A 115,343-nucleotide genomic window follows, 5' to 3' on the forward strand; every position below is an offset into this window, starting at 1 on the left:
CGATCGTCTAGTGATACCGGTGCCGCTGTATCACTGCTTCGGCATGGTCATGGGCAACCTCGGTTGCGTCACCCATGGCAGCACGATGATTTACCCCAACGACGCTTTCGATCCGGCGCTGACCCTGCAAGCGGTGGCCGAAGAAAAAGCCACGGCGCTATACGGTGTGCCGACCATGTTCATCGCCATGCTCGATCAGCCGCAGCGGCAGAGCTTCGACCTGTCGAGCCTGCGCACCGGAATCATGGCCGGCGCCACCTGTCCGATCGAGGTCATGCGCCGTGTGATCAATGAAATGCACATGAGCGAAGTGCAGATCGCCTACGGCATGACCGAAACCAGCCCGGTGTCGCTGCAGACCGGGCCAGCGGATGAGCTGGAGCTGCGCGTCACCACGGTCGGGCGCACCCAGCCGCAACTGGAAAGCAAGATCATCGACTCTGCTGGCCACCTCGTGCCGCGCGGCACCATCGGCGAATTGTGCACGCGCGGTTACAGCGTGATGCTCGGTTACTGGAACAATCCGCAGGCCACCGCCGAAGCCATCGACGAGGCGGGATGGATGCACACCGGCGATCTGGCGAGCATGAACGAGGAGGGTTACGTCAACATCGCCGGGCGTAACAAGGACATGATCATTCGTGGCGGCGAGAACGTTTATCCGCGTGAGCTGGAGGAGTTTTTCTTCACTCATCCGGCGGTGGCGGACGTGCAGGTGGTCGGCATTCCGTGCTCGCGCTACGGTGAGGAAATCGTCGCCTGGATCAAATTCCACCCCGGCCACAGCGCCTCGGAGCTGGAGCTGCAAGCGTGGTGCAAGGAACGCATCGCCCATTTCAAGACACCGCGTTACTTCAAATTCGTCGACGCGTTTCCGATGACGGTGACGGGCAAGATCCAGAAATTCAGGATGCGCGAGATCAGTATCGAGGAGCTGAAAACAATCGAGGGATAATCAAAAACCTTCTGTGGGAGCGAGCCTGCTCGCGAATGCGGTGTGTCATTGAGCGCAAATGTGTCTGGCACACCGTTTTCGCGAGCAGGCTCGCTCCCACAGGGATGCAGTGATAGAGAGACGAATTGCAGAAAGCACAAAGGGGAGCCGAAGCTCCCCTTTAATTTGTCGTTGCGTGCTCTTTTTATTATTGAGGGTCGGTCTGTTGTTGTTTTTGGCAACCGTGGCCCTGTACAGCTTTTTGGCGACCCCCATCCGGGGTCAAGAGCAAACGTATTTTTTTGAGCGCTGATCTGCTTTCTCGTTTAACGATCCAACCGATTCGGGAGCTACCTGAAGGTAGTTTTATTGTTCTCTGCCCGGTTGCGGGTCACTCCTGAGAGCACCCTGAAAAGCATACCTTCTCCAAAAAAATCTGTTAGCTGCGTCTCTGCCGTGTTGTTCTTGTTATGTCAGAGTCGTTACGTCTTGTTTTTATTGGTTTGCGGCTTTTTATTCTTGTTATGCGATAGAGATAGCAGGTGTCGTGCCAACTTTTAAAAAGCTTTATAAATCAGTCGGTTAGGGTTTTAGGGTTTTTTCAGCTCCGGGCAAAGCCAGACAATTTGTTTCCGTGTTACTCGCTTTTGCCCACATCGCTGACGCAGCGGTAACACCTCACTGCGCGCTGCGCGCCTTGGCCACCCGCGAACCGCTCGGACGGCCGAGCACTGCGCTGATCTGCTGGCCCGCGGCAATCAAGGCGTCCAGGTCGATACCGGTCTCGATGCCCAGGCCGTTGAGCAGGTACACCACGTCTTCGGTGGCAACGTTACCGCTCGCGCCTTTGGCGTACGGGCAGCCGCCGAGGCCGGCGATAGAGCTGTCGAACACCGCAATGCCTTCGAGCAGGCTGGCGTAGATGTTGGCCATGGCCTGGCCATAGGTGTCGTGGAAATGCCCGGCGAGTCTGTCCCGTGGCACCTGCGCCGAAACCACCTCGAACAGGCGCCGGGTCGCGCCCGCCGTGCCGATGCCGATGGTGTCGCCCAGCGACACTTCATAGCAGCCCATCGCATACAGTTCACGCGCGACCATCGACACTTGCTCCGGCGCAACGGTGCCTTCATACGGGCAGCCCAACACACAGGAAACGTAACCGCGCACGGTAACGCCGTGTTGTTTCGCCGCCTCCATGATCGGCGCAAACCGCGCCAGGCTTTCGCTGATCGAGCAATTGATGTTGCGCTGCGAGAACGCCTCGGAGGCCGCAGCGAACACCGCGACTTCCTTGACCCCGGCGGCGAGCGCGTCTTCAAAGCCGCGCAGGTTCGGCGCCAGTGCGCCGTAGGTCACTCCGGGTTTGCGCTGGATCTGCGCAAACACTTCGGCGGATCCGGCCATCTGCGGCACCCACTTGGGCGAAACGAAACTGCCGACTTCGATGTAGCCAAGCCCGGCGGCGCTCAGGGCATCGACCAGTTGCACTTTGTCGGCGACGCTGATCGGCTGGGCTTCGTTCTGCAGGCCATCGCGCGGGCCGACTTCGATCAGGCGTACTTGGGAGGGGAGGGACATGGGTGGGACCTGCCTGTTTTTTGAGTTCACGAAGAACCCTGTGGGAGAGAGCCTGCTCGCGAAAGCGGTGGATCAGTCACCGTTAATGCTGGATGACAGAATGCATTCGCGAGCAGGCTCGCTCCCACAGGGGCGCCAGTGTTGGCTAGACCGCCTGCTGGCTCTTGAGCGTCTGCTCCAACGCCTGCACGCAGCGCTCTTCGGCTGTGTCCAGCTCGAGCTTCATCTGTTCGATATCCAGCAACTGCTGTTCGAGCTGTTCGCGACGTTCGCTGATTTTCGCCAGCATGCTGTTGAGCTGTTTGGTGTTACCGCCGGACGGGTCGTAGAGTTCGATCAGCTCGCGGCATTCGGCCAGGGAAAAACCGATGCGCTTGCCGCGCAGGATCAGTTTCAGGGTGACCTTGTCGCGCGGCGAATAGATACGTTCCTGGCCACGACGCTCGGGGCTGAGCAGGCCTTGCTCTTCATAAAAGCGGATCGCCCGGGTGGTGATGTCCAGCTCGCGGGCGAGGTCGGAAATGCTGTAGGTCTGACTGCTCATGAAAGCGCTCGGAAAAGGGGCATGGCGCTAAGCTAATCGGTGGTTTACGTTTACGTCAAGCGGGATGGTTTTGGGGTGTCTGTACAGGCCTCTTCGCGAGCAGGCTCGCTCCCACATTCGACCGCGTTCCTTCAGATGAAATGCAATTCATTGTGGGAGCGAGCCTGCTCGCGAAGAACGATAACGCGGTAAAAAAGCCCTACACCTTCTCCAGCTTCTTCTCCTGCGCCGTCACCTGTTGGCACAACTCGATCATCTGCTCGCGCATCCAGCGATTCGCCGGATCCTGGTCGGTGCTTTCGTGCCAGTACAAATGCGTTTCCACCGACGGCACATCATTCACCGGCAAATTGAACGACTGCAAATCATGGCGGCGGGCGAAGCGTTCCGGCACGGTCATGACCATGTCGGTCTGCTGCATCACTTGCGAAGCCATCAGATAGTGCTGCGAGCGCAGGGCGATCTTGCGCTGGATGCCCATTTTGCCCAGCGCCAGATCGACATAACCCAGACCGCTGCGGCGGCTGGAAATATGGATGTGAGTCAGCGACAGGTAGTCATCGAGGCTGAGTTTTTCCTTGCCCGCCAGTGGGTGGCCCTTGCGCATGGCGCAGACGTAACGGTCGTCCATCAGCTTGACGTGGCGCACCTGCGGGTCGGTGTTGAGCGGCGCATCCACGGCGAAATCCAGACGCCCGGCCGCGAGTTCCTTGGTGGTTTCCCGGCGCTTGGACAGAAAGCTTTCGATGATCACCGTTGGCGCGAGGCGGCGCAGGCGCTGGAACAGTGGCGGCAGAATGATTGCTTCCGTCAGGTCGGTCATGCTGATGCGGTAGGTCTTGACCGCCTGCGCCGGGTTGAAGATGCGACTTTCCTGCACCGATACGCGCAGCAGCGACAGGGCGTTGCGCACCGGGCCGATGATGTTCTGCGCCATCGGCGTGGGCACCATGCCCTGAGCGGTACGCACGAAGAGCGGGTCGTTGAAGGTTTCGCGTAACCGCGCCAGCGCGTTGGACACCGCCGGCTGGGTGATGCCGACAATCTGCCCGGCGCGAGTCAGGTTGGCTTCGGTGTAGATCGCGTCGAAGACGATGAAAAGGTTCAGGTCGACCTTGCTCAGATTCATAACGCGGCTTCTCTTGTTATTAAGTGCAAGTGTTTTGGGGCTGACGATCAGCGGATCATATATTGGTGATGAATGTTTATACACGCCGAGAATAGGCTAGGTAAATGATCAGCGCTGTTCTAGCATCGATTGCATGACTTGAACAACCTCTGCCCGAGAAGGTAACTACCCATGGATTTCGCTTATTCGCCCAAGGTTCAGGAACTGCGTGAGCGCGTGACTGCGTTCATGGACACTTACGTTTACCCGGCCGAAGCGGTGTTCGAACGCCAGGTCGCCGAGGGCGATCGCTGGCAGCCGACCGCGATCATGGAAGAGCTCAAGGCCAAGGCCAAGGCTGAAGGGCTGTGGAATTTGTTTCTGCCTGAGTCCGAGCTGGGCGCCGGCCTGAGCAACCTCGAATATGCGCCATTGGCGGAAATCATGGGCCGTTCCCTGCTGGGGCCGGAGCCGTTCAACTGCTCGGCGCCGGACACCGGCAACATGGAAGTGTTGGTGCGCTACGCCAATGAAGAACAGAAACAGCGCTGGCTCGAGCCGCTGCTGCGCGGCGAAATCCGTTCGGCGTTCGCCATGACCGAGCCTGATGTGGCATCTTCCGACGCAACCAACATGGCCGCCCGAGCCGTGCGCGATGGCGATCAGTGGGTAATCAACGGTAAGAAGTGGTGGACCTCCGGCGCCTGCGATCCGCGCTGCAAGATTCTGATCTTCATGGGCCTGAGCAACCCCGACGCGCCGCGTCACGCCCAGCACTCGATGATCCTCGTGCCGGTCGATACCCCCGGGGTGAAGATCGTCCGGCCGCTGCCGGTGTTCGGCTACGACGATGCACCGCACGGTCACGCCGAAGTGTTGTTCGACAACGTTCGAGTGCCGTACGAAAACGTCCTGCTCGGTGAAGGACGCGGCTTCGAAATCGCTCAGGGTCGCCTTGGCCCAGGGCGGATTCACCACTGCATGCGTTCGATCGGCATGGCCGAACGTGCGCTGGAACTGATGTGCAAACGCTCGGTGAGCCGCACCGCATTCGGCAAACCGCTGGCCCGTCTGGGCGGCAACATCGACAAGATCGCCGACTCGCGGATGGAAATCGACATGGCGCGTCTGCTGACGTTGAAAGCGGCGTACATGATGGACACCGTCGGCAACAAAGTGGCGAAAAGCGAGATTGCGCAGATCAAAGTCGTCGCACCGAACGTGGCCCTGCGGGTGATCGACCGGGCGATCCAGATGCACGGTGGGGCAGGGGTGTCGAACGATTTCCCGCTGGCCTATATGTATGCCATGCAGCGCACCCTGCGTCTGGCCGACGGCCCCGACGAAGTGCACCGCGCGGCGATTGGCAAGTTCGAGATCGGCAAGTATGTGCCGAAGGAGATGCTGCGCAGCGGCCAGTAACACCGCGTCGCCTCATTCGCGAGCAGGCTCGCTCCCACAAGATTTGTGCACGCCACAGATCCAATGTGGGAGCGAGCCTGCTCGCGAAAGGGCCTGCACATTCAGCACATCGACATCAGGATCAATACACCCAAACCTCAACCCGCCGATTCTTGATCCGCCCTTCATCCGCGCTGTTGGTCGCCACCGGCATCAGCGCGCCAAAGCCACGCACCTCGCGCATGACCACACCGTTTTTGACCAGCTCGCGCCGCACCGCCATCGCTCGCAGCTTCGACAGCAGATCAGCCCGCGCCGGGTCATCCTTCAAATCACCAAACCCCACCAGCGTCACCGCCCGCTCGGTCTTGCCATTGCGCTTTATATAGTCGAGCACCCGCGCCAGATCCTGCCGCGCCTTGTTGTCCAGACTGGCGCTGCCCTCGGCAAAACGGAAATTCACTGTCAGACGCTGGGCATGCCGGCTGAGAGATTGATAACCCTCGGGCATCAGCGCATTCGGCGTCACGCTCATGGCTTGTACGGTCTGGCTTACAAAGCCGCTAGTCGCGACGATCGCCTGACCGCCTTGGCTCTGGGCAAAGCGGGCCAAGGCCTGCGCCCACGGATTCTGGCTGCCCGGCGGCAGATAAAAGAACAAGCGCCGCGACAGCGGATAATCTTCGGTGGCGATCAGACTGTTCAGCGGCAGCATCGCTTGCGAGGCGCCGTCGGCAATCGCCACGGCTTTGGCCTGACGCACGTAAGGCAAGCCGATGAAGCCGATACCTTGCGGATCGGCGCTGACCGCGTCGGACAATTGCTCGCTGGATTCGAAACGTTTCGCCGCGCTGCTGAGACTTTTCCCACGCCGGCTCAGGACCAGTTCCTTGAACGTGTCGTACGTCCCGGACTGATCATCCCGCGCATACAAATGAATGGCGCCGCCACGGCTACCGAGCTCTTCCCAGGTTTTCACTTCGCCGGCAAAAATCCGCGCCAGTTGCTCGGTGTTCAACTGCTGTAACGGATTGGCCGGGTTGAGGATGATCGCCAGGCCGTCGATGGCAATGACTTGCTCGGCTGCCGGACTTTTCAGATCGCCGAGGGTTTGCAGGGCGAGCAGCTCGCTGTCCTTGATCTCGCGGGAAGAGGCGGCCAGATCGGCGCTGGCGTTTTTCAACGCAGCGAAACCGGTGCTGGAACCGTGAGCGGCGACTTCGATGATCACGCGTTGCCCTTGTGCGGTCTGGCCGACGATGCGTTGTTCGTTGGCGGTGTCCGGGGTCTCGCGGTGGATTTTCAGCAGGCCTTGTTCCTGCAACAGGCCTTCGACCAGCGCCGGGCCGAGTTCGGCGCCGATGGTGTTGGAGCCCTGAATGCGCAATGCCGGGCCGTTTTCGGGGATCGGCAGGGCGGCGGCGGACACCGACAGCCAGCCACTCAACAGGAAAACGCAGAGAACACGCAGGGTCATGCCGGCACCGAATCAAGCCAAGGGGATTGCCGGGGAGATTAAGTCAGGCGCGTGACCGAAATATGACAGATCAAAAGATCGTCCGAACGCGGCCCGAGCCTTCGGCAACTCCTACAGGGAAAATGCATTCCAAATGTAGGAGCTGCCGAAGGCTGCGATCTTTTGCTTTTAGCTCAATTCAAGCCAGATCGGCGCATGGTCCGAGGGTTTTTCCATGCCGCGCAGTTCGTAGTCCACGCCGGCATCCTTGACCCGTGGCAGCAGGCCATGGGACGCCAGAATCACATCGATGCGCAGGCCGCGTTTGGGTTCATCTTCAAAGCCACGGCTGCGATAGTCGAACCAGCTGAACATGTCGCTCACGTCGGGGTTGAGGTGCCGATAGCTGTCGGTCAGGCCCCAGTTCTTCAGGCGCGCCATCCACTCGCGTTCTTCCGGCAGGAAGCTGCATTTGCCGGTTTTCAGCCAGCGCTTCATGTTGTCCGGGCCGATGCCGATGTCGCAGTCTTCCGGGGAAATGTTCACATCGCCCATCACCACCAGTGGCTGTTCATTGTGGAACTGGCTTTCCAGCAGCGCTTGCAGATCGCTGTAGAAACGCTCCTTGGCGGGGAATTTGGTTGGGTGGTCGCGGCTTTCACCTTGTGGGAAATAGCCGTTCATGATCGTCACCGGCACGCCGTTGGCATCGGCAAAAGTGCCCCAGATAAAGCGCCGTTGCGCGTCTTCTTCATCGGTGGCGAAGCCTTTATGGATGGCGATCGGTTCGTTGCGCGAGAGCAGGGCGACACCGTAATGGCCCTTCTGGCCATGGAAGTGCACGTGGTAGCCGAGGGCGCGGATGTCTTCGTGGGGGAACTGGTCGTCGTGGACCTTGGTTTCCTGCAGGCCGATCACGTCGGGCTGATGTTTTTCGATCAGCGCTGCCAGCTGATGCGGACGGGCACGCAGTCCGTTGATGTTGAAGGAAACAATCTTCATGGTCGGCAGTCCTGGCAAAAGGGCGATGCTAGCTGACATGGGGGAGATGGGCCAGTGTGGGACAAATCATTTTGGCCTGTGGGATTTGTGATGCCCTATGCAGCGCCTCTGTGGGAGCGAGCCTGCTCGCGAAGAGGCCGGCAAGATCGATGAAGATCCCGACTTGGTCTATACCTGTCAGGGGAACCACCACATCCGCCCAAGGTTCGTACCAACAAGCGCGCCAGCCTCCGAGCGCGCCCCCGGGGAGAATCACTGCAATGCCTGAAACCCAGTCCGCCGTTGCCGACATCCACATGCTCGACCGCGGCTATTCACGCGAAGCCCGCTCGTTGCTGTATCAGGCCTATCGCCACGAGCCGACCTTCGGCTACCTGTTCGAAGCCGAACGTCCCGGCTATGAACAACGCGTACGCGCCACGGTGCGCGAGTTGGTCAAACAGCATTTTCTCCAGGACCTGCCGGCGATCGGCCTGCTGGTCAACGACCGCTTGATCGGCATTGCCCTGATCGCACCGCCGCAACGCCGCCTGGGCGTTACCGAAAGCTGGGCGTGGCGCTTGCGCATGGTGCTCAGCACCGGTTTTCGCTGCACCCGGCGTTATCTGGAATACCACGATGCCGTTGCTGCATGCGTGCCGGGTGACTCGGTGCACATGCTGCCGTTGCTTGGTGTGCATCCGCAGTTTCAGGGCAAGCACTACGGCGAACAGTTGCTCACCGCCGTGCACAACTGGTGCGCGGTCGATGAAACCTCGCAAGGGGTGGTGCTCGACACCGGCAACCCCCGCTACCTGGAATTCTATAAAAGGCAGGGTTATCAGGAGATCGGCGAGGTTGCCGTCGGGCCGGTGCGCGAACACGTATTTTTCCACGCCAATCCGCAGGTGTTGCAAACAGCAACGGGATAGCGATCGAACTTCTTCACAAATTACCTGTTCTATCAGGCTCCCGAGCCCGTGATAGCATCCGCGCCTATGAAGTTTCCACGAAGATTTACCAGCGGCGTGCTGATGCTGTTATCCAGCTGCGCGGCGCTGGCGCAAAGTGAATTGGATGTACGGATCAAGCCGTCCAACGATGAACTCAAGGCCAATATAGAAGGCTATATCGGCAGCCTCGGCGATCGCGACGAAGAAGCCTTGCTGCGTTTCAGTCGCGGTGCCGAAGAGCAGGCGCGCAAAGCGGCGCAGGCGTTGGGCTACTACCAGCCGCAGATCGACAGTGACGTCAAGGGCGGGAAAAAACCGCGTCTGGTGCTGAACATCGATCCCGGCGAGCCGATTCGCCTGCGCAACGTCACTGTGCGCGTCGACGGCCCGGCGGCCTCGCTGAAATCCTTTCGCGTACCGAAAAGCGATCTGCTCAAGTCCGGCGCCGTGCTCAACCATGGCCGTTACGAAGACGCCAAACGGGTGATCCAGAACCAGGCCTCGCGCTTCGGTTACTTCAGCGGTCATTTCACCAGCCAGAAACTCATGGTCGATCCGCGCGCGGGCGTGGCCGACATCGAATTGATCTACGACAGCGGCCCGCGTTATGCGCTGGGCAAAGTCAGTTTCGAGGGCGACACGCCGTTCGACGAAGACCTGCTGCAACGCATGGTGCCGTTCAAGGCAGGCGAGCCTTATGATTCGGAACTGATCGCCGAACTCAACCGCGACCTGCAATCGAGCGGCTATTTCGAAGGCGTGCGCGTCGACGCGGCACCGACGGCAGCGCAGAACGATGTGATTCCGGTCGCCGTCAAACTCGACACGCGCAAGCCGCGCACCATGGGTCTAGGCCTCGGTTATTCGACCGACGTCGGGCCACGGATCAAGGCCAACTGGACGCGCCACTGGGTCAACCCGCAGGGCGACAGCTATGGCTGGGAGGCCGAACTCTCGGCGCCCCGGCAGAACGTCGGGCTGTTCTACGACATCCCGCTCGACCCACCACTGACCGACAAACTGCGCTGGGCCGGCGGCTATCAGTTCGAAGACATCGAAGGCTCCGACACCCTCAGCAAGCTGCTGACCTTCGGCCCGGAATGGCACAGCAAGTTGCCCAGCGGCTGGCAGCGGGTGATCTCGCTGAAATGGCAACGTGAAGAATACGAACTCGGCGACGACTCCGGCCTGAGCACGTTGCTCATGCCCGGCATCAGTTATTCGTACCTCAAAAGCGACAACCGCATCGACCCGCGCAACGGCTATCGCCTGAGCTTCGAAAGCAAAGTGGCCAAGGAAGGCCTCGGTTCGGACAACAACCTTTTATATGGCACCGCGCTGGTCAAAGGCCTGACCACGGTGTTCGACAAGCATCGCTTGCTCGGCCGTGTGCAGGTCGGCGGCAGCGCCACCAACGGCTACAACTCGATTCCGCCATCGCTGCGCTTTTTTGCCGGTGGCGATCAGAGCGTGCGCGGTTACGACTATCAGAGCCTGTCGCCGAAAAATTCCGATGGTAAACGGATTGGCGGTCGCTACATGGTGGCCGGCAGCGTCGAGTATCAATACTCGATCGCCGAAAAATGGCGGGTCGCGACGTTCGTCGACCAAGGCAACTCTTTCAACAAACTCGAACTGCCCGACCTCAAGACCGGGGTCGGTGTAGGTGTGCGCTGGGTCTCGCCGGTCGGGCCGATCCGCCTTGACCTGGCCCACGCGCTGGACGACGACGGCGGCATCCGGCTGCACTTTTCCATGGGGCCTGAGCTGTGAAGCGTGGTGTGAAAATTACGGCGCTGACGCTGTTGGCGCTGGTCGTGTTGATTGTCTTGAGCCTGGCCGCACTGCTTGGCACGCAGGCCGGCAGTCGTTGGGCGCTGGGCCTGGTGCCGGGCCTGAGCGTGGAGAATTTCCACGGTCGCCTCGCTGGCCAATGGAGTGCCGATCACCTGGTTTGGCAGCAAGACACCAGCCGCGTCGAGCTGAACAAGGCGATCTTTGCCTGGTCGCCGCTGTGCCTGACGCGCATGACCTTGTGCATCGATCAGCTCAAGGCCGAGCAGGTGATCCTGCAATTCCCGCCGAGCGAAGAAACCACCGAGAGCGGCCCGATCAAACTCCCCGATCTGCAATTGCCGTTGGCCATTGAACTGGGCGATGTCGAGGTGGGCAGCCTGTTGTTCAACGGCAGCGAACAGCTCAAGGGCTTGCAACTGGCGGCGCACTGGACCGCTCAGGGTTTGCAGATCGACAGCGTGAAGTTGCAGCGCGACGAACTCAGTCTGAACCTGTCCGGCCTGCTGCAACCGAGCGGTAATTGGCCGCTGACTATTCAGGGTGATCTGACCTTGCCTGCACCCGGAAGTGAGCCGTGGGCGCTGGCGCTGAAAGTTGAAGGCGATCTGCTGAAAACCCTCAACCTGCACGCCGACAGCCGTGGCTACCTCGACGGCCAGCTGAGCGGCGAGTTGCAAGCGCTGGCGGAAAACCTGCCGGCCAAGCTGCGCATCACCAGCGACGCGTTCAAGCCGAGCGCCGATCTGCCGGACACTCTGCAATTCAACCAGTTGGTATTGACCGGCGAAGGCGACCTGAAAAACGGTTACCAGTTGCTCGGCAATGCCATGCTGCCCGCGGAAAAATCGCCAGTGGCGCTGCTGCTCAAAGGCAAGGTCGACGCCAACGGCGCGCAGATCGCCGGCCTCGATCTCAACGCCAATGACACGCAAACCTTCAAGCTCACTGGCAGTGTCGACTGGAGCAAGGGCGTCAGCGCTCAGGCCAATATCAACTGGCAAGACTTCCCGTGGCATCGGCTCTATCCGGAAATCGACGAACCGCAAGTCACGCTACGTACCTTCACTGGCGAAGTGTCCTACACCGACGGCCAGTACCTCGGCAACTTCGACGCTGCGCTGGATGGCCCGGCGGGGGCGTTCACTTTAAGCAGCCCGTTCAGCGGCAGCCTCGAACAGATCGCCTTGCCGCAACTGGTCATGCAGGCCGGGCAGGGCAAGGCCGAAGGGCACGTCAATGTGCGCTTCGCCGACGGCATCGCCTGGGATACCGCGCTGGACCTGTCGGCGCTCAACCCGGCGTACTGGGTCGCCGAACTGCCGGGCACCCTGGCCGGGCCGTTGCAGAGCAAAGGCGAGATGAAGAATGATCAGCTCAGCCTCAGCGCCGACCTCGACCTCAAAGGCAAACTGCGCGGCCAACCGGCAATCCTGCAAGCCAAGGCTGACGGCGCGGGCGAGCGGTGGAACCTCAATGCCCTGCAAATCCGCCTCGGCGATAACAGCATCAGCGGCAAGGGCAGCCTGCAGGACAAACTCGGCGGGCAGATCGACATCAAGCTGCCGCGTCTCGCGCAGTTGTGGCCGCAGTTGCGCGGGCAGGTCAACGGTCAGGTCAACGTCGCCGGTACGCTGAAGGCGCCGCAGGGCAAGCTCGATCTGCAAGGTTCGCAACTGGCCTTTCAGGACAATCGCCTGCAAAGCCTCAACCTCGACGCCACCCTCGACAGCGCGCAACGAGCGAAGATCAATCTCAAAGGCAGCGGCATTCAGACCGGCGACACCTCGTTGGGCACCCTGACCGCCAGTGCTCAGGGCGATATCAAAAGCCAGAAACTCAACCTTGACCTGATCGGACCGAAGCTGAAACTGGCGCTGGGTCTGGACGGCAATCTCGACAAGGGCAACTGGCGCGGACGCTTGGCCAGTGGTGACATTCAGGCCGGTGGCCAGGACTGGAAGCTGCAAAGCCCGGCCAAGCTGGAACGCCTTGCGGACGGCCAGATCAATTTCGGCGCGCATTGCTGGCTGTCCGGCAATGCCAGCCTGTGTGGCGAAGACCAGCGCCTGATGCCCGAGCCGAAGCTGCGTTATCACCTCAAGCAATTCCCGATCGAAAGCCTTGCGCAGTGGCTGCCCAAGGACTTCGCCTGGCAGGGCCGACTCAACGCCGATCTGCAACTGGACCTGCCGGCGAGCGGCCCCAACGGCGTGGTCAGTGTCGATGCCAGCGGCGGCACCCTGCGCGTGCGCGACAAGGATCAGTGGCTGGATTTCCCCTACCAGACCCTCAAACTCAGCAGCAAGCTCACGCCCAAGCGCGTCGACACCGAGCTCAATTTTGTCGGCGGCAAACTCGGCGAATTGCTGGTCCAGGCGCAGCTCAATCCGCTACCGAAAAACAAACCGCTGAGCGGTTCGTTCCGCCTTTCCGGCCTCGATCTGTCGGTGGCGCGGCCGTTCGTGCCGATGGTGGAAAAACTCACTGGCCGGCTCAACGGCAGCGGCACTATTTCCGGTGGCCTGCTCGCGCCATTGGTCAACGGCACTGTGCAGCTCAGCGATGGCGAAGTGTCCGGCGCCGAACTGCCGCTGGAGCTGCAGAACCTGCAACTGACGGCGGCGATCGCCGGCGAATCGGTGCGCCTGGACGGTGGCTGGGACAGCGGCAAGACTGGCAAGGGCAGCCTCAACGGCAACGTAGCCTGGGGTCAGGCACTGGTGGTCGATCTGGCGCTCAAGGGCACGCAATTGCCAGTCAGCGTCGAGCCCTACGCCAAACTGGAAATGGCTCCGGATCTGAAAATTTCCATGGCCGGCGATGAGCTGAAAGTTGCTGGCAGGGTACTCGTGCCGAAAGGCGAAATCACCGTGCGCGAACTGCCGCCTTCGACGGTGAAAGTTTCCGACGACACGATCATCGTTGGCGCGCAGACCGAGGAGGGCAAACCACCGATCGCGATGAAAATGGACATCGACGTGATCGTCGGCCAGGACAAGCTGAGCTTCGCCGGTTTTGGCCTGACCGCCAACCTGCAGGGTCAGGTGCACATCGGCGACAACATGGACACCCGTGGTGAACTGTGGCTCAACGACGGCCGCTATCGCGCCTACGGCCAGCGCCTGACGGTGCGTCGCGCGCGTCTGTTGTTCGCCGGTCCCATCGACCAGCCGTATCTGGACATCGAAGCGATCCGCCAGACCGACGACGTCATCGCCGGTATTCGCCTGAGCGGCAGCGCCGAACAACCGACCACGCAGATCTTCTCCGAACCGGCCATGAGTCAGGAGCAGGCGCTGTCGTACCTGGTACTGGGCCGTCCGTTGAGCACCAGTGGCGAAGACAACAACATGCTCGCGCAAGCGGCATTGGGTCTGGGTCTGATGGGCAGCGCCGGGATCACCAGCGGCCTGGCCAAGGATCTGGGTATTCAGGACTTCCAACTCGACACCCAAGGCAGCGGCAACGACACCAGCGTCGTCGCCAGCGGCAACATCTCGGAAAAACTCAGCCTGCGCTACGGCGTCGGCGTCTTCGAACCGGCCAGCACCATCGCCTTGCGCTACAAGCTGAGCAAGAAGGTCTACGTCGAAGCGGCGAGCGGCGTGGCGAGCTCGCTGGATATCTTCTACAAGCGGGATTTCTAGCTCTCGCTCCCTTCAATGATCGTTCCCACGCTCTGCGTGGGAATGCCTCAAGGGACGCTCTGCGTCCCCGCTCTCAAAAATGGACGCAGAGCGTCCCCGGCTGCATTCCTACGCGGAGCGTGGGAACGATTCAGCGTGACCGGTCAGTGACTAATTACAAAGCCCCCTAACTATTGCGTTGACATTCGCTGCCTAAGCAGTAACATCTCGACATACATTCACTGCCTAGGCAGTTATCAGGTCGACCCATGAAGCATTTCACCCCGGAAGAATTCAAACATTGCCACCTCGGCCTGTTGCTCGGCCGTGCCGCGTTGCTCAAGGACCGGATCATCGACACCCACATGGAACCCCACGGCATCACCGCCGCGCAGTTCAAGGTGTTGATCATCATGGCCCAGTTCGGCGTCGATACCCCGGCCGAGCTGTGCCGCCATCTGTCGCTGGACAGCGGGTCGATGACGCGCATGCTCGATCGTCTGGAGCAGAAGGGCTTCCTGATCCGCCAACGCAGCGAAGATGACCGCCGTCAGGTGCAGTTGAAGCTGACCGAACAGGGTCAGCAGTTGACCGATCGCCTGCCGCAGATCGGTGCTGATGCGATGAATGAGCTGGCCGGCGCGATCTCCCGCGAAGAGCTGAAAACCCTGGAATACATCCTCAAGAAAATCCTGCTGGCCGCCGGTGACCCGATCACCGTCCAGCGTTTGGGTGAACACAATGAACGCTGAAATCATGCGCAGCAGCATGACGCTGTTGCTGTCGGCGATGATCCTCGCCGGTTGCGCCAATTACAGCGGCCTCGACACCGAAGGCCAGCGCCTCGACGCCGCGCAATTGAAGACAGCGCAGTCTCTGCAAGGCGTCACCCTGTCGCCAGCGGCGTGGCCGAAAAGCGATTGGTGGAGCAGCCTCGGCGATCCGCAGCTCGACGGCCTAATCCGTGAAGCCCTGCACGACAGCCCGGACATGCAGATCGCCGAAGCCCGCGCCCACCAGGCCAGTGCGGCAGCGTATGCCGCCGATGCCGAGCGCTATCCGACCCTCGACGCCAGCGCCGGCATCAGCCGTTCGCGTCTGGCCCGTGATCAGGATCCGTTGGGGCAGGGCGGGGCTTATGCGACGGTGCGCAATGTCAGCGCCGGTTTCAATTACAACTTCGATTTGTGGGGCGGTCAGCGCGATGCCTGGGAAGCCGCGCTCGGCGAGGCCCGCGCTGCTGAAGTCGACCGTCAGGCCGCGCAGCTGACACTTGCCGCTGACGTCGCCCGTGCGTATAGCGATCTCGGTCAGGCGCACATCGTTTACGACCTTGCCAGCGAGGACCTCAAGCGCACCCGGCAAATGCTCGACCTCAGCCAGCGCCGCTTGAGCTCGGGAATCGACAGCCAGTATCAGTTTCAGCAAACCCAGAGTCTGGAAGCCAGTTCTCAGGCCAGCCTGATCGACGCGGAAAAACGCCTGAACAGCGCGAAAATCGCCTTGGCGGTATTGCTCGGCAAAGGCCCGGATCGTGGCAACGAAATCGCTCGACCGAAAGTTCTGCAAGCCAGCGCCGTGGCGGTGCCGTCGGTGTTGCCGGCGGAACTGCTCGGCCGCCGCCCGGATCTGGTCGCGGCGCGCTGGCGTGTCGAGGCGGCGAGCAAAGACATCGATGCGGCGAAAACCCGTTTCTATCCCAACCTCAATCTATCGGCCTCGGCCGGCGCCGAGTCGTTGCTGGGTGATGCGATGTTCGGTTCGGCCAGCCGCTTCTTCAACATCGCGCCGACCGTGTCGCTGCCGATTTTCGATGGCGGACGCTTGCGCGCCAACCTCGATGCCCGCGACGCCGATTACGATCTGGCGGTGGCGCAGTACAACAAGAGCCTGGTCAAAGCCCTGGGTGATGTCGGCGATACCATCAACCAGCTGCGCGATATCGGCCGGCAGATCGGCGCGCAGCAACATGCCACCGACATCGCTCAGGATTCTTACAACACCGTCGTCCAGCGTTACGGTTCCGGTATCGGCAACTACCTGGACGTGCTCAGCATCGAGCAGCAATTGCTCCAGGCCCAGCGTCAACTGGCGACCCTCAATGCCGAGCAGATCGACCTGTCGATTCAACTGATGCAAGCGCTGGGCGGCGGCTTTCAGGGTGAAAACCTGAACGCAGCCAACGCCAGCCCCGCCTCGTCGCACCATTAATTCAAGGTATTTGTCATGGCCACTGCCGAAAACACCCAAGCTCAAGACAACACCCCGGACACCGGCAACCCGCGCAAACGCAAGGTGATGCTGCTGGCCCTCGCCGTGGTCGTCCTGCTCGCCATTGCCGGCGTCTGGGCCTATCACGAGTTCATCGGGCGCTTTAACGAAAGCACCGACGATGCCTACGTCAACGGCAACGTGGTAGAGATCACACCGCTGGTCACCGGCACCGTGGTCAGCATCGGCGCCGATGACGGGGATCTGGTCCAGGAAGGCCAGGTGCTGGTCAACTTCGACCCCAACGATGCCGAAGTCGGCCTGCAAAGTGCCAAGGCCAAACTGGCGCGCACTGTGCGTCAGGTGCGCGGCCTGTATAGCAACGTCGACGGCATGAAAGCCCAGGTCAACGCGCAGCAGGCCGAAGTGCAGAAGGCCCAGGACAACTACAACCGGCGGAAAAATCTCGCCCAGGGCGGGGCGATTTCCCAGGAAGAGCTGTCCCACGCCCGCGACGACCTGACCTCGGCGCAGAACGCCTTGGCTAACGCCAAACAGCAACTGAAAACCACCAGCGCACTGGTCGACGACACCGTGGTCTCGTCGCATCCGGACGTAATGTCGGCGGCTGCCGATCTGCGTCAGGCCTACCTGACCAATGCCCGCAGCACCTTGATCGCGCCGGTCACCGGTTACGTTGCCAAGCGCACTGTGCAACTCGGTCAGCGCGTGCAGCCGGGCACCGCGTTGATGGCGGTGATTCCGCTGGATCAGCTGTGGATCGACGCCAACTTCAAGGAAACCCAACTGCGTGACATGCGCATCGGCCAGCCAGTGGATATCGAGGCCGATATTTACGGCAGCGATGTGAAATACAGCGGCACCGTCGACAGCCTCGGCGCCGGTACCGGCAGCGCATTTGCCTTGCTGCCGGCACAGAACGCCACCGGTAACTGGATCAAGATTGTTCAGCGTGTGCCGGTGCGTATCCACATCAATGCCGAAGAGCTGGCCAGGCACCCGCTGCGTGTCGGTCTGTCGACCAATGTCGAGGTCAATCTGCACGACCAGAGCGGCCCGGTACTGGCCCAGCAACCGCCGCAAAAGGCCTCGTTCAGCACCAACGTCTACGAACGCCAACTGGCCGAGGCGGAGGCGATGATTGCCCAGTTGATTCACGACAACAGCGCAGCAGCAGGCAAGACCGCACAGCGCTGAGAGCACACCGGATCAGAAGCAGGCTCTGTGGTGAGGAGTTATCTGTGGCGAGGGGATTTATCCCCGCTGGACTGCGCAGCAGGCCCGTTTTTCCTGAGCCAAAAGAGGGGGCCGCTTCGCGACCCAGCGGGGATAAATCCCCTCGCCACAGATAAATCCCCTCGCCACAAGGGCCTGCTACCACAGGGCCGGCTGTGTTCATCAGGCCGCAGCGACCATCAGGTTTCATAGGATTCACAATGAGCAATAACGCTTCTTTCACGCCGCCCAGCCTGTTGCTCAGCACCATCGGCCTGTCGCTGGCGACGTTCATGCAAGTGCTCGACACGACCATCGCCAACGTGGCGTTGCCGACGATTTCCGGCAACCTCGGGGTGAGTTCGGAGCAGGGCACCTGGGTCATCACCTCGTTCGCCGTGAGCAACGCAATTGCGCTGCCACTGACCGGTTGGCTAAGCCGCCGCTTCGGCGAGGTGAAGCTATTTCTGTGGGCGACGATGCTGTTCGTGCTGGCGTCGTTTCTCTGCGGTATCTCGACTTCGATGCCTGAGCTGATCGGCTTTCGCGTGCTGCAAGGCCTGGTCGCCGGGCCGCTGTACCCGATGACGCAGACCCTGCTGATCGCGGTGTATCCGCCGGCGAAACGCGGGATGGCCCTGGCGCTGCTGGCGATGGTCACGGTGGTCGCGCCCATTGCAGGGCCGATTCTCGGCGGCTGGATCACCGACAGTTACAGCTGGCCTTGGATCTTCTTTATCAACGTGCCGATCGGCATCTTTGCGGTGATGGTGGTGCGTTCGCAACTGGCGAAACGGCCGGTGGTGACCAGTCGCCAGCCGATGGATTATGTCGGCCTGATCACGCTGATCATTGGTGTCGGCGCGTTGCAGGTGATCCTCGACAAGGGCAATGACCTGGACTGGTTCGAGTCGAATTTCATCATCGTCGGCGCGGCGATTTCCGTGGTCGCCCTGGCGGTGTTCGTGATCTGGGAAATGACCGACCGCCATCCGGTGGTCAACCTGCGCCTGTTCGCCCATCGCAACTTCCGCATCGGCACGCTCGTGCTGGTGCTGGGTTATGCCGGGTTCTTCGGCATCAACCTGATCCTGCCGCAGTGGTTGCAGACGCAAATGGGCTACACCGCGACCTGGGCTGGACTTGCCGTGGCGCCGATCGGGATTCTGCCGGTGTTGCTGTCGCCATTTGTCGGCAAATACGCGCACAAGTTCGACCTGCGTCTGCTCGCCGGCATTGCGTTTCTGGCGATTGGCCTGAGCTGCTTCATGCGTGCCGAGTTCACCAACGAAGTCGACTTCCAGCACATTGCGCTGGTGCAGTTGTTCATGGGCATCGGCGTGGCGCTGTTCTTCATGCCGACCCTGAGCATTCTGATGTCGGACTTGCCGCCAAGCCAGATCGCTGACGGCGCAGGCCTGGCGACTTTCCTGCGGACACTGGGCGGCAGCTTCGCGGCCTCGCTGACCACCTGGATCTGGATTCGCCGGGCCGATCAGCATCATGCGTATATGAGCGAGAGCATCAGCACATTTGAGCCTGCCACCCGCGAGACCTTGAATCAGTTGGGTGGGGCGAGTCAGTCGGCGTATGCGCAGATGGATCAGATCCTCACCAGCCAGGCGTACATGCTCTCCACCGTGGATTACTTCACGTTGCTGGGCTGGGGATTCATGGGGTTGATTCTGATTGTGTGGCTGGCTAAGCCGCCGTTTGCCGCCAAGGCCGGGCCGGCAGCTTCGGGGCACTAGAATCAAGAGCCCCTCACCCTAACCCTCTCCCGGAGGGAGAGGGGACTGACCGCGGTGGATGTTCGGTAGATATCGACCTGCCAGACATCAGTCGAACTCAGGTTTGGATAGCATGAAGATCGGCTCCCTTTCCCCCCTCGCCCCCCTGGGGGAGAGGGCTGGGGTGAGGGGGTAAAGCTTTTAGCCGTGCGGCAAAGCCAGTGGCGGGGCGAAATCGAATGGCGCCAGGGCATACCCGCTCTCATCCACCTGCAGCGCCCAACCCTGACGATCCCAATCCCCCAGCACAATCCGCTTCGCCGCTTGTTCACCAAGCTGCAACTTGTGAATTGCCGGGCGGTGGGTGTGGCCGTGGATCAGAGTCTTCACGCCGAATTCGTGCATCACTCGCGGAATCTCTTCCGGGGTGACATCGACAATGTCATTGGCCTTCATCCGCGTCTGTGCGCGGCTTTCGCTGCGTAGCTTGCGCGCCAGTTTGTGGCGGCTGCTCAGCGGCAGATGACGGAGGATGAACAGGGTGATCGGGTTGCGCAGGTAGCGGCGCAGTTTCATGTAGCCAACGTCGCGGGTGCACAGGCTGTCGCCGTGCATCAGCAGCACTGGCTCGCCGTAGAACTGCACGACACTCGGATCCTTCAGCAAGGTGCAGCCGGCCTGTTTGCAGAAGGCCTTGCCGAGCATGAAATCGCGATTGCCGTGCATCAGGAATATGGCCGTGCCGCTGTCGCTCAAATTGCGCAGGGCCTGGCAGATGGAACGCTGAAAGGGCGTCATGGCGTCGTCGCCAATCCATGCCTCGAAGAAGTCGCCGAGGATGTACAACGCACTCGCCGAGCGGGCGCGTCCGGCGAGCAAATCCAGAAACGCCCGGGTAATGTCCGGGCGCTCCTCTTCCAGATGCAAGTCTGAAATCAGCAATATCACGCTGCGATGATCTCGGCTTTCTCGATGATCACGTCGTCTGCGGGTACGTCCTGGTGGCCGGCCTTGGAAGTGGTCGACACGCCTTTGATCTTGTCGACAACGTCGGTGCCGGCGGTGACTTTACCGAATACCGCGTAGCCCCAGCCCTGCACGTTCTTACCGCTGTGGTTGAGGAAGGTGTTGTCGGCGACGTTGATGAAGAACTGCGCCGATGCCGAATGCGGCTCCATGGTGCGGGCCATGGCGACGGTGTATTTGTCGTTGGAGAGACCGTTGTCCGCTTCGTTCTGGATGCTTGGACGCTTGTCTTTCTTCTCTTTCATGCCTGGCTCGAAACCGCCGCCCTGGATCATGAAGTTACCGATGACGCGGTGGAATACGGTGTTGGTGTAGTGACCGGCGTTGACGTACTCGATGAAGTTGGCAACGGTGATCGGCGCCTTTTCAGCGTTCAGTTCGATGACGATGTCGCCATGGTTGGTGGTCAGTTTGACTTGAGTCATGGTCATTACTCTTCATAGGGAATTCGTGGTTCTGGGACATTGAGCCCCACAACCGGTTCAGCCTGCTTCGGCCAAGGTGCGCAGTTTAGCGTGACAGGCGCGAATTTCGAGGCGGTTTTTCATTTCCCGGCGATTAAATGCGTGCCTTTATAAGAGCTGCTCTGTCAGGCCCTTGACAGCATCGGCTATGATAGCGGCTTTGTTTTGTCTGGCCCCTCTTTGCGGCCGCGCACCTGTACGTCAAGGATCCTATGAGCAAGCCCACTGTCGACCCTACCTCGAATGCCAAGTCCGGCCCTGCCGTGCCGGTCAACTTCCTGCGGCCGATCATCCAGGCAGACCTGGACTCGGGCAAGCACACCCAGATCGTGACTCGCTTTCCGCCGGAGCCCAACGGCTACCTGCACATCGGCCACGCCAAGTCGATCTGCGTCAACTTCGGCCTGGCCCAGGAGTTCGGTGGCGTCACGCACCTGCGTTTCGACGACACCAACCCGGCCAAGGAAGATCAGGAATACATCGACGCCATCGAAAGCGACGTCAAATGGCTGGGCTTCGAATGGTCCGGTGAAGTGCGCTACGCCTCGCAGTATTTCGACCAGTTGCACGATTGGGCGGTCGAGCTGATCAAGGCCGGCAAGGCCTACGTCGACGACCTGACCCCGGAGCAGGCCAAGGAATACCGTGGCAGCCTGACCGAGCCGGGCAAGAACAGCCCGTTCCGTGATCGTTCGGTTGAGGAAAACCTCGACCTGTTCGCGCGCATGAAGGCCGGTGAATTCCCGGACGGCGCGCGCGTGCTGCGGGCGAAGATCGACATGGCCTCGCCGAACATGAACCTGCGCGACCCGATCATGTATCGCATCCGCCACGCTCATCACCACCAGACCGGCGACAAGTGGTGCATCTATCCGAACTACGACTTTACCCACGGGCAGTCGGACGCCATCGAAGGCATCACTCATTCGATCTGCACCCTTGAGTTCGAAAGCCATCGCCCGCTGTACGAGTGGTTCCTGGAGAACCTGCCGGTGCCGGCGAACCCGCGCCAGTACGAGTTCAGCCGCCTGAACCTGAACTACACGATCACCAGCAAGCGCAAGCTCAAGCAACTGGTTGACGAGAAGCACGTCAACGGCTGGGACGATCCGCGCATGTCCACGCTGTCGGGCTTCCGCCGCCGTGGCTACACGCCGAAATCGATCCGCAACTTCTGCGAAATGATCGGCACCAACCGTTCCGACGGCGTGGTCGATTTCGGCATGCTCGAATTCAGCATCCGTGACGACCTCGACCACAGCGCCCCGCGCGCCATGTGCGTGCTGCGTCCGCTGAAAGTGGTCATCACCAACTACCCGGAAGGCCAGGTCGAAAACCTCGAACTGCCACGCCACCCGAAAGAAGACATGGGCGTGCGCGCTCTGCCGTTCGCCCGGGAAATCTACATCGACCGCGAAGACTTCATGGAAGAGCCGCCGAAGGGCTACAAGCGCCTGGAACCGGCCGGTGAAGTGCGTCTGCGCGGCAGCTACGTGATTCGTGCCGACGAAGCGATCAAGGACGCCGACGGCAACATCGTCGAACTGCGTTGCTCGTACGACCCGGACACCCTCGGCAAGAACCCGGAAGGGCGCAAGGTCAAGGGCGTGATCCACTGGGTGCCGGCCGCCGCCAGCGTCGAGTGCGAAGTGCGTCTGTACGATCGCCTGTTCCGTTCGCCGAACCCGGAAAAGGCCGAAGACAGCGCCAGCTTCCTCGACAACATCAACCCTGACTCGCTGCAAGTGCTGACCGGTTGTCGCGCTGAGCCATCGCTCGGCAACGCACAGCCGGAAGACCGTTTCCAGTTCGAGCGCGAAGGCTACTTCGTCGCGGATCTGAAGGACTCGAAACCCGGTCAGCCGGTATTCAACCGTACCGTGACCCTGCGTGATTCGTGGGGCCAGTGAGTGAGTCAAGGAACTAACGTGCTAACGATCTACAACACGCTCAGCAAGAGCAAAGAAGTCTTCAAGCCGCTGGATGGCAACAAGGTGCGCATGTACGTCTGCGGGATGACCGTGTACGACTACTGCCACCTCGGCCACGGCCGCAGCATGGTCGCGTTCGACCTGGTGACGCGCTGGCTGCGCTTCAGCGGTTACGACCTGACCTACGTGCGCAACATCACCGACATCGACGACAAGATCATCAATCGTGCCCGCGAGAACGGTGAATCGTTCGAAGCGCTGACCGAGCGCATGATCGCCGCGATGCACGAAGACGAAGCGCGCCTGAACATCCAGAAGCCGGACATGGAACCGCGCGCCACCGATCACATCGCCGGCATGCATGCGATGATCCAGACCCTGATCGACAAGGGCTACGCTTACGCTCCAGGTAATGGCGACGTGTACTACCGCGTCGCCAAGTTCATGGGCTACGGCAAGCTGTCGCGCAAGAAGATCGAAGATTTGCGCATCGGTGCGCGTATCGAAGTCGACGAGTCGAAGCAAGACCCGCTCGACTTCGTCCTGTGGAAAGCCGCCAAGCCGGGCGAGCCGAGCTGGGAATCGCCATGGGGCGCCGGACGTCCGGGCTGGCACATCGAGTGCTCGGTGATGTCCACCTGCTGCCTCGGCGAGACCTTCGACATTCATGGCGGCGGCAGCGATCTGGAGTTCCCGCACCACGAAAACGAAATCGCCCAGAGCGAAGCGGCCACCGGCAAGACCTACGCCAACGCGTGGATGCATTGCGGGATGATTCGCATCAATGGCGAGAAGATGTCCAAGTCCTTGAACAACTTCTTCACCATCCGCGACGTGCTCGACAAGTACCACCCGGAAGTCGTGCGTTACCTGCTGGTATCGAGCCACTACCGCAGCGCGATCAACTACTCGGAAGACAACCTCAAGGACGCCAAGGGCGCACTGGAGCGCTTCTACCATGCGCTGAAAGGCCTGCCAAGCGTGGCGCCGTCGGGTGGCGAGGCGTTCGTCGAGCGTTTCACCACGGTGATGAACGACGACTTTGGCACCCCTGAAGCCTGCGCCGTGCTGTTCGAGATGGTCCGTGAGATCAACCGTCTGCGCGAGAGCGATCTCGATGCAGCGGCGGGGCTGGCGGCACGTCTGAAAGAACTGGCGAGCGTGCTGGGTGTGTTGCAGTTGGAAGCGGATGACTTCCTGCAGGCGGGCGCTGAAGGGCGGGTCGATGCGGCGCAAGTGGATGCACTGATTGCGGCGCGTCTGGCGGCTCGGGCGGCGAAAGACTGGGCCGAGTCGGACCGGATTCGTGATCAGCTCACCGCGATGGGTGTGGTACTGGAAGATGGCAAGGGTGGGACGACCTGGCGGCTGGCTGACTGAGCAAGAAGCCAAAAGCCAAAAGCCAAAAGCCCCTCACCCTAACCCTCTCCCGGAGGGAGAGGGGACTGACCGAGGTGTCTTTTGCTATACGCCGACCTGAACGATCGAGTCGATTATGGATTCGATGAAGCAAGGTCAGGTCGGCGTATCTCTCGAATATCCCCCAATCGGCCCCCTCTCCTCGGGGAGAGGGCTGGGGTGAGGGGAAGGGGTGTACTCAGTTGCCAATCTGCCGCAATCGCTTATAGAGAGTATTCCGACTAACCCCCAAACGCCGCGCCAGGTGCGAGATATTCCCCCCGGCCGCCTTCAACTCCCTGTTCAAAGCCTCAACATCATTCAAATCCAGCCCCAGCGGCGCCGCTGTCTCCACCGGCTCCATCTCCAGATCGACAAAAAAATCATCCGGCAAGTGCTCCGGTCGTACCGGTTGCTCCTCGGCCATGGCTAGCGCCACCTGCATCACGCTGCTGACCTGACGCAAATTCCCCGGCCACGGATGCTTTTCAAACAACTCCAGAACTTCAGGACTCAGCCCCGCCCATTGCGTCGGCTCGCGATGCTGCTCCCACAGTCGTTTGAACAGCGCCTGCTTGTCACTGCGCTCGCGTAACGGCGGCAGCTCCAAGGTCAGGCCGCCGATGCGGTAGTACAAATCCTCACGAAACCGCCCCAACTGCACCTGCTCGCGCAACGATCGGTTGGTCGCGGAAATGATCCGCAAGTCCACCGGAAACAACTCGCTGCTGCCTACCGGCTGCACGCAGCGCTCCTGCAACACGCGCAACAAACGCGCCTGGGTTGGCAGCGGCATGTCACCGATCTCATCGAGAAACAGCGTGCCTTTGTCGGCCTTGCGGATCAGGCCGATGCTGCCTTTCTGGTTGGCCCCGGTGAACGCGCCTTTCTCGTAACCGAACAACTCGGACTCGACCAGTTCAGCGGGGATCGCCGCGCAGTTCACTGCGATGAACGCCTGTTTTTGCCGGGAACTGGCCTGGTGCAAGGCTTTGACGAAGACTTCCTTGCCGACGCCGGTCTCACCGTGAATCAACAACGGAATGTCCTTCTCCAGCAAGCGCTCGGCCTGGCGCACGGCTTTTTCCACACGGCTGTCGCCGAAATGCAGCGTGTTGAGGCTGATCGCGCTGGCTGACGCTGGCTTGTCTTCAGCGACAAACACCCGCGCCTGTACCGGCGCCTGTTTCGGCCGTTTCAGTAGGCACTGGAAACGGTTGCGTCCGGAGGTCTGCAAGGCAAACGGCAGACCTTCGGGCTGATTGATCAACTCCAGCAGCGACACCTTGAACAGGCTTTCAACGCTGACGCGGGACAAACGCACACCGAGCAGATTGTCGGCGCGGCGATTGGCCGACAGCACCTGTCCGCTCTCATCGAAAATCAACAACCCGGCCCACTGGCTGTCGAGGTTGTTCAACCCGGTGTTGAAGGTCAGTTGAAAATGCTGGCCGTGGAACAGGTTGAGGATCAGCCGGTTTTCCACGGTCTGGCTCATCATCTTGACCATGCCCAGGGTGTGCGAGGGCGGTAGGTAGCTGTCGCTGGAGACATCGAGCACGGCGATGACCTTGCGCTCGGCGTCGAAAATCGGCGCGGCGGAGCCGGTCATGAAGCGGTTGGCCTTGAGGAAGTGTTCGTCGTGTTCGATGTGCACCGCCTGCTCACAGGCCAGTGCGGTGCCGATCGCATTGGTGCCGCTGCTGCGCTCCATCCAGCTCGCCCCGGCCTGAAAGCCCCGGGCCAGATTCGGTTCGATGAAGCGCTGTGTGCCCCACGAGGTCAGCACCTGGCCCTGATTGTCGGCGAGCATGATCAGGCAGTTGGAGTTGCTGAGGATGTTTTCGTAGTAGGGCAGCACTTCCTGATGCGTGGTCTGCACCAGCGAGTGATGGCTGTCGAGCAAACGCGCAATGCCGGCGGCGGGCAATTGATCGAAGGCCGGGGCGCTCTGGTGGTCGAGGCCGAACGCGCGGCAACGTTGCCAGGAGGTCTGGACGATCGCGTCGTGGGACAGCGGCGAAGCAGGTGCGGCCATGGGGGCGAGCCTCTGAGTGCAGCGATTTTATTATTGTTATGAACCCGATCTTCAAAACTACACAAATCCCCCTGTGGGAGCGAGTCTGCTCGCGAAAGCGTCAGTTCAGTCAATGGATTCATTGAATGACACACCGCTTTCGCGAGCAGGCTCGCTCCCACAGGGGGATCCATTTTGCATTCAGGATTGGGCAAAAGCGTGCATAGAGTGTTGTTCACTATTGTTCATTGTCAATCACCCCGACTGTTCAAAAGTGTTCAGCTGTGAACGCCGCTTGCCCCCGTAAACACTGCTTCTCAAGACAAATCAAGCACTTGCCATTTCTGGCACGAATGTCGCTCTGTTGCTCCGGTCGCTTGACTCCAAAAATAACAAAGGCCGAGCCATGTCACTCACCCTGGAGCACGTCAGCCGCACCGTCGAGGGCCAGATCTGGATCGACGATGCGTGCCTGAAATTCGAACCCGGATCCTTCAACGTTCTGCTCGGGCGCACCCTGTCCGGCAAGACCAGTCTCATGCGCCTGATGGCCGGCCTCGACAAGCCCGACAGCGGCCGCGTGCTGATGAACGGCGTCGATGTCACCCAGCGCCCGGTGCGGCTGCGCAACGTGTCGATGGTCTATCAGCAGTTCATCAATTACCCGACCATGACCGTGTTTGAGAACATCGCCTCGCCATTGCGTCAGGCCGGCATCTCGAAAGAGATCATCCACAGCAAGGTGCAGGAAACCGCACGCATGCTGCGCATCGAGAAGTTCTTGCAGCGCTATCCGCTGGAGCTGTCCGGCGGGCAGCAGCAGCGCACGGCCATGGCCCGCGCGCTGGTCAAGGATGCTGAGCTGATCCTCTTCGACGAGCCGCTGGTCAACCTCGACTACAAGCTGCGCGAAGAGCTGCGTCAGGAAATGCGCGAGCTGTTCAAGGCCCGCCACACCATCGCCATCTACGCCACCACCGAACCCAACGAAGCGCTGGCCCTCGGCGGCACCACCACCATCCTGCACGAAGGCCGGGTGATCCAGAGCGGGCCGTCGACCGAGGTCTACCACCAACCGCAGTCGGTGCTCGCTGCTGAACTGTTCTCCGAGCCGCCGATAAACCTGATGCCGGGACGCATTGCCGGCAACGAAGTCAGCTTCGCCAACTTCGTACACTTCCCGTTGAACGTCGATCTGCGCCCGGTAGGCGAGGGCGAGTTCCGCTTCGGTGTGCGCCCGAGTCATATCTCGCTGGTGCCGAGCAACGATGATGATCTCGAACTGGCGGTGACCGTCGAGGTCGCCGAGATCAGCGGTTCGGAAACCTTCCTGCATGTACGCAACGAGCACTTTCTGTTGGTGCTGCACTTGCCCGGGGTTCACGAATACGACGTCGATGCGCCGATCCGCATTTATATCCCGACCCACAAACTGTTCGTTTTCGATGCGCAGGGCCGTCTGGTGCAAGCACCGGGCCGGCGTGTCGCGAGGGTTGCCTGATGGCCGAAATCCGTTTGCAGCACCTCGCCCACAGCTACAGCAAAACCCCCAGTGGCGCGGAGGATTACGCGATCCGCGAGATGGATCACGTCTGGGAGCAGGGCGGCGCCTACGCCTTGCTCGGCCCGTCCGGTTGCGGCAAGTCGACCTTGCTCAACATCATTTCCGGCCTGCTCAGCCCGTCCCAGGGCCACGTGTTGTTTGACGGCAAAGCGGTCAACGACCTGACCCCGGAGAAGCGCAACATTGCTCAGGTTTTCCAGTTTCCGGTGGTCTACGACACCATGACCGTGTTCGACAACCTCGCTTTCCCGCTGCGCAATCAGGGCATGGCCGAGGCGAAAGTGCACAGCAAGGTGCAGGAAATTGCCGAAGTGCTCGACCTGCAGAATCTGCTGAGCAAAAAAGCGCGCAACCTCACCGCCGACGAAAAGCAGAAAGTCTCGATGGGCCGTGGGCTGGTGCGCGACGACGTCTCGGCAATCCTCTTCGACGAGCCGCTGACGGTGATCGATCCGCACCTGAAATGGAAACTTCGGCGCAAGCTCAAGCAGATCCACGAGCAGTTCAACATCACCATGGTCTACGTCACCCACGACCAACTTGAAGCCTCGACGTTCGCCGACAAGATCGCGGTGATGTACGGCGGCCAGATCGTCCAGTTCGGTACGCCACGGGAATTGTTCGAGCGGCCGAGCCACACCTTTGTCGGCTATTTCATCGGCAGCCCGGGGATGAATCTGATCGAGGTGCAGCCGCAGCCCGGTGGCGTCGGTTTCGCCTCGACGCACCTGCCGTTGTCCGACGCCTTGCAGCGCCATATCGAGCACGGCCAGTGGAAAAATCTCAAGGTCGGCATCCGCCCCGAGTTCATTCACGTGTGGGACGAGCCGTTTGACGACGCCATGCAAGCCAAAGTCGTACACGTCGAAGACCTCGGCACCTACAAGATCATGACTCTGAACCTCGACGGCGCGCCGTTGAAGGTGCGTCTGGCCGAAGACAAACCGGTGCCCCAGGGCACCGCGTACATCAGTTTTCCGGCGCAATGGCTGATGGTCTATGCCGACGAATTTCTCCTGGAAGTCAGCGACGAGGAGGCGCAGCCATGAACAAAGTGCAGAACAACAAGGCCTGGTGGCTGGTGTTGCCGGTGTTCCTGCTGGTGGCGTTCAGTGCGGTGATCCCGATGATGACCGTGGTCAACTATTCGGTGCAGGACATCTTCGACCAGTCCAGTCGCTATTTCGTCGGCGCCGACTGGTACAAGCAAGTGCTGCTCGATCCGCGTCTGCACGACTCGCTGCTGCGCCAGTTCATCTATTCAGCCTGCGTGCTGCTGATTGAAATCCCGCTGGGCATCGCCGTCGCGCTGACCATGCCGACCAAGGGTCGCTGGTCTTCGGTGGTGCTGATCATTCTGGCGATTCCGCTGCTGATCCCGTGGAACGTGGTCGGTACGATCTGGCAGATTTTCGGCCGGGCAGACATCGGCCTGCTCGGTTCCAGCCTCAACGCGATGGGCATCAGCTACAACTACGCGGCCAACACCATGGACGCCTGGGTGACGGTGCTGGTGATGGACGTCTGGCATTGGACTTCGCTGGTCGCGCTGTTGTGTTTCTCCGGCCTGCGGGCGATTCCCGACGTCTATTACCAGGCCGCGCGCATCGATCGCGCCTCGGCGTGGGCGGTGTTCCGGCACATTCAATTGCCCAAGCTGAAAAGCGTGCTGCTGATCGCGGTGATGCTGCGCTTCATGGACAGTTTCATGATCTACACCGAGCCGTTCGTGCTCACCGGCGGCGGGCCGGGTAATGCCACGACCTTCTTGAGTCAGACGTTGACGCAGATGGCTGTAGGGCAATTCGACCTCGGTCCGGCAGCGGCGTTTTCGCTGGTGTACTTCCTGATCATCCTGTTGGTGTCCTGGCTGTTCTATACCGCCATGACGCACTCCGACGCCAACCGCTGAGGCCCGGCCATGAGCAAGAAAAAGCTTATTCCGTTGCTGGTGTACATCCTGTTCCTGCTGGTGCCGATCTACTGGCTGCTGAACATGTCGTTCAAGAGCAACACCGAAATCCTCGGCGGCCTGACGCTTTTCCCACAGGAATTCACGCTGGCGAACTACAAGGTGATCTTCACTGATCCAAGCTGGTACACCGGCTATCTGAACTCGCTGTATTACGTCAGCCTCAACACGGTGATTTCCCTGAGCGTCGCGTTACCGGCGGCCTATGCGTTTTCACGCTATCGTTTCCTCGGCGACAAGCACCTGTTCTTCTGGTTGCTGACCAATCGCATGGCGCCGCCGGCGGTGTTCTTGCTGCCGTTCTTCCAGTTGTATTCGTCGATCGGCCTGTTCGACACGCATATCGCCGTGGCCTTGGCGCACTGCCTGTTCAACGTGCCGCTGGCGGTGTGGATTCTCGAAGGTTTCATGTCTGGCGTGCCCAAGGAGATCGACGAAACGGCCTACATCGACGGCTACAGTTTCCCCAAGTTCTTCGTGAAGATTTTCATCCCGTTGATCGGTTCCGGTATCGGCGTCACGGCGTTTTTCTGCTTCATGTTTTCCTGGGTCGAGCTGCTGCTGGCGCGCACGCTGACCTCGGTCAACGCCAAGCCGATTGCGGCGGTGATGACGCGCACGGTGTCGGCGTCGGGGATCGATTGGGGCGTGCTGGCAGCAGCGGGGGTGTTGACCATCCTGCCGGGCATGCTGGTGATCTGGTTTGTACGCAACCACGTGGCCAAGGGCTTTGCCCTCGGTCGAGTCTGAGGAGCTGATGATGGAATGGATGAGCTGGACGACACCGACCGCCGCGTTCTTCATCGGCATCGGTCTGATTCTGGTGGGCATGACCACCTGGGAATTGCGCTCGCCGAGCATTCTGCGGCGCGGGTTTCTGCCGATTGCCACCACCCGTGGCGATCGCTTGTTTATCGGTCTTCTCGGCAGCGCCTACCTGCATTTGCTGGTAATCGGCGTCACCGACTGGAGCATCTGGGTGGCGTCCGCGTTGTCCCTGGTGTGGCTGTTGGCTGTGATGCGTTGGGGCTAGTCGAATCGTTCGGCAACGCGGCTCCACAACTTAAACAGGAGGTCTCTATGTTCGATAAAAACAATAAGCTGCGACATAGCATTTCATTGGCAGCCATGCTGGCACTCAGCGGTCTGAGCGCATCTGCCTGGGCCGACGCCTACGAAGATGCTGCGAAAAAATGGATCGGCAGCGAGTTCAAGCCCTCGACCCTGACGGCCGAACAGCAGCTCGAAGAATTGAAGTGGTTCATCAAGGCCGCCGAGCCGTTTCGCGGCATGGACATCAAGGTCGTTTCCGAAACCCTGACCACCCACGAATACGAGTCCAAGGTGCTGGCCAAGGCCTTCAGCGAAATCACCGGGATCAAACTCACCCACGACCTGCTGCAGGAAGGCGATGTGGTCGAGAAAATGCAGACGGTGATGCAGTCGGACAAGAACATCTACGACGGCTGGGTCAACGACTCCGACCTGATCGGCACGCACTTTCGCTACGGCAAGACCGAATCGATCACTGATCTGATGGCCAACGAGGGCAAGAACTTCACTTCGCCGACCCTCGACATCAAGGACTTCATCGGCATCTCCTTCACCACCGCGCCGGATGGCAAGATCTATCAACTGCCCGACCAGCAGTTTGCCAACCTGTACTGGTTCCGCGCCGACTGGTTCGAGCGCGCCGATCTGAAAGCCAAGTTCAAGGAAAAATACGGCTACGAATTAGGCGTGCCGGTGAACTGGTCGGCCTATGAAGACATCGCCAAATTCTTCAGCGAAGACGTCAAGGAAATCGACGGCAAACGTGTCTACGGCCACATGGATTACGGCAAGAAAGACCCGTCGCTGGGCTGGCGTTTCACCGATGCCTGGTTCTCCATGGCCGGTGGCGGCGACAAGGGACTGCCCAACGGCTTGCCGGTGGACGAGTGGGGCATCCGCGTCGAGGACTGTCATCCGGTTGGTTCAAGCGTGACCCGTGGCGGCGACACCAACGGCCCGGCGGCCGTGTTTGCCACCACCAAATACGTCGACTGGCTGAAGAAATACGCGCCACCGGAAGCGGCCGGCATGACCTTCTCCGAGTCCGGCCCGGTGCCCTCGCAGGGCAACATCGCCCAGCAGATCTTCTGGTACACCGCGTTCACCGCCGACATGACCAAACCCGGCCTGCCGGTGGTCAACGCCGATGGCACGCCGAAATGGCGCATGGCGCCGTCGCCTAAAGGCCCGTATTGGGAAGAGGGCATGAAGCTCGGCTATCAGGATGTGGGGTCGTGGACGTTCATGAAGTCCACGCCTGAGAAACAGAAACTTGCGGCGTGGCTGTACGCGCAGTTCGTGACCTCGAAAACTGTTTCGCTGAAGAAAACCATCGTCGGTCTGACACCTATTCGCGAGTCGGACATCAACTCGCAGGCGATGACCGATCTGGCGCCGAAACTCGGTGGTCTGGTCGAGTTCTATCGCAGCCCGGCCCGCGTGCAATGGTCGCCGACTGGCACCAACGTGCCCGACTATCCACGTCTCGCTCAGCTGTGGTGGAGCCATATCGCCGAAGCCGCCAGCGGCGAGAAGACCCCACAACAGGCGCTTGATGGCCTGGCCAAGGATCAGGACCGCATCATGGAACGCCTCGAACGCTCCAAGGCCCAGGCCACTTGCGCACCGAAAATGAACCCGGAACGCGATGCGCAATACTGGTTCGATCAGCCGGGCGCACCGAAACCGAAACTGGCTAACGAGAAGCCGAAGGGCGAAACCGTGAGCTATAGCGAACTGCTGAAATCCTGGGCGGATGCGCGCAAATGATGTTGGAAATGTGAGAAGCGAACGGCACCGAAAGGTGCCGTTTTCTTTGGTGCCTCGTAAATCGCTATCGCGAGCCGGCTCACTCCTCAGGGTTTGCGGTGGCCCCAACATCTGTGCTGCGACACAAATTCTGTGGGAGCGAGCCGGCTCGCGAAAGCGGTGGGTCAGAACCCACAGGTGCGAGGTCAAACCAGAACAGCCAGATCGCCCTTCATCGCCCCAATGCTCCGTGACGAAACGCAGGTTGGGCGAGAGCTTTCGCCTTTTGAGTGCGGACGGCGTGGGTCGGTAACAAATCGTACAAAACCGAAGGTACACACGCCTCACTGGCATCTTCGTACCAGTAGGCGACCTGCCGCACCGGCAAGCCTCGGGAATCAGTGACGCTCAGATGCGGCGTCCGCGCATGCTTGCTCACCTCCCAGTCCACCAGTTGCGTCGCCGTTGTTCCGGTGGCGGGTCGAACAGGTCGTTTTCGTCGAAGGCGACGTTACACCAGATCCAGTACCAGACTTCCCGGCGCAGCGGTTTGAGCGTCGGCGGATTGCCTTGCAGCATTTGCTTCGCCAGCACGGTTGCGGTCGGTCGGCCCACCGCGTCGTAGAACTGCTGGTCGTGAAAAGCATGCTTGCGCATCGAGCGATCATTGATGTAACGCGGTTGATCGGCGAAGTAGGGCCGGTAAATCCGCACAGTCTGGCCTTTGTTGTTGTATTCCACTGGCTCGCTGACACGCCAGCGTCGCTGGGCCTCGGCGTCTATCGGCTGGTCATTGTCGTCGAGGACCAATTCGCCGTTGTCATCGACCTGCCACGCCACGCCCGGCGGGACCTCATGTTTGGTTTGCAGAGTGCGGCCGAAACCGTCCAGGCAAGCAATGCTGACTCGCACTTGTAGCTCAGGGTCACCTGGGTAGCGGTCGGCCAGCAGGGCGACGGCATGCACTGGCTCACGCCGTGCATTATCGATCTGCTGCTGGAGCTCGGTTTCATTCAGATCGGGATTTACCAAGGCGCCAAGGTGCTGTCGGGCACGATCGCAAATGTGTCCTTCGGGCAGAATGTACCCTTGGCTTTTCGCCCAGTCCCACCACTCTTGGGAGCGTGAGGACGTGCGGGAGATGCGACCCATCCAACTGAACGTATCCCAGAAAGCGGCGCTGGCGAAATTGCCGATGGCCTGTTTCGGGTCGGCGATGGCAATGGCGGGGTCGCGGTCTTGCGGCGGGATGTAGGTTTGCAGCGGGTCAAAACCCACCGGCTCTCCAAGTTCGGTGCCATGGAAACTGCTTACCAGCGGTTCACCGAAGGCGTTATAGCGTGCTTCTTGCAGGTTGCGGTTGGCGTCTTCAATGGTCGCAGGGAGGAAGGTGCGGTAATCCACGTCCAGGCTGCGGGTAGTGCAACCGTCCGGTAAGGTCACTGCGGTTGTTACACACCAATACGCGTCGTAGGTAATCAGGGTTTCACCGTGACTGCGGGTTTCACGGTATTTCTGCAGGTTATGAAAACCGTCGAGTGCGTGGTAGGTGGGGAAGCCTCTGTGCACTGACCACAGATAATTCTTCGCGTCGTCAGGATCGTCGATCGGACCGTTCTCTTGCTCGGGCAGGAACAGCGGCATGATGTGGTAACCGACCTCCTGCGATTCGAGTTTTTCTTTCAGGTTGAAGGGTAATTGGCCATCCACCTCGAGTTTGTCATACGCGCTGAGGGCCCCGGCGTCCAGTTCGGCCGTCTCCATGTAGGCGGGCAAGCCCTCGAAAGTTGCGGCGCCCGGATCCAGCGTTGCACCGCTGCGAGGGTCGATGTAGCGCTGCAGCGTCAATGCAGACAACAGCGCTTGCTGCGCCCATTCACCATCCTCGCGGGCCATTTGCAAAATATGTTCCTGGTGGATCGTTGCGGCACTCAGCGCCGCTTTTTCCAGCACCAGCGAATTGCTGCGCAGGCGGCAAGCCAATCCAAGGCGCCAGGCCTCGTTACCGGGCAAATGAATCGGTTCTGACCGGAGCTGCGTCAGGTACCATTTTTGTTGCGCATCGTCGTGAGCATCCCTCCACCAGTTCTGCTGATGCTCTTCGGTGAACGGCGGCGCATCGCTGCTGGTTTTGCGTCGCGCGTAGTTCACGGTGAAAGCATGCACCACACAGCCGTAGGGGTCCCATTCCAGATTCAACTGGTGCTGGCACATCGGATCGTCGGCAATTGCCGGTTCGTACTGATAACTGATGGATTCCACGTCCAGGGGCAACACTACCGCGTAAGGCTGGTACTTGCCTTTGGGGCGCAGCACCCGTGCGCCGTAGCGATGTTCCTGGACCACATAGGGGACTGCGGTCGTCGCGTCGTCATCGGCGGCGAACACTTCCGAGCGCATCACTCGGCCACTCAGGGTGCGGGCGATCTCTCGCGCAGTCTCCTCATCGGCTACGGTGAAAGGTTGCGCGATGCGATCATTGAAGTGATACAGCTGCAGCAGTGTGGGTTTGAGATCGACTGCATCATCATCACCGCTGTAATAACCGGTTCTCGACGGGTCGATGGTCTCGCCTGTGTGAAACCAGGTCTTGCTGAGAATCGGCGCCGTGAACTCGGTTGCTGACATTTCGGTGTCGCTTTGCAACAGCAGACGAAAACCACGGAACTCGCGCTCGAAACGGTCGTAGGAACCGCCGCGATAGCTGAAGAGCTGTGTCAGTGTGTTGCCGGTGATCTCGTCATTTTGGATTTGCTTGTGTACCAGGTGCATGGCCATCGGCAGTCCGGACACTGGATTTTCAACACCGGCTGCCTGTTGCTCGCGTTTTTCATCCAGCCATTCCTGCGCCGAACTGCGGTAATTCACACTGGAGCTGCAACCCATGTTGTTGCAGCTTCTGTTCAGCAGATAGGGTTTGGCGTCGACGAAATCGTAACGCCAGTGCCTGGGCGACATGTGCGGCAATGTCACCACCAGGCTGGAGCAGCCCAGGCCTTGCAGATCTGCGCTGGTGACCTGCCAGAGCGGGTCATGGGCGAGGCCATCAGGCCAGGGAAGATCAATGGAGGTCTGGGCGAAACCGCTGCCGGCGTGGTTCATGAAAATACGCAGGCGCTCGGCTTCCATGTAGATCAGGTCCGCCGCACCCGAGCCGTCGAGGTCCGCCAGCAATACCCGTGAGGCGTTGAATTCATCGTAGGCGAAGGGCAGGGTGCACAGCACAAAGCCTTTGCCGAAACGGCCATGTCCCAGATTCGGCCAGCACTTGATTTCGTTATGACGGATCCGCACCAGATGTTGCTGACCGCTGCCGACGAGATCGGCGAATGCAATGATTTCGCTCGGTGTATTGCTCAGCACAGGCAGCTCATCATCATCGCCTGCGGCGGTTTTTTCCGCATGCGGCACGTCGACGCCCTCGTCGAACCCGGCCGCGCGGCGGTTGGCATACAAACGCACGCTGCGCGGGCCGACCAGCGTCAGGTCGCTCAGGCCGTTACCCACCAAGTCAGCGATCTGCGCCATCGGGTGGGAAAATTCGCCGGGAAATGCATCGAAAGGCACGAAGCCTGACCAGCTGCGGTCCGGGTCGAGGGTGAAAAATCCGCACATGCCCGGCGCGGCGAGCACCCAGTCGAGCTTGCCGTCGCCAGTCAGATCGGTAAGAGACTGATGCACGGGTTTGCCGGCGTCGGACATCGGCACGCCTTCAAGAAGTTTCCACTCGCTGTACTCGACCTGGTCGCTGCCGGTCTCTGCGCGCAACGGCTCGCGGTAATACCAGCCGTGGTCATAACGGCAGAGCACACCCGCCAGGCCCTCGCCGTATAGATCAATCAACTGATATCGATGACCATCGTCGAGGCCGGGCATGGCCGTGAACTCTTTCCAGCCCTGCGGCTGCGGGGCGAGGTCGAACGTGTTGTAGCTGAACTCCATTGGCGGTCGGCTTTCGATCTGGCCGAGGCCATCATAGGCCTGCTGATGCGCCGCGCTCAGATGACTGTAACCCAGCGGGCTGAGGTGATATTGCAGGAGCAGGCGTTGCACCAGAACCGGATGGTCACCCAACTCTTTGGGGAAGTGATGAAACATCAGCACTTGTCGACACAGGCGTCGGTTGCCCAGTTCGAAACCGTAGGCGTAGATCCAGTAAGGGTCGCTGCGCTCGGCCCATGGCTGTTGTTCTTCAAACGTTGGCACTTGTTCCAGATCGCTGCTGCGTTCGCCATAGTCGAACACCAGTTGAAAGTGCCACAACTGTTTTTCCCAGCTGCCGCGGTCCCAGGCATACAGGTGCGCGTAGGCTTTTTCGTTGCCATAACACACGCGTCTGAGATAGCGCTGAGCGCGATAGTCGCGATACTGCGGAGCCACTGGCAGCTCGGTTTCCGCCTTGTATTCGTAGATGATGTGTTCGCCGCGGGTATTCAGGCTTTCGTCGATCATCCAGACGCCGACGCGCTGCGGGTCGGCAGGGTCGGCCCGGCGTGAATTGGCGGTGGTGCCATAGATATGCAGGCTGCCGTCGGCACCGTGAATCAGCCAGAAACCGGCTTTGTCGGTCTCGTTCGACCAATGTTCGATCAAGGCGAATGCACCCTCGACCCGTGGCCAGTGGCGAACGACGTCATACGCAGTCGTCAGGGGCAGGCCGTTGTATTGCTCAGTGGTGCGCAAGATCAATTCACCGGTGCTTTCATTGCGCTCGGGCAGCCATACATCACCGTCAGGCCCCACGACCTGGTCAGTGCCGTCATAAGTCGGCACGCCATCGACCGTGCGCAGGGTCACCGCGTCAACCGTCAACTGCCAGCCGATCCCGCAGGAGCTGTTGCCCGTGCCGCTGCTGTAGCCCAGACCCAATGGCGGGGCAAAACCGCGTCCTGGGGAAATCGGCAACGACAGTTCCAGCGACGCAGTGCCTTTGGTACCTACGCCGGCCGATCCCTTGCCAATGCTCTGGATGGCGCCGCCGCCCTTGGGCAGGCTCGGTGTGTTGATCTGCATTGTCGACTGTTGCGGCTGCGGTTGTTGGTTCATAGCGAACCGCCTTCGCATCGCGCGGTGTAGCACACATGCAGGATGATATCGGGCAAGCGCTGAAGTATGTCGTCCTGACCGTCGGGGAACGTCAGGATCCAGCGTGAAATCGCGCCGGTGTACTCGAATGGCAGATAGCGTTCATCCTGGAAGTTGAGCTGAAACATGCCGTTGTCTTCCAGCGAACTCGACAGGGCAATCTGCTGACTCGATCGCAGGTTTTCTTTGACACTGCTGTCGACGGTGGGGGCCATTTCAACTTTGCTGTAGGTTTGTTTCAGCACCGCCCGAATATCTTGATAAGGCCCGAGCACGGCCGGTAGCGTCACGCTGATCGTCTTGATCCGGCGCAGGTAATGATTCTGCCCGGCGTAATCATCGTCGAACATGGGCTGAGTCAGTTCGAATTCGCACGTGCCGGTGCCCACCAGCGATTGCTTGATCTGTGCCCACGGTTTATTGATGGTTGAACCTGGGTCCTTGCCGCTCAAATCCTTCAGTGACACGGTTTTCCTGATTTCCAGATCGCGGCGGTTGTGCTGCACGTACTGGCCGTACATCTGTTGCAGGCTCATCTTCAACTCTTCCCCGGCACCGAGGCCGCGGTAGGTGGCATTCCATGCGCCTGGATGGACGAAGGTCTGAGTGAAATTGCCCATTTCGTATTGCCAGCAGGCTTCGGCGGCCTGGCACAGCGATTGTGCGGTGGTGAAGGCGGTGTGGTAGAAACCGGCGAATTTGCTGTTGAGCCAGTCGTAGGTCTGTGATCGGCTGAAGCGGTTGTTGCTCAGCAGGAAGTCATGGGTGGCCTTGGCCTGGTTGAGCGCGGTTTGCGCCTGACGCAGTTGCAGTTGCGTGGCTTTGTGTTGTTCTTCGTAGACGGCGAGCTGGGCTTTGATCTGTTCGGCTTCGAGTTTTGCCTGGTCGCGGGCCTGGGTCCATTCCTGGGTGCGACGCCGATATTGTTCGATTCGCTCCATGGTTTGGCCTGCGGCATAGGCCAGTTGTGACCACGTTTGTGCAACGGACGCAAAGCTGAAAGCTGCCCCCTCCAGGCGTGCTCCACCGACTGCCATGCCGACTATGTTGGGGGCTACTGTCGATGCGTGACCGATTCCCTGAGCAATGATTGCTGCGGTCTGGCCGAGATTTCCTGCCAGGTAAGCGGCTCCCGTAGCGATTTCCAGCGGGCTGACACCCTCTTTCAACAGTTTCTCGTAATAACCGACACGTCCAGTAATCAGGTCCTGACTCGCCAGCAACGCCTGCTTGTTTTTCTCATCAATCTTCCCGGCCTGAACCTGTATATCCACTGCCATCTTCGCCAGGTTCCACGCCTGTTGCTGTTGCATTTCCAGATATTGCGCTTGCTCCTTGCGTTCGATAAGCGACAGTAGGGTTGAACCGAACTGGATCACGCTGTCCACCGCGTTCTGCGCCAAGGCGAACATGAAACTGAAGCGGCAATCGGGAATTTGCGGATTCAACAGACGGCTGAGCGCCGCACCCGACAGGCCTTGGCCCCATGCGGCAAGCAACGCCCGCGGATCCAGCGGCGTGGCGAACAACGGCAGGTTCATGGGAGCGCCGGCCATATCGAGGTTATGTCGCAAGTTGTACAAGCGGCTCTCGGCTCGATCCCAGTGCATGATCAGTTCGGGGTTGAAGGGGCGACGCAGATATTCGATATCAATGCTCGTCAGTAACGGGTCATCGCCCTTTGGCAGCAGGCATAGCAAGGGCGCCGATTCGCAGGCCGCAGCCTTGCCGATGCGCAGTGGCGGGTGCTGCTGAAGCTGCTGATGCGTGGCGATCAGGCGCTGCTCGAAGTCACGTAATTGCGCATTTTTCGACGAACTCAATTCGTCGAGCGTGAGCGGCAACCAATCGTCGACCTGGCGCACATCCGGGCGCGGCCCCAGCAGGTCCATGATGTGCACGTAGCGCAACTTGGCCTCGGCCAGTCCATCCGGTGTCAGCTCGGCGTACGCCAGATCAGCCTGGCGACTCTCGATCTCGATGAACAGTTTCCACAGCGCCTTGCGAAAATGCACGGGAAAACTCAGGGCAATCTGATGCGGATCGTCCGGGTACAGAATGCTCAGGCTGGGGTCGATCGGGCCGGGCCATACCGGCTCTTCCAACGGCACGGCCTGCCAGTAACCGGGGTGTCCCGGGGCCGAGCTTTGTCGTGTCGGGTCAAACAGATACGCGAGCCACTGTTTCGCCTCGTCGTACTGCTGCTCTTCGTTCAAGCGATAGGCCACCAGCCATGGCAAGTACAGAAACAGCTCGAGGAAATACAGATAGTAGGCGCCCGAGAAATCCATGGCTTGCGATCCCTGACCATCAGGGATGGGTGGTTCTGTGTGCTGGGTCTGGGTTTCCCAGCTCAGCAGAGATTCCATGCCACCTTCGGCAAGGTTGATCAATTGCCGGGCGAAGGTGGTATTCATGCGCACTGGGGTCCGATGTGCCCCTTCGGGTTCTTGCCCGTCGCTCAACTCGATACCTGAGCCGCTGAAGTCAATGAATTGCGCCTTGCCCAGAGAAGGGCTGTCACCCAGAGACGGGTCGATCATGCTGTTGATGCTGGGCGCTATTTGCAAGGTTGAGGGAGGCACTTCTGCCCATTCAACGGTCAGCGCCTTGAGCGCTCCGCCAATCAGCGTGGCTGCCAAGGGCCCAGCGTGATAAACCAGAACACCATAGATCAGCGGAATTTTCAGTTCCTTTGGATCCTCAGGCCACTCCACTGGCCAGCCGTCGGGCTGGAGGGTGGATTGATCGACCGAGAACGAATAAGTCAGCGACGAATCCTCCGATAGGTGGTTGACGATGGCTGTAGACGCCAGCTTGCGCATTGCGCTGAATGTTTCAGGCGGCGTCGTTGAAGTGACATCCAGCGGGTGTGCGATGAAAAACTGGTAGCCAACGCTGCTGTTATAGCGCCCTGCTGAAGGATGAAGATCGATTTCATTGTGATCGGTGGTAGAACGCCAAAAGGACGTAAACAAAACCATGCTGGAGCCGATCAGTTCATAGAGGATCCTTCGGTTTGCATGTTTACCTGCAAGGCAAGCCATTGCTCCTTGCCTGGTGGCGGGTACGGTAAATTCAGTCGAATTCCCGTCAGGGTCGGCGATCAAGCTACGAAGCCGATCAGGGTATCCCTTGAAACAGAATGCCGTATCTGCGACATCCATGAAGTCGGTACCAACAGGTTCAATGATGGAGCCTGGAAGTAGCGGAACTTCAAGATGATTTTCCGAAGGATCGAACACCAGCGTAACTCTGATGAGCTCCTTGTTTTCATCATGTTTGTCGAAGACGGAAAGTCTGAAAATCTGCAGATTGTTGAATCCTGCCGCCAGCCTTGCGGTCAACTCGATATTGGACGCCGCCCGGTTATAGACAAAGTCGACGTCTTTCACGCTGGTCTTGATTTGCGACTGCCACCCCTGATAATCCCAGGTGGTCTTTTCGCTATCCGGTGTCTGGTGCTCCACTGCACCAAACATTGGCGTGCCGGAGGGAAGCCAGTATTGGAAACGACCAGCGTTGCTATTGGCGAAAATGCTGCCGATCAGCCTCACGTGGGCTTCGCCGTTCTGGAGGACCTCGACGGAGGGAGGTGAGGCCGGTTTGATCTCCGGCGCCATGCCGAATGACGGGGGCAGCGGTGTCACATTGAAGTTCTTGTCGATTTGTACCGTTCGCAGGAAATCATATGTATCTTCATTGCCCGGAATATCGGAAGGTACGCCCTGATAGTTCGAATACAGCATGAGCACCATCGACTCAGGCGACGTCGAGTGGTCATACACCGCAATGGTCTGGGTTTGCTCAGCAATTACTTCCAGAGGTTCTCCGATCATCGCTTCAGTCTGGCAGTAACTCTCGATGTATACCCGCGGCGTGCTCCAGGTATCGTCATATTTCTTGTAGCTGGCATATAGGCGGAACCGAGGATTCACCTTGACGCTCTGGTCGGCCTTGCCTTCAACGGGGGCCTGCATGGCGTCCGCATCCTGAAGCTCCAGCTCGGCCCAGATCACGAACAGACGATTGTTGAACCAGCACGGGCGAATGGTGTGTTCCAGCGCCTTTTCCGAAATGGGCACGTTGGCTTTTTGCCAATCCGACCAGGCATTGGGCAGCGGCTTGTCATACTTGACCGGGGTTTCGTCTGCTGCACTCGCGGGCGCTTTGACCGCGCGCTGCGACATGTCCAGTGAGCGCCAGTAGTAAGCATTTTCGGCAGGGGATTTGCCGATGAAATAATAATTGCTGTTGGCAAAGTCTTCGCCATCGATGTAGCCATTGCAGATTTTCAGATTGGCGACTTCTTCGAACCGGGCAAGATAAGCCAGCACGGCGGTCTGTACGGTTTCTGGCTGTATTTGCGCCTGGTTGAGATCGTTCTCCAGTTGCTCGAAACTGGCGCTCTTGGTCAGGCGCAGGGTCGGGTCCAGATAGATGTCCGGGAAAGTGCGCAACTGCTGGAGGGCGGGCCAGATCGAGTAGCGATTGAGGCCGTCGCGCCAGGTGCTGGTTTGCAAAGGCGTAAAGCTGTCATCGCTGTAACCGGGCTCCAGGTTCAGCATCATGCTGTTGATTTGCTGTTGGTAGCTGGCAATGGCGCAGGCCACCGGACTGGTCGGGACATCCTGGCTGACCAGTACATCCAGCAACCAGAATTCATAAAGGTCGTTGGCGGTCTTGATCGTTTGAGCCAGCCCTTGCTCGATCAGGTAGGGATCGCTGGGTATTGCTTCGTGCAGATACAGGGCGAGCATCGCGTCACGCAGTGCTTCGTTAAGCGGCGCATCGAAGGCAGTCGTCATGATCGTTCCTCAACCATTGTCACGTGATGGGACGGCGTTGGAGTGGGCGGCCATGACTCCCTCACCGACGGCTTTCCAGGCCAGCAGATCGCTTTGTTCGCCCAGCGCGGTGGCTTGCAATAGGGCTCTGGCGGCCAAGCCGCTGGCCTGACAAGCGGCCTGGCAACGACGGACCCAGTCGACTTGAGCCATCGAGGTGGCGCGTTTATCGGGGAGCGAGCTGGTCAGCTCGGCAACTTGCGCCTGCGGCCAGTTCAGTAAACGAGCAAGGGCAGCATCGGCCGTTTCGCTGGCGAGCTGGCGCAGGGCCTTGTTTTTCAATTGGGCCTTGGCTGGATTGGCGCAGCTGAAATAACTCAGGACATGGTCTTCGGACTGGCTCTGGCTGTGGAACCAATGACTGAAGCGTTCAAGCAGATAGAGATCGGAAAGCGAAGGCATGCTGTTACTGCCTTCCTCGTATGCCGCGCCACCCAGCCACGTCGGATTGATTGCAAACAGGCGCAGAGCGCTATTGCTCAAACGCAGCTCTCTGACGATCTCGGCGTGGCGAGCCACCCGTTGATAATCCTCGATCAACGCTTGGGGCAGCGGGGTCTTGAGTGCTTGCTGCAAAATGCTATAGGGCGTGGCCCACGCCCAGTGAATGACCGCCCGGCAGCAATCCGGCGCGAGTTTGGCGGTTTCCTGGAAAAGCCCTTCGAGCAACTGGGCCTGGCGGTCATGCACATCGAGCAGGAACTTGACGAGTCTGTCTGCGCAAGCATCTTTGACAGGTTGGGCCAGCCCTAGACCTTTGAGCGCTTGCGCGACATCGGCCTGTAACCAGGCAAGGGGTTCATCTATCAGGGTTAGTGTGCGATCAAGGCCAGACAGCAGGCCGTCAGCAGTGATCAGCTTGTGTTCGATCAGCAATTGAAACCAGTTGATTTCTCCTCGCTTGCGTTTGCCATCCTCTTGCAGTGGCAGACCCAGCGCATTGACTTGCGCCTCGGTCGCCAGGCTGCGGCGCGTATCGCTCTGCAGCCTGGTCAGACGCGCCCGCAACTCATCGGGCAGGGGAGCTTGCTCAGCCGAGCTGATCTGCTGGTCATTTTCCGGCTCTTCGTGATTTGGCGAGGCATCAATGCCCAGGCGCTGCAACACCTGCGTCACGGTCTGCTGACTGTCTTTGAGCCAGGTGAAAGCCCAATCCAGTTGCATCAGCACATCGAGGATGTCCGGATTTGCATCCGGAATCGGCGCACTCAAGCGGCCGGTGGCGAGTGCGATCTTGTAAGACGAGCCTCCGAGAAGTCCCGCCAACGCCAGCAATTCTTCGACCGAGTGACCGAACAACCGGGCGATCCGTGCCTGGCGGTACAGCGAAGAAACGGTAGGCAAGTCACGCTTGAGCGCGCCGACGTGCGTTTCGGTCTGACGGGCAATCAACAGCAGAGAGTCTTCGGTGGGCTGCACACCGAGCCCGGCACAGAGTTGCAGCAGGGTTTTCTGCGTCGCGGCATCAAGGGGCGTCAGATCGATGGACTTTTGATCGAGAATCAGCGGTGTATCGAACAACTGCAGGTGATTGAACACCTGATCGAACAACGGCACCGCGTCCTTGCCACTGGCGTAGGGGCTGAGGTCGTGCAGCAGCGCCGCGAACTCTTCAGGTTCGATGCTGTAGCGTTGGTTCAGGTAGCGATAGACGCCCAGCGCACGCAGGGTGTTTGCGTTGAGTTCCATGCCCAGGTTTGATTCGCCCTCGGCGCGGATGGCACTGAAGATCAACGTGTCGAGCCTGGCGAAAGGAATGCCGCTCCAGCGTTGCAGGCGGATCATCCGTTGCAGGCGATCGAGACGATCAAGTGAGATTTTGGTCAGACGCCATTGCGCGTTGTCACCCGACGCTATCCGCTCCAGTCCTATGGCGTGGTCTGCTTCATCGCCCATGTCTGTTTGGGGGGCCGGTTCTGGCGCGTTGGACAGTTCGGCACCGGGACCGATGCCATTGACGTAGCAGGCTCCGTAGTGATTTGGCAAAGGCCCGGTCTGCGGACCAATCCTGTCAGGGGCCGGCTGCAGGTATGGACAATTGGGCGACAACCGCACCGCAAAGCTGCGGCGGGCCACAAGCTGCTCGACCTGTTCAGCGGTGAGGCCAGTGTGCTGCATGAAGTCGGTCAGCAGGGTCAATTGCTGCACAGACGAATCGCTGGTGACCTCGACTCCGTAGGCGCCTTTGAAAAAGTTCTTTTCTGTAGTTGTCAGGCGGTACTGTTCATCCAGCGTGAAGGCGAAGCGCTGTCTGACCAGGCGGACCGGTTGCTCTACGGTCCCGGTGGCGGTGATCAGATCGAATCTGGCTGTGTAGTCCTGCTCGGTCGGCGTGGGAACGGTGGCAGCCTGGAAATGCACAATGATGGGTTTATCTGTCGCCGCGTGCAGACGATTTACCAGCCAGCCAGTGCCTGTGAGGTCCGGGACGTTAGAGCTCAGATCGATACTGGCAGGCACGGTCTTGTCGTCTTTACGAAAGGTCAGTGAGACAACGGTTATGGAGCCGCCTTGATTCGTTGGTGCGTCCGCCAACGGAGTCGCGACCACGTCGTCGGGCATTTTTACGCCAAGCGCGAACTGGGCAGCAGGCCTCACGTGGATCAAGGTCGTTCAAACCGTAGATGGCTTGGCTTCAGACCCGAGCGATCCTGTTTCCCTTGCAGTGAAGCCATCCAGTCCCGCCATACCTGCGCCACCCAAGCCTGCCTCAGCAAGACAGATACTGACCATTACCGGCGTCGTGACAGGTGACGTCACGCTGCAAATGTACACTGAAGCAGGCGCACCGGTTGCTGGCGGTTTCACTGGCAGTGGTGCAACGCGCGCTTTTACGCCAACCTCGGACTGGGTTGCAGGCATTCGAGTCAAGGTCGTTCAATTCTTGGATGGAGTGGCTTCGGATCCGAGCTATCTCGTTTCTATTCCCGTCAAGCCATCCAGACCAGCCATCACACCGCCGCCCAGCCCGGCCTCGGTCATGCAGACCCTAGAGATAACCGGCGTCGTGGCAGGCAACGTTCCGTTGCAAATGTCTACCGAGGAAGGCTCACCGGTGGATGGCAGTTTCATAGGTGGTGGCAACATACGCACTTTTACGCCGAACTGGAGATGGGATGCAGGCACCACCCGGGTCAAGGTCGTTCAAACCGTAGAGGGTGTGGCTTCTGATCCGAGCCACCTTGTATCCATCGCAGTCAAGCCATCCAGGCCAGCCATTACACCGCCGCTCAATCCGGGGCCGGCGAGACAGATACTCATCATTACCGGCGTTGTCGCAGGAAACGTCACGCTGCAAATATCCAGCGAGGCAGGCGCACCGGTGGCTGGCACTTTCAGCGGCAGCGGCAACACACGCAATTTCACTCCAACAGCCGACTGGATTGCAGGCCGGGTCAAAGCTACTCAATCCGTAGGCGGCGTGGTTTCGGATCCGAGCGATCTCGTTTCCATCGTAGTGAAGCCACCCAGACCAGCTATTACACCGCCACCCAGCCCATCCGAGATCAGACAGGCGTTGACCATCACCGGCGTCGTGACAGGTAACGTTACGTTTCAAATGTCCACCGAGGCAGGCGCACCGGTGGCGGGCGCTTTCACTGGCAGTGGAAGCACGCGTACTTTTATGCCAGCTTCGGACTGGGCTGCTGGCTCCAGAGTCAAGGTCGTCCAAACTGCAGGCGGCGTGGCCTCGGATCCGAGCGAAATTGTTTCCATTGGAGTGAGGCCATACAGACCTGCTATTGAAAGGCCGCCCATTCCGACTTCACCAAAACAGAGACTGACTGTTACCGGCGTCGTGATAGGTAACGTCACGCTGCAAATGTCCACCCAGGAAGGTGAACCGGTGGCTGGTCATTTCGCTGGCGGCGGCACCTTTATTTTTACTCCAACCCTGGAATGGGCCACAGGCACCACCTATGTCAAGGTCCGTCAAATCGTTGGGGACGTTCCTTCATATTGGAGCGATGTTGTTTCAATCATAGTGAAGCCATCCAGACCGGCCATCACTCTACCGCCTGATCCGGCCCTGCCGAATCAGGCGTTGACCATTACTGGCGTCATAGCAGGTAACGTCACGCTGCGACTGACCACAGAGAAAGACGCAACGGTGGCTGGAGATTTCACTGGCAGCGGAAGCACGCGTACTTTTATGCCAGCTTCGGACTGGGCTCCAGGTATCAATCGGGTAAAGGTCGTTCAACTCGTAGGTTTGGTAAGTTCGGATCCGAGCGATCTCATCTTCTTCTTAGCGAAGCCATCCAGACCAGCCATCACACCGCCGCCCCGCCCAGCCTCAGCAACACAGACACTGGCGATTACCGGCATCGTGACAGGTATGGTCACGGTGCAAATGTCCACCGAGGGAGGCGCACCGGTGGCTGGCGAATTCGCCAGCAGCGGGCCTGACCGCCTCTTCACACCGGCTGAGGACTGGTCGCCCGGGGAAAATACCGTTTACGTCATGCAAACAGTAAACGGTGTGAACTCCGACCCCAGTGACTTGTGCACTTTCACCGTGGAGGTGGAGGACCGGCCCGATGCCCCTCAATTCCAGCAACCGCAGGCGGGGGGCTTAACCTCACGGTATCCCTCCCTCAAGATCGCCGGCCTGCCGGGCGCGCTGCAAACCGTTCGCTTTGAGAACGGCGCGACGTTGCACGAAGAGACAGCGGGTGCAGACGGGATCCTGACATTCACAGTGGCGGAACCGTTGGATCCAGGCCCCATTGTCCTTGAGGCTAAACAGGCCAGCGGTGGGACTGATTCGGATTGGAGCGCGCCGCATCGGTTTACGGTCAAGGCTGCGCCGTCAACTCCGTCGATCGAAGCGCCACGGGCGGACTCCGAGACATCACGCTATCCGAGGATTCGCGGCACAGGAGCAACGGGAGGTGAGATTGTCCTGCGTCATGCGCTTGATCCCAAGGAAGAGTTTGCCACCGTCGACGGTTCAACCCGGTGGAATTGGACCGCAGAAAAAGCGTGGCCCCTCGGAGACTATGCCGTGCAGGCCCGGCAGACATTCGACGGGGACTGGTCCGACTGGACTGAGGCTCGCTCCTTCAAGGTGAGCGAATCGCGGTATGCCATTGGCGACGCTATCCCCGCCATCGGTACACCGGTGGTGGGCACCGAGCAGAGCGTGCTGTTGCGAATCCAGGTCATCTCCGGTGTCAGCGGGGAGGTAGCCGCTGGCGTGGAGGTGAAGTGGCGCGTCAATGGCGAGGAGGAGGTGCTGGCGACAACGCAGACCGACGTCAACGGCTGGACCGGTTATCGCTATACACCTGAAACAGTCGGCAGACATGAAGTTCTTGCAGACGTCACTCAGGACAACGCCGGTGTGATTTTGACCGAACTCTATGAAGTGAATGCGGTACTGGACGATGTCTGGGCGCAGGCAGCAGAGCTTTATCTGGACGGTGAGCGCGTCGACCCTGCAAGCGAGTTCGTGCTGTTGAGAAAAGACCTGCCCTATAAGCTGGAGTTGAAGGTTGCCGACGACAGTGTTTTGATTGGCTCTACCGTCACTTTGCAGAACTTCTGGGGCGCGAAGGAACGAGGCCTGACTTTCAACCCTTATCTGGGGACGCCGCTGACGATAAACAAAGGATCGTCAATCCATTGGTATATTTCTACCGAAGAGGCTAACAGCGGTTTTTTCGGTTTGAGTCTGGCCAGTTCAGGACTGCCCGACTGGGAGCTGCCCGGGCGAGTGGAAGCGGGGGATCTGGCTGACGCCGTGAGGTTTGATCTGGATGGCTTCGCGCAAGTGTTCGGCGGCACGCCGGCGTATCCCTGCCTTGGGGCGACGCATACATTGACATTACGACCGCAGGACGACAGTTTTTTGCTCGGCCAGGACGTGGTTCTGGAGTTGAATGCGCAAGCGGCCGATCTGGGCGTTACCTTGAGTCCGAGCAACCCGCAAACGCTCGGTGAGGACGGGGTGAGCTGGTTGCTGAACTGCGTCGACAGCACCAGTGCCGGCGATTTCGCAGTCTGGTTGAATGTGCCGGCGCTGGAATTCGGTTCGCTGGAATTGCCCATGTCGCTGGCGCATAACAGTGCTCAAGTATCTGAAAGATTCGGCCCTCAGCAAATGGGAGGTCCGGCCGCGTACTGGAGGTATGGCATTCGCGCGGTTTCCACTTTCACGGGGCTGCCGGCGGGGGGAGTGCCGGTGACTGTCGCGGTGACTGACAAGCCAACCATGGAAAGCTTAACTGCTCGCGATGGCTGGATATTTATCAGCTACTACGACGGAGAGTTTGCGAGTTTGACCATTCGTAACCGCTATGGAAAGTAGTGGCTGAGCAAGCGTCGGCAAGGGGAGTGAGGCACGGCACTTGTCGAGGATAGCTTGCTGTGCAACAAATCCCGGAGCAAAAAAAACGGCACCTGCAAAGGTGCCGTTTTCATGTGTAGCCAGATCAGCCGAGCAATCAGCCCGCCAGACCCGCCTGCTGTACCAGCACCAGCAATGGCTGCGGGTACACGCCCAGGAAGAATGCGACCAGGGCGATGGCCAGCAGCATCACGCCGCCTGCCTTCTGTTCCCAGTGCAGCTGGGCGTCGTGGCGACGCAGGTTTGGCTCGATCAGGTACAGGGTGACCATCACGCGCAGGTAGTAGAAAACGCCGATGGCGCTGCCCAGTACCAGTGCGCCGACCAGCCACCACTGACGCGTTTCGACGCCGCTGGCGATGATGTAGAACTTGCCGATGAAGCCGGCGGTCAGCGGGATGCCGGCAAGGGACAGCATCATCACGGTGAGCACGGCGGTCAGGTACGGACGGCGCCAGAACAGGCCGCGGTACTCGTACAGCGCGTCAGCGTCGCGGCCGTTGTACGGCGAGGACATCAGGGTGATTACGCCGAACGCGCCCAGGCTGGTGATGACATAAGTCACCAGATAGACGCCGATGGCTTCCACCGCCAGACCCTTGCTCGCCACCAGCGCGATCAGCAGATAGCCGAAGTGTGCAATCGACGAGTAACCGAGCAGACGCTTGAGGTTGCTCTGGGTCAGGGCCAGCAGGTTACCGAACAGGATCGAGGCGACCGCGATCACGCTCAGCACGTCGCTCAGCACACCACTGCTGGCAGCAGGGGAGAGCTGGAACAGACGCACCATCACCGCAAACACTGCGACCTTCGAAGCGGTAGCGAGGAACGCCGCCACCGGTGCCGGTGCACCTTCGTAGACGTCCGGCGTCCACAGGTGAAACGGTACCAGCGACAGCTTGAACGCCAGACCGATCAGCATCATGCCCAGGCCCAGTTGCGCCAGCGGGCTTGGCAGGCCGGTCGCGGCCAGGGCCTGACCGATGCCGACGAAGCTCAGCGAACCGGCGTCGGCGTAGAGCAGCGCCATACCGAACAGCAGGAACGCGGAACCGGCAGCCGACAGCACCATGTACTTGATGCCGGCTTCCAGCGAACGCTTGTTGAAGAAGGCGTATGCCACCAGACCGTAGACCGGTACCGAGAGCAGCTCCAGGCCAATGAACAAACCGGCCAGGTGCTGCGCGCTGACCAGCACCAGACCACCGGCGGCGGCCATCAGGATCAGCAGGTACAGTTCTTCGCGGTTGCCCGGGTAACCCGAACCGCCATCACCGAGATAGGCGTGGGCGAGGGTGACGCAGGCGAGGGTGGCGACCAGGATCATCGCCATGTACAGGCAGGCGAAGGCATCGATCTGCAGCAACGGGGTCACGGCCAGAGGCGCGACTTTCAACGCAGGCAGGATCGACAGCAGGGCCAGGTTCAGACCCGCCACCGAAATCAGGAAGGTCTGCGAGTGGTTGCGGCGCCAGGCGATTGCCAGCATCACCACGATAATGGTGAGGCTGGTGATCAACAGTGGCGCAAGCGCAATAAAGTGTTGAATCGTGAATTCCATAGCGCTCTTACCGGGCCGAAGCGAGTTGAGAGAAGGCGGTGCCGAGCCACTGCTGCACGCCATGCATGGTGGCGGCAGAGGTGTCGAGGAACGGTTGCGGGTAGACGCCGAGGTAAATCAGCAATACCGCCAGACCGAGCACCATGATCAGTTCGCGCGCATCCATGCCGTGCAGCACCGCGTCGGATTTCGACGGGCCGAAGTAGGCACGGTGGATCATGATCAGCGAGTAGACCGAACCGAACACCAGACCGGAAGTGGCAATCGCCGTGACCCATGGAGCGCTGGCGAAGGATCCGATCAGGATCAGGAACTCGCCGACAAAGTTACCGGTGCCCGGCAAGCCCAGCGACGCCGCAGCGAAGAACAGGCTGATGGCCGGCAGATACGCGATACGCGACCACAGACCGCCCATCTCACGCATGTCACGAGTGTGCAGACGCTCGTACAACTGACCGCTGAGGATAAACAGTGCCGCTGCCGACAGACCGTGCGCCAGCATCTGGATCACTGCACCTTGCAGCGCCAGTTGGCTGCCGGAGTAGATGCCGATCAACACGAAGCCCATGTGGGAAACGGAAGAGAAGGCAATCAGACGCTTGATGTCGGTTTGTGCGAACGCCAAAAACGCGCCGTAGAAGATCCCGATCAGACCGAGGGTCATGGCGATCGGCGCAAACTCGGCCGAAGCGTTCGGGAACAGCGGCAGGGCGAAACGCAGCAGACCGTACGCAGCGGTTTTCAGCAGGATACCGGCGAGGTCGACGGAACCGGCTGTCGGCGCCTGGGCGTGAGCATCAGGCAGCCAGGAGTGGAACGGTACGACGGGCAGCTTGACCGCGAAAGCGATGAAGAAGCCGAGCATCAGAATGTACTCGGTGGTCATCGACATCTTGGTTTTCAACAGGTCGGCGTAGTTGAAGGTAATCACGCCGGTATTGTTGAAGTTGACCAGCACCAGACCGAGGATCGCCACCAGCATGATCAGGCCGGACGCCTGAGTGAAGATGAAGAACTTGGTCGCTGCGTAGATCCGGGTTTTCTTGCCGTCCGAAGAACTGTGACCCCAGAGCGCGATGAGGAAGTACATCGGCACCAGCATCATTTCCCAGAAGAAGAAGAACATGAACAGGTCGAGAGCGAGGAACACGCCGACCACACCGCCCAGGATCCACATCAGGTTGAGGTGGAAGAAGCCAACGTGACGTTGAATCTCCTTCCACGAGCAGAGTACCGAGAGGATACCCAGCAGGCCGGTCAGCAGGATCATCAACAGCGACAGGCCGTCGAGGGCCAGGTGCACGTTGATGCCGAAACGCTGGATCCAGACATGCTTGAACTCAAGCGCCCAGGTCGGATCGGCGCCCGGCGCCGGTGCGAATGAATAGTCACCGTGGGCCCACAGCCAGAGGCCGAGTGCGAGTTCCAGGGTCATGGTCAACAGCGCAATCCAGCGCGGGAGGGTGGCGCCGAAGCGCTCGCCCATCCAGCACAGCAGGCCGCCGATGAAGGGGATCAGGATTAGCCAAGGCAGAATCATGACGGGCTCGTTTCCTTTCGCAAATTCGCAAGGTTCATATCAGACCGCTACCAGCACGATGGCGCCGATCACCAGCACGGCACCAGCAGCCATCGAGGCGGCGTACCAACGCAGTTGACCGGTCTCGGTGCGGCTCAGGGCAGTGTGACCACCCTTGGCCATACGCGGGATCAGACCGATGGTCTGGTCGAGCGGGTCTTTGCGCAGTACATGGCTGATCGCAAGGTACGGCTTGACGAACAGTTTGTCGTAGATCCAGTCGAAGCCCCAGGCAGCGAACCACCAGGCCGAAAGGAAACGGCCGATGCCGCTGTTGGCAATTGCCGTGACGAAGCGACGCTTGCCAAGGAACAGCAGCGCTGCCAGCAGGATACCGGCCAGGGCGATGGAGCCCGAGGCGATTTCCAGACTGTGCTTGGCTTCGCCACCGGCATGCCCGACGCTTTGCGGCAGTACGCCGTGCAGCGGCGGCACGATCATCGCGCCGACGAAAGTCGACAGTACGATCAGCACCGACAATGGCAGCCAGTGAGCAATGCCGTGGCCGGCGTGGGCTTCGGTCTTGGCTTCACCGTGGAACGCGATGAAGATCAGGCGGAAGGTGTACAGCGAAGTCATGAACGCACCGACCAGACCTGCGTAAAGCAGACCCTGGTTACCGCTGGCGAACGCTTCCCAGAGGATTTCGTCCTTGGAGTAGAAGCCTGCGGTAACCAGTGGCAGAGCGGCCAGTGCGGCACCACCGACGATGAAGCTGGCGTAGGCCAGTGGCAGTTTCTTCCACAGACCGCCCATCTTGAAGATGTTCTGCTCGTGGTGGCAGGCAACGATCACCGCACCGGAAGCAAGGAACAGCAGAGCCTTGAAGAAGGCGTGGGTCATCAGGTGGAAGATCGCGCCTTCCCAGGCGCCAACGCCCAGCGCCAGGAACATGTAGCCGATCTGGCTCATGGTCGAGTAGGCGAGGATACGTTTGATGTCGGTCTGCACCAGCGCGGCGAAACCGGCCAGCACCAGGGTCACGCCACCGACGATGCCGACGAGGTGCAGGATGTCCGGCGCCAGCGCAAACAGACCGTGGGTACGGGCGATCAGGTAGACACCGGCGGTGACCATGGTCGCGGCGTGGATCAGTGCCGAAACCGGGGTAGGGCCGGCCATCGCATCCGCGAGCCAGGTTTGCAGCGGCAATTGCGCCGATTTACCGACAGCACCACCGAGCAGCATCAGGGTTGCCAGAACGATCCAGAAGTCGCCGACCTTGAAGTGCTCCGGCGCACGTAACAGCAGTTCCTGGACGTTCAGCGTGCCCAGTTGCTGGAACAGGATGAACAGGCCGATGGCCATGAACACGTCGCCGATACGGGTGACGATGAATGCCTTGAGTGCCGCGTTACCGTTGTTGCGGTTGCTGTAGTAGAAACCGATCAACAGGTAAGAGCACAGGCCCACGCCTTCCCAACCGAAGTAGATGAACAGCAGGTTATCGCCGAGGATCAGGAACAGCATGCTGGCGATGAACAGGTTGGTGTACGAGAAGAAGCGCGAGTAACCGTCTTCGCCACGCATGTACCAGGACGCGAACAGGTGGATCAGGAAGCCGACGCCGACGACCACACCGAGCATGGTCACCGACAGGCCATCCAGGTACAGCGCGAAGTTCGGCTGGAAACCTTCCACCGACATCCAGCGCCACAGCACCTGGGTGTACACGCCACCCTCCGGCGGTGCGACGTTGAATTGCCAGATCACGTAAGCGGTGACGATAGCCGACAGGCCGATCGAACCGACACCGATCAGCGCCGAGAGGTTTTCCGAGAAGCGGCCGCGCGAGAACGACAGCAACAGGAACCCGATCAGAGGGAATACGAAAGTCAGAAAGAGTAGGTTCATCCGCGCATCTCACTGGCAGCGTCGATATCGAGCGTGTGGAAGCGGCGATACAGTTGCAGCAGGATCGCCAGGCCAATACTGGCCTCGGCCGCTGCAAGGCTGATCACCAGGATGAACATGATCTGTCCATCCGGCTGCGCCCAGCGGGCGCCCGCGACGATGAAGGCCAGGGCAGAGGCGTTCATCATCACTTCCAGACTCATCAACACGAACAAAATGTTGCGGCGGACCATCAGGCCGACCAGACCAAGGCAGAACAGGATGCCGGCGACGGCTAAACCATGTTCGAGAGGGATAGCAGGCATGTCTTACTCCTTCGCCTCGTTACGGCCCAAATGGAACGCCGTGACGGCTGCGGCAAGCAGCAGCATCGAGGCGAGTTCGACCACCAGCAGGTACGGGCCGAACAGGCTGATGCCCACGGCTTTCGCGTCTACGGTGGTGTGGCCGATGGCCTGGCCGCTCTGGTGAGCGAACAGCACATACAGCAGTTCGGCCAGCAGCAGCGCGGCAAGAATCACCGGTCCGGCCCAGATGCCGGGCTTGAGCCAGGTGCGTTCCTGCTGCACCGAGGCGGGACCCAGGTTGAGCATCATCACCACGAACACGAACAGCACCATGATGGCGCCGGCGTAGGCGATCACTTCCAGCACACCGGCAAACGGCGCGCCGAGGGCGAAGAAGGTCATGGCCACGGCGATCAACGAGATGATCAGGTAGAGCAGGGCGTGCACAGGGTTGGTGTTGGTGACCACACGCAGCGTGGACACCACAGCAATACCCGATGCGAAATAGAAAGCGAATTCCATCGTTCTTCCTTAAGGCAGCAAGCTCTTCACGTTGATCGGTTCGGCTTCGTTCTGCGCAGCGCCTTTCGGCTTGCCAGCGATTGCCATACCTGCAACACGATAGAAGTTGTAATCAGGGTTTTTGCCGGGGCCGGAGATCAAAAGATCTTCTTTCTCGTACACCAGGTCCTGACGTTTGAACTCGGCCATCTCGAAATCCGGGGTCAGCTGGATCGCGGTGGTCGGGCAGGCTTCCTCGCAGAGACCGCAGAAAATGCAGCGCGAGAAGTTGATCCGGAAGAAGTCCGGGTACCAGCGACCGTCTTCGGTTTCAGCTTTCTGCAGCGAGATGCAACCCACCGGGCAGGCCACGGCGCACAGGTTGCAGGCTACGCAGCGTTCTTCGCCATCGGGGTCACGGGTCAGGACGATGCGGCCACGGTAGCGCGGCGGCAGGTAGACCTGCTCCTCGGGGTATTGCAGGGTGTCGCGCTTGCGAAAGCCATGGCCGAAGACCATGACCAGGCTGCGCAACTGGGTACCGGTACCCTTAACGATGTCGCCAATATATTTGAACATGGGTCAAATCCTCACTGAACCGCAACCGCAGGCGTGTTCAACAACACAACCGCAGCGGTCACCAGCAAATTGATCAGGGTCAGTGGCAGGCAGAATTTCCAGCTGAAATCCATCACCTGGTCATAACGCGGACGCGGGATGGAAGCGCGCAGCAGGATGAACAGCATGATGAAGAACGCGGTCTTCAGTGCGAACCAGACGAAGGACAGTTGCGGCAGGATGCCGAACGGACCATGCCAGCCACCGAAGAACAGGGTGACCAGCAGCGCCGAGATCAGGATGATGCCGATGTATTCACCGACGAAGAACATGCCCCATTTCATACCGGCGTATTCAATGTGGTAACCGTCGGCCAGTTCCTGTTCCGCTTCCGGCTGGTCGAACGGGTGACGGTGAGTCACGGCGACGCCAGCGATGAAGAAGGTACAGAAGCCGAAGAACTGCGGAATGATGAACCACAGGTTCTGCGCCTGGTACTCGACGATGTCGCGCATGTTGAACGAGCCGACCTGGACCACGATGCCCATCAGGGCCAGGCCCATGAACACTTCGTAGGACACGGTCTGCGCCGAGGCACGCAAGCTGCCGAGAAGGGCGAACTTGTTGTTGCTCGACCAGCCGGCGAACAGCACCGCGTAGACCGACAGACCGGCCATGGCGAAGAAGAACAGCAGGCCGATGTTCAGATCCGCCACGCCCCAGGTCGGGGTGATCGGGATGATCGCAAAGGCGATCAGCAGGGCGGACATGGCCACCACCGGTGCCAAAGTGAAGATCACCTTGTCGGCAAACGGCGGGGTCCAGTCTTCCTTGAAGAACATCTTCAGCATGTCGGCGGCGATCTGGAACATGCCGAACGGGCCAACGCGGTTCGGGCCGTAACGGTCCTGCCACCAGCCCAGCAGGCGACGTTCGACAAAGCTGAGCAAGGCGCCTGCGACCACCACGGCCAGCAGGATCACGATGGCTTTGATGACCGTCAGGACCACATCGATCACTTCAGGGGTGAACCAGGTCATTGCGCTGCCTCCTGCAGACCGTCGACGGACACGCCGGCGAATGCCGGTGGAATGCCGGCGATGCCCGCAGGCAATGCCACCAGACCGGCGCCCAGTTCTTCATTGATGCGCAGCGGCAGACGCAGGGTCTGGCCGGCAACGTTCAGGCTCAGCAGGGCACCGTCGTTGACGCCGAGGCGATCCGCTTCGGATTTCGCCAGCGCGACGTAAGGTACCGGAATGCGTTCCTGCACCGGGGCGGCTTTCGAAGAGTTTTCTTCGCTGCCGAACAGGTGGAAGAACGGCACGGCTTGCCAGGTACCCGGCGCCGGGTTGAACGCACGCGGCGCAGCGGCGAACCAGTTCAGCGAATCACCGGTGCTTTCGATCAGGCGTGTGCCCGGGTCGCCAGCACGAAGATGACCACCGACTTCGTCCTGGAACTTGTTCCACGCTTGTGGCGAGTTCCAGCCCGGCGACCATGCGAATGGCACCTGCTGACGCGGTTCGGCGGAGCCTGAGTAACCTTCCATGGAGAAGGCGAACGCAGTGTCCTGGTCTTGCGGAGTGCGTGGTTCGTGAACGCTGATGTCGGCGCGCATTGCGGTGCGGCCGGAATAACGCAGCGGCTCACGGGCCAGTTTCAGACCCTTGATGCGGAAAGCAGCCGACGGTGCAGCATCGACGATACGTGCCAGTTGCGCGGTGCTCGAGGCAACGGCGGCGGTGACGTGGTCGAGTTGCGTCCAGTCGATCGGCTGGTTCAGCAGGGTCGCGCGCAGGGCGTGCAGCCAGCGCCAGCCTTCGTGCACCAGAATGCTCGCGTCCATGTATTGCGGATCGAAAACCTGGAAGAAGCGCTGAGCGCGGCCTTCCTGGCTGACCAGCGTACCGTCGCCCTCGGCGAAGCTCGCCGCTGGCAGAACCAGGTGCGCGCGATCAGTGGTGGCGGTTTTCTGATGGTCAGCGACGATCACCACTTTCGCGGCGTTCAGTGCGGCATCGACCTTGGCTTTGGCGGTGCGGGTGTAGAGATCGTTTTCCAGCACGACGATAGCGTCGGCCTTGCCATCGATGACCGCTTGCAGCGCGGCGTCGACCGATTCGCCACCGAGCATGGCCAGGCCGAGGCTGTTGGCTTCCGGCACGATCAGGCTGATCGAACCGTTCTTCTCGCGTAGCTTCAAAGCCTTGGCGATGTTCGCGGCAGCTTCGATCAGGGCTTTGGAGCCCAGCGAAGTACCGGCGATGATCAGCGGACGCTTGGCGGCGAGCAGGGCATCGGCGATGCGCTGCGCCAGTTTCAGGGCTTCGGTGTCCAGACCTTCAACGGCCGGAGCGCTGGCATCCAGCGCGTGAGCCACGGCGAAACCGATGCGTGCCAGGTCATCCGGAGCTGCGTGTACGCATTCTTCAGCGACGTCATCGAGCTTGGTTTCGGCGAGGCTGGCGATGAACAGCGGGTTCAGCGCGTGCTGGCCGATGTTCTTCACCGCCGCGTCGAGCCAAGGCTGGACGCGCATGGCTTCGGCCATGTCTTCAGCCTTGCCCTTGACCGACTGACGCAGAGCCAGCGCCATACGCGCGGCGGTCTGGGTCAGGTCTTCACCGAGGACGAAGATCGCGTCGTGGTCTTCGATGTCGCGCATGTTCGGCACTGGCAGCGGGCTGTCGTTCAGCACTTGCAGGACCAGACGGATGCGCTCCAGTTCGGAGGCTTCGATACCCGAATAGAAGTGCTCGGCACCAACCAGTTCGCGCAACGCGTAGTTGCTTTCGAGGCTGGCACGCGGCGAACCGATACCGACGATGTTGCGCCCGCGCAGCAGGTCGGCGGCTTTGTCCAGCGCAGCGTCGAGGCCGAGCTTGGTGCCATCGGCCAGCAGCGGCTGACGTGGACGGTCGGTGCGGTTGACGTAGCCATAACCGAAACGGCCACGGTCGCAGAGGAAATACTGGTTCACCGAACCGTTGAAACGGTTTTCGATGCGACGCAGCTCACCGTAACGCTCGCCCGGGGAAATGTTGCAACCGCTTGAGCAGCCATGGCAGATGCTCGGGGCGAACTGCATGTCCCACTTGCGGTTGTAGCGCTCGGAGTGAGTCTTGTCGGTGAACACACCTGTCGGGCAGACCTCGGTGAGGTTGCCGGAGAACTCGCTTTCGAGGGTGCCGTCTTCAACGCGACCGAAGTACACGTTGTCGTGGGCGCCAAACACACCGAGGTCGGTGCCGCCGGCGTAGTCCTTGTAGAAACGCACGCAGCGGTAGCAAGCGATGCAGCGGTTCATTTCGTGGGAAATGAACGGGCCGAGTTGCTGGTTCTGGTGGGTGCGTTTGCTGAAGCGATAACGGCGCTCGTTGTGGCCGGTCATCACTGTCATGTCTTGCAAGTGGCAGTGACCGCCTTCCTCGCACACCGGGCAGTCGTGCGGGTGGTTGGTCATCAGCCATTCGACAACACTGGCGCGGAACGCCTTGGATTCTTCATCGTCGATGGAGATCCAGGTGTTGTCGGTGGCCGGGGTCATGCAGGACATGACGATACGACCACGGGTGTCGTTCTCGTCGGTGTACTGCTTGACCGCGCACTGGCGGCAGGCCCCGACGCTACCGAGCGCGGGGTGCCAGCAGAAATATGGAATGTCGAGGCCCAGCGACAGACATGCCTGTAACAGGTTGTCTGCCCCGTCGACTTCGAGCGCTTTGCCGTCTACGTGGATAGTGGCCATGGTTCAAAGGTCTTCGTTGGCCCGGTGTCAGCGGGCGTGGCTAATGGAATCTTGTTATGCGTCCGAATCCAAACAGCCCCGAGGGGCGTCATCGGACGAAAGGCGAAGGGCACGGACCCTTCGCCTTTTTAAGCGTTTACGCGCCGACTACGATCGGCCTTGCCAGAGGCGGGACGGCGGCGCTGACAGGCGCGATACCGGCTTCGAACTCTGGACGGAAGTATTTGATCGCGCTGCCCAGCGGCTCCACGGCTCCCGGTGCGTGAGCACAGAAGGTCTTGCCCGGGCCGAGGAAACCGACCAGACCCAGCAGGGTCTCGATGTCGCCCGGCTGGCCCTTGCCCTGTTCGATGGCCATCAGCAGCTTGACGCTCCATGGCAGGCCATCACGGCACGGTGTGCAGAAACCGCAGGATTCGCGAGCGAAGAACTGCTCCATGTTGCGCAGCAGCGAGACCATGTTGACGCTGTCATCCACCGCCATCGCCAGACCGGTACCCATACGGGTGCCCACTTTTGCGATGCCGCCGGCATACATTTGTGCGTCGAGGTGCTCGGGCAGGAGGAAACCGGTACCGGCGCCGCCTGGCTGCCAGGCCTTGAGCTTGAAGCCGTCGCGCATGCCGCCGGCGTAGTCTTCGAACAGTTCACGACCGGTGACGCCGAATGGCAGTTCCCACAGGCCCGGGTTCTTGACCTTGCCGGAGAAGCCCATGAGCTTGGTGCCCATGTCTTCGGAACCTTCGCGGGCCAACGATTTGTACCAGTCAACGCCGTCGGCAATGATCGCCGGCACGTTGCACAGGGTTTCGACGTTGTTCACGCAGGTCGGCTTGCCCCACACGCCCACGGCGGCAGGGAAGGGCGGCTTGGAGCGCGGGTTGGCGCGGCGGCCTTCGAGGGAGTTGATCAGTGCGGTTTCTTCACCGCAGATGTAACGCCCGGCGCCGGTGTGGACGAACAGCTCGAAATCGAAGCCGCTGCCCAGAATGTTTTTACCCAAAAGGCCAGCAGCCTTGGCTTCTTCCACGGCACGGTTCAAGTGCTTGGCGGCGGTGGTGTATTCGCCGCGCAGGAAGATGTAGCCACGGTAGGTTTTCAGTGCACGGGCACTGATCAGCATGCCTTCGATCAGCAGATGGGGCAGTTGCTCCATCAGCATGCGGTCTTTCCAGGTGTTCGGCTCCATTTCATCCGCGTTGCACAGCAGGTAGCGGATGTTGATGGATTCGTCCTTGGGCATCAGGCCCCACTTCACGCCAGTGGGGAAGCCGGCGCCGCCGCGACCCTTGAGGCCAGCGTCTTTGACGGTCTGGACGATCGCGTCCTGATCCATCTCGGCGAAGGCCTTGCGTGCAGCGGCGTAACCGTTCTTGGCCTGGTATTCGTCGAGCCACACGGCTTCGCCGTCATCACGCAGACGCCAGGTCAGCGGGTGTGTCTCGGCCGAACGCTGGATGCGGTTGGCTGGACCAAAAGATGTCAGGGTCATACGTAGCCCTCGAGCAGTTTGGCCACGCCAGCAGGCTGCACGTCGCCAAAGGTGTCGTCGTCAATCATCAGCGCCGGTGCCTTGTCGCAGTTGCCGAGGCAGCAGACAGGCAGCAGGGTGAAACGACCGTCGGCGGTGGTCTGACCCAGGCCGATGCCCAGATTGTTCTGGATTTCGCTGACCACCGACTCGTGGCCACCGATGTAGCAGACCATGCTGTCGCAGACGCGAATGATGTGGCGGCCGACCGGTTGACGGAAGATCTGGCTGTAGAACGTCGCCACACCTTCAACGTCGCTGGCCGGGATGCCGAGGATCTCGCCGATCGCGTAGAGGGCGCCATCCGGCACCCAGCCGCGTTCCTTCTGAACGATCTTCAGGGCTTCGATCGACGCCGCGCGCGGGTCTTCGTAGTGATGCAACTCGTGCTCAATGGCCGAGCGCTCGGTTTCACTCAAGGTGAAACGGTCTGTCTGGATAAGCGTGCTGTTCATGCTTAGCGGTCCACGTCGGCCATAACGAAGTCGATACTACCCAGGTACGCAATCAAGTCCGCGACCATGCTGCCTTTGATCACCGAAGGGATCTGCTGCAGGTGCGGGAAGCTCGGAGTACGGATCCGGGTACGGTAGCTCATGGTGCCGCCGTCGCTCGTCAGGTAATAACTGTTGATGCCCTTGGTCGCTTCGATCATCTGGAAGGATTCGTTGGCCGGCATGACCGGGCCCCACGAAACCTGCAGGAAGTGCGTGATCAGGGTTTCGATGTGCTGCAGCGTGCGCTCTTTCGGCGGCGGCGTGGTCAGCGGGTGATCCGCCTTGTACGGGCCTTCCGGCATGTTGCGCATGCATTGATCGATGATCTTGATGCTCTGGCGCATCTCTTCGACGCGAACCATGCAGCGGTCGTAGGCATCGCCGTTGACGGCCAGCGGCACTTCGAATTCGAAGTTCTCGTAGCCCGAATACGGACGCGCTTTACGCAGGTCGAAATCGCAACCGGTAGAACGCAGGCCGGCACCGGTGACGCCCCATTCCAGGGCTTCTTTGGTGTTGTAGGCGGCAACGCCGACGGTACGCCCCTTGAGGATGCTGTTCTGCAGGGCGGCCTTGGTGTATTCGTCGAGACGCTTGGGCATCCACTCGACGAAATCCTTGACCAGTTTTTCCCAGCCGCGCGGCAGGTCGTGGGCGACGCCGCCGATGCGGTACCAGGCCGGGTGCAGACGGAAACCGGTAATCGCCTCGATCACCGTGTACGCCTTCTGGCGGTCGGTGAAGGTGAAGAACACCGGGGTCATGGCGCCGACGTCCTGGATGTAGGTACCCAGGAACAGCAGGTGACTGGTGATACGGAAGAACTCGGCCATCATGATGCGAATGACGTCGACCTTCTGCGGCACCTTGATGCCGGCGAGCTTCTCGACCGAGAGCACGTACGGCAGGTTGTTCATCACGCCGCCGAGGTAGTCGATGCGGTCGGTGTACGGAATGTAGCTGTGCCAGGACTGACGCTCGCCCATCTTCTCGGCGCCACGGTGGTGGTAACCGATGTCCGGGACGCAGTCGACGATCTCTTCGCCGTCCAGCTGCAGGATGATGCGGAACGCACCGTGCGCCGAAGGGTGGTTCGGGCCGAGGTTGAGGAACATATAGTCCTCGTTGGCACCGGACCGCTTCATGCCCCAGTCTTCCGGACGGAAGCGCGCGGCTTCCTCTTCCAGCTGCTGCTTGGCGAGGTTGAGGCTGTACGGATCGAATTCGGTGGCGCGCGCCGGGAAATCCTTGCGCAGCGGGTGACCTTCCCAGGTCGGTGGCATCATGATGCGCGACAGGTGCGGGTGGCCTTTGAAGTCGATGCCGAACATGTCCCAGACTTCACGTTCGTACCAGTTGGCGTTGGGCCAGATGCTGGTGACGGAAGGCATGCTGAGGTCGCCTTCGGACAAGGCCACCTTGATCATCACGTCACTATTACGCTCCAGCGACATGAGGTGATAGAACACGGTGAAATCGGCGCCGGTCGGCAGCCCTTGACGCTTGGTGCGCAGACGCTCGTCCACGCCGTGCAGGTCATAGAGCATGACGTACGGCTTGGGCAGGTTGCGCAGGAAAGTCAGGACTTCAACCAGTCTGGCACGGGCCACCCACAGCACCGGCATGCCGGTGCGGGTTGCCTGCGCGGTGAACGCTTCGGCGCCAAAACGGTTGTTCAGTTCGACGACCACATCCTGGTCGTCTGCCTTGTAAGGCGGGATGTACAGAGCACTGCCTGTAGTCATGGTTATTTTTTCGCTTTCGGTCAACGTAAAGAATGAAGCCAGCTTCTCGTTACTAAGAACAGATCTGGATCAGACTTCGTCAGGGCTGCGCAGATTGGTGACTGCGATTCGCTGTTCACGGCGCTGTTCCTTCTGCGATGGCATGTCGGCGCGGTACACGCCTTGATCACCAACGACCCAGGAAAGCGGACGACGCTCCTGTCCAATCGATTCCTGCAACAGCATCAAGCCTTGCAGAAATGCTTCCGGACGGGGCGGGCAGCCAGGTACGTAGACGTCCACGGGCAGGAACTTGTCCACCCCTTGAACCACGGAGTAGATGTCGTACATGCCGCCGGAGTTGGCGCACGAACCCATGGAGATAACCCATTTAGGCTCGAGCATTTGCTCGTAGAGACGCTGGATGATCGGCGCCATCTTGATGAAGCAGGTACCGGCGATAACCATGAAGTCGGCCTGACGCGGCGAGGCCCGGATCACTTCGGCGCCAAAGCGCGCAATGTCGTGGGGCGCCGTGAAGGCGGTGGTCATTTCCACGTAGCAGCACGACAGGCCGAAGTTGTACGGCCACAGGGAGTTTTTACGTCCCCAGTTGACCGCGCCACTCAGCACGTCTTCCAGCTTGCCCATGAAAATGTTTTTGTGGACTTGATCTTCTAACGGATCGGCAACGGTTTCCCGCTGGCCAATCGGATACTGCTCGTTAGGAGCATCGGGGTCGATCCTGGTGAGATTGTATTGCATTGCCAAAGCCTCATTGTTTCAGCTTCGCCTGCCGCTTGCGACGAGCTTCCGGAGCCCAGTCAAGGGCGCCCACTCGGAACAGGTAGACAAGACCTGCCAACAGAATTGCTATGAAAACGAGAGCTTCGACGAATCCGGTCCAGCCGCTTTCGCGGACGGACACAGACCATGCAAAGAGAAAGAGGGCTTCGATATCGAAGATCACGAAGAGTATCGCGACCAGATAGAATTTGGCTGAGAGCCGCAAGCGGGCGCCACCGGTAGGTAGCATGCCCGACTCGAACGGTTCGTTTTTGCTGCGACCCCAGGCTTTTGACCCGAGGAGGCTGGAGACGCCAAGCATGAAGGCACACAGGCCGACGACACCCAGAAGGAAAATGGCAAAGCCCCAGTTGTGGGCCATGAGTCCTGTCGCTTCGGGCATGCTGGTAATCCTTAACAGAGAGCAAAGGTCTCTGAGCTTGATAAAGAAATAAGGCAGTGACGATATGTCGCAGCAATCAATCGGGCTGATTTTATGGCTAAACACCCGGCAAGTAAAATTCCAAAGGCGAAATTATTTACCGGATTAAGGACATAGCGTCTCCTGAAGGCGCTGCGGCCCATGCGTTGCGGGCATTAGCCGGTTTTCCATCAATTATGTTTTGTAGAGTTTGTAACGAACATAGTTGCGGCTAAATGATAATTGATATCGTTTGGCGTGGTTTTGTAACTGTTTAACGAGTGAGTGGCTGGGAAGTTGTCTTACTTGCGCGTTACTGCAAGTAGCGAAGCCTACCGTTTTAACGGAAATTTCTGACGCTTGTAGCGCTTCAGATCAATGTTTCGTCTCGCGGCTGACGGTAGCCCTGTGGGAGCGAGCCTGCTCGCGAAAGCGGTGGATCAGCCTCCAGATGTGCAAGCTGACTTATCGCCTTCGCGAGCAGGCTCGCTCCCACAGGGGATTTGTAGTGTCTTTGAGATTCCAACAGGCAAAAAAACGCCCCGATCCAGTCGGGGCGTCAGTCTTGCGGCTCTGCGGTTAGCTTTTTATTCGATCCGCAAAGGCCGTTTGCTCAGGTGAAGCCGAATCAGTGGAACTGTTCTTCTTCGGTCGAACCGGTCAGCGCGGTCACCGAGGACGAGCCGCCCTGGATCACGGTGGTCATGTCGTCGAAGTAGCCAGTGCCCACTTCCTGCTGGTGCGCAACGAAGGTGTAACCCTTGGCGGCGTCAGCGAATTCCTGCTCTTGCAGCTTCACGTAGGCAGTCATGTCGTTGCGGGCGTAGTCGTGCGCCAGGTTGAACATGCTGTGCCACATGTTGTGAATGCCGGCCAGGGTGATGAACTGGTGCTTGTAGCCCATGGCGGACAGTTCGCGCTGGAACTTGGCGATGGTCGCGTCGTCCAGGTTCTTCTTCCAGTTGAAGGAAGGCGAGCAGTTGTACGACAGCAGCTGGTCCGGGTATTCCTTCTTGATCGCTTCAGCGAAGCGACGGGCTTCTTCCAGATCCGGCTTGGCGGTTTCGCACCAGATCAGGTCGGCGTACGGTGCGTAAGCCAGGCCACGGGCGATCGCTTGATCCAGACCGGCACGTACCTTGTAGAAACCTTCCTGAGTACGCTCGCCGGTCACGAATGGCTGATCGTACGGGTCGCAGTCGGAGGTCAGCAGGTCAGCCGCGTTGGCGTCGGTGCGGGCCAGAATGATGGTCGGCGTGCCTGCAACGTCAGCCGCCAGACGGGCAGCGGTCAGCTTCTGCACGGCTTCCTGGGTCGGTACCAGAACCTTGCCGCCCATGTGGCCGCATTTTTTCACCGAAGCCAGTTGGTCTTCGAAGTGAACGCCAGCGGCGCCTGCTTCGATCATGCTCTTCATCAGCTCGTAGGCGTTGAGTACGCCGCCGAAACCGGCTTCAGCGTCGGCCACGATTGGTGCGAAGTAGTCGATGTAGCCATCGTCGCCCGGGTTCTTGCCGGCCTTCCACTGGATCTGGTCAGCACGACGGAACGAGTTGTTGATGCGCTTGACCACGGTTGGCACCGAGTCCACCGGGTACAACGACTGGTCCGGGTACATCGATTCTGCGGAGTTGTTGTCCGCAGCCACCTGCCAGCCGGACAGGTAGATCGCCTGGATACCGGCCTTGACCTGCTGAACAGCCTGGCCGCCGGTCAGGGCGCCCATGCAGTTGACGAAATCTTTCTCTGGACGGAAGGACGGCTTGGCACCTTGGGTCACCAGGTTCCACAGCTTCTCGGCGCCCATCTTCGCGAAGGTGTGCTCTGGCTGAACCGAGCCACGCAGGCGGACCACGTCGGCAGCGGAGTAAGTGCGAGTCACGCCTTTCCAGCGCGGGTTCTCGGCCCAGTCTTTTTCGAGGGCTGCAATTTGCTGTTCGCGTGTCAGTGCCATGGAGATAAACCTCGTCGCGTCTTTTATGAAAAGTTGTTCTGCGGTGGAAAATTCCTGCGCTCGCTGACCAGAAGCTTAGGTGGTCAAGTCGGATTCGGCGGGGTAGGCGACGGGATGAACGATGGGCTCGAGGGGAAGTGAGCAGGTAGTGGCGGACTGCGGGGCGCATGCGGGCGTCGTGGGCCTTTATACGGACAACAGCGTGAAGCCGGGTTACCTAAATACGCTTCCGTCCCTCGGGACAACTTCGTTCCAGTCGGCAACCTCGTCAAACACACCTTGTGGGCGGTACAGACACGAAACGGCTCGCGGGGTAGGTGCGAGCGGCGCTTCGAAGGCCCTTGCCAGGGCCTCTGATTAGCGGGAGCGAGGCCATCATGCCTTCGCTTTTTTTTCGCGTCAAACGTTTTGTAGTGCTTTTTTTCAAGCACTACATCTTTCGTCTAATACGACTAATCAGTCAGTTTTCGGTGCTTTAGTCCAGCGTGTCGACTTTCACCCGCAAGGTCATGTCATCGCGGCCTTGAGTCGAGTAGCTGCGGGTCAGGCCCTGTTTATCGGCCTGAGTCTGGCTGTTGACGCCCGCCAGAGTGATCCACTCACCGAGGCGCCCGGTGACGGTTGTGTCGGTGCTTTGCACGTTCACTACATCGGGACGTTCCTGGCTCATGCGGTCACGGTTGGTACTGATCGCCAGATGAACGGTCTCGCCGGTGACGCTGGCGGTGACATAGAAACCCTGGGTGACGTTGCGGTATTGGGTCTCGCTGCTGTAACCGCCGTAGGAGTCGCTCTGGGTGTTGGTGATCGGCACGCTCTGGCCAACCTGGATCAGCGCCGGAGTGCCTTCGCTGGTCTGCACTTGCTGAACGCCGCCGTTGCGGCTGGTAGTGCTGCGGCTGATGATCCGGGTCTGGCTCGGCTGGGCGCCATTGACCGCATAACCTTCGTCGCCACGGCCGTTGTTTTCGTTGGTGTCGACGGTGATCAGCAAGCGCTTCGGCGCGGTATCGAGTTGCGCCAGCAGATCCTTCAACTCCTGAATCTTGCCCGGCTCGGCTTTGATGATCAGTTGATTGCCATAAGCGCTGACCTGCCCGTCCTGGCCGATGAAATCCTGCGCCACTGGCAACATGTCAGCGCTGGTGTGGTATTTGAGGGGGACGATTTCTGTGGCTGCCAGCACCGAAAAACTGCAGCCGAGCAGCAGGGTGGTGAGCAGGGTGCGTAGGGACATGTCCGTTATCTCCGCGTTCGAAAGGCTTGATATTGCCAGTTTGTCGGCCCGGGGTGGGGCAAGTTGAATCGTAGACAGCAAAGCGCCCCGGCATCCGAAAATGGCGGGGCGTTTTGTGGTGTGCTGGCGGGCCTCTTCGCGAGCAGGCTCGCTCCCACAGTACATCTCCAGCGGACACAAATTGTGTGTCAGGCACAGATCCCCTGTGGGAGCGAGCCTGCTCGCGAAGGCCGCGCCGCGGTCTTAAGCCGAATGCCGAACCATGTCGACATGCGGAATCCCGGCCTCAAGAAACTCTTCGCTGACCAGGCTGAAACCGAGGCGTTCATAGAACGCCGTGGCTTGCACCTGAGCGCTGAGCTTCTGCTGTTTCAAACCGCGTGCTTCAGCTTCGGCGATGACCGCTTGCATCAGTGCGTCACCGACCTTCATTCCGCGCCAGTCTTTGAGCACCGAAACCCGGCCGATGTGGCCGTCGGGCAACAGCCGCGCCGTGCCGATCGGGAAGTCGCCTTCGAACGCCAGAAAATGCACGGCGGTCGCGTCATCTGCGTCCCACTCAAGCTCGGGTGGCACCGATTGTTCGGCGATGAACACCGTTTCACGAATGCGCCGGATCTCGGCGATATCCTTCTGCCAGTCTGCGACACGAACGCGAATTTTATTCATCGGCGAACCCCAGGCTTCCTTGCTTGACCAGCTCGCAGAGCAGGCTGCGACCGTCTTCGTCGCTCAGCCACTCGCCGAGGTTATCGGCGTGCAGGGCGTCAGCGGCGCAGATCAGCTTCAGCAGTTCGCGCAGCTTGCCCGGCAGGTAGCGGCTCTGGCCACTGGCGAACAGCAGCAGATCGTCATCGACTTCCGACCAGGCCAGGCGCGCGCTCGGGTTGCGGATCAGCACGGCGCCATCCTGCAGGGCGGCGAGGAAGTCCTCTTCTTCGACGTCTTCCGGGCCGACCACCAATTCGGGGTAGCGCGGCTCGGTCATGTACTGGCCGAACCAGGTCAGCAGCAGGCGCTCATCGCTCATGTGTTCGGCGAGCAGGCTTTTCAGACGATCCAGTGCATCGTGTTGGATCTGGTGCGGATCGACCGCCGGCTTGGCGTCGGCATCGGTGTAGCGCTCTTCGTCGGTCAGGAACTGGCTGAGGAAGTCGGTGAAGTGGGTCAGCACTTCAGCGGCACTCGGCGCGCGGAAGCCGACCGAGTAGGTCATGCAGTTGTCGACCGCGACGCCGCAATGAGCCAGGCGCGGCGGCAGGTAGAGCATGTCGCCCGGTTCCAGCACCCATTCTTCGGTTTCGTGGAATTCAGCGAGGATGCGCAGGTCGGCGTGTTGCAGCAGCGGGCTCTCGGAATCGCACATCTGGCCGATTTTCCAGTTGCGCTTGCCATGGCCCTGCAGCAGGAACACATCGTAGTTGTCGAAGTGCGGGCCGACGCTGCCACCCGGGGCGGCGAAGCTGATCATCACGTCGTCGACACGCCAGCTCGGCAGGAAGCGGAAGTTTTCCAGCAGTTCGCTGACTTCCGGCACGAACTGATCAACCGCTTGCACCAGCAGCGTCCACTCTTTTTCTGGCAATTTGCTGAACTCGTCTTCGGCGAACGGGCCGCGACGCAGTTCCCATGGACGCTCGCCATGTTCGATGACCAGGCGCGATTCGACTTCTTCTTCCAGGGCCAGGCCGGCCAGTTCGTCGGCGTCGATCGGGCTTTCGAAGTCAGGAATCGCCTGACGGATCAGCAGCGGTTTTTTCTGCCAGTAGTCACGCAGGAATTCGCGTGCAGTGAGGCCGCCCAGAAGTTGAAGAGGAATATCGGAATTCATATGTAACCTATTGAAAAAAAGCACTTTTCAGACGGGAATAAAAACGCCCGGCGCGGCCGGGCGTCTCAAACGGGGCAAACGGTCGATCAGATGCGTTTGGCTTGTGCCACTGCGTTGCCGATGTAGTTGGCCGGAGTCAGTTGCTTGAGCTCGGCTTTGGCTTCGGCTGGCATGTCCAGGCCATCGATGAAAGTCTGCAGCGCTTCAGGGCTGATGCCCTTGCCACGGGTCAGTTCTTTCAGCTTTTCGTACGGGTTTTCGATGTTGTAGCGACGCATCACGGTCTGGATCGGCTCGGCCAGGACTTCCCAGCAAGCGTCGAGGTCAGCGGCAATCTTCTGCTCGTTGAGCTCCAGTTTGCTGATGCCTTTGAGGCTGGCTTCGTAGGCGATCATGCTGTGGGCGAAGCCGACACCGAGGTTGCGCAGGACGGTGGAGTCGGTCAGGTCACGCTGCCAGCGGGAGATCGGCAGTTTGCTCGCCAGATGCTGGAACAGTGCGTTGGCGATACCCAGGTTGCCTTCGGAGTTTTCGAAGTCGATCGGGTTGACCTTGTGCGGCATCGTCGACGAACCGATTTCGCCAGCGATGGTGCGCTGCTTGAAATAACCCAGGGAAATGTAGCCCCAGATGTCGCGGTCGAAGTCGATCAGGATGGTGTTGAAACGCGCAATGGCATCGAACAGCTCGGCGATGTAGTCGTGCGGTTCGATCTGCGTGGTGTACGGGTTGAAGCCCAGACCCAACTCGTCTTCGATGAAGGCGCGGGCATTGGCTTCCCAGTCGATCTGCGGGTAGGCCGACAGGTGCGCGTTGTAGTTGCCGACGGCGCCGTTGATCTTGCCCAGCAGCGGCACGGCAGCGACCTGAGCGATCTGACGCTCGAGACGGTAAACCACGTTGGCCAGCTCTTTACCCAGAGTGGTCGGCGAAGCCGGCTGACCGTGGGTGCGCGACAGCATCGGCACGTCGGCGAAACGGATGGCCAGTTCGCGGATGGCGTTGGCGGTCTGGCGCATCAGCGGCAGCATCACGTCGTCACGGCCTTCGCGCAGCATCAGGGCGTGGGACAGGTTGTTGATGTCTTCACTGGTGCAGGCAAAGTGGATGAATTCGCTGACCTTGGCCAGCTCCGGCAGCTTGGCCGCTTGCTCTTTGAGCAGGTATTCGATGGCTTTGACGTCGTGGTTGGTGGTGCGCTCGATCTCTTTGACGCGCTCGGCGTGCTCCAGCGAGAAGTTTTCAGCCAGTTCGTTGAGAACGGCGTTGGCCTCGGCGGAGAAGGCTGGCACTTCAGGGATGCCAGCGTGGGCGGCCAGGCGCTGGAGCCAGCGCACTTCAACCAGAACGCGGGCACGGATCAGGCCGTACTCGCTGAAAATCGGGCGCAGGGCCTGGGTTTTGCCGGCGTAGCGGCCGTCAACAGGGGAAACCGCAGTGAGCGAAGAGAGCTGCATGGGGTGTTCTCGGACAGTCGGGCAACGAAATGGGGCGCGTATCATACATGAAAAAATCCGCCGGTCCGTCGCCAACTGACCGGCGTATTACGCGTTACAGACTACAAAGCCTTCATGACGCGGCGTTTACTCGCTGCGCATCAACGGATAAAGCTCTTTAAGCAACTTGCGGCGGCTGATCACCAACTGCCAGCGATGACCACCGAGCTGACGCCACAGGCGCGCCGAACGGATACCCGCGAGGAGCAGGGCGCGGATCTTCGAGGCATTGCTCGGCTGCTGCAGGTTGCGCATGTCGCCGTGCACCTGAATGCGCTGGCGCAGAGTGCTCAAAGTGTCCTGGTACAACGCACCGCAAGCGGCGACGACGTTTTCGTGGGCCGGGCCAAAATGCTCCACCTGCGACTGAATCTGCGGCAGGCGTTTGGCGATCGTCTCAAGCATGTCGTCACGCTTGGCCAGTTGTCGCTCCAGACCGAGCATCGACAGCGCGTAGCGCAACGGCTCGCGCTGCAAGGTGCTTGGATCGCGCTCCAGCGCGCCGATCAATGCGCGGTAACCCTCGCGCAGATTGATGTCGTCGCCACCGTACACGTCCAACGTATCTTTCGGATCCCGTACCAGCAGGCTGCCGAGCATGCAGCTCAGGCCCGCTTCGTTGGTCTGGCCGGTCTTGGCGATGCGATCGACCAGTACGGCGGCGAGAAATACACCGCCCAGCGCTGTCAGTTGCTCCTGAGTCGGGCTCATGCCTGGCCGCTCCACGGCTCGGCCACTTCGATCACGCCGCCGCCGAGGCAGATTTCTCCGTCATAGAAAACCACCGACTGGCCCGGCGTTACCGCGCGTTGCGGTTCGTCGAACACGGCGCGATAGCCGCTGGCGGTTTTTTCCAGGGTGCAGGCCTGATCGCTCTGGCGATAGCGCACTTTCGCCGTCAGGCGCAGCGGCTGGCTCAGATCAATCGGGTTGACCCAGTAGATTTCCGAAGCGAGCAGGGCGCTGGAGAACAGCCATGGATGGTTGTTGCCCTGACCGACGATCAGCTCGTTGGTCTGCAGATCCTTGCGCAGTACGTACCACGGCTCGTCACCGGCATCCTTCAAGCCGCCGATTCCGAGGCCCTGGCGCTGGCCGATGGTGTGGTACATCAAGCCGTGGTGACGGCCGATCACTTCGCCTTCGGTGGTTTTGATCTCGCCCGGTTGTGCCGGCAGGTATTGCTTGAGGAAATCGCTGAAACGCCGTTCGCCGATGAAGCAGATCCCGGTGGAATCCTTCTTCTTGGCGGTGGCCAGTTCGTATTTCTCGGCAATCGCGCGGACTTCAGGCTTTTCCAGTTCGCCGACCGGGAACAGGGTCTTGGCGATCTGTTCGCCGCCGACGGCGTGCAGGAAGTAGCTCTGATCCTTGTTCGGATCGAGGCCTTTGAGCAGTTCGGTGCGGCCGTCGATATCGCGGCGGCGCACGTAGTGACCGGTGGCGATCAGGTCGGCGCCGAGCATCATCGCGTAGTCGAGAAACGCTTTGAACTTGATCTCGCGGTTGCACAGGATGTCCGGGTTCGGCGTGCGCCCCGCCTTGTATTCGGCGAGGAAGTGCTCGAACACGTTGTCCCAGTACTCGGCGGCAAAGTTGGCGGTGTGCAGCTTGATACCGATCTTGTCGCAGACAGCCTGAGCATCCGCCAGGTCGTCCATGGCGGTGCAGTATTCCGTTCCGTCGTCTTCTTCCCAGTTCTTCATGAACAGGCCTTCCACTTCATAACCCTGCTCGATCAGCAGAAGGGCGGAAACGGAAGAGTCCACGCCGCCGGACATGCCGACAATGACGCGCTTCTTGGATGTGTCAGAAGGGGCTGGATCACGCATAGGGATTCAATGAGTGTCTTGGAAAAGGGCGCGATTCTATCAGGCTCGCGGCCGCAAGGCTAAAGAGAAGGGCGGATCAGTTCGAGGCTGAAGTGATGACCGGCCAGATAATCGTCGATGCAACGGATGATCAGTTCACTGCGCCAGTTATCGCGCTGGGCGATTAATTCGTCGCGGGTCAGCCACTTGGCGCCGACGATGCCGTCGTCAAGCTGGTAATCCGGGTGATGCTGCACGGTTTTGGCGCTGAAGCATATGCGCTGGTAAGTCACGCCGTTGCTCGGTGCGGTGTACAGATAAATGCCGATCACGCCTGTCGGTTCGACGTCCCAGCCGGTTTCTTCGAGGGTTTCGCGAATAGCCGCGTCGATCAGGGTTTCATCCGGATCGAGATGGCCTGCCGGCTGGTTGAGCACATTGCGCCCGCCTTTGTGCTCTTCGACCATCAGGAAGCGGCCGTTGTCCTCGACGATGGTAGCGACGGTGATGTGGGGGAGCCATTCCATAAAACCTTCCTCAATATCCAGATTAAAACCCGACCCCCTGTGGGAGCGAGCCTGCTCGCGAAAGCGGTGGGTCAGTCAACGAAGGTGCTGAATGATAAACCGCATTCGCGAGCAGGCTCGCTCCCACAAGGGATTTATGTTGTCAGTAGAAACACAAACCCCGGCACAAGGCCGGGGTTTGTGATGTTCCCATTACAACCTTAAACCAGCGCAGCAATCGCCGCGTTGAAGGTTGCGCTTGGACGCATGGCCTTGCTGATCAGCTCGGCGTCGGCGTGGTAGTAACCGCCGATGTCGACTGGCTTGCCCTGCACGGCGTTGAGCTCGGCAACGATGGTTGCCTCGTTCTCGGTCAGGGTTTTGGCCAGAGTCGCGAACTGCGCTTGCAGTGCAGCGTCTTCGGTCTGGGCAGCCAGGGCCTGAGCCCAGTACATCGCCAGGTAGAAGTGGCTGCCACGGTTGTCGATGTTGCCGACTTTGCGCGATGGCGACTTGTTGTTGTCGAGGAACTGACCGGTGGCCTGGTCCAGGGTTTTCGACAGCACCAGCGCTTTCGGGTTGTTGTAGTTCACACCCAGATGCTCGAGGGAAGCGGCCAGAGCAAGGAACTCACCCAGCGAATCCCAGCGCAGGAAGTTCTCTTCAACCAGTTGCTGCACGTGCTTCGGAGCCGAACCGCCGGCGCCGGTTTCGAACAGACCACCGCCGTTCATCAGCGGCACGATCGACAGCATCTTGGCGCTGGTGCCCAGTTCCATGATCGGGAACAGGTCGGTCAGGTAGTCGCGCAGTACGTTGCCGGTCACCGAAATGGTGTCCTTGCCTTCGCGGGTGCGCTGCAGGGTGTATTTCATTGCATCGACCGGCGCCATGATCTGGATGTCCAGACCGCTGGTGTCGTGATCCTTCAGATAGGCCTGAACCTTCTCGATCACCACGCCATCGTGAGCGCGCATCGGGTCGAGCCAGAAGATCGCCGGCGTGCTGCTCGCGCGAGCACGGTTGACGGCCAGTTTGACCCAGTCCTGGATCGGCGCGTCCTTGGTCTGGCACATGCGGAAGATGTCGCCGGCTTCGACAGCCTGTTCCATCAGCAGCTTGCCTTTGCTGTCGGTGACGCGAACGACGCCGTCAGCCTTGATCTGGAAGGTCTTGTCGTGGGAGCCGTACTCTTCGGCTTTCTTCGCCATCAGGCCAACGTTTGGCACGCTGCCCATGGTGGTCGGATCGAAAGCGCCATTGGCTTTGCAGTCTTCGATCACGGCCTGGTAGATGGTCGCGTAGCAACGATCCGGGATCACAGCCTTGGTGTCGTGCAGCTGACCGTCGGTGCCCCACATCTTGCCGGAGTCACGGATCATCGCCGGCATCGAGGCGTCAACGATGACGTCGCTCGGCACGTGCAGGTTGGTGATGCCTTTGTCAGAGTTGACCATCGCCAGCGATGGACGAGCGGCGTAGACCGCAGCGATATCCGCTTCGATCTGCGCTTGCTGCTCGGCCGGCAGGGCCTTGATGCGCGCATACAGATCGCCGATGCCGTTGTTCAGGTTGAAGCCGATCTGGTTCAGCACGTCAGCGTGCTTGGTCAGAGCGTCTTTATAGAACTCGGCAACGATCTGGCCGAACATGATCGGGTCCGAGACCTTCATCATGGTCGCTTTCAGGTGAACCGAGAGCAGCAAGCCCTGGGCCTTGGCGCTTTCGATCTCGGCAGCGATGAACGCACGCAGGGCGTTTTTGCTCATCACGGCGCAGTCGAGGATCTCGCCAGCCTGAACGGTGGTTTTTTCTTTCAGAACGGTGGCAGCACCGTCCTTGGCGATCAGTTCGATCTTCACAGCGTCAGCGGCGTCGATCAGGACAGCTTTTTCGCTGCCGTAGAAATCGCCGGTGCTCATGTGCGCGACGTGAGACTTGGAGTCCTTGGCCCAGGCGCCCATTTTGTGCGGGTGCTTGCGCGCGTAGTTCTTCACCGACAGCGGGGCGCGGCGGTCGGAGTTGCCTTCACGCAGAACCGGGTTCACGGCGCTGCCCTTGACCTTGTCGTAACGCGCCTTGGCGTCTTTGTCGGCGTCGCTGGTCACGGTTTCCGGGTAGTCCGGCAGGTTGTAGCCCTGCGCCTGCAGCTCTTTGATCGCGGCTTGCAGCTGTGGCACCGAAGCACTGATGTTCGGCAGCTTGATGATGTTGGCTTCAGGCGTAACGGCCAGGTCGCCCAGTTCGGCGAGGTGGTCGGCTACGGCTTTGTCGCCCAGTTGCTCGGGGAAGCTTGCCAGGATGCGCGCTGCAAGAGAGATATCGCGGGTTTCCACGGCGATATCGGCCGAGGCGGTGTAAGCCTCGATGATCGGCAGCAGGGAATAGGTGGCGAGGGCAGGAGCTTCGTCGGTGAAGGTATAGATGATCTTCGAGCGGGTGGGCATATTCGGATTAACTCTCTCTTCTTTGCTAAAGCGTGCGCAGAAACTCGAGGGGCGCCGGGTAAGCGCGTTCGTTCAAAGTCATCCATGAACCGAATGTCGAGATTCTTCGCGGTGATGTTGGGTGCATCAGTAGAGCGTCAAGCAGTCAGGCTGCGGTAACAACCCGACCAATCAGGCGGAAAGTCTCGTGCTAGAGAGGCCAGCCGTCGTGACCCTGTGGTCAGCGGGCGGCATTATACATAGGTAGTTGGCAATCTGCCGATGGTTCATATGCAACGATTCTCGTCCATTGGTCTAAAGGTCGCAGGGCGCGACCGGGCAAAGACTCGTTACGAATGCTGGACTTTGGCGCTTTTCCCTTTGCTTTCAGGCTTGTACGAAACGAGATGTGCGCGGCGCAGGAACATAGGGTTTGCGTGTTGATTCAACTGGGTTACGCTCGAAGCAAGCCAGGTGTTCAATCCAAACAATGGAGTTCAGCATGGGTTACAAGAAGATTCAGGTTCCAGCCGTCGGTGACAAAATCACTGTCAATGCAGACCATTCTCTCAATGTTCCTGATAACCCGATCATCCCCTTCATCGAAGGTGACGGTATTGGTGTCGACATCAGTCCGGTGATGATCAAGGTTGTCGATGCTGCTGTTGAAAAGGCCTACGGCGGCAAGCGCAAGATTTCCTGGATGGAAGTCTACGCCGGCGAAAAGGCCACTCAGGTTTATGACCAGGACACCTGGCTGCCGCAGGAAACCCTCGACGCGGTCAAGGATTACGTGGTCTCCATCAAAGGCCCGCTGACCACTCCGGTCGGTGGCGGTATCCGCTCGCTGAACGTGGCTCTGCGTCAGCAGCTCGACCTGTACGTCTGCCTGCGCCCGGTGCGCTGGTTCGAAGGCGTGCCGAGCCCGGTGAAAAAGCCCGGCGATGTCGACATGACCATCTTCCGCGAAAACTCCGAAGATATTTACGCCGGTATCGAATGGAAGGCCGGTTCGCCGGAAGCCACCAAGGTCATCAAATTCCTTAAAGAAGAAATGGGCGTCACCAAGATCCGTTTCGACGAAAACTGCGGCATCGGCGTCAAGCCGGTCTCCCGCGAAGGTACCAAGCGTCTGGCGCGCAAGGCCCTGCAATATGTGGTCGATAATGACCGCGACTCGCTGACCATCGTGCACAAAGGCAACATCATGAAGTTCACCGAAGGTGCCTTCAAGGAATGGGCCTACGAAGTGGCGGCTGAAGAGTTCGGCGCGACGCTGCTGGACGGCGGTCCGTGGATGCAGTTCAAAAATCCGAAAACCGGCAAGAATGTTGTGGTCAAGGACGCTATCGCCGACGCCATGCTCCAGCAGATCCTGCTGCGCCCGGCCGAATACGATGTGATCGCTACGCTTAACCTGAACGGTGACTACCTGTCCGACGCGCTGGCGGCGGAAGTGGGTGGTATCGGTATTGCGCCGGGTGCCAACCTGTCCGACACCGTAGCGATGTTCGAAGCGACCCACGGTACCGCGCCGAAATATGCCGGCAAGGATCAGGTCAACCCGGGCTCGCTGATTCTCTCGGCCGAGATGATGCTGCGTCATATGGGCTGGACGGAAGCGGCGGACCTGATCATCAAGGGCACCAACGGTGCGATCGGCGCCAAGACTGTTACTTATGATTTCGAGCGCTTGATGGATGGCGCGAAGCTGGTGTCGTCTTCCGGGTTCGGGGATGCGATGATTTCGCATATGTAAAAGTTGCAGGCACGCAAAAACCGCCTGACTCGATGGGTTGAATCAGGCGGTTTTTTATGACCGAATGTTTTGAGGCTTCAACTGGTTGCTGTTTGTTTTTCCTTGGCAATCGAGCTTGGCGTGGGAGCTGCTTCTACCGAAGTTATCTTCACGGCATGCAAGCCTTTGGGGCCTTGAACGATCTCGAAGTTCACCGCCTGACCCGCTTTCAGGGTCTTGTACCCTTCCATTTCAATGGCCGTGTAGTGGGCAAAAAAATCAATGTCCTTGCCATCCTCATCGCGACCTTCCCGGGCGTCGGTATTGATAAAGCCGAATCCCTTGGCATTGTTGAACCATTTCACCTTGCCGACAGCCATGCTCAAATCCCTCTGCAACAGACTCCATCGCTGGAGTATCATCCACGACATCCGCAATCGAATTCGATAAAAGAATTGACTCCGCGGATCTTTTTTACCCACTGTGGGCTCTATTGGTTGTAACACCGTTTTCCCGATAGTCAAGGTGACCGGGTAGTCGTAGTTGAAAACGTGTGCAACCGCCCCCACCACTGTATTCGCACAACTGACGAACCTTTTTTTCCATGCATGCAATCAGCCAGATTCGACTAACATTCAATCAGGATCGCCCGCTTCTCCAAAAGGATCTTCCACAGGAGCACGACGACGATTCGGCAGGCGTTGCTGTTCAGGAAGCAAAGCCCGCGTTACAGGCGCCGCCGATGTACAAGGTGGTTTTGTTCAACGATGACTACACACCGATGGATTTCGTCGTCGAAGTGCTCGAGGTGTTTTTTAACCTGAATCGCGAGCTGGCGACCAAGGTCATGCTGGCCGTCCATACAGAAGGACGGGCAGTATGTGGAGTGTTTACCCGCGACATCGCCGAGACAAAGGCCATGCAGGTCAACCAGTACGCCAGGGAAAGCCAGCATCCGCTACTCTGTGAAATCGAGAAGGACGGTTAATCGCCGACCACTTGGGTATGAGGTGAAGCTATGTTAAACCGCGAGCTCGAAGTCACCCTCAATCTTGCCTTCAAGGAGGCTCGTTCGAAGCGTCATGAGTTCATGACCGTCGAACATCTCCTGCTGGCCCTATTGGATAATGAGGCTGCCGCCACCGTTTTGCGTGCCTGCGGCGCAAACCTCGACAAACTCAAGCATGATCTGCAGGAGTTCATCGACTCCACCACGCCATTGATCCCCGTGCATGACGAGGATCGCGAAACCCAGCCAACCCTGGGCTTCCAGCGTGTACTGCAGCGTGCTGTTTTTCACGTACAGAGCTCGGGCAAACGCGAAGTGACCGGCGCCAACGTGCTGGTCGCCATCTTCAGTGAGCAAGAGAGTCAGGCAGTGTTCCTGCTGAAACAGCAGAGCGTTGCGCGCATCGATGTCGTCAACTACATCGCCCATGGCATTTCGAAGGTGCCAGGGCACGGCGATCACTCTGAAGGTGAACAAGATATGCAGGACGACGAGGGCGGTGAGTCTTCTTCTTCAGGCAATCCTCTGGATGCTTATGCCAGCAACCTCAACGAACTCGCGCGCCAGGGTCGCATCGATCCGTTGGTTGGTCGTGAGTCGGAAGTCGAGCGTGTCGCGCAGATCCTCGCGCGCCGGCGCAAGAACAATCCGCTGCTGGTGGGTGAGGCAGGCGTGGGTAAAACCGCGATTGCCGAAGGCCTGGCCAAGCGCATCGTCGACAATCAGGTGCCGGATCTGCTGGCCAATGCGGTTGTTTATTCGCTCGACCTGGGCGCTCTGCTCGCGGGTACCAAGTATCGCGGTGATTTCGAGAAGCGCTTCAAGGCGCTGCTCAATGAACTGAAGAAACGTCCGCAGGCGATCCTGTTCATCGACGAGATCCACACCATCATCGGTGCGGGTGCTGCGTCCGGTGGCGTGATGGATGCGTCCAATCTGCTCAAGCCGCTGCTGTCGTCTGGCGACATTCGCTGCATCGGTTCGACCACGTTCCAGGAATTTCGCGGCATCTTCGAGAAGGATCGTGCCTTGGCGCGTCGCTTCCAGAAGGTCGATGTCGTCGAGCCATCGGTGGAAGACACCATCGGTATCCTGCGCGGTCTGAAAGGGCGTTTCGAGCAGCACCACAATATCGAATACAGCGATGAGTCGTTGCGTGCCGCTGCCGAACTGGCGTCGCGCTACATCAATGACCGGCACATGCCGGACAAGGCCATCGACGTAATCGACGAGGCGGGCGCCTACCAGCGTCTGCAACCGGTGGAGATGCGCGTCAAGCGTATCGAAGTGCCGCAGGTCGAGGACATCGTCGCGAAAATCGCGCGGATTCCGCCAAAGCACGTGACCAGTTCCGACAAGGAGCTGCTGCGTAACCTGGAGCGTGACCTGAAGCTGACGGTGTTTGGTCAGGACGCGGCGATCGATTCGCTGTCGACTGCGATCAAGCTGTCCCGCGCCGGCCTCAAATCGCCGGACAAGCCGGTCGGTTCGTTCCTGTTTGCCGGGCCTACCGGTGTCGGTAAAACCGAGGCCGCGCGACAGTTGGCCAAGGCGCTGGGGATCGAGCTGGTGCGCTTCGACATGTCCGAGTACATGGAGCGTCACACCGTATCGCGTCTGATCGGTGCGCCTCCAGGGTATGTCGGTTTCGACCAGGGCGGTCTGCTGACCGAAGCCATTACCAAGCAGCCACATTGCGTATTGCTCCTCGACGAAATCGAGAAGGCGCATCCGGAAGTCTTCAACCTGCTGTTGCAGGTCATGGACCACGGTACGCTGACCGATAACAACGGGCGCAAGGCGGACTTCCGCAACGTGATCGTGATCATGACCACCAACGCCGGTGCCGAAACGGCCGCGCGGGCTTCGATCGGTTTCACTCATCAGGACCACTCGTCCGATGCGATGGAAGTGATCAAGAAGAGCTTCACGCCGGAATTCCGTAACCGTCTGGACACCATTATCCAGTTTGGTCGCCTCAGTCATGAGGTCATCAAGAGTGTGGTGGACAAGTTCCTCACCGAGCTTCAGGCGCAACTGGAAGACAAGCGTGTGTTGCTTGAGGTTACCGATGCTGCGCGTAGTTGGCTGGCGGCGGGTGGTTATGACTCGGCGATGGGCGCACGTCCGATGGCGCGTCTGATCCAGGACAAGATCAAGCGTCCGCTGGCGGAGGAGATTCTGTTTGGCGAACTGGCCGAGCATGGCGGTGTGGTGCACATCGACATCAAGGACGGGGAGTTGACGTTTGACTTCGAAACTACTGCAGAGATGGCCTGACGGCTTGATGTGGATTGGAAAGGCGCCTTCGGGCGCCTTTTTGTTGTCCGGTGTTTTTGGGCTTTGGGTGTATATCCGTTGCTGCGGTGATGGCTTATTACGGTTTCGCCCTTACGGCGAGTCACCTTTTTCAAACGCCAAAAAGGTAACCCAAAACGCTTGCTCCTACGTTCGGCCCTCGCAGGCTCGGGTTCCTTCGCTCCGGGACTGATCCGGGCGCAGCGGCTACGGTTTGCTTCGCTGCACCTCCTTCCGCTGTGTCTGGCTGCGCCAGACGGTCGCTGCGCTCCCACCCCCGGATCAATCCCTCCGCTCAGCCTTCCGACGTCGCTGGTGGATCAACAGCAAGATCAAAAGCACTCGAGCTTGCGCTCATTGTTGAGTGGGGCGGCTTCGCCGCGGGCAGCTGCGCTGCTTGCTTTTCTGTGGGAGTGAGCCTGCTCGCGAAGGCGGCCCGCAGGTCAACCCGTTTCTATCGAGTTCACTCGATCCAAGCGTAGGAGTGCCGGAGGCTGCGATCTTTTGATTTGCATGCTGTAAGCGCGAAACCGCCAGCTCCAAAACCTCAAAACGCAGATACAAAAACGCCCGGCATTACCCGGGCGTTCTGTATTGACTTGATTAACGAGCGCGGTAAGTGATCCGCCCTTTGCTCAAGTCATAGGGCGTCAGCTCGACGCGCACTTTGTCACCGGTAAGAATACGAATGTAGTTCTTGCGCATCTTGCCGGAAATATGCGCGGTTACGACGTGCCCATTTTCCAACTCCACACGAAACATGGTGTTGGGCAGGGTGTCGACGACAGTGCCTTCCATTTCGAAGCTGTCTTCTTTCGACATGCAGTAAAGCCCTCGGTATCCAATGAATGGCCCGGTGCAACTGCGCCAGGCAAAAGCGGCGTGCATTGTGCCCGAAAAATGGTGTTTACGCCAAGGGGTTTAGGCCGCAGGTTCAGTTCAGGATGACCCAGCGCTGATTGATCAGCAATTCGATGGGCCGATATTGCGTCTTGTAATTCATCTTTTTGCAGTTTTTGATCCAGTAACCCAGGTACACGGCCTCAAGGCCCAGACGCTGGCTCTCGGCGATTTGCCAGAGAATTGCGTAACGGCCGAGGCTGCGGCGTTCTTCGTTCGGTTCGTAGAAGGTGTATACCGCCGACAAACCGTTAGGCAGCAGATCGGTGACTGCTACTGCGAGCAACCGTCCGTCGAGTCGAAATTCGTAGAAGCGCGAGAAGGGCAGGTCACGCACCAGGAACGTCGAGAACTGATCACGGCTTGGCGGGTACATGTCGCCGTCGGCATGGCGCTGTTCGATATAGCGCTGATACAGGTCGAAATATTCTTCGCTGAAGTGCGGTTTGACCGGTTGCACTTGCAGGTCGGTGTTGCGTTTGTAGATACGCTTCTGCTGGCGATTGGCGATGAACTGGGCGGAAGGAATGCGCGCAGGCACGCACGCATTGCAATTCTGGCAATGCGGCCGGTACAGATGATCGCCGCTGCGACGAAAGCCCATTTCCGACAGGTCTGCGTAGACATGCACATCCATGGGCTGACTCGGGTCGAGAAACAGCGTCGTGGCCTGCTCCTCGGGCAGATAACTGCAAGAGTGGGGCTGAGTGGCATAAAACTTCAAACGCGCCAACTCGGTCATGAATCAACCCTCGGGATAAGCTGGTGGATTAAGTGTAAGCCACCTGCGCAAAAGTCGCTCAGCAAACCCAGGTTGCCGAATTCGGTTGATCGAGATGGCGCCGCAGATAGTCCGCGAATTCGCCGCGCGTAATCGACCGCGCACCGAGGCTGTGCAAGTGATCGGTCGGCATCTGGCAGTCGATCAGCACAAATCCGGCGGCTTTCAAATGCTGGACCAGCGTGGCAAAGCCATATTTGGATGCATTGTCAGCGCGGCTGAACATCGACTCGCCAAAAAACAGTTGGCCCATCGCCAGGCCGTACAGGCCGCCGACCAGCTGTCCCTCGTCCCAGACCTCAACCGAATGAGCGAAACCGCGCCGATGCAATTCTACGTAAGCATCCTGCATGGCCTCGGTGATCCAGGTGCCGTCGGCGTAGTCACGCGGGGCAGCGCAGGCGCGGATGACAGCGTCGAAATCCTGATCGAAAGTCACGCGGTAGCGTTGCTTGCGCAGCAGCTTGCCGAGGCTGCGCGAGACGTGCAGTTCGTCGGGAAACAGCACGGTACGCGGATCCGGCGACCACCAGAGAATCGGCTGGCCCTCGGAAAACCAGGGGAAGCAGCCGTGGCGATAGGCCTGGATCAGTCGGTCTGCCGACAGGTCGCCGCCGGCGGCGAGCAATCCGTTCGGCTCGCGCATGGCTTTTTCCAGTGGAGGAAAGGTCAGGGAATTACGTTGTAACCAAGTCAGCATGGCATCCAGGCTTGCAGAAGGGGAGGGCGGTCAGGGGCGTGCAGGCCCCGCGAAAGAGTTTGCCGCGAAACGGCGCCGCTGTCCTGCACAGTTGTCTGGTGCAGTGAGCATTGAGCTGCAACTTGATGTGTCGCCCGTGGTCGTAAGCGTCACCGTACAGATGCTGTTGAGGGTTTCTGTGAGTCTGATCTGGCCAGCCTCGCTACGTTCATCAAATACAGCTCATAAGCCTTTGTCACAAAAGACAATGCATGCTCCAATTGCAACGCAGTGCATGTACGTTTGGCTATGCTCAAGGCTGGGGTCTGAAACATGGCGTCGGGCGCACAAACCCGTACAATGCCGGGTTGTGACGGCTTTTCGCTGCGCACAGTGTTTATGGCTGTGTTTATAAAACCAGTGGCACAGTGTTAAAAGTAGTCCCAGTTGAGCTTTTCACCTTTTTATCTGCCTGGATTGGGCAGTTTTTTATCGTCATTCAATAGATGGACGCGCCTCGGGCGCAGGAAAAGAAGCGTTTTGAAGAAGACCACCGAAGCACCCAAAACAGTCGTTCCGCTCTGGCGCCAGCAACTGCACTACCGGCTCAAGGAAGGTGCATTGATCGCCATCGGCGCCTTGTGCCTGTTCCTGATGATGGCTTTGCTGACTTACGGCAAGGACGACCCGGGCTGGAGCCATAACAGCAAGATCGACGATGTGCAGAACTTCGGCGGCCCGGCCGGCTCGTACAGCGCCGATATCCTGTTCATGGTGCTCGGCTACTTCGCCTATATTTTTCCGTTGCTGCTGGCGGTCAAGGCGTACCAGATCTTCCGTCAACGCCACGAACCATGGCAGTGGAGCGGCTGGCTGTTTTCCTGGCGCCTGATCGGTCTGGTGTTCCTCGTGCTCTCCGGTGCTGCGCTGGCGCACATTCATTTCCATGCCGCGACCGGTCTGCCGGCCGGCGCTGGCGGTGCCCTGGGCGAAAGCCTTGGCGATCTGGCGAAGAATGCGCTGAACATTCAGGGCAGCACGCTGCTGTTCATCGCTCTGTTCCTGTTCGGCCTGACCGTATTCACCGATCTGTCGTGGTTCAAGGTGATGGACGTCACCGGCAAGATCACTCTCGATCTGTTCGAGCTGTTTCAGGGCGCGCTCAACCGCTGGTGGTCGGCGCGCACCGAGCGCAAGCAACTGGTCGCGCAACTGCGTGAGGTCGATGACCGCGTCCACGATGTGGTCGCACCGACTGTCACCGACAAACGCGAACAGGCCAAGGTCAAGGAACGCCTGATCGAGCGTGAGCAAGCGCTGAGCAAGCACATGTCCGACCGCGAGAAGCAGGTGCCACCGGTGATCGCGCCGGCACCGGCCAAGGCGCCAGAGCCGAGCAAGCGCGTACAGAAAGAGAAGCAGGCGCCGTTGTTCGTCGACAGCGCGGTCGAAGGCACCTTGCCGCCGATCTCCATTCTTGATCCTGCGGAAAAGAAACAGCTCAACTATTCGCCTGAATCCTTGGCAGCGGTCGGCCACTTGCTGGAAATCAAGCTCAAGGAATTCGGCGTCGAAGTCACCGTTGATTCGATCCATCCGGGTCCAGTAATTACCCGATACGAAATCCAGCCTGCCGCCGGGGTAAAAGTCAGCCGCATCGCCAACCTGGCCAAAGACCTGGCGCGTTCGCTGGCGGTGACCAGTGTGCGGGTGGTCGAGGTGATTCCGGGCAAGACCACTGTCGGTATCGAGATTCCCAACGAAGACCGCCAGATCGTGCGCTTCTCCGAGGTACTGTCGACCCCCGAGTACGACAACTTCAAATCGCCGGTCACCCTGGCGCTCGGTCACGATATCGGCGGCAAGCCGGTCATCACCGACCTGGCGAAGATGCCGCACTTGCTGGTGGCCGGTACCACCGGTTCCGGTAAGTCCGTGGGCGTGAACGCGATGATCCTGTCGATCCTGTTCAAGTCCGGCCCGGACGATGCCAAGCTGATCATGATCGACCCGAAGATGCTTGAGCTGTCGATCTACGAAGGCATTCCGCACCTGCTTTGCCCGGTAGTGACCGACATGAAGGACGCCGCCAACGCCTTGCGCTGGAGCGTTGCCGAGATGGAGCGTCGCTACAAACTGATGGCGAAAATGGGCGTGCGTAACCTGTCCGGCTTCAATGCCAAGGTCAAGGAAGCCCAGGATGCCGGAGAGCCGTTGAGCGATCCGCTGTACAAGCGCGAAAGCATTCATGACGAAGCGCCGCTGCTGCAGAAACTGCCGACCATCGTCGTAGTGGTGGACGAATTCGCCGACATGATGATGATCGTCGGCAAGAAGGTTGAAGAGCTGATCGCACGTATTGCGCAAAAGGCGCGTGCGGCGGGGATTCACTTGATTCTTGCCACCCAGCGTCCTTCGGTTGACGTGATCACCGGTCTGATCAAGGCCAACATTCCGACTCGTATGGCGTTTCAGGTATCGAGCAAGATCGACTCGCGAACCATCATCGACCAGGGTGGCGCCGAGCAACTGCTCGGTCACGGTGACATGCTCTACATGCCGCCGGGCACCAGTCTGCCGATCCGCGTCCACGGCGCATTCGTCTCCGACGATGAGGTTCACCGCGTGGTCGAAGCGTGGAAGCTGCGCGGCGCGCCGGAATACAACGACGATATCCTCAACGGTGTCGAAGAGGCGGGTAGCGGCTTTGAAGGCAGTAGCGGTGGCGGTGACGGTGATGATCCGGAAGCCGACGCGCTGTATGACGAAGCGGTGCAGTTCGTCCTCGAAAGCCGTCGCGCGTCGATTTCCGCTGTGCAGCGCAAGCTGAAGATCGGCTACAACCGCGCCGCGCGGATGATCGAGGCGATGGAGATGGCCGGCGTTGTTACCTCAATGAACACCAACGGTTCGCGTGAAGTCCTGGCCCCGGGCCCGGTACGCGACTGAAACGCAACGACGCGGGTGGCGCAATGACGCACCACCCGCTCTCCCACGATTATTCAAGAGGACTCTCATGCGCCTTATCCGCATGCTGTTGCCAGTACTGGCGCTGACCACACTCACGGCCCACGCCGATGAAAAGGACGTGGCGCGTCTGACTCAATTGCTTGAAACATCGAAAACCCTGTCGGCCAACTTCTCGCAGTTGACCCTCGACGGCACCGGCACCCAGTTGCAGGAAACCACCGGCAACATGACCCTGCAGCGTCCGGGCCTGTTCTACTGGCACACCAACGCACCGGCCGAGCAGACCATGGTCTCCGATGGCAAGAAAGTCACCCTCTGGGACCCGGATCTGGAGCAGGCAACCATCAAGAAGCTCGACGAGCGTCTGACCCAGACGCCGGCGCTGCTGCTGTCCGGCGATGTCTCGAAGATCAGCCAGAGCTTCGATATCAGCGCGAAAGAGGCGGGCGGCGTGATCGACTTCACTCTCAAGCCGAAAACCAAGGACACCCTGTTCGACAACCTGCGCCTGTCGTTCCGCAACGGCCTGCTTAATGACATGCAACTTATTGACAGCGTCGGCCAGCGCACCAATATCCTGTTTACCGGGGTCAAGGCCAACGAAGCGGTGCCTGCGTCCAAATTCAAATTCGACATTCCCAAGGGTGCCGACGTTATCCAGGAATAAACACCGGCCCCTTGTGTCAGGGCCTTTATGGTGAGGGCCTGCTATTGAGGGGCTATTGTGGCGAGGGGATTTATCCCCGTCCGGCTGCGCAGCAGTCGTCGCTTTTGGGACCGCTTCGCAGCCCAACGGGGATAAATTCCCTCACCACAGGTTCTTCAGCAGATTTCAGAAAATCAGAGGTTTCAACGCTACGTGATGGATCTGTTTCGCAGTGCACCGATTGCCCAACCCTTGGCCGCGCGTCTGCGTGCGGCCAATCTGGATGAGTACGTCGGTCAGGAACACGTGCTCGCTCGCGGCAAGCCTCTGCGTGAGGCGCTGGAGCAGGGCGCGCTGCATTCGATGATCTTCTGGGGACCGCCGGGCGTGGGCAAGACCACCCTGGCGCGCTTGCTCGCGGAAGTCTCCGATGCGCACTTCGAAACGGTCTCGGCGGTGCTCGCCGGGGTCAAGGAAATCCGCCAGGCCGTTGAAATCGCCAAGCAGCAGGCCGGCCAGTACGGCAAGCGCACGATCCTGTTTGTCGATGAAGTGCACCGTTTCAACAAGTCGCAGCAGGACGCGTTTCTGCCCTACGTTGAAGACGGCACGCTGATCTTCATCGGCGCCACCACCGAAAACCCTTCGTTCGAACTCAACAACGCTTTGTTGTCCCGGGCCCGCGTCTACGTGCTGAAAAGCCTCGACGAAGCGGCGCTGCGCAAACTGGTGCATCGGGCTTTGACCGAAGAGCGCGGGCTGGGCAAGCGCAACCTGACGCTGAGCGATGAAGGCTTCCAGATGCTGCTGTCGGCCGCGGATGGCGATGGCCGGCGTCTGCTCAATCTGCTGGAGAACGCTTCCGATCTGGCTGAAGACGACAGCGAAATCGGCATCGAGCTGCTGCAAAGTCTGCTCGGCGATACGCGCCGGCGGTTCGACAAGGGCGGTGAAGCGTTCTACGACCAGATCTCGGCGCTGCACAAATCCGTGCGCGGCTCCAATCCCGACGGCGCGCTGTACTGGTTTGCGCGGATGATCGACGGCGGCTGCGATCCGCTGTACCTGGCTCGGCGCGTGGTGCGCATGGCCAGCGAAGACATCGGCAATGCCGACCCGCGTGCGCTGAGCCTGTGCCTGGCGGCGTGGGAAGTGCAGGAGCGTCTCGGCAGCCCCGAGGGCGAATTGGCAGTCGCCCAGGCCATTACTTATCTGGCCTGCGCACCGAAAAGCAATGCGGTGTACATGGGCTTCAAAACTGCACTGCGCGCTGCGGCTGAGAACGGCTCGCTGGAAGTGCCGCTGCATTTGCGCAATGCCCCGACCAAGCTGATGAAGCAGTTGGGTTATGGCGACGAATACCGCTACGCCCACGACGAGCCGGACGCTTACGCCGCCGGCGAAGACTATTTTCCGGAAGAACTCGAGCCGATTCCGTTCTATCAGCCAGTGCCCCGTGGGCTGGAGTTGAAGATCGGCGAGAAGCTCAATCACCTTGCTCAACTCGATCGTCTGAGCCCTCGGCAGCGGAGAAAATAGTGGTTCCATTGATACTCGCAGTGTCGGTCGGAGGTGTTGCCGGCACCCTGTTGCGCTTCGCCACCGGTAATTGGGTCAGCGCCAATTGGCCGCGGCACTTCTATACCGCGACGCTGGCCGTTAATATCGTGGGCTGCCTGCTGATTGGCGTGTTGTACGGCCTGTTTCTGATACGCCCGGAGGTGCCGATCGAGGTACGCGCCGGGTTGATGGTCGGCTTCCTCGGGGGGCTGACGACTTTTTCATCCTTTTCACTGGATACGGTGCGCCTGCTGGAAAGCGGGCAAGTGTTGCTGGCCCTGGGCTACGCGGCACTCAGCGTATTCGGCGGGCTGCTCGCAACGTGGGCCGGCCTGTCCCTGACCAAACTTTGATAACGAGAAACCGACATGCTCGATTCCAAACTGTTACGTAGCAACCTTCAGGACGTAGCGGACCGCCTGGCTTCCCGTGGCTTTGCCCTGGACACCGCGCGCATCGAAGCGCTGGAAGAACAGCGCAAGACCGTCCAGACCCGCACAGAAGCACTGCAGGCTGAGCGTAACGCGCGTTCCAAATCCATCGGGCAGGCCAAGCAGCGCGGTGAAGACATCGCGCCGCTGATGGCGGACGTCGAGCGCATGGCAGGCGAGCTGAGCGCGGGCAAGGTCGAGCTGGACGCGATCCAGACCGAACTCGATTCGATCCTGCTCGGTATCCCCAACCTGCCGCACGAATCGGTTCCGGTCGGCAAGGACGAAGACGACAACGTCGAAGTGCGCCGTTGGGGCACCCCGACTCAGTTCGATTTCGAAGTGAAAGACCACGTCGCCCTTGGCGAGAAGTTCGGCTGGCTGGACTTCGAAACCGCCGCCAAGCTCTCCGGCGCTCGTTTCGCGCTACTACGTGGCCCGATCGCCCGCCTGCATCGTGCACTGGCGCAGTTCATGATCAACCTGCATGTCACCGAACATGGCTACGAAGAGGCTTACACGCCTTATCTGGTTCAGGCTCCGGCCCTGCAAGGCACCGGCCAGCTGCCGAAGTTCGAAGAAGATCTGTTCAAGATCGCCCGCGAAGGCGAAGCCGATCTGTACCTGATCCCGACTGCCGAAGTGTCGCTGACCAATATTGTTGCCGGCGAAATCGTCGATTCCAAACTGCTGCCGATCAAGTTCGTTGCCCACACCCCGTGCTTCCGCAGCGAAGCCGGTGCGTCGGGCCGCGACACTCGCGGGATGATTCGTCAGCACCAGTTCGACAAAGTCGAAATGGTCCAGATCGTCGAGCCGTCGCAATCGATGGAAGCGCTGGAAGGCCTGACCGCCAACGCCGAAAAGGTTCTGCAACTGCTCGGTCTGCCTTACCGCACTCTGGCACTGTGCACCGGCGATATGGGCTTCAGCGCAGTCAAGACCTACGACCTGGAAGTGTGGATTCCGAGCCAGGACAAATACCGCGAAATCTCCTCGTGCTCCAACTGCGGCGACTTCCAGGCGCGGCGCATGCAGGCGCGTTTCCGCAACCCGGAAACCGGCAAGCCTGAGCTGGTGCACACCTTGAACGGCTCTGGTCTGGCGGTCGGTCGTACTCTGGTTGCCGTGCTGGAAAACTACCAGCAGGCCGACGGTTCGATCCGCGTGCCGGACGTGCTCAAGCCGTACATGGGTGGCCTTGAGGTCATCGGCTAAATGAAATATCTGCCGCTGTTTCACAACCTGCGCGGCAGTCGTGTGTTGGTTGTCGGTGGGGGGGAAATTGCCTTGCGCAAATCCCGCCTGCTGGCCGATGCCGGTGCGCTGCTGCGGGTGGTCGCACCTGAAATCGAAACGCAACTGGCTGAACTGGTCGCTGCCAGCGGCGGTGAATGCCTGTTGCGCGGTTACGCCGAAACGGATCTGGACGGTTGCGGGCTGATCATTGCCGCTACCGACGACGAAACGCTCAACGCGCAAGTCTCCACCGACGCCCACCGCCGTTGCGTGCCGGTCAACGTGGTCGATGCGCCGGCCTTGTGCAGCGTGATCTTCCCGGCGATCGTCGATCGCTCGCCGTTGATCATCGCCGTGTCCAGCGGCGGCGATGCGCCGGTACTGGCACGTCTGATCCGCGCGAAAATCGAAACCTGGATTCCTTCGACCTACGGTCAATTGGCAGGGCTGGCTGCGCGTTTTCGCAATCAGGTGAAAAACCTGTTTCCGGATGTTCAGCAGCGTCGCGGCTTCTGGGAAGACGTTTTCCAGGGCCCGATCGCCGATCGTCAACTGGCCGGGCAGGGCGCTGAAGCCGAGCGCCTGTTGCAGGCCAAGGTCGATGGCGAGCCAATGGTCACCACTGGCGAGGTTTATCTGGTCGGTGCCGGTCCGGGTGATCCGGATCTGTTGACCTTCCGCGCACTGCGTCTGATGCAGCAAGCCGATGTGGTGCTCTATGACCGCCTGGTGGCGCCGGCGATTCTCGAGTTGTGCCGTCGCGATGCCGAGCGGGTGTATGTCGGCAAGCGTCGTTCCGAACACGCCGTGCCGCAGGATCAGATCAACCAGCAACTGGTCGATCTGGCCAAGGCTGGCAAGCGTGTGGTGCGGTTGAAGGGCGGCGATCCGTTTATCTTCGGCCGCGGTGGCGAAGAGATCGAAGAACTGGCGGCCCACGGTATTCCATTCCAGGTGGTCCCGGGCATTACGGCGGCCAGCGGTTGCGCCGCTTATGCGGGGATTCCATTGACCCACCGTGACCATGCGCAGTCCGTGCGGTTTGTCACTGGCCACTTGAAGGATGGTTCCACCGATCTGCCATGGGCCGACCTTGTCGCCCCGGCGCAGACGCTGGTGTTCTACATGGGCCTGGTGGGTTTGCCGATCATCTGTGAGCAGTTGATCAAGCACGGTCGCGCGGCGGACACCCCGGCGGCATTGATCCAGCAGGGCACCACGGTCAATCAGCGGGTTTTCACCGGCACGCTGGCGGATCTGCCGCGAATGGTGGCGGAGCATGAAGTGCATGCGCCGACCCTGGTGATCGTTGGCGAAGTGGTGCAGCTGCGCGAGAAACTGGCGTGGTTTGAAGGGGCGCAGGCGCAGGTCTAAACACCGCGTCGTTCCCTTCGCGAGCAGGCTCGCTCCCACATTGGATCTGTGTCATGCACAAATCCCGTGTGGGAGCGAGCCTGCTCGCGAACGGGGTCTCGAAAACACCGAGCTAATCAACCCCGGCGCCAAACCCCTTTTCCGATCAACCGCTCGCGATCATGCACCACGCTGAAATCCTGCTGCGGCCCCTTCGGCACCACGCCGGTCGGGTTGATGGTCTTGTGGCTGCCATAGTAGTGATGCTTGATGTGCTGGAAATCCACGGTTTCGGCAATTCCCGGCCACTGATACATCTCGCGCAGCCAGTTCGACAGATTCGGGTAATCGGCAATCCGCCGCAGGTTGCACTTGAAGTGCCCGTGATACACCGCGTCAAAGCGAATCATCGTCGTAAACAGGCGCACGTCGGCCTCAGTCAGGTATTCCCCGCTCAGGTAACGATTGGCACCCAGCAGTTGCTCCAGATGATCCAGTTCGGCGAAGACTTCATCGAACGCCTGTTCGTAGGCCTGTTGCGAGGTGGCGAACCCGGCACGATAGACTCCGTTGTTCACCGCCGGGTAGATCCGCTCGTTCAGCGCATCGATCTCGTTGCGTAGCGCCGCCGGGTACAAGTCCAGATCGTTACCAGTGATCCCGTCGAAGGCGCTGTTGAACATGCGGATGATTTCCGCCGATTCATTGCTGACAATGCGCTTGAGTTTCTTGTCCCACAGCACTGGCACCGTCACGCGCCCGGTGTAGTCAGGCGTGTCGGCGGTGTAGCGCTGATGCATGAAATCGAAGCCATCGAGTTTGTCGCCTGTCGAACCGAGCGCCTTGTCGAAGGTCCAGCCGTTCTCCAGCATCAGCCAGCTGACCACCGACACGTCGATGAGACTTTCCAGCCCTTTGAGTTTGCGCAGAATCAGCGTGCGATGCGCCCAAGGGCAGGCGAGGGAAACATAGAGGTGATAGCGCCCGGCTTCGGCAGTGAAACCGCCTTCACCGCTGGGGCCTGGTTGACCGTCGGCGGTCACCCAGTTGCGGCGTTGCGCTTGTTCGCGCTGGAACGCGCCGTCCTTGCTGCTTTCGTACCACTTGTCCTGCCAGTGGCCGTCGACGAGTAAACCCATGATCAAGACTCCCAAAACCAATATTCGTTGGAGTCGAGTCTATTCCGATGAGTTCGAACAAAAAGCGCAAAGATCGGGCGCTAATGATCGGTTAGATCGATGTGTTGCGCGCCGCCCAGTATTGTTCTGCGGTTGTGAAGGCCTGTTCGCGATTCTGACCGAGACCGCGCAGGGCGAGGGCCATGGTCGCAATCAAGGCCATTTGCGGGTAACTGTCGACCACATCGCCACGCCACACGGCTCTCAAGTGCTCGATGTCCAGCGAGGCGGGTTTGACGTGGCGCTGCGCTGACAGCTGCGGCCATTCTTCATCCCAGCTCTGACCGCCGCTGGTGCCATAAAGGTGGCTGGTGGCGTCGGGGTTGATCTCGATTTCACCGCCATCGCCCTTGACCACAATTGCCGTGTCGCCGAGCAAGCCGCTGGCATCGCGATGCACCGCCTGGTAACCCGGGTGAAAAATGCTTTGCAGGCCGCAGCGTGCGCCCAACGGATTGAGAATCCGCGCCAGCGAGTGGATCGGCGACCGCAGGCCCAAGGTATTGCGCAGGTCGATCATCTTTTGCAACTGCGGCGCCCAGTCCACCAGCGGCATAAACGCCAGGCCGCCGTTGTCCAGTGCCGCGCCGACCTGCTGCCAATTGCGGCACAGGGGAATGTTCAGTTCGCCCAGCAGTTGTTCGCTGTACAGACGCCCGGCCGTGTGTGAGCCGCCGCCATGCATGAAGATGCGCACGCCGTTTTGCGCCAGGCACTTGGCCGCCAGCAGATACCACGGCAGGTGGCGTTTTTTGCCGGCGTAGGTCGGCCAGTCCAGGTCGACATTCAATGCGGGCGCGTGCAAGCGTGCGCGCAGGGCTTCGGTGAAACCGGCCATTTCCTCGGCACTTTCTTCCTTGTGCCGCAGCAACATCAGGAAGGCACCCAGTTGCGTATCTTCGACCTTGTCATCGAGCACCATGCCCATGGCCTCGCGGGCTTCTTCGCGCGTCAGGTCGCGGGCGCCGCGCTTGCCCTTGCCGAGAATGCGCACGAATTGCGCGAACGGATGCTCGGCAGGCGTTTCGAGGGTCAAAGCTGGAAAGTCGTTCATAGGCAATTCGTCGGTTTGGGCAGGCCCGCCAGTTTCGCGGCGAGTTTGGCAGGGGTGCCTTTGAACAGTCGGTTCAGGTGCAGGCTGTTGCCTTTGTCGGCGCCGAGTTTCAACGCGGTGTACTTGATCAGCGGCCGCGTGGCCGGCGATAGCTGGAATTCGGCGTAGAAGCTACGCAGAAGCTCAAGGACTTCCCAGTGTTCGGGCGTCAACTCGATGTCTTCAGCTGCGGCGAGGGCGCTGGCGACATCAGCCGACCAGTCGTTGAGGTCAACGAGGAAGCCGTCCTTGTCCAGTTCGATGGCGCGGGCGCCGACGGTCATTGAATTCATAGCCAGCTGTTGACCTTGGCGTGATGGATCGACAGTTCGACGAAGGCCGGATAGTCGATGGCCTCGGCCCAGTCTGGAATTTCGATCGCACGCGCCTGTGCGTCCTCAACCAATACGAACAGATTGATTGGTCGCTCTTGCAGAGCAGCGAACGGCGCAGTGTCCGGTTGCAGCGCGTACACCGCATCGCCGGACAACAACACGGCATCGGCGCTGCCGAGCAGGCGCAGGCAACTGCTCAGACGATCGTCGCCGAACGGGGAATGAGACAACACATGCAAAGTCGACATCAGAGGGTGATCACCTGATCGTAACGGTCAATAAGGGCAGTGATGTGTTCAGCAGCAAGCGGCTGCGCTTCGTCCAGCGACAGGTTGCCAAGACCGCGAGCATTGGCGCTTTCGACGCAATAGAACAGCTCTTCGACACCAAACATCGGCAGCGCCTGCAGATTGGCGCTGAGGTCTTTCTGCTGCAAGGCCTTGGCGTTCTGCCCGGCGGCCAGTTGCAGCACGCCATCATCGAGAAACAGCAAACCGATCGGCAGATCGAAGGCGCCACCGGCGAGCACGATATCCAGCGCTTCCCGTGCACCGGGGCCGGACCACGGCGATTGGCGGCTGATGATCAATAACGATTTGGCCATGTTCAAGCGCCTCCGAAACAGATGAGCCGATCAGCGTCCTGCACGGCGTCGTGCAACTGACCCAGACCGGACAATTCCCACGGCGCGCTGAGCGAAATCGCTTCACGCTGGTAACGCTTGGCTTCTTCTTCGTTCAACACACCACGGCGCAAAGCGGCGGCGATGCAGACCACACCGTCAAGTTGCTTTTCGTTGATAAAGGCGCGCCATTGCTTGGGCACGTCCAGTTCATCCTGCGGCGTCACCACCGCATCGGAGGCGTTGAACACGCCGTCCTGATAGAAGAACAGCCGAACAATCTCATGGCCGCCGGCCAGCGCGGCCTGGGCAAACAGCAAGGCACGGCGCGAGGAGGGCGCATGGGCGGCGGAAAACAGCGCGATGGCGAACTTCATGATGGACTCGATCAGCGAAACTGCGGCCATGATAAAGCTTTATTGCGCGTGCGGCGAAATCTGGTAATACGCGGTTCACTGTGGGAGCGAGCCTGCTCGCGAAAGCGTCGTCTCGTTCGAGATCAGTTTCGGCAGTCACACCGCCTTCGCGAGCAGGCTCGCTCCCACGGGAGATTTGCGGCGGCTGGATTACGGTGTGATGCCGTAAAGATCGCAATACTCGATCCAGTCCATCCCCGCCATTTCTGCCACTTCCCGGTGCACTTCCAGCCGTTGCGCCTGATAGTCCTCCGGAGAAGCAGCGGTCAGCTGCAACGTCAGCTCCCAGGCAAACAACCCCTGGCTTTCCGCCTCAGCCTCGAATGCTTCGTGCAAGCGTTCTTCGCGATACTGCGCCTGGGTTTCGCCCTTGGCCTGGGCCAGCAGCGGGTTGAGATGGTCGAGGGTTTCACGTAGTTCGGGTCGCGCATCGAGAAACAGTTTCAAAGCCTGTTCATGTCGCTGGTCGCTAGGCGCCATGTAATTTCCTTGTGTGACTGATGACCATAGGGTGCCGCACCTGCTTGCGCATGTCGCGCATAAAAACAGTAAAGCAGAACGATTTGCCGCGTCGCAGTGCTACAGTCCGCTTTTTTCTCGATGAGCAAATGCAATGCGAATGCTGATGGTAGTGCTGGCGGCGGCCCTGTTGGCCGGGTGCGCCGGTTCGGTGATGAACGATGCTCGCACCCAGAGCCCGGACAAGGTCCTGACCTCGGACAAGCCGGAGAAAGACGTCGCCCGGTGCGTGCAATTCGCCTGGCAGGACGAAGCGGTTTTCGGCGTGGACGCGGCGGCCTATCTGGAGCCGCGCGAGTCTGGCGGCACCACGGTTTACACGCGTTCGGCTGAGTCTTTTGTCGATGTGATCACCGAAGCGTCAGGTACTACCTTGAACTATTACGCGCAGAAGAGTGATTTTGTCGCGATGCGGCGGATGGCGGCGATGGCGACCTGCCTTTGACTATGCTGTGAAGCAGTTGGCGCTTTCGCGAGCAGGCTCGCTCCCACATTGGAACGCATGACAACTTTGTGGGAGCGAGCCTGTTCGCGAAGGCGGCGGCACATTCAGTCGATCAGGCGCTTCTGAAAGTAGTGCCGCTTGTGCCCCGGTGGGTAGTCAACGATTTCCCCAAACTGGCTGAAACCGAGCTTCCTGTAGAACTCCGGCGCCTGAAAATCGAAGGTGTCGAGCCAGAGGCCGTAGCAATTTTTTTCCCTGGCCAGGGCTTCCGCCTGAGCCATCAATTTCGAGCCGAGCCCCTGTCCGCGACCCTGCTCCGGTACTGACAGCAGTTCGATGAACATCCAGCGAAAAATCATTCGCCCGTACAAACCGCCCAGTATTTCGCCATTCTGGTCTTTGACCATCAAGGCGAACGGTTCGGATTTCGAACCGCCGGTTTGAGCATCGTTGTATTCGATCAGCGGCTGCAGAATGGCCTGACGCTGTTCCTCGGTAGGATTGTGCGTCAACTCGATACGCAAATTCATGCATGACTTCCTTGTGTAATTGAACGCCCAGCCTAACCCGTCCGGGCAAACGCCTCCAAGCCCTTCGATCAAACAAGCGGAACCGTCAAACCAGCGCTGCGGTCTAGGCTTTTATCGCGTCTTTCCCTGAGCGCGATTGATGAGGAAATCCCGTGAATATTTTTGAAGCCCTGCGCGAAAGCCACGAGCGCCAGCGCACTTACGCCAAGGCTTTGATCGCGACCAGCGGCGACAGCCCTGAGCGGGTCGAGGCCTACAAGCAGCTCAAAGCAGAACTGCAAGCGCATGAAACCGCTGAAGAGCGGCACTTCTACATCCCGCTGATGGCAATCGACGAAGGCGTGGACCTGAGCCGCCATGCCATTGCCGAGCACCACGAAATGGACGAGATGATGGAAGAACTCGACGAGACCGAGATGTCCAGTCCGGCGTGGCTGGCCACGGCCAAAAAGCTTTCCGACAAGGTTCATCACCACCTCGAGGAAGAAGAGCACAAATTCTTCCAGATGGCCGGCAAGCTGCTCGACGATAAACAGAAAACCCAACTCGCCGGGCAGTACGAAAAGGAGTATCAGGCGCAACTGTCTGAATGACCAAAGGCGACTCGGCGTGTAGGTGTTCAGCTACACGATGAGTGCGATGCGTCGTCGAGCACTGGTTATGCATCCAGTGTTTCCGGGCTTTTTACGTCTTGCACACTGGGACTGTGACAAAAGCGCCGATGGACAAAAAATTCACCTCCGTTAGCTTGAAGGCCTCTCCTCGGGAAGGAGAGTTCTCAAATCAACGGAGTGAACATGATGAATCAGGCAATCCCACAAACCCAACTCAAACACGGTCGTGTCATCTCGCCAGCGAGTCGCGGCGCAGTGGCCATCGACCTCGGCTTGCTAGGCGCCTGGCAAGTCAATGAAATGGAAGGTGGCAAGAACTTTCCGGCCATGGAAGCCGGACCGTTCCCGCAACCCTTCGAAACCGACTCGGACAGCGCCGCGCCGCCGGCCGATGGCTACATTCTCAGCGGCGGCAAGACCGATGCCCGCGATTGTGTCAATTACACCGACGACGAGATGAGCAAGAAGCTCGGCCGTTCATTCAACTGGCCGCTGCTTAATGTCGATCCGGGGCAGATTCTCGAGGTCAGCTGGGCGTACACCGCGCCGCACACCACCCGTGGTTATCGCTGGCTGATCACCAAAGACGGCTGGGATCCACAGCAACGCATCAGCCGTGCGCAGCTCGAAACCCAGCCGTTCTTCGAAGACTTCTACCCGCAAGTGCCGTATTACAGCCATGCCGGCGAATTGAAGGCCAAGGTCGATCATCAAGTGAAGCTGCCTGCGAACAAGCAGGGTCATCACGTCATTGTGCTGATGTGGATCGTCGCCAACACCGGCAACGCCTTCTACCAGGCCTTCGACGTCGACTTTCAGTAACCGCGCAGGCTGAACGAGCCCGGTAGCGCTGCCGGGCTTTTTTTGTCGGCGCAATTGATCGACCATGGAGTCCCCCCATGAAGACAGGATCAGACGCGATGTCCAACACAGCCGAACGGGTCAACATCGTCGACTTTCAGGTGTTGTCCCACGACTGGTATCTGCTGAAGAAAATCACCTTCGATTACCACCGCAACAACGGCGAATGGCAGCGCCAGACCCGCGAGGTATACGACCGGGGCAACGGCGCGGCGATTCTGCTGTTCAACCGCGAAAAGCACACGGTGGTGCTGACCCGCCAGTTTCGTTTGCCTGTGTTCGTCAACGGCCACGATGGATTGTTGATCGAGGTGGCCGCCGGGTTGCTGGAAGGTGCCGCGCCCGAGCAGCGCATTCGTGACGAAGCCGAGGAGGAAACCGGTTACCGCGTGCACGACGTGAAAAAAGTATTCGAGGCGTACATGAGCCCCGGTTCGGTGACGGAGAAGTTGCACTTCTTTATCGCCGAATACGACGCGGCATCCAAGGTCAGCGACGGTGGTGGCCTGGAAGAGGAAACCGAAGAACTGGAAGTGCTCGAGTGGGGCTTCGATGAGGCATTGGCAGCATTTCAACGCGGCGAGATCTGTGACGCCAAGACCATCATGCTGTTGCAGTACGCGGCGATGAATAACCTCTTCGCTTGATTCGGGCAGGAGCTGCCAAAGGCTGCGATGGCTCAGCATACTGGCTGAACGGGGAGGCGCAATACGCAAAGCCGGCCATACTGCTTGTTGCTCCTGAAGCGTTGCCCTGCGTTTTGCGCAGTCCCCAAAAACAAAAAGAGATCGACTCATGAAGTACGAACCTTTGGCCAGATCGCTCATTGCGACCTCCCTGGCGCTCAGCTGTCTCATGGCTCACGCGGCATCGGTGGCGCCGGTTGCGGCGGAAAACGGCATGGTGGTCACCGCGCAACATCTGGCGACCCATGTCGGCGTCGATGTTTTGAAAAACGGCGGCAATGCCGTGGACGCGGCAGTGGCCGTGGGCTATGCGCTGGCGGTTGTCTATCCGGCTGCGGGCAACCTTGGCGGCGGCGGGTTCATGACTATTCAACTGGCGGACGGGCGCAAGACCTTTCTCGATTTCCGTGAGAAAGCGCCGCTGGCAGCGACCGCCAACATGTATCTGGACAAGGACGGTAACGTCATCCCGGACCTGAGCACCCGTGGCCACCTGGCGGTCGGCGTACCGGGCACCGTGTCCGGCATGGAGCTGGCCCTGAGTAAATACGGCACCAAACAGCGCAAGGAGATGATTGCCCCGGCGATCAAACTGGCCGAAGACGGTTTCGAATTGCAGCAGGGCGATGTCGAGCTGCTCGAATACGCGACGGATGTGTTCAAGAAGGACATGCGCGATTCCGGCTCGATCTTCCTCAGCAACGGCGAGCCGATGCAGGTCGGGCAGAAACTGGTGCAAAAGGATCTGGCGAAAACCCTGCGGACGATTTCCGACAAGGGCGCCGACGGCTTCTACAAAGGCTGGGTTGCCGATGCCATCGTCACCTCCAGTCAGGCCAACAAAGGCATCATCACCCAGGCCGACCTGGACAGATACAAGACTCGCGAACTGGCCCCGGTGGAGTGCGATTATCGCGGCTATCACGTGGTCTCGGCGCCACCGCCAAGCTCCGGCGGGGTGGTGATCTGCCAGATCATGAATATCCTCGAAGGCTATCCGATGAAGGACCTGGGCTTCCATTCCGCTCAGGGCATGCACTACCAGATCGAAGCGATGCGCCACGCGTACGTTGATCGCAACAGCTACCTCGGCGATCCGGATTTCGTGAAGAATCCGATCGAGCACCTGCTGGACAAGAATTACGCGACCAAACTGCGCAACGCCATCCAGCCGCAGAAGGCCGGCGTGTCGGCTGAGCTCAAGCCCGGTGTAGCGCCCCACGAGGGCAGCAACACCACGCATTATTCGATCGTCGACAAGTGGGGCAATGCCGTCTCGGTCACCTACACCCTCAACGACTGGTTCGGCGCGGGCGTAATGGCCAGCAAGACCGGGGTGATTCTCAACGACGAAATGGACGACTTCACCTCCAAGGTCGGCGTGCCGAACATGTATGGCCTGGTTCAGGGGGAGGCCAATGCCATCGCACCGGGCAAGGCGCCGCTGTCGTCGATGAGTCCGACCATCGTCACCAAGGATGGCAAAGTGGTGATGGTGGTCGGCACGCCGGGTGGTAGCCGGATCATCACCGCGACCTTGCTGACCATGCTCAACGTCATCGATTACGGCATGGGCTTGCAGGAAGCGGTCGACGCGCCGCGCTTCCATCAGCAGTGGATGCCGGAGGAAACCAACCTCGAAGACTTCGCCGCCAGCCCGGATACGATAAAGATTCTGGAAAGCTGGGGCCACAAGTTTGCCGGCCCGCAGGATGCCAACCACATTGCCGCGATTCTGGTCGGCGCGCCGGCACTGGACGGCAAACCGGTTGGCAAGAATCGCTTCTACGGCGCCAATGACCCACGGCGTAATACCGGCTTGTCTTTGGGTTACTGAGCGGAGTAAAAGAGGGGCGGGCGCAGGTCCGCCCCATTCTCAAGGACTGATCAAGGAAGGCTCGACATGACCACCGCATTACTGATCATCGATGTCCAGCAGGCGCTGTGTGCTGGTGAATATCAGTGCTTTGAAATCGACCGCGTAATCGCCACGATCAATGATCTGAGCCAACGCGCCCGCGATGCTGGCGTTCCAGTGGTGTTGATTCAGCATGAAGAAAAGGACGGTCCATTCGTGCATGGGGCGGACGGTTGGCGACTGGCTAACGGTCTGCTGACTTCGACGAAAGACCTGCGTGTAGGCAAAACCACTGGGGACTCTTTCTATCAGACCGATCTCGGCAAGCTGCTGCCCAGCGAAGACTTCGAACGCCTGATCATCTGCGGCCTGCAGACCGATTACTGCGTCAACGCCACGGTGCGCAGCGCGCATTCACTGGGCTACGACATCGTCGTCGCGCGGGATGCGCATTCGACGGTCGATAACGGCAACATGAGCGCCGAGGACATCATTGCCGAACACAACAAGGACTTCGCCGCCCTGACCAGTTCCGTGGCACGAATCGACGTCAAACCGGCAGCCGAAATCACCTTCTGAACTCACACAAACCCCCTGTGGGAGCGAGCCTGCTCGCGAAAGCGCTGTGACAGCCAACATCAAACCGACTGATATACCGCCTTCGCGAGCAGGCTCGCTCCCACAGGCATTTGGTCGGTCTCAAAATCAGAGAGCACCGCAGTCGGAAACGATGCACTAGGTTTGGACGCGATTCGCCTCACGCAATAACCGCTCGATCTGCGCCAGTTCCCACGTGCTGAGCAGACTCACCGGGTCCGTGCCATAACGCTGCCACGTGTCCAGCGTCGCTTCATCCCCGGCGCAGTTGCGCGCGTATTCACAGTGATGCAAGTGTCCCTCGGCGAAGTCCAACAGCAGATGCCAGCCGTCGATATCTACGGCAATCAGCCCGGACTGGGACATTACCTCGCAGACTTCGAACGCAAGCACGCCCAGCGCAGCTTCGCGCAGGCGCTGACACACATCACGGGCGGACAAAAACGCTGACATGCTGCGACTCGATTCGATGGACAAGCCTGCAAGGATAAGGCCCGCGCCACCCCATGTCAGCGTTTCACTGGCCCGAGGCTGAACAATTCCGTAACATTCGCCTCCCTCTTTTTTCGCGAAAACAGCAGCCGTGCCCAGCGGCCGCTCAGTCAGGTAAGCCATGAAACCGATTCGTCTGCGCGCCGATGTCCTCGCCGGACTCACCACCTCGTTCGCCCTGTTGCCCGAATGCATTGCTTTCGCGCTGGTCGCGCATCTCAATCCGCTGATGGGCCTGTACGGCGCGTTCATCATTTGCACGTTGACGGCGTTGTTTGGCGGTCGACCGGGCATGGTTTCCGGTGCGGCGGGTTCGATGGCGGTGGTGATCGTCGCGCTGGTGGTGCAACACGGCGTGCAATATCTGCTGGCAACGGTGCTGCTCGGTGGTCTGATCATGATGGCGTTCGGGCTGTTGCGCTTGGGCAAACTGGTGCGCATGGTGCCGCACCCGGTGATGCTCGGCTTCGTCAACGGCCTGGCGATCATCATTGCCCTGGCGCAACTGGAGCACTTCAAAAGCGGCGAGCACTGGCTCAGCGGTACGCCGCTGTATCTGATGACCGGGCTGGTGCTACTGACCATGGCCATCGTTTACATCCTGCCGCGCCTGACCAAAGCGGTGCCGCCGGCCCTCGTGGCGATCCTGGGTGTCGGCCTGCTGGTCTACCTGTTCGGGCTGCCGACCCGTACCCTCGGTGACATGGCGCACATTGCCGGCGGTCTGCCGACTTTCGCCATGCCGGACATTCCGTGGAGCCTGGAAACGCTGCGCATCATCGCCCCGTACGCGATCCTGATGGCGATGGTCGGCCTGCTGGAAACCCTGCTGACGCTGAACCTGACCGACGAAATCACCGAAACCCGTGGCTACCCGGATCGTGAGTGCGTAGCGCTCGGCGCGGCGAACATGGTGTCCGGTGCGTTCGGCGGCATGGGCGGTTGCGCGATGATCGGCCAGACCGTGATCAACCTCAGCTCCGGCGGGCGCGGGCGCTTGTCCGGCGTTGTTGCCGGTGTGCTGATTCTGTTGTTCATTCTGTTTCTGTCACCGCTGATCGAGCGTATTCCGCTGGCCGCGCTGGTCGGGGTGATGTTCGTGGTGTCGCAGCAGACCTTCGCCTGGGCGTCGTTGCGGGTGATCAACAAGGTGCCGCTGCACGATGTGCTGGTAATCATCGCGGTGACCACCATCACCGTGTTCACCGATCTGGCCACGGCCGTGCTGTGCGGGATCATCATCGCTGCGCTCAACTTCGCCTGGCAGCAGGCCCGCGAACTGTATGCCGATGAACATCTTGAAGCCGATGGCAGCAAGCTCTATCGCCTGCACGGCACGCTGTTTTTCGCCTCGACCACGCCGTTTCTCAACCAGTTCGATCCGGCCAACGACCCGGCCAAAGTCACTCTCGACTGCCGACACCTGAGCTTTGTCGATTACTCGGCGATCGCCGCATTGAAAACCCTGCGTGAACGCTACGCCAAGGCTGGCAAGCATTTACAGGTGTTTCACCTGTCGGAACGCTGCAAGAAATTACTCAAGCGCGCCGGCGTCGATCACGACTGACGCCGCTGGTTTTGCGTCCTTGAGCCAGGTCTTGCCGAGAATCCGCGAGACCTGTTCGGCGGAGTAGGGCTTGGCGAGAAATTCAAAACCTTCGTACCCGCTGCGGGCCAGTTCTTCGCTGTAGCCGGAGGTGAGAATCACCGGCAGATCGGGGCGGCGCTGGCGCAGTTCCTTGGCCAACGCGACACCGGTGATGCCCGGCATGACTACGTCGGAAAACACCGCATCGAACGCGCTGGCATCGCTACCGGCCAACTGCAGGGCTTCTTCGGCGTTGGTCGCCCACGCCGTTTCATAGCCCAGATCCTGGAGGATCTGATTGGCGAAACGGCCGACATCGAGATTGTCTTCTACCACCAGCACCCGGCGTTTTTCGCAGGCCGGCTGCACCTCGCCATCGTCCTCTGCCTCGTCCATTTCTGCCTCGATCGCCGGCACTTGCGGCAAATACAAGGTGAACTCGGTGCCTTGACCAAGGACGCTGGAAACATCGACGTTGCCGCCCGATTGCTTGGCGAAGCCGAACACCTGCGACAGCCCCAGCCCCGTGCCTTTGCCGACAGCCTTGGTGGTAAAGAACGGCTCGAAGATGTGTTCGAGGGTGTGTGCGTCGATGCCGGCACCGGTGTCGGCGAGGGCAATCGACACGAAATGGCTGCTGGACCCAGCGTGGCCGCGAATCGGCGGCAGCGCTTTATGGCACTCCAGGCGCAATTTCAGCTCACCCTGACCATTCATGGCGTCGCGAGCGTTCAGGGCGATGTTGATCAACGCGGTTTCGAACTGACTGAGATCGACGCGGATGTAGCAGGGGTGATCCGGGCGCTCGACGCACACGTGAATCTGCGCGCCGGTGACCGATTCAAGCATTTCGCCAATATTGGCCAGCCGTTCGCCGGCATCGACCACCTGCGGATTGAGCGGCTGACGGCGGGCGAAGGCGAGCAACTGGCTGGTCAGCTTGGAGGCGCGCTCAACGGTGTCGGACACCGCGCGCATGTAGCGTTGGCGGCGTTCTTCCGGCAGGTTGGGCTGGCGCAGAAAATCCACCGACGAACGAATGATCGTCAGCAAATTGTTGAAGTCATGGGCGACGCCGCCGGTCAATTGGCCGATGGCTTCGAGCTTCTGCGACTGGCGCAACGCCGACTCGGCCTGGGCCAGACGCAGGCTGCGCTCTTCGACCCGTTGCTCCAGCGTGGCATTGAGTTCAGCCAATGCAAGCAGGCCCTCGCGGACGTTGGCGTCGGCGCGCACTCGCTCGATGTGCGCCCAGCAACGTTCGGTGACTTCGCTGAGCAGCGCCTGTTCGAAGCTCGACCAGACACGCGGCACTTTGTCGTGAATGGCCATTAACGCGGTAAGACGGCCTTGCTTGATCAGCGGCACGCAAATGGTGGCGGTGATGCCTATGCCCTGAAAGGTCGCTGATTCTTCCGGCGGCAATTCGCTGCGGTTGTCGTGGATCACCAAAGGTTGACCCGCGCGCAGAAGACGTACTGCTTTCTCGCCGAAATCGCGCAAACGGTAGTGGCCGACGATGCTCGGCGAACCCGGCGCTGCATAGTCGCCGCGAATGGTGAAGCCATCCTCGTCGGCATCCATGTCGGCGTAGGCGCAGTTGGACAATTGCAACTGCTCGACCATCAGCCGCGTGCTCGCCGCCAGGATTGCTTGCGCATCCGTGGCATTGGTCACCGCTTCGCCGATGGCATCGAGGACCGCCAGGCGTCGGTTGAGATAAACGGTCTGGGTGGTCTCGGTGACGGTGTCGATCATGCCGACGACATTGCCGTGGGAATCACGAATCGGGCTATAGCAAAAAGTGAAGAACGCCTGCTCCGGGCCTTTGCCGCGTTCGATCTGCAGAGCAAAGTTTTCGATGTAAGTGGCCTGGCCAGCGTACGCGGCCTCAGCAATCGGGCTGATCTCGTGCCAGGCTTCCTTCCAGATGTCGCTGAAAGGGCGTCCCAACGCGTGCGGCTTGTCGCCGAGAATCGGTACGAAGGCGTCGTTATAGAGTGTGATGAGTTGCGGGCCCCAGACGATCGCCTGAGGGAAATGCGAGGCGAGACTGAGCGAGACAGTGGTCTTGAGTACATCGGGCCAGTGTTCCAACGGGCCGAGGGGCGAATTTGCCCAGTCGTGACGGCGGATCTGCCCGGCCATCTCGCCGTTGTCTTGCAACCAGTCTGTCATGGGGTTCGTGTCTTTCCGGGCATTTGTCTGAGAACAAAGACCTGCGCGCAGGGTGTTTGGTTTCAGCGCACCAGACACTGTTTGCGCTGCGAATTATTCTGACCTACATCATGGCAGCAAAAAACAGCGCTGGCGAAAAGAGCATCTTTTCGCCAGGGGATTTTTCTTCAGTTCGTGAGCGACTGCTCAGGCCTCGACGGCCGGGAAGTCAATGTCGGTCAGCGCCGTGTTGTTCAGGTAGTTGGTCAATGTCTGCACGGCCACCAGGGCAATCACTTCGATGATCTTGCGGTCATCGATACCGGCAGCGCGGGCAGCGGCCAATTGTTCATCGCTCAAGTGGCCACGGGTTTCGGTCAGTTGGCGGGCGAGGGCGGCGTAGGCATTCAGTTCGCCGTGACGTGCTGCGATGATGTCCTCCGCCGACAGCCCGGCCTTGCCGGCAAACACGGTGTGTGCGGACAGGCAATAGTCGCAACCGTTGACCTGCGAAGTGGCGAGGTAGATGGCTTCTTTCTCTTTGCCGCTCAATGAGGTCTTGCCGAGGATGGCCGAGGCTTGCAGGTAAGTGTCGAATGCAACCGGCGCCTGGGCGAGGGTGGTAAAGACGTTGGGCAGGAAACCGATTTTTTTCTTCACGCCTTCCAGTGCAGGACGGGTGGCATCGGTGGCGGTGTCGAGGCTGATTGCAGGGATGCGGCTCATGGTGATTCTCCGAAAAACCGCTGCGAAGTGCAGCGGCGATGGAGAGATCTTAGGGGCTGCCAATGGCGCTTTGGCGGCAAATCGTCGAGGATATGCGGCAGATCGTCCAGATATGCCTTCGGGAGTCAGCCATGGATCGCCTTTCCACATTACTCAGTCATTTCGGCGTGAACGCCGGCACCTTCCATAGCGGCGCGTTTTGCGGCGTGAGCGTTCACGAAGGCGAACCGGTCGGCCATGTGCATGTTCTGCAAGCCGGGGCGTTGCTGCTCAAACCGGGCAACGAGCGGGAAATTCGCCTGGAAGAACCGTCGCTGATTTTCTTTCCCCGGCCGTTCACCCACCGGATGTCTGCCGACGAAGCCATGGCCAGCCAGATTGTCTGTGCTTCGCTGACCTTCGACGGTGGCTCGGGCAATGCCTTGGCCGCCGCGTTACCGGACTATCTGGTGTTGAAACTCACCGACATCCCGGAACTCCGCAGCACCCTTGACTGGCTGTTCAATGAAGCCTTTGAAGGGCATTGCGGGCGCGTGGCGGTGATGGATCGTCTGTTTGAATTGCTGGTGATTCTGCTGCTGCGCCATCTCATCGGCAGTCGCGATCAGCAACCGGGCATGATGGCCGGGCTGGCGGATCCGCGCGTATCTCGCGCCTTGAACCTGATCCACGAGCAGCCGCACAAGCCTTGGAGTGTGGCTGATCTCGCTGCGGCGGCGAACCAGTCCCGCGCCGGTTTTGCCGAGCAGTTTCGCCGCGTGGTCGGGCAGACGCCGGCCGATTACCTGTTGAGCTGGCGCGTCAGTCTTGCGCAGAAACGCCTGCGCGAAGGCCGCCCGATTGCACTGATTGCCGAGGAGGTTGGATACGAAAGTCCGTCGGCGCTGGCCCGGGCGTTTCGGCGCAAGACCGGTCTCGGTCCACGGCAATGGAAAGCCGAACACTGAACATTACCTGGCGAATTTCTTCGCTCCGGCCACGCAAAGAATCACCCCCAGCGTGACGCCGAGCATGCCGACACTGACCTGCTCATGCAGCAACGTCGCCGCCAGTGCCAGACCAAAAAACGGCTGCAGCAACTGCAACTGCCCGACCGCTGCGATTCCGCCCTGGGCCAGACCGCGATACCAGAACACGAAGCCGATCAGCATGCTGAACAGCGACACGTAGCCCAGGCACATCCACGCAGGCAAACTGATGTCGGCGAACGAGGCGGGCGCCAGCCACAGGCTCAGCACTGTCATCAGCGGTAACGACAACACAAGCGCCCAGCAGATCACCTGCCAGCCGCCGAGGCTGCGCGACAGTTTCGCGCCTTCGGCGTAACCGAGGCCGCAGGCCAGGATCGCCGCGAGCATCAGCAGATCGCCGGTGGGCGAGGCGCTCAAGCCTTGGGACAGGGCAAAGCCCACCACCAATGCGCTGCCCAGCACCGAAAAGATCCAGAACACTGGACGTGGCCGCTCACCGCCACGCAAGACACCAAACATCGCCGTGGCCAGCGGCAGCAATCCTACAAACACGATCGAGTGCGCTGACGTTACGTGCTGCAATGCCAACGCGGTCAGCAGCGGAAAACCCAACACCACGCCCAGTGCCACAATCAACAGCGACAGCCACTGATGGCGCGACGGTCGCGGTTGCTTGAACAACAGCAGAAGTGCTACGGCCAGTGCGCCGGCGATCGCTGCTCGCACCACGGTCAGAAACACCGGATCGAATTCCAGCACCGCCAAACGTGTGGCCGGCAGCGAACCGCTGAAAATCAGCACGCCGATAAAACCGTTGATCCAGCCACTGGTTTTTTCCAGTGCCGGGTGGGCCGCAGTCGATGTTGTGTGCATGTCGGTCGCGCTCAAAAAGTGGCTTGTGTCGCCGTGATCCTAGGGCGGAGAATCAGCACAATCAAAAAATTGTCATGGATACAGCCGATATGCCGCGTTCCCGTTACAAGACTCTGGTTGACCGCTATGCGGCAGACATTCGTGGAGGACGATTGGCGCCGGGCACGCGACTGCCAACGCATCGGCAGCTGGCGAGCCAGGAAGGACTGGCGCTGGTTACCGCTTCACGGGTTTATGCCGAGCTTGAAGCGATGGGCCTGGTCAGTGGTGAAGCTGGGCGCGGCACGTTTGTCCGGGAAACGTCGCTGGCGCCGGGGCAGGGCATTGATCAGAAAGACGTGGCGGTCGGCATGATCGACCTGAATTTCAACTATCCCTCGTTGCCCGGTCAGGCCGAGCTGTTGCGCACGGCGTTGCGGCAACTGGCGTTGTCCGGTGATCTGGAAGCGTTGTTGCGTTATCAACCCCACGCCGGGCGTACCCACGAACGCGCCTCGGTCGCGCGACATTTGTCCACACGCGGCGTGACCGTTGAAGCCGACCAAGTGCTGATCGTCAACGGCGCTCAGCAAGGTTTGGCGGTGACGCTGATGGCTCTGCTCAAACCCGGCGATGTGATCGCCGCCGATGCGCTGACCTATTCGGGATTCAAGGTGCTGGCCGACGCGCTGCATCTGGAGGTGCTGGCGATCCCGATGACGGAGCACGGCCCGGATTTGCCGGCACTGGACAGACTCTGTCGCCAGCGTGCGGTGCGCGCCGTATACAGCATGCCGACGCTGCACAATCCGCTGGGCTGGGTCATGCCACCGGGACAGCGCGAACAATTGGTGGCGATTGCCCGGCGGCACGATCTGACAATCATTGAAGACGCTGCCTACGCGTTTCTGGTCGAAAACCCGCCATGTCCGTTGATTGAACTGGCACCGGAACGGACGTTTTACGTATCGGGCCTGTCGAAAAACATCGCCACCGGATTGCGGGTCGGCTTCATTGCCGCGCCGCTGCCTCAAGTGCCCGCACTGGAGCGAGTCATTCGCGCGACGACGTGGAACACGCCCGGGGTGATGACCGCGATCGCGTGCGGCTGGCTCGAAGATGGCACCGTCACCGTGCTTGAGGCGCAGAAACGTCGTGATGCGATGGCGCGACAGGCCCTGGCCGCCGAGGTGCTCAAAGGGCTGCGCTACATTGCTCATCCGGCTTCGTATTTTCTCTGGCTGCCGCTGCCCGAAGATGTGCGTGCCGATCAGATCGTGGCCGAGTTGATGCAGCAGCAGATTTCCGTCACCAGCGCCGAGCCGTTTTCGCTGTCGGCCCATACGCCCCATGCGATTCGTCTGGCTCTCGGCTCGGTGGACATGCACGTGTTGCGTCAGGCGTTGATCACCGTCAGAACGATCATCGGCGCTTATCTGTAAACTGCGCCCACGCCATGCAAAGTCAGGTTTGGACTGTTCAATGAAATTCACCACGACACTGTTTCTCGCCTTGATCTTCAGCGCCAGTGCACAGGCTGAGGGCGATCCTGAGGCCGGGGCGAAAATCTTCCCGCGTCTGTGCGGCGGTTGCCATCAGGTTGGCGAGTCGGCTCGTTCGGGGTTTGGTCCGCAGTTGAACGGCATCATTGGCCGGGCTGCGGGGACTTCGGCAAATTATGTTTATTCCGATGCGATGAAAAACTCGGGGATTACCTGGGATCGGGCAACGCTGAAGGCTTATCTCAAGGATCCGAAAGGGGTGGTGCCGGGGACGCGGATGATTTTCTGGGGGCTGAGTGATGAGGAGAAGTTGAATAATTTATTGGCTTATCTGCAGATGTTCAGTGCTGAGCCCTAGTCGGGCGATGGTTTTCTGGCTGATTGAGTACATATCCATTGCTGCGGTAACGGCTGCTTAGGGTTCCGCCCTTACGGCGGGTCACCTTTTTCAAACGCCAAAAAGGTAACCCAAAAGGCTTGCTCCTGCGTTCGGCCCCTCGCAAGCTCGGGGTTCCTTCGCTGCGGGATCGATCCGGGCGCAGCGGCTACGGTTTGCTTCGCTGCACCTCCTTGCGCTGTGTCTGGCTGCGCCAGACGGTCGCTGCGCTCCTACGCCCGGATCAATCCCTCCGCTCAGCCTTCCGACGTCGCCCGTGGATCAAGATCAAAAGCACTCGAGCTAACGCTCATTGTTGAGTGGGGCGGCTTCGCCGCGGGCAGATGCGCTGCATTGCTTTTCTGTGGGAGCGAGCCTGCTCGCGAAAGCGGTTCTCCAGCCGACCCATATTTCCGCCTTTTACCCCATCCCTGTGGGAGCTGGCTTGCCAGCGATGGCAGCCCGTCTCAGGTTGATATACGCCGGTGTCAGTGGGCATGAAACGCAATCTGATTGCGCCCCGCAGCTTTCGCCTGATACAGCTGCTGATCGGCACGTTTGATCAGCGTCGTATGGTTGTTGTCCGCCGGATCTGCCAGGCCGAGGCCAATACTCACGGTAACGATGCCGACGCCGGGAAACTGCGCTTCGGCCACCGCTGCGCGGATCTTTTCCGCTACGACTTCCGGGGTGTCGGGTTGCGTGACTTCCGGCAGCAGTACGGCGAACTCTTCGCCGCCGTAGCGGGCGACGAAATCGGTGCTGCGTACGCTGTTCTGGATCAAGGTCGCCAGTTGTTGCAGGACCTCGTCACCGACCGCGTGGCCGTGGCTGTCATTGATGCGTTTGAAGTGGTCGGCATCGATCAGCAGCAGGGCAAACGGGCGTCCGGTGCGTCGGGACAGCAGCGAGTATTCAGTGATTTTTTCGTCAAACCGGCGACGGTTGTAAACGCCGGTCAGGCCGTCGTGAGTGGCCAGGCTCAGCAGCTCGGCGTTGGCCTCGGTGAGTGCGGCGGTGCGTTGCGCCACGGTGGCTTCAAGCGAGGCGTTGGCTTCTTGCAGTTCGCGTTCCTTGCCGAGCAGTGACTGCGTCATTGCGTCGATGGACTGGCCGAGCTGGGCGATTTCCAGTACCGGATGCTGGAGCTGGAACTGTGCGCCGGACTGGTTGTTCTGCACCTGTTTGGCCGAGTGCGCGAGTTGTTCGATTGGGCGGCTCAGGTACAGCGCCAAGTAATAAGCCACCAGACCGAAAACGATGGCGGCGAAAACGCCGAGGATCAGCAATTCGTATTGCAGCATCCGCGCCGGTTGCAGCGCGGTTTCCAGTGGCTGGCGAATGGCGATCGACCATGATAGCGCCGTGCCCGATGGCGTCGGCACGGTGACCATGCTGGTCAGGTAACCGTTGGCCGCTGTCCAGCCCGGCAATACCGAATCGCCGATCGCCAGTTGTTGGCCCATCAGCGCTTCGGGGTAGAGCACCTTGCCATCGTGGTCGACGATCAGCGCCTGAATATCCGGCGCCGAGTTCTTGTGGGAAAACGCCGCCGACTCGACGATGCGCGTCACCCAACTCCAGTGCGCATGTGCACCCAGCACGCCGATCACCTGTCCTTCGGCATTGTGGATTGGCGCGGCGAAATCGATGAAGCGCAGCGGCTCGCCATTGGGCAGGCCCGGCAACAACTTGGCCAGCAACACTGCTTCATGGGGATCGCCGGTGTATTGCCGGCGCAGGCCGATCTGGAACCACGGGCGTTTCTGCACCGATTGACCGACCAGCAGATCATTGACGGCCTGGCGCACATTACCCTCGGCGTCGGTGACGCCCATCCACGCATATTCGGCGCGCGCCTGGGTGCGCAACTGCATCGACTTGAGGATGGCTGGATTGTCCAGATCGCCACGCTCCAGATGCGGCGCGCGACTGAGCAGATAGACCTCCAGTTGCCGCTCGCGCAGTTGCTCACCCAATAACGTCGCCGCCGCGCGCGCCGTGTTCAGCAACGCGTTGCCGCTGGCCTGTTTCATTTGTTCGGTGGCGATATGACCGACATAAAAGCCGACGCTCAATAACGTCAGCAGGGACAAACCGCCGAACCACAGGGTGAGATGGCTACGCAGACTGGCTTTGAACATGGAGGCGGGTGTCTGTCTTTATTGAAGTGGCGCCATGGTATGCGACATCGCCGACGGCGGGCCAGCGAACGGGTTCAAGTAAATACAAAGAAGATTGATGCCAATGAGCCATCATTTTGGTTAGAATGCGCGCCGCCCGAGAGACGGATCCCGGGCGTTCCCCCATGGAGTTTTACTGTGAAATACCTCAGCAAAGTAGTCGCCGCCGCACTGTTCGGTGTGGTTCTGGCAGGTTGCACCGGCGCCCCGATGAAAACCGCCCATTACGACAGCAACCAATACACCGTGGTTGGCCACAGCGAAGCATCGGCCACCGGCCTGCTGCTGTTTGGCATCATCCCTATCCGCCAGAACAGCCGATTTGTGCGCGCGCAAAACGCGGCCATCCAAGCCAAGGGCGGCGATGCAATGATCAACACGCAGGTTCAGGAAAACTGGTTCTGGGCCTGGGTTCTGACCGGCTACACCACCACCATCTCCGGTGACGTGGTCAAGCTGAAAGCCGCGCAATAAGCGTCGGCTGAATGCAAAAAAGCCCGGCTGATCAGGCCGGGCTTTTTCATGGGTGCTGCGGTAATGGGATTGATTCATGCGACACGGCGTTCGATCAGACGATCAGAACCACCCTCGGCAACACGGCGTTCGATCAGACGATCTGAACCACCTTCAGCAACACGGCGTTCGATCAGACGATCCGAACCACCTTCGGCAACACGGCGTTCGAGCAGACGATCCGAACCACCTTCGGCAACGCGGCGTTCGAGCAGACGGTCCGAACCACCTTCGGCAACACGGCGTTCGATCAGACGATCCGAACCACCTTCGGCAACGCGGCGTTCGATCAGACGATCCGAACCACCTTCGGCAACACGGCGTTCGATCAGACGATCTGAACCGCCTTCAGCCAGACGGCTTTCGATCAGCTTGTCCGAGCCGCCTTCAGCGACCAGGGTGTGAGCAGGCGTTACTGCAAAAGCGTTAACTGCGAAAACCGAGAAAGCGATGCCGAGAAGGGTTTGGCGTTTCATGATCGTGTGCTCCAGGAAGTTGTTTGTTTGTCTGGAGCCGATGTTACGCCGCGCAGTTTTTATGAGAACTTCATTGACGTGATGGTGAACATCGACGCCGATGATGTTTGCCAGGAGCGGTGATTCAGAGCGCTTTCGCCCGGATGCACAACTCGCCGCTGGCACGAATCAGCGCCAGGTCATGCAGCGAATCGGCGGCCAGACCGTTGCGGACATCGGCCAGCCACGCTGGGCAATTCGGATCCTGGCGATAGGGCGCGAAGGCGGCGTACTGCTGCAACAAGCGCTTTTGCAGTTCATCCAGGCGCGGGCGGATCTGTTTGCCCAGATCCGGACGCGGTGTGTCCGGTGCAGCACCTGCCGCTTGCCATTGCGCGAGCAGACCGTATTGCACCAGTTTGTTCGCTTCCATCTGTGCGGCGATCAGTTGCGCGACGTCGTTCGGATCGAGTTTGTGTTCGGTGGCCAGAGTTCGGGCATTGGCGATGACCTGCGCCTCACGCGGGCTGTCCTGGATCGGCTTGCCGCTGTCCCACTTGGTCAACGCAACCAGATCACCGATGCTCAGGCGTTCATTCAAAGTGGCCAGTAGCGGTTTCAACGAAGCAGGCGCCGCTGCGGGTGCGGCTGCCTGCGCGTAGACGGCCGACAGAGCGAGGAGGGAGCCAAGCAGAAAATTTGCAACGTTACGCATGAACCGAGCCTCAATAGTACGTGTCGACAGAGTCGCTGATTTACCACAGCCGCAACACTGACACAAAGTGATGCACGGCATTTACACAAATGCAAAACAGACAATCAACACCGTCTGGAAATGTTGATTGCACGCTGCACGCAACTCACCGAAGCTATCGTCAATCAGGCTGCCGCCGTCGAGATGGACCTCCATTCAATGCAAAGCGCCACCTTCGCCAAACCGCTCTGGCAAACCTATCTGCTGTTTCTCGCGCCGATGGTGCTGTCGAACTTCCTGCAATCGATGTCCGGGACGGTCAACAGCATCTACATCGGCCAGATGCTCGGCACTCAAGCGCTGGCGGCAGTGTCCGGCATGTTTCCTGTCGTATTCTTTTTCATCGCCCTGGTCATCGGCCTCGGCGCTGGCGCGGGCGTGTTGATCGGCCAGGCGTGGGGCGCGCGCGAAACGCACATGGTCAAGGCGATTGCCGGAGCGACGCTGCTGCTGGGTGTGTTGATCGGTCTGGTCGCGGCGGTGCTGGGCACGGTGTTTGCGCGACAGGCACTGACGGGGTTGGGCACGCCGGCGGATGTACTCGACGACGCGGTGGCCTACGCCCACGTCATGTTGTGGATCCTGCCGTCGTTGCTGGTATTTGTGCTGTTCACCCAATTGCTGCGTGGTGTCAGCGATACGCTGTCACCACTGCTCGCGCTGATCGTCTCCACCGCCGTGGGGCTGGCGCTGACGCCGGCGTTGATTCGCGGCTGGCTGGGTTTGCCGCCATTGGGCATTCAGAGCGCGGCGTATGCCGGGCTGGCGGGGAATCTTTCGGCAATGGCGTGGCTGGCCTGGCGGCTGATCCGCAAGGGGCATCCGCTGGCGCCGGATCGAGAGTTTTTCGCCGCGCTGCGACTGGATCGGGTCATTCTCGGCAAGGTCCTGCGCATCGGCCTGCCCACCGGGGTACAGATGATCGTGCTGTCGTTATCGGAGCTGGTGATCCTGGCACTGGTCAACCAGCACGGCTCGCAAGCGACGGCGGCGTATGGCGCAGTAACGCAGATCGTCAACTATGTGCAGTTTCCAGCGCTGTCGATTGCGATCACCGCGTCGATCCTTGGTGCCCAGGCGATCGGCTCCGGGGATCTGCAACGCATGGGGCCGATCCTGCGCACCGGGCTGTTGATCAATGTGTGCTTGACCGGTGGCCTGATTGTGCTGGGTTATCTGTTATCGCACTGGTTGCTGGGCCTGTTCCTGACCGAGGACTCGACCCGGGCGATGGCCGAGCATCTGTTGCACATCATGCTCTGGAGCCTGTTGGTGTTCGGTTTCCAGGCCATCATCGGCGGGATCATGCGCGCCAGCGGCACCGTCCTGGTGCCGGTGGTCATTTCGATTGTCTGCGTGGTCGGCGTGCAGTTGCCGGCGGCATACTGGCTCGACGGGCAGTTCGGTTTGCAGGGGGTGTGGATGGCGTTTCCGGTTGCCTACCTGGGGATGCTGATCTTGCAGACCCTGTATTACAAATTGGTGTGGAAGCATCAGAAGATAGAACGATTGGTATAAGAGCAGCTATTGAGGGCAAACATTTCTCTGTTCCCCGAGACGAAAGCATCGTAGCGTATGCGCCCACAACAATAAGGGAATGACGAGGGTTCAAGTGGGAGTTTTTCGACTGCTGTTGGCGGTGTTGGTCGCTGTATCTCATATGGGCAAAAAGTTCGCCGGACTGAATCCTGGTGTGATCGCCGTCATTTCGTTCCTGATCATCAGTGGATTCGTCATGGCTTCGCTCATCGAGCGAAATTACCGTGAGCCGAGGAAGATCGGTCTGTTCTATATCGACAGGGCTCTGAGGTTGTATCCGCAATTTCTGGTCTACTTCGTCGCCTCGTGTCTGGTTATTCATTTTCTGTTGCCCGGTACGCCCCAAGCGGCTGAGCTGACATGGAAAACCCTGTCCACCAGTTTGCTCATGTTACCGCTTGGCTATTACATGTTCGGCGTCGGCGGGACCGAGATCCTGCCACCTGGCTGGTCGCTGGGGCTGGAAATGAGTTTTTATCTGTTGATCCCGTTTCTGCTGATTTTCAAGGCGCAGGGTGTCGCCTTTGCTGTCTCGGTCGGGATTTTTTTGTTG

General features: G+C 59.9%; 92 protein-coding genes (2 of these 92 cut by a window edge). 40 read left to right on the plus strand and 52 right to left on the minus strand.

Translation table 11 applies throughout. The features are described 5' to 3' along the window. A protein-coding gene (locus KVG85_RS03770; protein ID WP_217863014.1) for an AMP-binding protein crosses the window boundary here: on the plus strand, positions 1–955 show its 3' portion. 743 nt of this gene lie to the left of the window's left edge; the window shows 955 of its 1,698 coding nt (coding positions 744–1,698); its start codon lies beyond the left edge, outside the window; it ends in the stop codon at positions 953–955. A gap of 657 nt (positions 956–1,612) precedes the next feature. Here the strand turns inward: KVG85_RS03770 and KVG85_RS03775 are convergent. From KVG85_RS03775 to KVG85_RS03785, 3 genes are all read right to left on the minus strand, one after another. Continuing rightward, positions 1,613–2,512, minus strand: coding sequence for a hydroxymethylglutaryl-CoA lyase (locus tag KVG85_RS03775; protein WP_217863015.1), 900 nt, complete (start codon positions 2,510–2,512; stop codon positions 1,613–1,615). A gap of 145 nt (positions 2,513–2,657) precedes the next feature. Continuing rightward, positions 2,658–3,056, minus strand: a complete 399-nt coding sequence (locus KVG85_RS03780; RefSeq protein ID WP_039763349.1) for a MerR family transcriptional regulator — start codon at positions 3,054–3,056, stop codon at positions 2,658–2,660. 199 nt (positions 3,057–3,255) lie between these two features. After that, positions 3,256–4,185 carry a LysR family transcriptional regulator gene (locus tag KVG85_RS03785; RefSeq protein WP_125927395.1) on the minus strand — a complete coding sequence of 310 codons (930 nt, stop codon included), beginning with the start codon at positions 4,183–4,185 and terminating at the stop codon, positions 3,256–3,258. 171 nt (positions 4,186–4,356) lie between these two features. Between KVG85_RS03785 and KVG85_RS03790 the strand changes: the two genes are divergently transcribed. Beyond that, positions 4,357–5,586, plus strand: coding sequence for an acyl-CoA dehydrogenase (locus KVG85_RS03790; protein ID WP_016775307.1), 1,230 nt, complete (start codon positions 4,357–4,359; stop codon positions 5,584–5,586). Positions 5,587–5,707: 121 nt separating this feature from the next. Here KVG85_RS03790 and KVG85_RS03795 read toward each other — a convergent pair whose 3' ends face one another. Continuing rightward, positions 5,708–7,042, minus strand: coding sequence for a substrate-binding domain-containing protein (locus tag KVG85_RS03795; RefSeq protein ID WP_217863016.1), 1,335 nt, complete (start codon positions 7,040–7,042; stop codon positions 5,708–5,710). A 168-nt stretch (positions 7,043–7,210) separates the two neighbouring features. Then, positions 7,211–8,023: an exodeoxyribonuclease III gene (xthA, locus tag KVG85_RS03800; protein WP_071172918.1), complete on the minus strand. Its 813-nt coding sequence runs from the start codon at positions 8,021–8,023 to the stop codon at positions 7,211–7,213. 260 nt (positions 8,024–8,283) lie between these two features. Here xthA and KVG85_RS03805 point away from each other — a divergent pair, with 260 nt between their 5' ends. From KVG85_RS03805 to KVG85_RS03835, 7 genes are all read left to right on the plus strand, one after another. Next, positions 8,284–8,934 (plus strand): GNAT family N-acetyltransferase, encoded by a 651-nt coding sequence (locus KVG85_RS03805; RefSeq protein WP_016775303.1) that lies wholly within the window; start codon positions 8,284–8,286, stop codon positions 8,932–8,934. A 66-nt stretch (positions 8,935–9,000) separates the two neighbouring features. Continuing rightward, positions 9,001–10,728, plus strand: a complete 1,728-nt coding sequence (locus tag KVG85_RS03810; RefSeq protein WP_217863017.1) for an autotransporter assembly complex protein TamA — start codon at positions 9,001–9,003, stop codon at positions 10,726–10,728. Continuing rightward, the gene (locus KVG85_RS03815; protein WP_217863018.1) at positions 10,725–14,399 is read left to right on the plus strand and encodes a translocation/assembly module TamB domain-containing protein; all 3,675 of its coding nucleotides are present in this window, start codon (positions 10,725–10,727) and stop codon (positions 14,397–14,399) included. The genes KVG85_RS03810 and KVG85_RS03815 overlap by 4 nt, the downstream gene beginning before the upstream one ends. 248 nt (positions 14,400–14,647) lie before the next feature. Next, positions 14,648–15,130: a MarR family winged helix-turn-helix transcriptional regulator gene (locus KVG85_RS03820; protein ID WP_217863019.1), complete on the plus strand. Its 483-nt coding sequence runs from the start codon at positions 14,648–14,650 to the stop codon at positions 15,128–15,130. Further along, positions 15,120–16,589, plus strand: a complete 1,470-nt coding sequence (locus tag KVG85_RS03825; protein ID WP_217863020.1) for an efflux transporter outer membrane subunit — start codon at positions 15,120–15,122, stop codon at positions 16,587–16,589. Before KVG85_RS03820 ends, KVG85_RS03825 begins: the two co-directional genes overlap by 11 nt. Positions 16,590–16,604: 15 nt before the next feature. Beyond that, positions 16,605–17,807, plus strand: coding sequence for an HlyD family secretion protein (locus KVG85_RS03830; protein ID WP_217863021.1), 1,203 nt, complete (start codon positions 16,605–16,607; stop codon positions 17,805–17,807). A 239-nt stretch (positions 17,808–18,046) separates the two neighbouring features. Further along, complete coding sequence (locus KVG85_RS03835) at positions 18,047–19,576, plus strand: DHA2 family efflux MFS transporter permease subunit (RefSeq protein ID WP_024013426.1); 1,530 nt, start codon at positions 18,047–18,049, stop codon at positions 19,574–19,576. Between the two features lie 180 nt (positions 19,577–19,756). On the opposite strand, the gene lpxH is transcribed toward KVG85_RS03835, so the two are convergent. Next, positions 19,757–20,503, minus strand: coding sequence for a UDP-2,3-diacylglucosamine diphosphatase (gene lpxH, locus KVG85_RS03840; RefSeq protein WP_217863022.1), 747 nt, complete (start codon positions 20,501–20,503; stop codon positions 19,757–19,759). Beyond that, entirely contained in the window at positions 20,500–21,006 is a 507-nt protein-coding gene (locus tag KVG85_RS03845) for a peptidylprolyl isomerase (RefSeq protein WP_076567676.1), read from the minus strand. The genes lpxH and KVG85_RS03845 overlap by 4 nt, the downstream gene beginning before the upstream one ends. Positions 21,007–21,257: 251 nt before the next feature. On the opposite strand from KVG85_RS03845, the gene KVG85_RS03850 reads away from it, so the two are divergent. Both KVG85_RS03850 and cysS read left to right on the plus strand, forming a co-directional pair. Further along, positions 21,258–22,955 carry a glutamine--tRNA ligase/YqeY domain fusion protein gene (locus KVG85_RS03850; RefSeq protein WP_024013424.1) on the plus strand — a complete coding sequence of 566 codons (1,698 nt, stop codon included), beginning with the start codon at positions 21,258–21,260 and terminating at the stop codon, positions 22,953–22,955. An 18-nt stretch (positions 22,956–22,973) separates the two neighbouring features. Further along, a complete protein-coding gene (cysS, locus tag KVG85_RS03855) occupies positions 22,974–24,356 on the plus strand; it encodes a cysteine--tRNA ligase (RefSeq protein WP_217863023.1) in 1,383 nt (460 codons plus the stop codon). Positions 24,357–24,573: 217 nt separating this feature from the next. Here cysS and KVG85_RS03860 read toward each other — a convergent pair whose 3' ends face one another. Beyond that, positions 24,574–26,412, minus strand: coding sequence for a sigma-54-dependent Fis family transcriptional regulator (locus KVG85_RS03860; protein ID WP_095182074.1), 1,839 nt, complete (start codon positions 26,410–26,412; stop codon positions 24,574–24,576). Positions 26,413–26,797: 385 nt separating this feature from the next. Here KVG85_RS03860 and KVG85_RS03865 point away from each other — a divergent pair, with 385 nt between their 5' ends. Genes KVG85_RS03865 through KVG85_RS03890 form a run of 6 tightly spaced genes read left to right on the plus strand, consistent with a single transcriptional unit; the run spans position 26,798 to position 32,750 of the window. Further along, the gene (locus KVG85_RS03865; RefSeq protein WP_016775291.1) at positions 26,798–27,892 is read left to right on the plus strand and encodes an ABC transporter ATP-binding protein; all 1,095 of its coding nucleotides are present in this window, start codon (positions 26,798–26,800) and stop codon (positions 27,890–27,892) included. After that, the gene (locus KVG85_RS03870) at positions 27,892–29,004 is read left to right on the plus strand and encodes an ABC transporter ATP-binding protein (protein ID WP_016775290.1); all 1,113 of its coding nucleotides are present in this window, start codon (positions 27,892–27,894) and stop codon (positions 29,002–29,004) included. Before KVG85_RS03865 ends, KVG85_RS03870 begins: the two co-directional genes overlap by 1 nt. Beyond that, on the plus strand, positions 29,001–29,867 hold the full coding sequence (locus KVG85_RS03875; protein ID WP_007912484.1) for a carbohydrate ABC transporter permease: 867 nt from the start codon (positions 29,001–29,003) through the stop codon (positions 29,865–29,867). The genes KVG85_RS03870 and KVG85_RS03875 overlap by 4 nt, the downstream gene beginning before the upstream one ends. 9 nt (positions 29,868–29,876) lie before the next feature. Further along, the gene (locus KVG85_RS03880) at positions 29,877–30,677 is read left to right on the plus strand and encodes a carbohydrate ABC transporter permease (RefSeq protein ID WP_073471306.1); all 801 of its coding nucleotides are present in this window, start codon (positions 29,877–29,879) and stop codon (positions 30,675–30,677) included. 10 nt (positions 30,678–30,687) lie between these two features. Further along, complete coding sequence (locus KVG85_RS03885) at positions 30,688–30,960, plus strand: DUF2160 domain-containing protein (RefSeq protein ID WP_038861868.1); 273 nt, start codon at positions 30,688–30,690, stop codon at positions 30,958–30,960. 47 nt (positions 30,961–31,007) lie between these two features. After that, the gene (locus KVG85_RS03890; protein ID WP_016775286.1) at positions 31,008–32,750 is read left to right on the plus strand and encodes an ABC transporter substrate-binding protein; all 1,743 of its coding nucleotides are present in this window, start codon (positions 31,008–31,010) and stop codon (positions 32,748–32,750) included. A 414-nt stretch (positions 32,751–33,164) separates the two neighbouring features. Here the strand turns inward: KVG85_RS03890 and KVG85_RS03895 are convergent, their stop codons facing one another. The 3 genes from KVG85_RS03895 to KVG85_RS03905 are packed head-to-tail and all read right to left on the minus strand — an operon-like array spanning position 33,165 to position 45,223. After that, the gene (locus tag KVG85_RS03895) at positions 33,165–37,775 is read right to left on the minus strand and encodes a SpvB/TcaC N-terminal domain-containing protein (protein WP_217863024.1); all 4,611 of its coding nucleotides are present in this window, start codon (positions 37,773–37,775) and stop codon (positions 33,165–33,167) included. Continuing rightward, positions 37,772–42,622, minus strand: coding sequence for a Tc toxin subunit A-related protein (locus tag KVG85_RS03900; protein ID WP_217863025.1), 4,851 nt, complete (start codon positions 42,620–42,622; stop codon positions 37,772–37,774). The genes KVG85_RS03895 and KVG85_RS03900 overlap by 4 nt, the downstream gene beginning before the upstream one ends. Before the next feature lie 9 nt (positions 42,623–42,631). Continuing rightward, the gene (locus tag KVG85_RS03905) at positions 42,632–45,223 is read right to left on the minus strand and encodes a hypothetical protein (protein ID WP_217863026.1); all 2,592 of its coding nucleotides are present in this window, start codon (positions 45,221–45,223) and stop codon (positions 42,632–42,634) included. A 205-nt stretch (positions 45,224–45,428) separates the two neighbouring features. Between KVG85_RS03905 and KVG85_RS03910 the strand changes: the two genes are divergently transcribed. Then, complete coding sequence (locus KVG85_RS03910) at positions 45,429–48,974, plus strand: hypothetical protein (protein WP_217863027.1); 3,546 nt, start codon at positions 45,429–45,431, stop codon at positions 48,972–48,974. A 136-nt stretch (positions 48,975–49,110) separates the two neighbouring features. Here KVG85_RS03910 and nuoN read toward each other — a convergent pair whose 3' ends face one another. The 22 genes from nuoN to KVG85_RS04020 all read right to left on the minus strand — a co-directional run bounded on the left by nuoN (position 49,111) and on the right by KVG85_RS04020 (position 75,345). Then, positions 49,111–50,574, minus strand: a complete 1,464-nt coding sequence (nuoN, locus tag KVG85_RS03915) for an NADH-quinone oxidoreductase subunit NuoN (protein ID WP_024013420.1) — start codon at positions 50,572–50,574, stop codon at positions 49,111–49,113. Between the two features lie 7 nt (positions 50,575–50,581). Next, the gene (gene nuoM / locus KVG85_RS03920) at positions 50,582–52,114 is read right to left on the minus strand and encodes an NADH-quinone oxidoreductase subunit M (protein ID WP_016775285.1); all 1,533 of its coding nucleotides are present in this window, start codon (positions 52,112–52,114) and stop codon (positions 50,582–50,584) included. A 39-nt stretch (positions 52,115–52,153) separates the two neighbouring features. Further along, positions 52,154–54,007 (minus strand): NADH-quinone oxidoreductase subunit L, encoded by a 1,854-nt coding sequence (gene nuoL, locus KVG85_RS03925; RefSeq protein WP_217863028.1) that lies wholly within the window; start codon positions 54,005–54,007, stop codon positions 52,154–52,156. Next, complete coding sequence (gene nuoK, locus KVG85_RS03930) at positions 54,004–54,312, minus strand: NADH-quinone oxidoreductase subunit NuoK (protein ID WP_003180046.1); 309 nt, start codon at positions 54,310–54,312, stop codon at positions 54,004–54,006. The genes nuoL and nuoK overlap by 4 nt, the downstream gene beginning before the upstream one ends. 3 nt (positions 54,313–54,315) lie before the next feature. Further along, positions 54,316–54,816, minus strand: coding sequence for an NADH-quinone oxidoreductase subunit J (nuoJ, locus tag KVG85_RS03935; RefSeq protein ID WP_007951462.1), 501 nt, complete (start codon positions 54,814–54,816; stop codon positions 54,316–54,318). A 9-nt stretch (positions 54,817–54,825) separates the two neighbouring features. Then, positions 54,826–55,374: an NADH-quinone oxidoreductase subunit NuoI gene (gene nuoI / locus KVG85_RS03940; protein WP_016775283.1), complete on the minus strand. Its 549-nt coding sequence runs from the start codon at positions 55,372–55,374 to the stop codon at positions 54,826–54,828. Positions 55,375–55,385: 11 nt separating this feature from the next. Continuing rightward, positions 55,386–56,393 carry an NADH-quinone oxidoreductase subunit NuoH gene (gene nuoH, locus KVG85_RS03945; protein ID WP_217863029.1) on the minus strand — a complete coding sequence of 336 codons (1,008 nt, stop codon included), beginning with the start codon at positions 56,391–56,393 and terminating at the stop codon, positions 55,386–55,388. After that, complete coding sequence (gene nuoG, locus KVG85_RS03950; protein ID WP_217863030.1) at positions 56,390–59,104, minus strand: NADH-quinone oxidoreductase subunit NuoG; 2,715 nt, start codon at positions 59,102–59,104, stop codon at positions 56,390–56,392. Before nuoG ends, nuoH begins: the two co-directional genes overlap by 4 nt. Positions 59,105–59,240: 136 nt before the next feature. Beyond that, positions 59,241–60,596, minus strand: coding sequence for an NADH-quinone oxidoreductase subunit NuoF (nuoF, locus tag KVG85_RS03955; protein WP_024013417.1), 1,356 nt, complete (start codon positions 60,594–60,596; stop codon positions 59,241–59,243). Beyond that, entirely contained in the window at positions 60,593–61,090 is a 498-nt protein-coding gene (nuoE, locus tag KVG85_RS03960) for an NADH-quinone oxidoreductase subunit NuoE (RefSeq protein ID WP_003223804.1), read from the minus strand. The genes nuoF and nuoE overlap by 4 nt, the downstream gene beginning before the upstream one ends. 2 nt (positions 61,091–61,092) lie before the next feature. Continuing rightward, positions 61,093–62,877, minus strand: a complete 1,785-nt coding sequence (gene nuoC, locus KVG85_RS03965) for an NADH-quinone oxidoreductase subunit C/D (RefSeq protein ID WP_042609213.1) — start codon at positions 62,875–62,877, stop codon at positions 61,093–61,095. Positions 62,878–62,946: 69 nt separating this feature from the next. Next, positions 62,947–63,621, minus strand: coding sequence for a NuoB/complex I 20 kDa subunit family protein (locus tag KVG85_RS03970; protein ID WP_016775278.1), 675 nt, complete (start codon positions 63,619–63,621; stop codon positions 62,947–62,949). 10 nt (positions 63,622–63,631) lie between these two features. Then, the gene (locus tag KVG85_RS03975; RefSeq protein WP_217863031.1) at positions 63,632–64,045 is read right to left on the minus strand and encodes an NADH-quinone oxidoreductase subunit A; all 414 of its coding nucleotides are present in this window, start codon (positions 64,043–64,045) and stop codon (positions 63,632–63,634) included. Positions 64,046–64,691: 646 nt separating this feature from the next. Then, positions 64,692–66,017 carry an isocitrate lyase gene (aceA, locus tag KVG85_RS03980; RefSeq protein WP_016775277.1) on the minus strand — a complete coding sequence of 442 codons (1,326 nt, stop codon included), beginning with the start codon at positions 66,015–66,017 and terminating at the stop codon, positions 64,692–64,694. Between the two features lie 475 nt (positions 66,018–66,492). After that, entirely contained in the window at positions 66,493–67,254 is a 762-nt protein-coding gene (locus KVG85_RS03985) for a secretin N-terminal domain-containing protein (protein WP_217863032.1), read from the minus strand. 243 nt (positions 67,255–67,497) lie between these two features. After that, positions 67,498–67,923, minus strand: a complete 426-nt coding sequence (locus KVG85_RS03990) for a GNAT family N-acetyltransferase (protein WP_016775275.1) — start codon at positions 67,921–67,923, stop codon at positions 67,498–67,500. After that, entirely contained in the window at positions 67,916–69,085 is a 1,170-nt protein-coding gene (locus KVG85_RS03995; RefSeq protein ID WP_016775274.1) for a ribosomal protein uL16 3-hydroxylase, read from the minus strand. The genes KVG85_RS03990 and KVG85_RS03995 overlap by 8 nt, the downstream gene beginning before the upstream one ends. Positions 69,086–69,171: 86 nt before the next feature. Next, on the minus strand, positions 69,172–70,542 hold the full coding sequence (gene purB, locus KVG85_RS04000; protein WP_217863033.1) for an adenylosuccinate lyase: 1,371 nt from the start codon (positions 70,540–70,542) through the stop codon (positions 69,172–69,174). Between the two features lie 126 nt (positions 70,543–70,668). Then, entirely contained in the window at positions 70,669–71,292 is a 624-nt protein-coding gene (hflD, locus tag KVG85_RS04005) for a high frequency lysogenization protein HflD (protein WP_039763308.1), read from the minus strand. Beyond that, the gene (mnmA, locus tag KVG85_RS04010) at positions 71,289–72,413 is read right to left on the minus strand and encodes a tRNA 2-thiouridine(34) synthase MnmA (RefSeq protein WP_071172900.1); all 1,125 of its coding nucleotides are present in this window, start codon (positions 72,411–72,413) and stop codon (positions 71,289–71,291) included. Before mnmA ends, hflD begins: the two co-directional genes overlap by 4 nt. 59 nt (positions 72,414–72,472) lie before the next feature. Further along, positions 72,473–72,919 carry an NUDIX hydrolase gene (locus tag KVG85_RS04015; RefSeq protein WP_217863034.1) on the minus strand — a complete coding sequence of 149 codons (447 nt, stop codon included), beginning with the start codon at positions 72,917–72,919 and terminating at the stop codon, positions 72,473–72,475. A 200-nt stretch (positions 72,920–73,119) separates the two neighbouring features. Further along, positions 73,120–75,345 (minus strand): NADP-dependent isocitrate dehydrogenase, encoded by a 2,226-nt coding sequence (locus tag KVG85_RS04020; protein ID WP_217863035.1) that lies wholly within the window; start codon positions 75,343–75,345, stop codon positions 73,120–73,122. A 481-nt stretch (positions 75,346–75,826) separates the two neighbouring features. Here KVG85_RS04020 and icd point away from each other — a divergent pair, with 481 nt between their 5' ends. Next, positions 75,827–77,083, plus strand: a complete 1,257-nt coding sequence (icd, locus tag KVG85_RS04025; RefSeq protein ID WP_217863036.1) for an NADP-dependent isocitrate dehydrogenase — start codon at positions 75,827–75,829, stop codon at positions 77,081–77,083. Positions 77,084–77,160: 77 nt separating this feature from the next. Here the strand turns inward: icd and KVG85_RS04030 are convergent, their stop codons facing one another. Next, entirely contained in the window at positions 77,161–77,442 is a 282-nt protein-coding gene (locus tag KVG85_RS04030) for a cold shock domain-containing protein (RefSeq protein WP_217863037.1), read from the minus strand. Positions 77,443–77,666: 224 nt separating this feature from the next. Here KVG85_RS04030 and clpS point away from each other — a divergent pair, with 224 nt between their 5' ends. Together clpS and clpA are read left to right on the plus strand one after the other, a co-directional pair. Continuing rightward, positions 77,667–78,050 (plus strand): ATP-dependent Clp protease adapter ClpS, encoded by a 384-nt coding sequence (gene clpS, locus KVG85_RS04035; protein WP_011334948.1) that lies wholly within the window; start codon positions 77,667–77,669, stop codon positions 78,048–78,050. Between the two features lie 30 nt (positions 78,051–78,080). After that, entirely contained in the window at positions 78,081–80,351 is a 2,271-nt protein-coding gene (clpA, locus tag KVG85_RS04040) for an ATP-dependent Clp protease ATP-binding subunit ClpA (protein WP_016775266.1), read from the plus strand. Between the two features lie 621 nt (positions 80,352–80,972). Here clpA and infA read toward each other — a convergent pair. The 3 genes from infA to aat all read right to left on the minus strand — a co-directional run bounded on the left by infA (position 80,973) and on the right by aat (position 82,750). Then, the gene (gene infA / locus KVG85_RS04045; protein WP_002553999.1) at positions 80,973–81,191 is read right to left on the minus strand and encodes a translation initiation factor IF-1; all 219 of its coding nucleotides are present in this window, start codon (positions 81,189–81,191) and stop codon (positions 80,973–80,975) included. Between the two features lie 112 nt (positions 81,192–81,303). Then, on the minus strand, positions 81,304–82,011 hold the full coding sequence (locus tag KVG85_RS04050; protein ID WP_110600808.1) for an arginyltransferase: 708 nt from the start codon (positions 82,009–82,011) through the stop codon (positions 81,304–81,306). A 58-nt stretch (positions 82,012–82,069) separates the two neighbouring features. Beyond that, a complete protein-coding gene (aat, locus tag KVG85_RS04055; protein ID WP_217863038.1) occupies positions 82,070–82,750 on the minus strand; it encodes a leucyl/phenylalanyl-tRNA--protein transferase in 681 nt (226 codons plus the stop codon). 519 nt (positions 82,751–83,269) lie between these two features. On the opposite strand from aat, the gene ftsK reads away from it, so the two are divergent. From ftsK to cysG, 6 genes are all read left to right on the plus strand, one after another. After that, positions 83,270–85,678 carry a DNA translocase FtsK gene (ftsK, locus tag KVG85_RS04060; protein ID WP_041477069.1) on the plus strand — a complete coding sequence of 803 codons (2,409 nt, stop codon included), beginning with the start codon at positions 83,270–83,272 and terminating at the stop codon, positions 85,676–85,678. Between the two features lie 67 nt (positions 85,679–85,745). Next, complete coding sequence (gene lolA / locus KVG85_RS04065) at positions 85,746–86,366, plus strand: outer membrane lipoprotein periplasmic chaperone LolA (RefSeq protein ID WP_016775262.1); 621 nt, start codon at positions 85,746–85,748, stop codon at positions 86,364–86,366. A 195-nt stretch (positions 86,367–86,561) separates the two neighbouring features. Next, complete coding sequence (locus tag KVG85_RS04070) at positions 86,562–87,884, plus strand: replication-associated recombination protein A (protein WP_041477068.1); 1,323 nt, start codon at positions 86,562–86,564, stop codon at positions 87,882–87,884. Continuing rightward, complete coding sequence (crcB, locus tag KVG85_RS04075) at positions 87,884–88,258, plus strand: fluoride efflux transporter CrcB (RefSeq protein WP_016775261.1); 375 nt, start codon at positions 87,884–87,886, stop codon at positions 88,256–88,258. The genes KVG85_RS04070 and crcB overlap by 1 nt, the downstream gene beginning before the upstream one ends. A gap of 15 nt (positions 88,259–88,273) precedes the next feature. Next, a complete protein-coding gene (gene serS / locus KVG85_RS04080; RefSeq protein WP_024013408.1) occupies positions 88,274–89,554 on the plus strand; it encodes a serine--tRNA ligase in 1,281 nt (426 codons plus the stop codon). Further along, positions 89,555–90,949: a siroheme synthase CysG gene (cysG, locus tag KVG85_RS04085; protein WP_041477064.1), complete on the plus strand. Its 1,395-nt coding sequence runs from the start codon at positions 89,555–89,557 to the stop codon at positions 90,947–90,949. Between the two features lie 116 nt (positions 90,950–91,065). Here cysG and KVG85_RS04090 read toward each other — a convergent pair whose 3' ends face one another. The 7 genes from KVG85_RS04090 to KVG85_RS04120 form a co-directional block, all read right to left on the minus strand. Continuing rightward, positions 91,066–92,067 carry a glutathione S-transferase family protein gene (locus KVG85_RS04090; RefSeq protein ID WP_122508080.1) on the minus strand — a complete coding sequence of 334 codons (1,002 nt, stop codon included), beginning with the start codon at positions 92,065–92,067 and terminating at the stop codon, positions 91,066–91,068. Between the two features lie 91 nt (positions 92,068–92,158). Then, entirely contained in the window at positions 92,159–93,160 is a 1,002-nt protein-coding gene (locus KVG85_RS04095) for a glycosyl transferase family protein (protein WP_122508079.1), read from the minus strand. After that, complete coding sequence (locus KVG85_RS04100; RefSeq protein WP_122508078.1) at positions 93,157–93,492, minus strand: TusE/DsrC/DsvC family sulfur relay protein; 336 nt, start codon at positions 93,490–93,492, stop codon at positions 93,157–93,159. Before KVG85_RS04100 ends, KVG85_RS04095 begins: the two co-directional genes overlap by 4 nt. Then, positions 93,489–93,782, minus strand: coding sequence for a sulfurtransferase complex subunit TusB (gene tusB / locus KVG85_RS04105; RefSeq protein WP_122508077.1), 294 nt, complete (start codon positions 93,780–93,782; stop codon positions 93,489–93,491). Before tusB ends, KVG85_RS04100 begins: the two co-directional genes overlap by 4 nt. Next, positions 93,782–94,138 (minus strand): sulfurtransferase complex subunit TusC, encoded by a 357-nt coding sequence (tusC, locus tag KVG85_RS04110; RefSeq protein ID WP_122508076.1) that lies wholly within the window; start codon positions 94,136–94,138, stop codon positions 93,782–93,784. The genes tusB and tusC overlap by 1 nt, the downstream gene beginning before the upstream one ends. Positions 94,139–94,140: 2 nt before the next feature. Further along, complete coding sequence (gene tusD / locus KVG85_RS04115) at positions 94,141–94,533, minus strand: sulfurtransferase complex subunit TusD (protein WP_122508166.1); 393 nt, start codon at positions 94,531–94,533, stop codon at positions 94,141–94,143. Positions 94,534–94,722: 189 nt separating this feature from the next. Beyond that, entirely contained in the window at positions 94,723–95,052 is a 330-nt protein-coding gene (locus KVG85_RS04120; protein WP_122508075.1) for a DUF6388 family protein, read from the minus strand. A 133-nt stretch (positions 95,053–95,185) separates the two neighbouring features. Between KVG85_RS04120 and KVG85_RS04125 the strand changes: the two genes are divergently transcribed. Beyond that, the gene (locus tag KVG85_RS04125; protein WP_122508074.1) at positions 95,186–95,536 is read left to right on the plus strand and encodes a hypothetical protein; all 351 of its coding nucleotides are present in this window, start codon (positions 95,186–95,188) and stop codon (positions 95,534–95,536) included. 104 nt (positions 95,537–95,640) lie between these two features. Here KVG85_RS04125 and KVG85_RS04130 read toward each other — a convergent pair whose 3' ends face one another. Continuing rightward, entirely contained in the window at positions 95,641–96,066 is a 426-nt protein-coding gene (locus KVG85_RS04130) for a GNAT family N-acetyltransferase (RefSeq protein ID WP_217863039.1), read from the minus strand. 152 nt (positions 96,067–96,218) lie between these two features. Here KVG85_RS04130 and KVG85_RS04135 point away from each other — a divergent pair, with 152 nt between their 5' ends. The 5 genes from KVG85_RS04135 (at position 96,219) to KVG85_RS04155 (ending at position 100,664) form a co-directional block, all read left to right on the plus strand. Then, positions 96,219–96,659, plus strand: a complete 441-nt coding sequence (locus tag KVG85_RS04135; protein ID WP_217863040.1) for a hemerythrin domain-containing protein — start codon at positions 96,219–96,221, stop codon at positions 96,657–96,659. 207 nt (positions 96,660–96,866) lie between these two features. Next, entirely contained in the window at positions 96,867–97,502 is a 636-nt protein-coding gene (locus KVG85_RS04140) for a lytic polysaccharide monooxygenase auxiliary activity family 9 protein (RefSeq protein WP_217863041.1), read from the plus strand. Between the two features lie 98 nt (positions 97,503–97,600). Continuing rightward, positions 97,601–98,188, plus strand: coding sequence for an NUDIX domain-containing protein (locus tag KVG85_RS04145; RefSeq protein ID WP_217864928.1), 588 nt, complete (start codon positions 97,601–97,603; stop codon positions 98,186–98,188). Positions 98,189–98,336: 148 nt separating this feature from the next. Then, entirely contained in the window at positions 98,337–100,064 is a 1,728-nt protein-coding gene (gene ggt, locus KVG85_RS04150) for a gamma-glutamyltransferase (protein WP_217863042.1), read from the plus strand. Positions 100,065–100,130: 66 nt separating this feature from the next. After that, positions 100,131–100,664 carry a cysteine hydrolase family protein gene (locus KVG85_RS04155; protein ID WP_217863043.1) on the plus strand — a complete coding sequence of 178 codons (534 nt, stop codon included), beginning with the start codon at positions 100,131–100,133 and terminating at the stop codon, positions 100,662–100,664. A gap of 156 nt (positions 100,665–100,820) precedes the next feature. On the opposite strand, the gene KVG85_RS04160 is transcribed toward KVG85_RS04155, so the two are convergent. Continuing rightward, complete coding sequence (locus KVG85_RS04160; RefSeq protein WP_217863044.1) at positions 100,821–101,135, minus strand: DUF7693 family protein; 315 nt, start codon at positions 101,133–101,135, stop codon at positions 100,821–100,823. A 160-nt stretch (positions 101,136–101,295) separates the two neighbouring features. Here KVG85_RS04160 and KVG85_RS04165 point away from each other — a divergent pair, with 160 nt between their 5' ends. Beyond that, positions 101,296–102,741 carry a SulP family inorganic anion transporter gene (locus KVG85_RS04165; protein WP_041477048.1) on the plus strand — a complete coding sequence of 482 codons (1,446 nt, stop codon included), beginning with the start codon at positions 101,296–101,298 and terminating at the stop codon, positions 102,739–102,741. On the opposite strand, the gene KVG85_RS04170 is transcribed toward KVG85_RS04165, so the two are convergent. Both KVG85_RS04170 and KVG85_RS04175 read right to left on the minus strand, forming a co-directional pair. Next, positions 102,709–104,940, minus strand: a complete 2,232-nt coding sequence (locus tag KVG85_RS04170; protein ID WP_217863045.1) for a response regulator — start codon at positions 104,938–104,940, stop codon at positions 102,709–102,711. The genes KVG85_RS04165 and KVG85_RS04170 overlap by 33 nt on opposite strands. A 186-nt stretch (positions 104,941–105,126) precedes the next feature. Then, the gene (locus KVG85_RS04175; RefSeq protein ID WP_123442138.1) at positions 105,127–105,645 is read right to left on the minus strand and encodes a carboxymuconolactone decarboxylase family protein; all 519 of its coding nucleotides are present in this window, start codon (positions 105,643–105,645) and stop codon (positions 105,127–105,129) included. Between the two features lie 131 nt (positions 105,646–105,776). On the opposite strand from KVG85_RS04175, the gene KVG85_RS04180 reads away from it, so the two are divergent. Further along, positions 105,777–106,592: an AraC family transcriptional regulator gene (locus tag KVG85_RS04180; protein WP_217863046.1), complete on the plus strand. Its 816-nt coding sequence runs from the start codon at positions 105,777–105,779 to the stop codon at positions 106,590–106,592. 3 nt (positions 106,593–106,595) lie between these two features. Here the strand turns inward: KVG85_RS04180 and KVG85_RS04185 are convergent, their stop codons facing one another. Then, positions 106,596–107,489: a DMT family transporter gene (locus KVG85_RS04185; protein WP_136493724.1), complete on the minus strand. Its 894-nt coding sequence runs from the start codon at positions 107,487–107,489 to the stop codon at positions 106,596–106,598. Between the two features lie 89 nt (positions 107,490–107,578). On the opposite strand from KVG85_RS04185, the gene KVG85_RS04190 reads away from it, so the two are divergent. Continuing rightward, a complete protein-coding gene (locus tag KVG85_RS04190; RefSeq protein WP_217863047.1) occupies positions 107,579–108,910 on the plus strand; it encodes an aminotransferase-like domain-containing protein in 1,332 nt (443 codons plus the stop codon). A gap of 40 nt (positions 108,911–108,950) precedes the next feature. Continuing rightward, complete coding sequence (locus KVG85_RS04195; RefSeq protein WP_217863048.1) at positions 108,951–109,328, plus strand: c-type cytochrome; 378 nt, start codon at positions 108,951–108,953, stop codon at positions 109,326–109,328. A 506-nt stretch (positions 109,329–109,834) separates the two neighbouring features. Here KVG85_RS04195 and KVG85_RS04200 read toward each other — a convergent pair. Further along, positions 109,835–111,490, minus strand: coding sequence for a sensor domain-containing diguanylate cyclase (locus tag KVG85_RS04200; RefSeq protein ID WP_217863049.1), 1,656 nt, complete (start codon positions 111,488–111,490; stop codon positions 109,835–109,837). Positions 111,491–111,667: 177 nt separating this feature from the next. Between KVG85_RS04200 and KVG85_RS04205 the strand changes: the two genes are divergently transcribed. Further along, positions 111,668–112,003 carry a hypothetical protein gene (locus KVG85_RS04205; protein WP_122508059.1) on the plus strand — a complete coding sequence of 112 codons (336 nt, stop codon included), beginning with the start codon at positions 111,668–111,670 and terminating at the stop codon, positions 112,001–112,003. A 74-nt stretch (positions 112,004–112,077) separates the two neighbouring features. Here the strand turns inward: KVG85_RS04205 and KVG85_RS04210 are convergent, their stop codons facing one another. Further along, positions 112,078–112,518 (minus strand): phage infection protein, encoded by a 441-nt coding sequence (locus KVG85_RS04210; RefSeq protein WP_217863050.1) that lies wholly within the window; start codon positions 112,516–112,518, stop codon positions 112,078–112,080. A gap of 124 nt (positions 112,519–112,642) precedes the next feature. Continuing rightward, positions 112,643–113,212, minus strand: coding sequence for a chorismate mutase (locus tag KVG85_RS04215; protein ID WP_217863051.1), 570 nt, complete (start codon positions 113,210–113,212; stop codon positions 112,643–112,645). A gap of 198 nt (positions 113,213–113,410) precedes the next feature. Between KVG85_RS04215 and KVG85_RS04220 the strand changes: the two genes are divergently transcribed. Together KVG85_RS04220 and KVG85_RS04225 are read left to right on the plus strand one after the other, a co-directional pair. Beyond that, a complete protein-coding gene (locus KVG85_RS04220; RefSeq protein WP_217864929.1) occupies positions 113,411–114,769 on the plus strand; it encodes an MATE family efflux transporter in 1,359 nt (452 codons plus the stop codon). Positions 114,770–114,863: 94 nt separating this feature from the next. Next, positions 114,864–115,343, plus strand: the 5' end (the start) of a protein-coding gene (locus KVG85_RS04225) for an acyltransferase family protein (protein ID WP_217863052.1). 546 nt of this gene lie beyond the right edge of the window; 480 of the gene's 1,026 nt are visible here — the first part of the coding sequence; it begins with the start codon at positions 114,864–114,866; its stop codon lies beyond the right edge, outside the window.

Origin of the sequence: Pseudomonas triticicola, assembly GCF_019145375.1 — a bacterium.
Lineage (GTDB): Bacteria > Pseudomonadota > Gammaproteobacteria > Pseudomonadales > Pseudomonadaceae > Aquipseudomonas > Aquipseudomonas triticicola.

Excerpts from the sequence above, each read along its gene's own strand:
- hflD (WP_039763308.1), bottom strand. The coding sequence starts at position 71,292 with ATGAGCCCGACTCAGGAGCAACTGACAGCGCTGGGCGGTGTATTTCTC.
- ggt (WP_217863042.1), top strand. The coding sequence starts at position 98,337 with ATGAAGTACGAACCTTTGGCCAGATCGCTCATTGCGACCTCCCTGGCG.
- KVG85_RS03785 (WP_125927395.1), bottom strand. The coding sequence starts at position 4,185 with ATGAATCTGAGCAAGGTCGACCTGAACCTTTTCATCGTCTTCGACGCG.
- KVG85_RS03820 (WP_217863019.1), top strand. The coding sequence starts at position 14,648 with ATGAAGCATTTCACCCCGGAAGAATTCAAACATTGCCACCTCGGCCTG.
- KVG85_RS04155 (WP_217863043.1), top strand. The coding sequence starts at position 100,131 with ATGACCACCGCATTACTGATCATCGATGTCCAGCAGGCGCTGTGTGCT.
- KVG85_RS03790 (WP_016775307.1), top strand. The coding sequence starts at position 4,357 with ATGGATTTCGCTTATTCGCCCAAGGTTCAGGAACTGCGTGAGCGCGTG.
- KVG85_RS03880 (WP_073471306.1), top strand. The coding sequence starts at position 29,877 with ATGAGCAAGAAAAAGCTTATTCCGTTGCTGGTGTACATCCTGTTCCTG.
- nuoG (WP_217863030.1), bottom strand. The coding sequence starts at position 59,104 with ATGGCCACTATCCACGTAGACGGCAAAGCGCTCGAAGTCGACGGGGCA.
- KVG85_RS03795 (WP_217863016.1), bottom strand. The coding sequence starts at position 7,042 with ATGACCCTGCGTGTTCTCTGCGTTTTCCTGTTGAGTGGCTGGCTGTCG.
- KVG85_RS04160 (WP_217863044.1), bottom strand. The coding sequence starts at position 101,135 with ATGTCAGCGTTTTTGTCCGCCCGTGATGTGTGTCAGCGCCTGCGCGAA.
- nuoN (WP_024013420.1), bottom strand. The coding sequence starts at position 50,574 with ATGGAATTCACGATTCAACACTTTATTGCGCTTGCGCCACTGTTGATC.
- clpS (WP_011334948.1), top strand. The coding sequence starts at position 77,667 with ATGCATGCAATCAGCCAGATTCGACTAACATTCAATCAGGATCGCCCG.
- KVG85_RS04140 (WP_217863041.1), top strand. The coding sequence starts at position 96,867 with ATGAATCAGGCAATCCCACAAACCCAACTCAAACACGGTCGTGTCATC.
- KVG85_RS04130 (WP_217863039.1), bottom strand. The coding sequence starts at position 96,066 with ATGAATTTGCGTATCGAGTTGACGCACAATCCTACCGAGGAACAGCGT.
- KVG85_RS03865 (WP_016775291.1), top strand. The coding sequence starts at position 26,798 with ATGTCACTCACCCTGGAGCACGTCAGCCGCACCGTCGAGGGCCAGATC.
- mnmA (WP_071172900.1), bottom strand. The coding sequence starts at position 72,413 with ATGCGTGATCCAGCCCCTTCTGACACATCCAAGAAGCGCGTCATTGTC.
- KVG85_RS03875 (WP_007912484.1), top strand. The coding sequence starts at position 29,001 with ATGAACAAAGTGCAGAACAACAAGGCCTGGTGGCTGGTGTTGCCGGTG.
- aat (WP_217863038.1), bottom strand. The coding sequence starts at position 82,750 with ATGCTGACTTGGTTACAACGTAATTCCCTGACCTTTCCTCCACTGGAA.
- KVG85_RS03885 (WP_038861868.1), top strand. The coding sequence starts at position 30,688 with ATGGAATGGATGAGCTGGACGACACCGACCGCCGCGTTCTTCATCGGC.
- KVG85_RS03845 (WP_076567676.1), bottom strand. The coding sequence starts at position 21,006 with ATGACTCAAGTCAAACTGACCACCAACCATGGCGACATCGTCATCGAA.
- KVG85_RS04165 (WP_041477048.1), top strand. The coding sequence starts at position 101,296 with ATGAAACCGATTCGTCTGCGCGCCGATGTCCTCGCCGGACTCACCACC.
- KVG85_RS04220 (WP_217864929.1), top strand. The coding sequence starts at position 113,411 with ATGCAAAGCGCCACCTTCGCCAAACCGCTCTGGCAAACCTATCTGCTG.
- KVG85_RS04180 (WP_217863046.1), top strand. The coding sequence starts at position 105,777 with ATGGATCGCCTTTCCACATTACTCAGTCATTTCGGCGTGAACGCCGGC.
- nuoK (WP_003180046.1), bottom strand. The coding sequence starts at position 54,312 with ATGCCTGCTATCCCTCTCGAACATGGTTTAGCCGTCGCCGGCATCCTG.
- nuoH (WP_217863029.1), bottom strand. The coding sequence starts at position 56,393 with ATGACCTGGTTCACCCCTGAAGTGATCGATGTGGTCCTGACGGTCATC.
- KVG85_RS04015 (WP_217863034.1), bottom strand. The coding sequence starts at position 72,919 with ATGGAATGGCTCCCCCACATCACCGTCGCTACCATCGTCGAGGACAAC.
- KVG85_RS04170 (WP_217863045.1), bottom strand. The coding sequence starts at position 104,940 with ATGACAGACTGGTTGCAAGACAACGGCGAGATGGCCGGGCAGATCCGC.
- KVG85_RS03970 (WP_016775278.1), bottom strand. The coding sequence starts at position 63,621 with ATGCAATACAATCTCACCAGGATCGACCCCGATGCTCCTAACGAGCAG.
- nuoC (WP_042609213.1), bottom strand. The coding sequence starts at position 62,877 with ATGACTACAGGCAGTGCTCTGTACATCCCGCCTTACAAGGCAGACGAC.
- KVG85_RS03860 (WP_095182074.1), bottom strand. The coding sequence starts at position 26,412 with ATGGCCGCACCTGCTTCGCCGCTGTCCCACGACGCGATCGTCCAGACC.
- KVG85_RS04145 (WP_217864928.1), top strand. The coding sequence starts at position 97,601 with ATGTCCAACACAGCCGAACGGGTCAACATCGTCGACTTTCAGGTGTTG.
- KVG85_RS03890 (WP_016775286.1), top strand. The coding sequence starts at position 31,008 with ATGTTCGATAAAAACAATAAGCTGCGACATAGCATTTCATTGGCAGCC.
- nuoE (WP_003223804.1), bottom strand. The coding sequence starts at position 61,090 with ATGAACAGCACGCTTATCCAGACAGACCGTTTCACCTTGAGTGAAACC.
- KVG85_RS04120 (WP_122508075.1), bottom strand. The coding sequence starts at position 95,052 with ATGGCGCCTAGCGACCAGCGACATGAACAGGCTTTGAAACTGTTTCTC.
- KVG85_RS03780 (WP_039763349.1), bottom strand. The coding sequence starts at position 3,056 with ATGAGCAGTCAGACCTACAGCATTTCCGACCTCGCCCGCGAGCTGGAC.
- lolA (WP_016775262.1), top strand. The coding sequence starts at position 85,746 with ATGCGCCTTATCCGCATGCTGTTGCCAGTACTGGCGCTGACCACACTC.
- nuoL (WP_217863028.1), bottom strand. The coding sequence starts at position 54,007 with ATGAACCTACTCTTTCTGACTTTCGTATTCCCTCTGATCGGGTTCCTG.
- icd (WP_217863036.1), top strand. The coding sequence starts at position 75,827 with ATGGGTTACAAGAAGATTCAGGTTCCAGCCGTCGGTGACAAAATCACT.
- KVG85_RS04215 (WP_217863051.1), bottom strand. The coding sequence starts at position 113,212 with ATGCGTAACGTTGCAAATTTTCTGCTTGGCTCCCTCCTCGCTCTGTCG.
- KVG85_RS04020 (WP_217863035.1), bottom strand. The coding sequence starts at position 75,345 with ATGCCCACCCGCTCGAAGATCATCTATACCTTCACCGACGAAGCTCCT.
- KVG85_RS03900 (WP_217863025.1), bottom strand. The coding sequence starts at position 42,622 with ATGACGACTGCCTTCGATGCGCCGCTTAACGAAGCACTGCGTGACGCG.
- aceA (WP_016775277.1), bottom strand. The coding sequence starts at position 66,017 with ATGGCACTGACACGCGAACAGCAAATTGCAGCCCTCGAAAAAGACTGG.
- purB (WP_217863033.1), bottom strand. The coding sequence starts at position 70,542 with ATGCAGCTCTCTTCGCTCACTGCGGTTTCCCCTGTTGACGGCCGCTAC.
- KVG85_RS03830 (WP_217863021.1), top strand. The coding sequence starts at position 16,605 with ATGGCCACTGCCGAAAACACCCAAGCTCAAGACAACACCCCGGACACC.
- nuoF (WP_024013417.1), bottom strand. The coding sequence starts at position 60,596 with ATGACCCTGACATCTTTTGGTCCAGCCAACCGCATCCAGCGTTCGGCC.
- KVG85_RS03870 (WP_016775290.1), top strand. The coding sequence starts at position 27,892 with ATGGCCGAAATCCGTTTGCAGCACCTCGCCCACAGCTACAGCAAAACC.
- serS (WP_024013408.1), top strand. The coding sequence starts at position 88,274 with ATGCTCGATTCCAAACTGTTACGTAGCAACCTTCAGGACGTAGCGGAC.
- KVG85_RS04200 (WP_217863049.1), bottom strand. The coding sequence starts at position 111,490 with ATGTTCAAAGCCAGTCTGCGTAGCCATCTCACCCTGTGGTTCGGCGGT.
- tusD (WP_122508166.1), bottom strand. The coding sequence starts at position 94,533 with ATGAAGTTCGCCATCGCGCTGTTTTCCGCCGCCCATGCGCCCTCCTCG.
- KVG85_RS03975 (WP_217863031.1), bottom strand. The coding sequence starts at position 64,045 with ATGCCCGAAGCGACAGGACTCATGGCCCACAACTGGGGCTTTGCCATT.
- KVG85_RS04030 (WP_217863037.1), bottom strand. The coding sequence starts at position 77,442 with ATGGCTGTCGGCAAGGTGAAATGGTTCAACAATGCCAAGGGATTCGGC.
- KVG85_RS04125 (WP_122508074.1), top strand. The coding sequence starts at position 95,186 with ATGCGAATGCTGATGGTAGTGCTGGCGGCGGCCCTGTTGGCCGGGTGC.
- KVG85_RS04100 (WP_122508078.1), bottom strand. The coding sequence starts at position 93,492 with ATGAATTCAATGACCGTCGGCGCCCGCGCCATCGAACTGGACAAGGAC.
- nuoI (WP_016775283.1), bottom strand. The coding sequence starts at position 55,374 with ATGTTCAAATATATTGGCGACATCGTTAAGGGTACCGGTACCCAGTTG.
- xthA (WP_071172918.1), bottom strand. The coding sequence starts at position 8,023 with ATGAAGATTGTTTCCTTCAACATCAACGGACTGCGTGCCCGTCCGCAT.
- KVG85_RS03835 (WP_024013426.1), top strand. The coding sequence starts at position 18,047 with ATGAGCAATAACGCTTCTTTCACGCCGCCCAGCCTGTTGCTCAGCACC.
- KVG85_RS04050 (WP_110600808.1), bottom strand. The coding sequence starts at position 82,011 with ATGACCGAGTTGGCGCGTTTGAAGTTTTATGCCACTCAGCCCCACTCT.
- infA (WP_002553999.1), bottom strand. The coding sequence starts at position 81,191 with ATGTCGAAAGAAGACAGCTTCGAAATGGAAGGCACTGTCGTCGACACC.
- KVG85_RS04190 (WP_217863047.1), top strand. The coding sequence starts at position 107,579 with ATGCCGCGTTCCCGTTACAAGACTCTGGTTGACCGCTATGCGGCAGAC.
- KVG85_RS03805 (WP_016775303.1), top strand. The coding sequence starts at position 8,284 with ATGCCTGAAACCCAGTCCGCCGTTGCCGACATCCACATGCTCGACCGC.
- KVG85_RS03850 (WP_024013424.1), top strand. The coding sequence starts at position 21,258 with ATGAGCAAGCCCACTGTCGACCCTACCTCGAATGCCAAGTCCGGCCCT.
- cysG (WP_041477064.1), top strand. The coding sequence starts at position 89,555 with ATGAAATATCTGCCGCTGTTTCACAACCTGCGCGGCAGTCGTGTGTTG.
- nuoM (WP_016775285.1), bottom strand. The coding sequence starts at position 52,114 with ATGATTCTGCCTTGGCTAATCCTGATCCCCTTCATCGGCGGCCTGCTG.
- KVG85_RS03995 (WP_016775274.1), bottom strand. The coding sequence starts at position 69,085 with ATGAATTCCGATATTCCTCTTCAACTTCTGGGCGGCCTCACTGCACGC.
- KVG85_RS04095 (WP_122508079.1), bottom strand. The coding sequence starts at position 93,160 with ATGAACGACTTTCCAGCTTTGACCCTCGAAACGCCTGCCGAGCATCCG.
- KVG85_RS03985 (WP_217863032.1), bottom strand. The coding sequence starts at position 67,254 with ATGTCCCTACGCACCCTGCTCACCACCCTGCTGCTCGGCTGCAGTTTT.
- KVG85_RS04090 (WP_122508080.1), bottom strand. The coding sequence starts at position 92,067 with ATGGGTTTACTCGTCGACGGCCACTGGCAGGACAAGTGGTACGAAAGC.
- KVG85_RS03775 (WP_217863015.1), bottom strand. The coding sequence starts at position 2,512 with ATGTCCCTCCCCTCCCAAGTACGCCTGATCGAAGTCGGCCCGCGCGAT.
- KVG85_RS04195 (WP_217863048.1), top strand. The coding sequence starts at position 108,951 with ATGAAATTCACCACGACACTGTTTCTCGCCTTGATCTTCAGCGCCAGT.
- KVG85_RS04070 (WP_041477068.1), top strand. The coding sequence starts at position 86,562 with ATGGATCTGTTTCGCAGTGCACCGATTGCCCAACCCTTGGCCGCGCGT.
- KVG85_RS04185 (WP_136493724.1), bottom strand. The coding sequence starts at position 107,489 with ATGCACACAACATCGACTGCGGCCCACCCGGCACTGGAAAAAACCAGT.
- tusC (WP_122508076.1), bottom strand. The coding sequence starts at position 94,138 with ATGGCCAAATCGTTATTGATCATCAGCCGCCAATCGCCGTGGTCCGGC.
- KVG85_RS04210 (WP_217863050.1), bottom strand. The coding sequence starts at position 112,518 with ATGAAACGCCAAACCCTTCTCGGCATCGCTTTCTCGGTTTTCGCAGTT.
- KVG85_RS03810 (WP_217863017.1), top strand. The coding sequence starts at position 9,001 with ATGAAGTTTCCACGAAGATTTACCAGCGGCGTGCTGATGCTGTTATCC.
- KVG85_RS03910 (WP_217863027.1), top strand. The coding sequence starts at position 45,429 with ATGTACACTGAAGCAGGCGCACCGGTTGCTGGCGGTTTCACTGGCAGT.
- clpA (WP_016775266.1), top strand. The coding sequence starts at position 78,081 with ATGTTAAACCGCGAGCTCGAAGTCACCCTCAATCTTGCCTTCAAGGAG.
- KVG85_RS04175 (WP_123442138.1), bottom strand. The coding sequence starts at position 105,645 with ATGAGCCGCATCCCTGCAATCAGCCTCGACACCGCCACCGATGCCACC.
- KVG85_RS03895 (WP_217863024.1), bottom strand. The coding sequence starts at position 37,775 with ATGAACCAACAACCGCAGCCGCAACAGTCGACAATGCAGATCAACACA.
- tusB (WP_122508077.1), bottom strand. The coding sequence starts at position 93,782 with ATGTCGACTTTGCATGTGTTGTCTCATTCCCCGTTCGGCGACGATCGT.
- KVG85_RS03825 (WP_217863020.1), top strand. The coding sequence starts at position 15,120 with ATGAACGCTGAAATCATGCGCAGCAGCATGACGCTGTTGCTGTCGGCG.
- nuoJ (WP_007951462.1), bottom strand. The coding sequence starts at position 54,816 with ATGGAATTCGCTTTCTATTTCGCATCGGGTATTGCTGTGGTGTCCACG.
- KVG85_RS03905 (WP_217863026.1), bottom strand. The coding sequence starts at position 45,223 with ATGCCCGACGACGTGGTCGCGACTCCGTTGGCGGACGCACCAACGAAT.
- KVG85_RS03990 (WP_016775275.1), bottom strand. The coding sequence starts at position 67,923 with ATGAATAAAATTCGCGTTCGTGTCGCAGACTGGCAGAAGGATATCGCC.